Origin of the sequence: Pseudomonas sp. Leaf48, assembly GCF_001421885.1 — a bacterium.
Lineage (GTDB): Bacteria > Pseudomonadota > Gammaproteobacteria > Pseudomonadales > Pseudomonadaceae > Aquipseudomonas.
In genome coordinates this window covers 172,500-287,228 of record NZ_LMLH01000001.1, presented here as the reverse complement: position 1 = coordinate 287,228, position 114,729 = coordinate 172,500, and the positions used below count along the sequence as shown (strand labels likewise).

At 59.5% G+C, this 114,729-nt stretch carries 106 protein-coding genes and 1 pseudogene (1 of these 107 cut by a window edge); 52 read left to right on the top strand and 55 right to left on the bottom strand.

The genetic code is table 11. The features are described 5' to 3' along the window. The 4 genes from ASE98_RS01320 to ASE98_RS01305 form a co-directional block, all read left to right on the top strand. Positions 1 to 609 carry the 3' portion of a methyl-accepting chemotaxis protein gene (locus ASE98_RS01320; RefSeq protein WP_060539628.1) on the top strand. It extends 1,281 nt beyond the left edge of the window, so 609 of the gene's 1,890 nt are visible here — the last part of the coding sequence; its start codon lies off the left edge, out of view; its stop codon occupies positions 607 to 609. Between the two features lie 224 nt (positions 610 to 833). Next, complete coding sequence (locus ASE98_RS01315) at positions 834 to 1,955, top strand: glycosyltransferase family 4 protein (protein WP_060539627.1); 1,122 nt, start codon at positions 834 to 836, stop codon at positions 1,953 to 1,955. Further along, the gene (locus ASE98_RS01310) at positions 1,948 to 2,724 is read left to right on the top strand and encodes a DUF2334 domain-containing protein (RefSeq protein ID WP_060539626.1); all 777 of its coding nucleotides are present in this window, start codon (positions 1,948 to 1,950) and stop codon (positions 2,722 to 2,724) included. The genes ASE98_RS01315 and ASE98_RS01310 overlap by 8 nt, the downstream gene beginning before the upstream one ends. Next, positions 2,721 to 3,716 carry a lysylphosphatidylglycerol synthase transmembrane domain-containing protein gene (locus ASE98_RS01305; RefSeq protein ID WP_060539625.1) on the top strand — a complete coding sequence of 332 codons (996 nt, stop codon included), beginning with the start codon at positions 2,721 to 2,723 and terminating at the stop codon, positions 3,714 to 3,716. Before ASE98_RS01310 ends, ASE98_RS01305 begins: the two co-directional genes overlap by 4 nt. Here the strand turns inward: ASE98_RS01305 and ASE98_RS26870 are convergent. Together ASE98_RS26870 and purU are read right to left on the bottom strand one after the other, a co-directional pair. Continuing rightward, a complete protein-coding gene (locus tag ASE98_RS26870; RefSeq protein ID WP_177336932.1) occupies positions 3,703 to 3,879 on the bottom strand; it encodes a hypothetical protein in 177 nt (58 codons plus the stop codon). The genes ASE98_RS01305 and ASE98_RS26870 overlap by 14 nt on opposite strands. Before the next feature lie 86 nt (positions 3,880 to 3,965). Further along, entirely contained in the window at positions 3,966 to 4,814 is an 849-nt protein-coding gene (gene purU / locus ASE98_RS01300) for a formyltetrahydrofolate deformylase (protein ID WP_060539624.1), read from the bottom strand. Positions 4,815 to 5,151: 337 nt separating this feature from the next. Between purU and mvaT the strand changes: the two genes are divergently transcribed. After that, a complete protein-coding gene (gene mvaT, locus ASE98_RS01295) occupies positions 5,152 to 5,529 on the top strand; it encodes a histone-like nucleoid-structuring protein MvaT (RefSeq protein ID WP_007933316.1) in 378 nt (125 codons plus the stop codon). A 99-nt stretch (positions 5,530 to 5,628) separates the two neighbouring features. Here the strand turns inward: mvaT and sbcB are convergent, their stop codons facing one another. From sbcB to ASE98_RS01280, 3 genes are all read right to left on the bottom strand, one after another. After that, positions 5,629 to 7,059 (bottom strand): exodeoxyribonuclease I, encoded by a 1,431-nt coding sequence (gene sbcB / locus ASE98_RS01290; protein WP_060539623.1) that lies wholly within the window; start codon positions 7,057 to 7,059, stop codon positions 5,629 to 5,631. A gap of 209 nt (positions 7,060 to 7,268) precedes the next feature. Then, positions 7,269 to 7,628, bottom strand: coding sequence for a PilZ domain-containing protein (locus ASE98_RS01285; protein ID WP_060539622.1), 360 nt, complete (start codon positions 7,626 to 7,628; stop codon positions 7,269 to 7,271). A 230-nt stretch (positions 7,629 to 7,858) separates the two neighbouring features. Then, positions 7,859 to 8,233 carry a tetratricopeptide repeat protein gene (locus tag ASE98_RS01280; RefSeq protein ID WP_060539621.1) on the bottom strand — a complete coding sequence of 125 codons (375 nt, stop codon included), beginning with the start codon at positions 8,231 to 8,233 and terminating at the stop codon, positions 7,859 to 7,861. Positions 8,234 to 8,458: 225 nt separating this feature from the next. On the opposite strand from ASE98_RS01280, the gene pyk reads away from it, so the two are divergent. Further along, positions 8,459 to 9,910, top strand: coding sequence for a pyruvate kinase (pyk, locus tag ASE98_RS01275; protein ID WP_060539620.1), 1,452 nt, complete (start codon positions 8,459 to 8,461; stop codon positions 9,908 to 9,910). Between the two features lie 94 nt (positions 9,911 to 10,004). Here the strand turns inward: pyk and ASE98_RS01270 are convergent, their stop codons facing one another. The 3 genes from ASE98_RS01270 to ASE98_RS01260 are packed head-to-tail and all read right to left on the bottom strand — an operon-like array spanning position 10,005 to position 12,818. Then, entirely contained in the window at positions 10,005 to 10,754 is a 750-nt protein-coding gene (locus ASE98_RS01270; RefSeq protein ID WP_060539619.1) for an enoyl-CoA hydratase-related protein, read from the bottom strand. A 29-nt stretch (positions 10,755 to 10,783) separates the two neighbouring features. Next, positions 10,784 to 11,719, bottom strand: a complete 936-nt coding sequence (locus ASE98_RS01265; protein WP_060539618.1) for an iron-sulfur-binding ferredoxin reductase — start codon at positions 11,717 to 11,719, stop codon at positions 10,784 to 10,786. Further along, positions 11,712 to 12,818: a GGDEF domain-containing protein gene (locus tag ASE98_RS01260; protein ID WP_060539617.1), complete on the bottom strand. Its 1,107-nt coding sequence runs from the start codon at positions 12,816 to 12,818 to the stop codon at positions 11,712 to 11,714. The genes ASE98_RS01265 and ASE98_RS01260 overlap by 8 nt, the downstream gene beginning before the upstream one ends. Before the next feature lie 376 nt (positions 12,819 to 13,194). Between ASE98_RS01260 and ASE98_RS01255 the strand changes: the two genes are divergently transcribed. From ASE98_RS01255 to ASE98_RS01235, 5 genes are all read left to right on the top strand, one after another. Then, on the top strand, positions 13,195 to 14,718 hold the full coding sequence (locus ASE98_RS01255; protein ID WP_034149075.1) for a fumarate hydratase: 1,524 nt from the start codon (positions 13,195 to 13,197) through the stop codon (positions 14,716 to 14,718). A 145-nt stretch (positions 14,719 to 14,863) separates the two neighbouring features. Next, complete coding sequence (locus ASE98_RS01250) at positions 14,864 to 16,639, top strand: ATP-binding protein (RefSeq protein ID WP_060539616.1); 1,776 nt, start codon at positions 14,864 to 14,866, stop codon at positions 16,637 to 16,639. Continuing rightward, complete coding sequence (locus ASE98_RS01245; RefSeq protein WP_060539615.1) at positions 16,624 to 17,949, top strand: sigma-54-dependent transcriptional regulator; 1,326 nt, start codon at positions 16,624 to 16,626, stop codon at positions 17,947 to 17,949. Before ASE98_RS01250 ends, ASE98_RS01245 begins: the two co-directional genes overlap by 16 nt. Before the next feature lie 311 nt (positions 17,950 to 18,260). Next, complete coding sequence (locus ASE98_RS01240; RefSeq protein ID WP_060539614.1) at positions 18,261 to 19,580, top strand: MFS transporter; 1,320 nt, start codon at positions 18,261 to 18,263, stop codon at positions 19,578 to 19,580. A gap of 177 nt (positions 19,581 to 19,757) precedes the next feature. After that, entirely contained in the window at positions 19,758 to 20,381 is a 624-nt protein-coding gene (locus ASE98_RS01235; RefSeq protein WP_060539613.1) for a flavin reductase family protein, read from the top strand. A gap of 3 nt (positions 20,382 to 20,384) precedes the next feature. On the opposite strand, the gene ASE98_RS01230 is transcribed toward ASE98_RS01235, so the two are convergent. Then, entirely contained in the window at positions 20,385 to 20,615 is a 231-nt protein-coding gene (locus ASE98_RS01230; protein ID WP_060539612.1) for a hypothetical protein, read from the bottom strand. A gap of 41 nt (positions 20,616 to 20,656) precedes the next feature. Then, on the bottom strand, positions 20,657 to 21,010 hold the full coding sequence (locus ASE98_RS01225; protein WP_060539611.1) for a putative quinol monooxygenase: 354 nt from the start codon (positions 21,008 to 21,010) through the stop codon (positions 20,657 to 20,659). A 337-nt stretch (positions 21,011 to 21,347) separates the two neighbouring features. On the opposite strand from ASE98_RS01225, the gene ASE98_RS01220 reads away from it, so the two are divergent. Next, positions 21,348 to 22,277 carry an AraC family transcriptional regulator gene (locus ASE98_RS01220; RefSeq protein ID WP_060539610.1) on the top strand — a complete coding sequence of 310 codons (930 nt, stop codon included), beginning with the start codon at positions 21,348 to 21,350 and terminating at the stop codon, positions 22,275 to 22,277. Positions 22,278 to 22,723: 446 nt separating this feature from the next. Here ASE98_RS01220 and ASE98_RS01215 read toward each other — a convergent pair whose 3' ends face one another. From ASE98_RS01215 to ASE98_RS01190, 6 genes are all read right to left on the bottom strand, one after another. Next, positions 22,724 to 23,779, bottom strand: coding sequence for an ABC transporter ATP-binding protein (locus tag ASE98_RS01215; protein ID WP_060539609.1), 1,056 nt, complete (start codon positions 23,777 to 23,779; stop codon positions 22,724 to 22,726). An 18-nt stretch (positions 23,780 to 23,797) separates the two neighbouring features. After that, on the bottom strand, positions 23,798 to 24,646 hold the full coding sequence (locus ASE98_RS01210) for an ABC transporter permease (protein ID WP_060539608.1): 849 nt from the start codon (positions 24,644 to 24,646) through the stop codon (positions 23,798 to 23,800). Continuing rightward, a complete protein-coding gene (locus tag ASE98_RS01205; RefSeq protein WP_060539607.1) occupies positions 24,643 to 25,551 on the bottom strand; it encodes an ABC transporter permease in 909 nt (302 codons plus the stop codon). Before ASE98_RS01205 ends, ASE98_RS01210 begins: the two co-directional genes overlap by 4 nt. A gap of 194 nt (positions 25,552 to 25,745) precedes the next feature. Next, positions 25,746 to 26,849 (bottom strand): extracellular solute-binding protein, encoded by a 1,104-nt coding sequence (locus tag ASE98_RS01200; RefSeq protein WP_060539606.1) that lies wholly within the window; start codon positions 26,847 to 26,849, stop codon positions 25,746 to 25,748. Positions 26,850 to 27,145: 296 nt separating this feature from the next. Continuing rightward, a complete protein-coding gene (locus ASE98_RS01195; protein WP_060539605.1) occupies positions 27,146 to 28,594 on the bottom strand; it encodes an aldehyde dehydrogenase family protein in 1,449 nt (482 codons plus the stop codon). Beyond that, positions 28,591 to 30,228, bottom strand: a complete 1,638-nt coding sequence (locus ASE98_RS01190; RefSeq protein ID WP_060539604.1) for a 5-guanidino-2-oxopentanoate decarboxylase — start codon at positions 30,226 to 30,228, stop codon at positions 28,591 to 28,593. Before ASE98_RS01190 ends, ASE98_RS01195 begins: the two co-directional genes overlap by 4 nt. A gap of 224 nt (positions 30,229 to 30,452) precedes the next feature. Here ASE98_RS01190 and ASE98_RS01185 point away from each other — a divergent pair, with 224 nt between their 5' ends. Continuing rightward, positions 30,453 to 31,334, top strand: a complete 882-nt coding sequence (locus ASE98_RS01185) for a LysR substrate-binding domain-containing protein (RefSeq protein WP_060539603.1) — start codon at positions 30,453 to 30,455, stop codon at positions 31,332 to 31,334. 51 nt (positions 31,335 to 31,385) lie between these two features. Here ASE98_RS01185 and ASE98_RS01180 read toward each other — a convergent pair whose 3' ends face one another. Then, positions 31,386 to 32,270 (bottom strand): MBL fold metallo-hydrolase, encoded by an 885-nt coding sequence (locus ASE98_RS01180; protein WP_060539602.1) that lies wholly within the window; start codon positions 32,268 to 32,270, stop codon positions 31,386 to 31,388. 105 nt (positions 32,271 to 32,375) lie between these two features. Here ASE98_RS01180 and ASE98_RS01175 point away from each other — a divergent pair, with 105 nt between their 5' ends. After that, positions 32,376 to 33,281: a LysR family transcriptional regulator gene (locus tag ASE98_RS01175; RefSeq protein WP_201782583.1), complete on the top strand. Its 906-nt coding sequence runs from the start codon at positions 32,376 to 32,378 to the stop codon at positions 33,279 to 33,281. Positions 33,282 to 33,380: 99 nt separating this feature from the next. After that, positions 33,381 to 33,557, top strand: coding sequence for a hypothetical protein (locus ASE98_RS26865; protein WP_177336931.1), 177 nt, complete (start codon positions 33,381 to 33,383; stop codon positions 33,555 to 33,557). 8 nt (positions 33,558 to 33,565) lie between these two features. Here the strand turns inward: ASE98_RS26865 and ASE98_RS01165 are convergent, their stop codons facing one another. Continuing rightward, positions 33,566 to 34,462, bottom strand: a complete 897-nt coding sequence (locus ASE98_RS01165; RefSeq protein WP_060539599.1) for a helix-turn-helix domain-containing protein — start codon at positions 34,460 to 34,462, stop codon at positions 33,566 to 33,568. A 189-nt stretch (positions 34,463 to 34,651) separates the two neighbouring features. Here ASE98_RS01165 and pobA point away from each other — a divergent pair, with 189 nt between their 5' ends. Continuing rightward, complete coding sequence (pobA, locus tag ASE98_RS01160) at positions 34,652 to 35,836, top strand: 4-hydroxybenzoate 3-monooxygenase (RefSeq protein WP_177336937.1); 1,185 nt, start codon at positions 34,652 to 34,654, stop codon at positions 35,834 to 35,836. A 78-nt stretch (positions 35,837 to 35,914) separates the two neighbouring features. Then, positions 35,915 to 37,432, top strand: coding sequence for an MDR family MFS transporter (locus ASE98_RS01155; protein WP_060539597.1), 1,518 nt, complete (start codon positions 35,915 to 35,917; stop codon positions 37,430 to 37,432). 107 nt (positions 37,433 to 37,539) lie between these two features. On the opposite strand, the gene ASE98_RS01150 is transcribed toward ASE98_RS01155, so the two are convergent. The 4 genes from ASE98_RS01150 to ASE98_RS01135 form a co-directional block, all read right to left on the bottom strand. After that, positions 37,540 to 38,388, bottom strand: a complete 849-nt coding sequence (locus tag ASE98_RS01150; RefSeq protein WP_060539596.1) for a cache domain-containing protein — start codon at positions 38,386 to 38,388, stop codon at positions 37,540 to 37,542. A gap of 114 nt (positions 38,389 to 38,502) precedes the next feature. Continuing rightward, positions 38,503 to 39,378, bottom strand: coding sequence for a hypothetical protein (locus tag ASE98_RS01145; RefSeq protein ID WP_060539595.1), 876 nt, complete (start codon positions 39,376 to 39,378; stop codon positions 38,503 to 38,505). A gap of 117 nt (positions 39,379 to 39,495) precedes the next feature. After that, positions 39,496 to 40,488, bottom strand: coding sequence for an NAD-dependent epimerase/dehydratase family protein (locus ASE98_RS01140; RefSeq protein WP_060539594.1), 993 nt, complete (start codon positions 40,486 to 40,488; stop codon positions 39,496 to 39,498). A 95-nt stretch (positions 40,489 to 40,583) separates the two neighbouring features. Further along, the gene (locus ASE98_RS01135; protein WP_060539593.1) at positions 40,584 to 41,483 is read right to left on the bottom strand and encodes a LysR family transcriptional regulator ArgP; all 900 of its coding nucleotides are present in this window, start codon (positions 41,481 to 41,483) and stop codon (positions 40,584 to 40,586) included. Between the two features lie 95 nt (positions 41,484 to 41,578). Here ASE98_RS01135 and ASE98_RS01130 point away from each other — a divergent pair, with 95 nt between their 5' ends. The 10 genes from ASE98_RS01130 to ASE98_RS01085 all read left to right on the top strand — a co-directional run bounded on the left by ASE98_RS01130 (position 41,579) and on the right by ASE98_RS01085 (position 56,114). Further along, positions 41,579 to 41,980, top strand: coding sequence for an ACT domain-containing protein (locus ASE98_RS01130; protein WP_060539592.1), 402 nt, complete (start codon positions 41,579 to 41,581; stop codon positions 41,978 to 41,980). A 5-nt stretch (positions 41,981 to 41,985) separates the two neighbouring features. Beyond that, positions 41,986 to 42,588 (top strand): LysE/ArgO family amino acid transporter, encoded by a 603-nt coding sequence (locus tag ASE98_RS01125; protein WP_060539591.1) that lies wholly within the window; start codon positions 41,986 to 41,988, stop codon positions 42,586 to 42,588. Between the two features lie 177 nt (positions 42,589 to 42,765). Beyond that, positions 42,766 to 43,362: a superoxide dismutase gene (locus ASE98_RS01120; protein WP_060539590.1), complete on the top strand. Its 597-nt coding sequence runs from the start codon at positions 42,766 to 42,768 to the stop codon at positions 43,360 to 43,362. 539 nt (positions 43,363 to 43,901) lie between these two features. Next, the gene (locus ASE98_RS01115; protein WP_060539589.1) at positions 43,902 to 45,953 is read left to right on the top strand and encodes a putative bifunctional diguanylate cyclase/phosphodiesterase; all 2,052 of its coding nucleotides are present in this window, start codon (positions 43,902 to 43,904) and stop codon (positions 45,951 to 45,953) included. Between the two features lie 166 nt (positions 45,954 to 46,119). Further along, positions 46,120 to 47,475 (top strand): imelysin family protein, encoded by a 1,356-nt coding sequence (locus ASE98_RS01110; protein WP_060539588.1) that lies wholly within the window; start codon positions 46,120 to 46,122, stop codon positions 47,473 to 47,475. 278 nt (positions 47,476 to 47,753) lie between these two features. Then, positions 47,754 to 49,181, top strand: a complete 1,428-nt coding sequence (locus tag ASE98_RS01105; RefSeq protein WP_060539587.1) for a di-heme oxidoreductase family protein — start codon at positions 47,754 to 47,756, stop codon at positions 49,179 to 49,181. Positions 49,182 to 49,208: 27 nt separating this feature from the next. Further along, complete coding sequence (locus ASE98_RS01100; RefSeq protein WP_060539586.1) at positions 49,209 to 50,273, top strand: imelysin family protein; 1,065 nt, start codon at positions 49,209 to 49,211, stop codon at positions 50,271 to 50,273. A 14-nt stretch (positions 50,274 to 50,287) separates the two neighbouring features. Beyond that, a complete protein-coding gene (locus ASE98_RS01095) occupies positions 50,288 to 51,385 on the top strand; it encodes a DUF1513 domain-containing protein (protein ID WP_060539585.1) in 1,098 nt (365 codons plus the stop codon). A gap of 540 nt (positions 51,386 to 51,925) precedes the next feature. Beyond that, the gene (locus tag ASE98_RS01090) at positions 51,926 to 53,074 is read left to right on the top strand and encodes an efflux RND transporter periplasmic adaptor subunit (RefSeq protein ID WP_060539584.1); all 1,149 of its coding nucleotides are present in this window, start codon (positions 51,926 to 51,928) and stop codon (positions 53,072 to 53,074) included. 13 nt (positions 53,075 to 53,087) lie between these two features. Further along, positions 53,088 to 56,114 (top strand): multidrug efflux RND transporter permease subunit, encoded by a 3,027-nt coding sequence (locus ASE98_RS01085; RefSeq protein ID WP_060539583.1) that lies wholly within the window; start codon positions 53,088 to 53,090, stop codon positions 56,112 to 56,114. Positions 56,115 to 56,176: 62 nt separating this feature from the next. Here the strand turns inward: ASE98_RS01085 and ASE98_RS01080 are convergent, their stop codons facing one another. From ASE98_RS01080 to colR, 5 genes are all read right to left on the bottom strand, one after another. Next, complete coding sequence (locus ASE98_RS01080) at positions 56,177 to 56,404, bottom strand: hypothetical protein (protein ID WP_060539582.1); 228 nt, start codon at positions 56,402 to 56,404, stop codon at positions 56,177 to 56,179. A gap of 2 nt (positions 56,405 to 56,406) precedes the next feature. After that, positions 56,407 to 57,120: a lipopolysaccharide kinase InaA family protein gene (locus ASE98_RS01075; RefSeq protein WP_060539581.1), complete on the bottom strand. Its 714-nt coding sequence runs from the start codon at positions 57,118 to 57,120 to the stop codon at positions 56,407 to 56,409. A 4-nt stretch (positions 57,121 to 57,124) separates the two neighbouring features. Continuing rightward, positions 57,125 to 57,796 (bottom strand): class I SAM-dependent methyltransferase, encoded by a 672-nt coding sequence (locus tag ASE98_RS01070; RefSeq protein WP_060539580.1) that lies wholly within the window; start codon positions 57,794 to 57,796, stop codon positions 57,125 to 57,127. A gap of 141 nt (positions 57,797 to 57,937) precedes the next feature. After that, positions 57,938 to 59,215, bottom strand: a complete 1,278-nt coding sequence (locus ASE98_RS01065; RefSeq protein ID WP_060539579.1) for a sensor histidine kinase — start codon at positions 59,213 to 59,215, stop codon at positions 57,938 to 57,940. Next, a complete protein-coding gene (gene colR / locus ASE98_RS01060) occupies positions 59,205 to 59,888 on the bottom strand; it encodes a two-component system response regulator ColR (RefSeq protein ID WP_060539578.1) in 684 nt (227 codons plus the stop codon). Before colR ends, ASE98_RS01065 begins: the two co-directional genes overlap by 11 nt. Positions 59,889 to 60,105: 217 nt before the next feature. Here colR and ASE98_RS01055 point away from each other — a divergent pair, with 217 nt between their 5' ends. Next, a complete protein-coding gene (locus ASE98_RS01055) occupies positions 60,106 to 60,849 on the top strand; it encodes a phosphatase PAP2 family protein (RefSeq protein WP_060539577.1) in 744 nt (247 codons plus the stop codon). A gap of 166 nt (positions 60,850 to 61,015) precedes the next feature. Here ASE98_RS01055 and groL read toward each other — a convergent pair whose 3' ends face one another. The 4 genes from groL to ASE98_RS01035 all read right to left on the bottom strand — a co-directional run bounded on the left by groL (position 61,016) and on the right by ASE98_RS01035 (position 64,528). Further along, positions 61,016 to 62,662, bottom strand: coding sequence for a chaperonin GroEL (groL, locus tag ASE98_RS01050; protein WP_060539576.1), 1,647 nt, complete (start codon positions 62,660 to 62,662; stop codon positions 61,016 to 61,018). Positions 62,663 to 62,711: 49 nt separating this feature from the next. After that, a complete protein-coding gene (locus tag ASE98_RS01045) occupies positions 62,712 to 63,005 on the bottom strand; it encodes a co-chaperone GroES (RefSeq protein ID WP_034149036.1) in 294 nt (97 codons plus the stop codon). Between the two features lie 248 nt (positions 63,006 to 63,253). Continuing rightward, the gene (locus ASE98_RS01040; RefSeq protein WP_060539575.1) at positions 63,254 to 63,730 is read right to left on the bottom strand and encodes an FxsA family protein; all 477 of its coding nucleotides are present in this window, start codon (positions 63,728 to 63,730) and stop codon (positions 63,254 to 63,256) included. A gap of 66 nt (positions 63,731 to 63,796) precedes the next feature. Continuing rightward, positions 63,797 to 64,528 carry a HugZ family pyridoxamine 5'-phosphate oxidase gene (locus tag ASE98_RS01035; protein ID WP_060539574.1) on the bottom strand — a complete coding sequence of 244 codons (732 nt, stop codon included), beginning with the start codon at positions 64,526 to 64,528 and terminating at the stop codon, positions 63,797 to 63,799. Positions 64,529 to 64,680: 152 nt separating this feature from the next. Here ASE98_RS01035 and ASE98_RS01030 point away from each other — a divergent pair, with 152 nt between their 5' ends. Continuing rightward, on the top strand, positions 64,681 to 65,439 hold the full coding sequence (locus ASE98_RS01030) for an SDR family oxidoreductase (protein WP_060539573.1): 759 nt from the start codon (positions 64,681 to 64,683) through the stop codon (positions 65,437 to 65,439). A 134-nt stretch (positions 65,440 to 65,573) separates the two neighbouring features. Here the strand turns inward: ASE98_RS01030 and apbC are convergent, their stop codons facing one another. Further along, positions 65,574 to 66,668 (bottom strand): iron-sulfur cluster carrier protein ApbC, encoded by a 1,095-nt coding sequence (apbC, locus tag ASE98_RS01025; protein WP_060539572.1) that lies wholly within the window; start codon positions 66,666 to 66,668, stop codon positions 65,574 to 65,576. A 493-nt stretch (positions 66,669 to 67,161) separates the two neighbouring features. Between apbC and metG the strand changes: the two genes are divergently transcribed. The 8 genes and pseudogenes from metG (at position 67,162) to ASE98_RS00985 (ending at position 74,041) form a co-directional block, all read left to right on the top strand. Continuing rightward, complete coding sequence (gene metG, locus ASE98_RS01020) at positions 67,162 to 69,213, top strand: methionine--tRNA ligase (protein WP_060539571.1); 2,052 nt, start codon at positions 67,162 to 67,164, stop codon at positions 69,211 to 69,213. A 141-nt stretch (positions 69,214 to 69,354) separates the two neighbouring features. Next, positions 69,355 to 69,924, top strand: a complete 570-nt coding sequence (locus tag ASE98_RS01015; protein WP_060539570.1) for an Rnf-Nqr domain containing protein — start codon at positions 69,355 to 69,357, stop codon at positions 69,922 to 69,924. Positions 69,925 to 69,941: 17 nt separating this feature from the next. Then, positions 69,942 to 70,316: pseudogene (rsxB, locus tag ASE98_RS27600) on the top strand (electron transport complex subunit RsxB); the annotation flags it as partial. Positions 70,317 to 70,923: 607 nt separating this feature from the next. Further along, positions 70,924 to 71,910, top strand: a complete 987-nt coding sequence (locus tag ASE98_RS01005; protein ID WP_060539568.1) for an RnfABCDGE type electron transport complex subunit D — start codon at positions 70,924 to 70,926, stop codon at positions 71,908 to 71,910. Beyond that, complete coding sequence (locus tag ASE98_RS01000; protein WP_060539567.1) at positions 71,907 to 72,518, top strand: RnfABCDGE type electron transport complex subunit G; 612 nt, start codon at positions 71,907 to 71,909, stop codon at positions 72,516 to 72,518. The genes ASE98_RS01005 and ASE98_RS01000 overlap by 4 nt, the downstream gene beginning before the upstream one ends. Next, positions 72,511 to 73,092, top strand: a complete 582-nt coding sequence (locus ASE98_RS00995) for an Rnf-Nqr domain containing protein (protein WP_060539566.1) — start codon at positions 72,511 to 72,513, stop codon at positions 73,090 to 73,092. The genes ASE98_RS01000 and ASE98_RS00995 overlap by 8 nt, the downstream gene beginning before the upstream one ends. 25 nt (positions 73,093 to 73,117) lie before the next feature. Further along, positions 73,118 to 73,756, top strand: coding sequence for an endonuclease III (nth, locus tag ASE98_RS00990; RefSeq protein WP_060539565.1), 639 nt, complete (start codon positions 73,118 to 73,120; stop codon positions 73,754 to 73,756). Between the two features lie 105 nt (positions 73,757 to 73,861). Next, positions 73,862 to 74,041, top strand: a complete 180-nt coding sequence (locus tag ASE98_RS00985; protein WP_060539564.1) for a PA3496 family putative envelope integrity protein — start codon at positions 73,862 to 73,864, stop codon at positions 74,039 to 74,041. Between the two features lie 93 nt (positions 74,042 to 74,134). Here the strand turns inward: ASE98_RS00985 and ASE98_RS00980 are convergent, their stop codons facing one another. Further along, positions 74,135 to 74,761 carry a response regulator transcription factor gene (locus ASE98_RS00980; protein WP_060539563.1) on the bottom strand — a complete coding sequence of 209 codons (627 nt, stop codon included), beginning with the start codon at positions 74,759 to 74,761 and terminating at the stop codon, positions 74,135 to 74,137. 548 nt (positions 74,762 to 75,309) lie between these two features. On the opposite strand from ASE98_RS00980, the gene ASE98_RS00975 reads away from it, so the two are divergent. Next, positions 75,310 to 75,990: a hypothetical protein gene (locus tag ASE98_RS00975; protein WP_060539562.1), complete on the top strand. Its 681-nt coding sequence runs from the start codon at positions 75,310 to 75,312 to the stop codon at positions 75,988 to 75,990. Between the two features lie 163 nt (positions 75,991 to 76,153). Here the strand turns inward: ASE98_RS00975 and ASE98_RS00970 are convergent, their stop codons facing one another. Further along, entirely contained in the window at positions 76,154 to 77,371 is a 1,218-nt protein-coding gene (locus ASE98_RS00970; protein ID WP_060539561.1) for an argininosuccinate synthase, read from the bottom strand. A gap of 128 nt (positions 77,372 to 77,499) precedes the next feature. Then, a complete protein-coding gene (locus ASE98_RS00965; protein WP_060539560.1) occupies positions 77,500 to 78,408 on the bottom strand; it encodes a flagellar protein MotY in 909 nt (302 codons plus the stop codon). 150 nt (positions 78,409 to 78,558) lie between these two features. Here ASE98_RS00965 and pyrC point away from each other — a divergent pair, with 150 nt between their 5' ends. Together pyrC and rnt are read left to right on the top strand one after the other, a co-directional pair. Then, positions 78,559 to 79,605: a dihydroorotase gene (gene pyrC / locus ASE98_RS00960; protein ID WP_060539559.1), complete on the top strand. Its 1,047-nt coding sequence runs from the start codon at positions 78,559 to 78,561 to the stop codon at positions 79,603 to 79,605. Further along, positions 79,602 to 80,279 (top strand): ribonuclease T, encoded by a 678-nt coding sequence (gene rnt, locus ASE98_RS00955; RefSeq protein WP_053155142.1) that lies wholly within the window; start codon positions 79,602 to 79,604, stop codon positions 80,277 to 80,279. The genes pyrC and rnt overlap by 4 nt, the downstream gene beginning before the upstream one ends. A 100-nt stretch (positions 80,280 to 80,379) precedes the next feature. Here the strand turns inward: rnt and ASE98_RS00950 are convergent, their stop codons facing one another. Next, on the bottom strand, positions 80,380 to 80,982 hold the full coding sequence (locus ASE98_RS00950; protein WP_008057532.1) for a peroxiredoxin: 603 nt from the start codon (positions 80,980 to 80,982) through the stop codon (positions 80,380 to 80,382). 307 nt (positions 80,983 to 81,289) lie between these two features. Between ASE98_RS00950 and ASE98_RS00945 the strand changes: the two genes are divergently transcribed. After that, the gene (locus ASE98_RS00945) at positions 81,290 to 81,508 is read left to right on the top strand and encodes a bacterioferritin-associated ferredoxin (RefSeq protein WP_060539558.1); all 219 of its coding nucleotides are present in this window, start codon (positions 81,290 to 81,292) and stop codon (positions 81,506 to 81,508) included. A 198-nt stretch (positions 81,509 to 81,706) separates the two neighbouring features. Further along, positions 81,707 to 82,183 (top strand): bacterioferritin, encoded by a 477-nt coding sequence (gene bfr, locus ASE98_RS00940; protein WP_060539557.1) that lies wholly within the window; start codon positions 81,707 to 81,709, stop codon positions 82,181 to 82,183. 179 nt (positions 82,184 to 82,362) lie between these two features. On the opposite strand, the gene grxD is transcribed toward bfr, so the two are convergent. From grxD to ASE98_RS00925, 3 genes are all read right to left on the bottom strand, one after another. Continuing rightward, positions 82,363 to 82,704: a Grx4 family monothiol glutaredoxin gene (gene grxD, locus ASE98_RS00935; protein WP_034149018.1), complete on the bottom strand. Its 342-nt coding sequence runs from the start codon at positions 82,702 to 82,704 to the stop codon at positions 82,363 to 82,365. A gap of 97 nt (positions 82,705 to 82,801) precedes the next feature. Further along, positions 82,802 to 84,910 (bottom strand): molybdopterin oxidoreductase family protein, encoded by a 2,109-nt coding sequence (locus tag ASE98_RS00930; protein ID WP_060539556.1) that lies wholly within the window; start codon positions 84,908 to 84,910, stop codon positions 82,802 to 82,804. 134 nt (positions 84,911 to 85,044) lie between these two features. Then, positions 85,045 to 85,335, bottom strand: coding sequence for a hypothetical protein (locus ASE98_RS00925; RefSeq protein ID WP_060539555.1), 291 nt, complete (start codon positions 85,333 to 85,335; stop codon positions 85,045 to 85,047). 406 nt (positions 85,336 to 85,741) lie between these two features. Here ASE98_RS00925 and argF point away from each other — a divergent pair, with 406 nt between their 5' ends. Then, a complete protein-coding gene (argF, locus tag ASE98_RS00920; protein ID WP_060539554.1) occupies positions 85,742 to 86,662 on the top strand; it encodes an ornithine carbamoyltransferase in 921 nt (306 codons plus the stop codon). Then, complete coding sequence (locus tag ASE98_RS00915; RefSeq protein WP_060539553.1) at positions 86,659 to 87,768, top strand: ABC transporter ATP-binding protein; 1,110 nt, start codon at positions 86,659 to 86,661, stop codon at positions 87,766 to 87,768. The genes argF and ASE98_RS00915 overlap by 4 nt, the downstream gene beginning before the upstream one ends. A 115-nt stretch (positions 87,769 to 87,883) precedes the next feature. Here the strand turns inward: ASE98_RS00915 and ASE98_RS00910 are convergent, their stop codons facing one another. Both ASE98_RS00910 and ybaK read right to left on the bottom strand, forming a co-directional pair. Further along, positions 87,884 to 88,666, bottom strand: coding sequence for a PhzF family phenazine biosynthesis protein (locus ASE98_RS00910; RefSeq protein ID WP_060539552.1), 783 nt, complete (start codon positions 88,664 to 88,666; stop codon positions 87,884 to 87,886). A gap of 92 nt (positions 88,667 to 88,758) precedes the next feature. After that, on the bottom strand, positions 88,759 to 89,229 hold the full coding sequence (gene ybaK, locus ASE98_RS00905) for a Cys-tRNA(Pro) deacylase (RefSeq protein ID WP_060539551.1): 471 nt from the start codon (positions 89,227 to 89,229) through the stop codon (positions 88,759 to 88,761). A 372-nt stretch (positions 89,230 to 89,601) separates the two neighbouring features. Between ybaK and ASE98_RS00900 the strand changes: the two genes are divergently transcribed. The 4 genes from ASE98_RS00900 (at position 89,602) to glpD (ending at position 94,747) form a co-directional block, all read left to right on the top strand. Then, positions 89,602 to 90,453 carry an MIP/aquaporin family protein gene (locus ASE98_RS00900; RefSeq protein ID WP_060539550.1) on the top strand — a complete coding sequence of 284 codons (852 nt, stop codon included), beginning with the start codon at positions 89,602 to 89,604 and terminating at the stop codon, positions 90,451 to 90,453. A gap of 74 nt (positions 90,454 to 90,527) precedes the next feature. Beyond that, positions 90,528 to 92,033, top strand: a complete 1,506-nt coding sequence (glpK, locus tag ASE98_RS00895; RefSeq protein ID WP_060539549.1) for a glycerol kinase GlpK — start codon at positions 90,528 to 90,530, stop codon at positions 92,031 to 92,033. Positions 92,034 to 92,128: 95 nt separating this feature from the next. Next, entirely contained in the window at positions 92,129 to 92,884 is a 756-nt protein-coding gene (locus ASE98_RS00890; RefSeq protein WP_060539548.1) for a DeoR/GlpR family transcriptional regulator, read from the top strand. Positions 92,885 to 93,208: 324 nt separating this feature from the next. Next, positions 93,209 to 94,747 (top strand): glycerol-3-phosphate dehydrogenase, encoded by a 1,539-nt coding sequence (gene glpD, locus ASE98_RS00885; protein ID WP_060539755.1) that lies wholly within the window; start codon positions 93,209 to 93,211, stop codon positions 94,745 to 94,747. Positions 94,748 to 94,813: 66 nt separating this feature from the next. Here the strand turns inward: glpD and ASE98_RS00880 are convergent, their stop codons facing one another. The 3 genes from ASE98_RS00880 to ASE98_RS00870 form a co-directional block, all read right to left on the bottom strand. Then, a complete protein-coding gene (locus ASE98_RS00880; protein ID WP_060539547.1) occupies positions 94,814 to 95,920 on the bottom strand; it encodes an NADH:flavin oxidoreductase/NADH oxidase in 1,107 nt (368 codons plus the stop codon). A 241-nt stretch (positions 95,921 to 96,161) separates the two neighbouring features. Then, complete coding sequence (recJ, locus tag ASE98_RS00875; protein WP_060539546.1) at positions 96,162 to 97,871, bottom strand: single-stranded-DNA-specific exonuclease RecJ; 1,710 nt, start codon at positions 97,869 to 97,871, stop codon at positions 96,162 to 96,164. Between the two features lie 66 nt (positions 97,872 to 97,937). Then, a complete protein-coding gene (locus ASE98_RS00870) occupies positions 97,938 to 98,480 on the bottom strand; it encodes a YaeQ family protein (protein ID WP_007971297.1) in 543 nt (180 codons plus the stop codon). Between the two features lie 147 nt (positions 98,481 to 98,627). Here ASE98_RS00870 and ASE98_RS00865 point away from each other — a divergent pair, with 147 nt between their 5' ends. Next, a complete protein-coding gene (locus ASE98_RS00865; protein WP_060539545.1) occupies positions 98,628 to 99,827 on the top strand; it encodes a CaiB/BaiF CoA transferase family protein in 1,200 nt (399 codons plus the stop codon). A gap of 202 nt (positions 99,828 to 100,029) precedes the next feature. Here ASE98_RS00865 and ASE98_RS00860 read toward each other — a convergent pair whose 3' ends face one another. From ASE98_RS00860 to ffh, 11 genes are all read right to left on the bottom strand, one after another. Further along, positions 100,030 to 100,317, bottom strand: a complete 288-nt coding sequence (locus ASE98_RS00860) for a DUF3509 domain-containing protein (protein ID WP_060539544.1) — start codon at positions 100,315 to 100,317, stop codon at positions 100,030 to 100,032. Between the two features lie 162 nt (positions 100,318 to 100,479). Next, on the bottom strand, positions 100,480 to 101,829 hold the full coding sequence (locus ASE98_RS00855) for a transporter substrate-binding domain-containing protein (protein WP_060539543.1): 1,350 nt from the start codon (positions 101,827 to 101,829) through the stop codon (positions 100,480 to 100,482). Positions 101,830 to 101,947: 118 nt separating this feature from the next. Then, positions 101,948 to 103,357 carry a threonine synthase gene (thrC, locus tag ASE98_RS00850; protein ID WP_060539542.1) on the bottom strand — a complete coding sequence of 470 codons (1,410 nt, stop codon included), beginning with the start codon at positions 103,355 to 103,357 and terminating at the stop codon, positions 101,948 to 101,950. A gap of 110 nt (positions 103,358 to 103,467) precedes the next feature. Beyond that, on the bottom strand, positions 103,468 to 104,772 hold the full coding sequence (locus ASE98_RS00845) for a homoserine dehydrogenase (RefSeq protein WP_060539754.1): 1,305 nt from the start codon (positions 104,770 to 104,772) through the stop codon (positions 103,468 to 103,470). Between the two features lie 133 nt (positions 104,773 to 104,905). Further along, positions 104,906 to 105,637: a DsbC family protein gene (locus ASE98_RS00840; protein WP_060539541.1), complete on the bottom strand. Its 732-nt coding sequence runs from the start codon at positions 105,635 to 105,637 to the stop codon at positions 104,906 to 104,908. A 321-nt stretch (positions 105,638 to 105,958) separates the two neighbouring features. After that, positions 105,959 to 106,855, bottom strand: coding sequence for a site-specific tyrosine recombinase XerD (gene xerD, locus ASE98_RS00835; RefSeq protein ID WP_060539540.1), 897 nt, complete (start codon positions 106,853 to 106,855; stop codon positions 105,959 to 105,961). 100 nt (positions 106,856 to 106,955) lie between these two features. Then, entirely contained in the window at positions 106,956 to 107,306 is a 351-nt protein-coding gene (gene rplS / locus ASE98_RS00830) for a 50S ribosomal protein L19 (RefSeq protein ID WP_003175895.1), read from the bottom strand. A gap of 45 nt (positions 107,307 to 107,351) precedes the next feature. After that, positions 107,352 to 108,104, bottom strand: a complete 753-nt coding sequence (gene trmD, locus ASE98_RS00825) for a tRNA (guanosine(37)-N1)-methyltransferase TrmD (protein ID WP_007941398.1) — start codon at positions 108,102 to 108,104, stop codon at positions 107,352 to 107,354. Between the two features lie 2 nt (positions 108,105 to 108,106). Beyond that, complete coding sequence (rimM, locus tag ASE98_RS00820; protein WP_034149001.1) at positions 108,107 to 108,643, bottom strand: ribosome maturation factor RimM; 537 nt, start codon at positions 108,641 to 108,643, stop codon at positions 108,107 to 108,109. 5 nt (positions 108,644 to 108,648) lie between these two features. After that, positions 108,649 to 108,900, bottom strand: a complete 252-nt coding sequence (gene rpsP / locus ASE98_RS00815) for a 30S ribosomal protein S16 (protein ID WP_003198088.1) — start codon at positions 108,898 to 108,900, stop codon at positions 108,649 to 108,651. Between the two features lie 371 nt (positions 108,901 to 109,271). Further along, the gene (ffh, locus tag ASE98_RS00810; protein ID WP_060539539.1) at positions 109,272 to 110,648 is read right to left on the bottom strand and encodes a signal recognition particle protein; all 1,377 of its coding nucleotides are present in this window, start codon (positions 110,646 to 110,648) and stop codon (positions 109,272 to 109,274) included. Positions 110,649 to 110,859: 211 nt separating this feature from the next. On the opposite strand from ffh, the gene ASE98_RS00805 reads away from it, so the two are divergent. From ASE98_RS00805 to ASE98_RS00795, 3 genes are all read left to right on the top strand, one after another. Beyond that, complete coding sequence (locus ASE98_RS00805) at positions 110,860 to 111,672, top strand: cytochrome C assembly family protein (RefSeq protein WP_060539538.1); 813 nt, start codon at positions 110,860 to 110,862, stop codon at positions 111,670 to 111,672. Positions 111,673 to 111,686: 14 nt separating this feature from the next. After that, complete coding sequence (locus ASE98_RS00800; RefSeq protein ID WP_060539537.1) at positions 111,687 to 112,931, top strand: transporter associated domain-containing protein; 1,245 nt, start codon at positions 111,687 to 111,689, stop codon at positions 112,929 to 112,931. Between the two features lie 306 nt (positions 112,932 to 113,237). Further along, positions 113,238 to 114,554, top strand: a complete 1,317-nt coding sequence (locus ASE98_RS00795; RefSeq protein ID WP_060539536.1) for an MFS transporter — start codon at positions 113,238 to 113,240, stop codon at positions 114,552 to 114,554. Positions 114,555 to 114,729 lie beyond the last annotated feature (175 nt).

The window sequence follows — 114,729 nt, the reverse complement described above, 5'->3', positions numbered from 1 at the left end:
GTGGACCGCAGCATTGTCGCGATGAATCAGCTGTCGAGCATGCTCAGTGCCTCAAGTACCAACATCGAGTCGCTGAACAACAAAACCGTGAACATCGGGCAAATCCTCGAAGTCATCACCAGCATTTCCCAGCAAACCAACCTGCTGGCACTCAACGCCGCGATCGAAGCCGCCCGTGCCGGTGAGGCGGGTCGTGGTTTCGCCGTGGTGGCGGACGAAGTTCGCAACCTCGCGCACCGTACCCAGGAATCGGCGCAACAGGTGCAGACCATGATCGAGGAGCTGCAAGTCGGCGCCCGGGAATCGGTCAGCACCATGAGCGACAGCCAGCGCCACAGTCAGGACAGCGTGGAAATCGCCAACCTGGCGGGCGAGCGCCTCAACAGCGTGACACTGCGCATCGGTGAAATCGACGGCATGAACCAATCGGTGGCCACTGCGACCGAGGAGCAGACGGCGGTGGTCGAGTCGATCAACGTCGATATCACCGAGATCAATACGCTGAACCAGGAAGGTGTGGAAAACCTGCAGTCGACGTTGCGGGCGTGCTCGGATCTGGAGCAGCAGGCGGCGCGGTTGAAGCAGTTGGTGGGCAGTTTCCGGATTTAAGGCGCTCTTGCGGGCCTCTTCGCGGGCAAGCCCGCTCCCACAGGGATCCTCATCGGGCACAGGTTTTGTGTACGACGCAGATAATCTGCGGGAGCGGGCTTGCTCGCGAAGAGGCCATCAAGAACTCTATATACAGCCCGGCTGCCCCCCACCCGCAAAACCCCAACCGAACATCTATTCTTCATAAAGGTCAACCAAGGGAGTACCAGGACCGGACCGGAGGGATGTTCACCGTGCATATCGCTGACATAACCATGTTCTACGCCCCTGCCAGTGGGGGCGTGCGAACTTATCTGGATGCCAAGCACCGTCGCCTGGGCATCAGGCCAGGCATTCGCCACAGCTTGCTGATTCCCGGATCATCCTTGAGTGAACAGGATGGCATCTACAAGGTTCCGGCCCCCGCCCTGCCCTTCGGCAAAGGCTATCGCTTCCCTCTTCGCCTCGCGCCCTGGCGCAATGTCTTGCACGATTTGCAACCTGACCTGATCGAAGTCGGCGACCCCTACCTCACCGCCTGGGCGGCGCTTGATGCGCGTCGGCAACTTGATGTCCCGGTCATCGGTTTTTATCACTCAGACCTGCCGCTGCTGGTGAGCAATCGCATGGGCAACTGGGTGACGACCAACGTCGAAGCCTATGTCAGCAAGCTCTATGGCAACTTTGACCGGGTATTGGCGCCAAGCCGGATCATGGCCGACAAGCTGGTCGGGCTGGGGGTGAAGAACGTTTTCGTGCAACCGCTGGGGGTCGACCTGCAAACCTTCCATCCCAGTGCCAGGGATCCGGAACTGCGGGCCGAACTGGGCATTGATGAAAATACTCATTTGCTGATCTTCGCGGGGCGTGGCTCGAAGGAAAAAAACCTGCCGGTGCTGCTGGACTGCATGAAACGCCTGGGCCGGCGCTATCACCTGCTGCTGGTCGGTTCGTCGATGCCCGCCGCGGTGCCGGGTAATGTCACGGTAATCGATGGGTTTCGTCCAGCCGCCCAGGTCGCGCGGCTGATGGCCAGTGCCGATGCGCTGTTGCATGCCGGAGATCAGGAAACCTTTGGCTTGGTGATCCTCGAAGCCATGGCCAGCGGCATTCCGGTGGTAGCGGTGGCGGCCGGTGCCTTTCAGGAGATTGTCACCGAAGAATGCGGCCTGCTCTGCGCGCCCAACGATCCCGCAGCAATGGCCAATGCAGTGCGTGAATTATTCAATGGCGCCAGCGCGGTACTGGGTCGACAGGCTCGCAGCCATGTCGAACGGCATTACGCCTGGGACGCGGTGGTCGATAGTCTGTTGGGGCACTACCACGCCGTACTGGGCAGTCACTGGCCGCTGACGGCTAATGGTTGAGCCCATGAACAATCGCGGCCTGTTACTTGTGCTGCATGACGTCGCGCCGCCGACCTGGAGTGATTACCAGCCGTTCGTCGAAGCCGTCGATGCCTTGGGCGACATACCGATGACCTGGCTGGTGGTACCGGACTTCCACCGTCACAGCGATCTGGACACCCATCCGCAAATGCGCCGCCTGCTCGGCACACGGATCGCGCGGGGCGACGAGTTGGCCCTGCATGGCTATTTCCATTGTGATGACGGTCCAAGGGCAAGCAATCCCCGCGACTGGTTCATGCGCCGGATCTACACCCACGAAGGCGAGTTTTACAGCTTGTCCCGGGAAGCAGCCCTCAGCCGACTCCACGCCGGTGTCGAACTGTTCCAACGCTACGACTGGCCGCTACAGGGTTTCGTCGCGCCTGCCTGGCTGATGAGCGAAGGCACCCGGGACGCGCTGCGCCAGCTCCCGTTGAGTTACACCAGCGATGCGCAGCATTTATATCGCCTGCCAGAATTCACGGCGATTGATGCCCCGGGGCTGGTGTGGAGTGCCCGCAGTGCCTGGCGGCGGGGAATATCGAAGATTGTCAGCGATCGCCGTGAGCAGCGCTGGCAGGATGCCCCCGTAATTCGCCTTGGTCTGCACCCGGTGGACATGCGACATGAGTTCTCCCGCACATACTGGCTGCAAACTCTCCAGCGCCTGCTCGAGGACGGACGTGTGCCATTGACCAAGGCGCAGTGGTTGGCGCAGCACAGCCACTGTTTTGGCCGCGCCGCATGAGTCGGGTGATTGTGCTGGTTGTCGGCCTGCTCGCTGCGGTGCTGATTCCGTTGTTGCTGGGCGGTAACGAGACGTGGTCGAGACTGCAGGGCTTCCCGCTGAACTGGCTGCTGATCATGTTCGCCATGATCCTGCTGTGCTGGATTATCAATACTCTGCGTTTGCGCCTGTTGCTCGCCGACCAGCGCGACAAGCTGGGTCCATTGAAAAGCCTTGGCGTGGTGATGGCTGCCGAATTCGCCTACTGCGCCACTCCTGGCGGCAGCGGCGGACCGCTGACCATCATGGGCTTGCTCGCCCGTCACGGCGTGCGCCCGGCCAGGAGCAGCGCAGTGTTTGCCATGGACCAGCTCAGTGACCTGTTGTTTTTCCTCTGCGCACTGAGCGGCATCCTGATTTACGCACTGTTCCAGCACCTCAGCGAACGCATGGAGTGGTTGCTGATGGTGAGCGCCATTTCTATGTTCGGCGGGTTGTTCAGTTGCGTGATGCTGGCCCGCTATCATCGGCTGCTGATTCGTCATAGCGGTCGTTTGCTGGCGCGCCTGAAGGTTAAAAGCAGCACCCGAATGCGCTGGGCACGAAAGCTCCTGCATTTTCTGGCGGCTTTTACCGACACCCTCAGGTTACCTTTTCAGACGTTGATCATGGTGTTCGCCCTGACCTGCCTGCACTGGGGGTTGCGCTACAGCGTGCTGTACCTGGCGCTACGGGGCCTGGGAGCGGATTTGCAGTGGGCCTGGAGTTTTCTGATCCAGATGCTTTCGCTGAGCGCGGGGCAATTCAGCCTGTTGCCCGGTGGTGCCGGGGCGGCGGAATTGACCTCGGCGGCGTTGCTGGCGCCCATGGTGGGGAAATCGACAGCGGCTGCGGCGATTCTGATTTGGCGCGCGGTGACGTATTACTTTTACTTGCTGGTGGGTGGCCCGGTATTTTTGCTGATGGTCGGGCGGCCATTGCTGAAGAAGTTCATGAGGTTCAAGGAGGCGTAAGTTTGTCCTCAGACTCTTGTTGCAGTTGCTCCCACAACTGGGCAGCCCCAGGAAAATCGGTTCCGTCTTCAGCACTCAGATCATCAGGGTCGTAGCGACTCAAACAGCCTTCGCCCAATGTGGCTGGTGCTTTGGAAGTGGCTTTGTCCAACGGATCAGCCATGTTCATGTCCTCAGTGCAGAAACGGCGAAGGGCCTGAAGCGATTGAACGCCCAGGCCCTTCGAATTTCAACCCTGTCGTTGGGCTGTCAGAACACCACGGTCTTGTTGCCGTGCACCAGCACCCGGTCTTCCAGGTGATAACGCAGGCCCCGGGCCAGAACCATCTTCTCGACGTCACGACCGAAACGCACCATGTCTTCGATGCTGTCGCCGTGATTGACGCGTACCACGTCCTGCTCGATGATCGGACCGGCGTCCAGCTCTTCGGTCACATAGTGGCAGGTAGCACCGATCAGTTTCACACCACGCATGGAAGCCTGATGGTAGGGCTTGGCGCCAACGAATGATGGCAGGAAGCTGTGGTGGATGTTGATGACCTTGTGCGCATACTCGCTGCACAAGTCCGGCGGCAGGATCTGCATGTAGCGGGCCAGCACCACCACTTCGGCATCGTGCTGTTTGACCAGGCGCGATACTTCAGCGAACGCCGGTTGCTTGTCCTGTGGATTGACCGGAACGTGGTAATACGCAATACCGTGCCACTCCACCATGCTGCGCAGGTCATCATGGTTGGAAATCACGCAGGAAATTTCGCAGTCCAGTTCATCGCTATGCCAGCGGTGCAGCAAATCGGCCAGGCAGTGCGACTCGCGACTGGCCATCAGTACGACACGTTTCTTTTGTTCGGTATCGGTGATGCGCCAGTCCATCGAAAATTCTTCGGCGATCGGGGCAAAAGCTTCGCGCAACGCTTCAATACCGAATGGCAGAGAGTCGGCACGAATTTCGTGACGCATAAAGAACCAGCCACTGAGATTGTCCGAGTGATGGCTCGCTTCGGTGATCCAGCCATTATGTGACGCCAGAAAGTTACTGACTTTGGCAACGATGCCGACGCGGTCCGGGCAAGAAATCACCAGGCGAAAAGTGCGCATGAGGGGGAAACTCCAGAACTTCGCAAAGGCCGCCATTCTAGCGATTACGCAGCAAAACTGCAGTATTGATGATGCCCAGGCTGGGCAGAACGCACGCAAGCTCGGGTGATCGGCTTCGCGCCTGCCCGCGCGGATGCTCTTGATTGTCCATTGCGGTTGTTGTTTGTAAACATTCGTAAAGGATCGGGGCACACTTTTAAAATGCTCAGGCAATGCGCTCGCTTGCACTGCAACTAAAATAAATAAAACCGGGGTTAATTGTTTACTTGATGAAACACCCTGACTATTATTGCCGCACTGTCACCTGCCATCCAGCGTCCTACATAAGGTAGTCACCATGTCCTTGATCAACGAATATCGCGCCACCGAAGAAGCTATCAAAGAGCTGCAAGCCCGTTTGAAGAACCTGTCCCAAGACGACAAACTGCAAACCGAGCTGGAATTCGAAGGCAAACTGCGCACCCTGATGGGTGAATACTCCAAGTCCCTGCGCGACATCATCGCGCTGCTGGATCCAGAGTCCAAAACCAAAGCACCACGCGGCGGCGCAGTAAAAACTACTGGCACCAAGCGTGCTCGCAAAGTTAAACAATACAAAAACCCGCACAATGGCGAAGTCATCGAGACCAAAGGTGGCAACCACAAAACTCTGAAAGAGTGGAAAGCCAAGTGGGGCGGTGATGTGGTTGAAGGCTGGGCTACCCTGCTGGGCTAAGCCGCAAAGCTTGTCGCAGACGGATCCGTGACGATAAAAGAACGCCAGCAAATGCTGGCGTTTTTTTATGCGCGAAATCCAACCTGCGGCTATTCGATCTCAAAGATTCAAACGTTGGCGCAATTGCTGGACATACCCCTGCCACTCGCTCAGTACCTCTCGCTGAGGCGCAGTAGCAGTAAGGTTCAACTGGCTTTGGGCCGCGAGAAAACTTTCCAGGGTATTTGGCGCTCCCCATTCAGGATCCGACAGACGCTTCTGACAGAATATTCTCCAGCGCTCCAGTTCTTCGCTACTCAACAAGTCTGGAAAGTTACGTGCGCGATATCGAAACAATAATTCAGGCAAACGTTCATCATCGAACGGCCACTGATCCTGACCTAATTGTGCCGGATCCACGGTTCTGACTTGTTCACATAAACGCCGATCCCGATCGCCAATAAAACCGTCATATAACTGTTGCTCGGGGTCCTGGTTTTGAGAAAAATCCTCCCGCGCATAAATCGCCGAAACTTTATCCTGCCAAACTTTCTGCGCGTCGTTTAGCCGCAGCACACGCTGTTGATACAAAGCCATATCCAGCCCGAGACGATGCTGATCCTCAGGGCGAAGCACCGCCAATGGCGCCACCACCGGGCATTTGTTGATGTGGATAAGTTTCAGCGGTACCGGCAATTCGTCTTCCGCCAGATCTTCACGGCGGGTGTAAAGGCGCTGGCGCAAGGTTTCGGCATCAAGATCGAACAGGCCCTGGGGGTCCAGGTGCAAGTCACAGACTATCAAGGCATTCTTGTTGCGCGGGTGCCAAGCCAGCGGCAGCACCACGCCGACGTAATGACGTGCCGCAGAGAAGCGCCCGGAAATATGCACCAACGGCTGCAGCAGGCGAATCTGCTCCATCACCTTGTGCTTGCTGCGCAGCTGGAACAACCAGTCGTATAGTTTTGGCTGTTTTTCCCGGATCAGCCGAGCCAGGGCGATTGTGGCGCGAACGTCAGACAGCGCTTCGTGGGCATTGCCATGGTCAATACCGTTGGCAGCAGTCAAACGTTCGAGCTTGAGCGTTACCCGCCCTTCTTCATCCGTCGGCCAATGGATGCCATCAGGGCGCAAGCCATAGGCTGCGCGCACTACATCGATCAGGTCCCAGCGGCTATTGCCGCCCTGCCATTCGCGCGCATAGGGATCAAAAAAGTTTCGGTACAAGCTATAGCGAGTCATCTCGTCGTCGAAACGCAAGGTGTTGTACCCTGCGCCACAGGTGCCCGGTGCAGCCAGTTGGGCATGTACCCGGGTCATGAAATCCGCTTCGCTCAAACCGTGTTCGGCCAGTATTGCCGGGGTAATCCCGGTAATCGCGCAGGCCGCTGGATGCGGCAGGATGTCGTCACTGGGTCGACAGTAAAGATTGACCGGTTCGTCTACCTCATTTAAATCAAAATCCGTGCGCAACCCGGCCATTTGCAAAGGTCGGTCGCAACGGGGATTGATGCCAGTGGTTTCGTAGTCGTACCAGAAGATGGAGGTCACGGGCGCTTCCTGAACTGAAGATCGGCAAAGTCTAGGCGTTCACATCCCGCCCCGGCCAGCAATCTTGTCATTGGAGCACCTTGTACGCACTCTCATGCAATACATAGTTATGTCGTGTTCCCCGGCGAGGCTGCCAGCATCGAACAGGGATATCCCGACCAGGTCCTGTCATGGCGTGCCAATACGCAGGCGCTGCGCTCACAGTGCCTTCAGACAGACGCCGGTAACGGTTGAAAGCTGAAGTATTGCCTCAGCGCCTCGACCAGTTGCCCATACTCCGGCGGCGCCTGTTGAACGCTGAATCCGGCGTCGTAGTGCTGAGGGGTTGCGTCTTCATGACACCACAGGCAGCGCGCCCGCAGATCGATGACTGGCGTGCAGTCCTTGCTGGCAGGAAGCTTGAGGCGCAAATCGAAATCGGCGCCGATCATCATCGGCAATTGGCTGATCAGCATCAGCCCGTCTTTGGAAACGTTGCCCAGGAAACCTATGGGTTTGCCAGTGACGCTGTTGAACACTTTGAGATAATACGGCAGCTGATGCCGCTCAATCCGGCGATGGGTGAACATGTGAGATTCGCCATGCAAGGCTCTTAAGCAGAGCCGCACTACTGCTTCGGAACGGGTCTGGATTTATCGATGCCCGCTCTCCCCGTTCCCGATGCATCAGTCATTACGATGCTGTGGATTACTTGTGCCGGTCACAGGTGATGCCCGGTCTGGAGCCCGGGCTCTCAAACCGGTTTCTTCGACTATAGCTCACCAGCGCCGGGGAGCCAGCCATTGGCTGCTCACCACCATCAGAACTGCGTCGGACGTACCGCGGCGGCACTGCGCAGCGGGTAGTGGCCCAGGCTCTGCAAGGTTTCCAGGCGGGCACGGGCGCGGTAGGCGTATTCGCTTTGTGGATAAGTAGCGATGATGAATTGATAGGTCTGTGCCGCATCGATGAACATCATCGTTCGCTCCAGGCACAGGCCGCGCAACATCGATACCTCCGGCCACACATAAGGCCGCGCCCGGCTGGCCCGCTCGACCTTGGACAGCTCCCGCGTCACCTGCTCGCAATTGCCCCGGTCATAGGCGCTGTAGGCATTATTGAGATGATGGTTCATCGACCAACGGGTGCAGCCCGTCACACTGAGGGCAAGGGCAGCAATGAGCATGAATCGCATGGGGGATCTCCTGTCTTGAACGCTGTATCGACCTGCGCACGGAAATCTTCAGGCTGAGACGAGCAAAGTTGCCGGGGTCAATAAAGAAGGCAATCAGCAGGTTCTACTCAAAAACCAGGTTCTTCCAAAAAACCAGGTGCCTCAAAAAAAGTAGTGCAAACGAACAATGACTACACCTCGAGAGCATAGTAGCCTCACTCAGCGCTTGAACTCAGGAGTCTTTGCATGTCCGTCCGTCGTACCAAAATCGTCGCCACCCTTGGCCCGGCCAGTAACTCGCCGGAAGTTCTCGAACAGCTGATTCTGGCTGGCCTGGACGTCGCCCGCCTGAACTTCTCCCACGGCACCCCCGACGAGCATAAGGCTCGCGCGAAGCTGGTCCGTGACCTCGCTGCCAAGCACGGTCGCTTCGTCGCCCTGCTAGGTGACCTGCAAGGCCCGAAAATCCGTATCGCCAAATTCGCCAACAAGAAGATCGAGCTGAAGATCGGTGATCAATTCACCTTCTCCACCAGCCATCCGCTGACCGAAGGCAACCAGCAAGTGGTCGGCATCGACTACCCGGATCTGGTCAAGGACTGCGGCGTGGGCGACGAACTGCTGCTCGACGACGGTCGCGTGGTGATGCGCGTCGATACCGCTACCGCCACCGAACTGCACTGCACCGTGACCATCGGCGGCCCGCTGTCGGACCACAAAGGCATCAACCGTCGCGGTGGCGGCCTGACCGCACCGGCCCTGACCGAGAAAGACAAGGCCGACATCAAGCTCGCTGCGCAAATGGAAGTCGACTACCTCGCGGTGTCCTTCCCACGTGACGCCGCCGACATGGAATACGCCCGTCAACTGCGCGACGAAGCTGGCGGTACTGCCTGGCTGGTGGCGAAGATCGAACGCGCTGAAGCCGTGGCCGACGACGAAACCCTCGACGGCCTGATCAAAGCCTCCGACGCGGTGATGGTTGCCCGTGGCGACCTGGGTGTGGAAATCGGCGACGCCGAGCTGGTGGGCATCCAGAAGAAAATCATTCTGCACGCCCGCCGCCACAACAAGGCAGTGATCGTCGCGACCCAGATGATGGAGTCGATGATCCAGAACCCGATGCCGACCCGCGCCGAAGTGTCCGACGTGGCCAACGCCGTGCTCGATTACACCGACGCCGTGATGCTGTCGGCCGAAAGTGCTGCCGGTCTGTATCCCCTGGAAGCCGTCCAGGCCATGGCGCGTATCTGCGTAGGCGCTGAAAAGCACCCGACCAGCAAGACCTCCAGCCACCGCATCGGCAAGGTCTTCGAAAGCTGCGACCAGAGCATCGCCCTGGCGGCCATGTACACCGCCAACCACTTCCCGGGCGTGAAGGCGATCATTGCCTTGACCGAAAGTGGCTACACGCCGTTGATCATGTCGCGCATCCGCTCTTCGGTGCCAATCTACGCCTTCACCCCACACCGCGAAGCCCAGGCTCGCGCGGCGATGTTCCGTGGCGTGTACACCATTCCGTTCGATCCGGCTTCGCTGGCGCCTAATGAAGTCAGCCAGAAGGCGATCGACGAGCTGGTCAAGCGCGGCGTCGTGGAAAAAGGCGACTGGGTCATCCTGACCAAGGGCGACAGCTACCACACCACCGGCGGCACCAACGGGATGAAAATCCTGCACGTTGGCGATCCTCAGGTCTGAGTGACCGGTTGCTGAAAAAACAAAGCCCCGCCATGTGAATTGCGGGGCTTTTTGCTGATCGTTCCCACTGCGTGGGAATGATCGCATCAAGTCCTCAATGCCGTTTGATAAAACCGGTCAAGGCCGCCAACGCTTCCGGGGACTTCAGCCGCTGGGTGAACAATGCGCCCTCTTCTTCTATCACCTTGCGCAGCAACTCCCGATCTGGGGCTTTCATCAGTTGCTTGCTGATGCGCACCGCCTCGGGTGGCAGCGCCTCGAAGCGCAATGCCATCTCCCGCGCCTTGGCCAGCGCCTCCTCGCCACTGCCCAACGCTTCTGACGCAATGCCCCACGCGGCCGCCTGCTCACCATTAAAACCCTCACCCAGCAGCAACAACTGCGCCGCCTTGGCCTGGCCGAGCAGGCGAGGGAGAATCAGGCTGGAGCCGAATTCCGGGCAGAGGCCCAGATTCACGAATGGCATGCGCAACCGTGCATCACGGCTGACGTAGACCAGATCGCAATGCAGCAACATCGTCGTGCCAATGCCCACCGCCGCGCCGGCCACGGCAGCGACCACCGGCTTGCGGCATTCAAGCAGGTTGAGCATGAAATGAAACACGGGGCTGTCGAGATTGCCCGGTGGTTGCTGGATGAAGTCGGCGATGTCGTTGCCGGCGGTAAAACACTCGGTGGAACCGGTGATCAGTACGGCCCTGATGTCAGGGTCGTTATCGGCCTGATTGAGGGCCTCGGCCAGGTGGCTGTACATGGCGCGGGTCAGGGCGTTTTTCTTGTCGGGGCGATTCAGGCGCAGGGTCAGCAGGCCGCGTTCGCGTTCAATCTGGATGGCATCGGTCATGGAAGGTCTCGCGTCTGAAAATTCAGCGTTCAACCGCGAGGCAGGAATACGTCGGCCAGCAGTTGATTGCGCGGCAGTCCCGCCAGATACAAGCGCCGGGCAAACGCGTCGACACTGTCGGGGGACCCGCAGAGTAAGGCTTGGGTTTGTCGGGAAACAAGGCGCAGTTGCGCCAAAGCCGCGGGCAACCCGGCCGGGGTCCATAGTTCGATGTTGAGGTTCGGCCGACTGGCGGCCATGGCTTGCAGGGGTTTGGCCAGATAATGCTCGTTGGCATCATGGGCCAGATGAATGACACGGATAGCACCCTGGTGCTCCTGTCGCAGGGCCTCACGCAAGACGCCGAACAACGGCCCCAGGCCTGTCCCGGATGCCAGTAACCACAACGGCCGCAAGTGCCAGTCGGGATCGTAATGCAATGCCCCGCCGCGCAACTCGCCAAGTCGCAGTGGGTCGCCGATTTTCAACTGACGCGCAGCGTCACTGAATTCCCCGGGTTGGCGGCAGTCGAGGTGGAACTCCAGGAAACGGTCCTCTTCCGGCAGGCTAGCCAGGGAATACGGCCGCGCAACGTGACCGGCCCACAACACCAGATGCTGGCCGGCGCTATAGCGCAACGGGCGTTGAGGCGACAGGCGCAGGCGCAATACGCTGGAGCTCAACCAATCGACCGCAGCGACCTCGGCCGGGCGGCCATCCTGTTGCGGGTCAAAAGTGTGTACTTGCAGGTCTTCGATCACCTGGCACTGGCAGGCCAGGCGCCAGCCCTGCTGACGCTGCTCGGTGCTCAAGGCATCGGGGCGATTATCGCCTGGCAAACCCTGCACGCATTGCACCAGACACGCATGGCAGCTACCGGCGCGACAGCTGTATGGCACCGTCACGCCGTTACGATTCAGCGCGTCGAGCAAATTACTGCCCTCCTCCACCGACCATTGCCGCTCACCGACCCGCAGCTCAGGCATCGGCGTTCTCCCACGCCGCCGCGCAGCGGTTACGACCGTCACGCTTGGCGCGATAGAGCGCCTGATCGGCGCGCTGCAAGGCCTCGTCCAGGTCATCGCCGAGTTCCAGCAAAGTCATACCCGCGCTAAGACTGAGGCTTTGTACATTCAACCCCACCATCTCGACATCGGTGAAGGCGATACGCAGCCGCTCGCAACAAGCGGTCAGGCGATCAGTATCACAATCGGGCAGCAACACCACGAACTCTTCGCCACCGTAACGGGCCAGCACATCGCCCTCACGCAGGCAGGCGGAAGCCACTCCAGCGAAGGCTTGCAGTACCTGATCACCCGCGGCGTGGCCATGCACATCGTTGATACGCTTGAAATGGTCGAGGTCGATCAGCGCCAGGCCATGGGCGACACCGGTGTCCATGGCGTTCAGCTCGCGGGAAGCCAGACGCAGGAAGTGCCGGCGATTGAATAACCCGGTCAGTTCATCGGTGGCCACCAGATCTTCGAGCTGACGCATCATGCCGCGCAATGTGTCCTGATGCGCCTGCAGGGCAAAACGCCGCTGACGCATACGTTGCCGCGAAGCCTGGACATGACTGGCATAGAGCACCAGCCACACCAGCACAATGAACAGCACACACACCTGCAATACGGCCAGCGCCGGGTCGGCCAGTTCAAAGTGGTAGCCCTCCCACAGCGTGATCGCACTGAAGCTTGAAAACACCAGCAATGCACAGCGAATGAAGGCCTGGCGGGAGAGGTGGAACAGGCCGAACATCAGAATCAGCAGGTAAAACACCAGGAAGGCGCCGCGCGCCTCATCCAGATGGGCAATCAACCAGGTTTGCCAGCCCAGGCCCAGCAATACTTGCAGTTCGGTCAGGCTAGGGTCGGAAAGCTGCAGATTACGCCCGCTGTAAAACACCGCGAACAGTACAAGCTGGCTGAAGACTACCAATGCGCTGCCGATGGCGACGCTGGCCAATGGCGCATCGTAGTGGCCGGTGAAAAATGCCAGCCACAGCAATAGTAAAGCCAGGGCATAGGTACCGGCGGCGAGGGCAAAGCGTTTGAGTAAAACTCGTTGAATGGCGTTATGGGTCAATCGTTGACTCACCGTGCGAAGGAATGCTGTTTTGAGTGTCCTACTCTACAGGCCGGGTATTACTTTAGTGGCGCTCCGGATAAATGACCATTCATTTAAGGGCCGATAATCTGACGTCAAAACCATGACCCAGAAAACAGCACACATTCACGGCTCCTTTGCTGCCGCTTGTTACCTGCCAACATCTTGCGCCCTTATGCGACCAACGATTGACTGGTGGCGCGTGTGCAGGCCTGCGAGGCGCGCTATACTGCCGCGCCTTTTTAGCGTCGCGCCAGCAGCCCCGGCGTGCCTTGAAAGGTGCTTGCAACCGACCGATACACCCAAGCTGCAAGCACCTTATTGAATGTTCCCGTCTTTTAGAGGAGCGCGACTCATGACCGTGATCAAGCAAGACGACCTGATTCAGAGCGTTGCCGACGCCCTGCAGTTCATTTCCTATTACCACCCCGTTGATTTCATCCAGGCGATGCACGAGGCCTACCTGCGTGAAGAATCGCCGGCAGCCCGCGACTCGATCGCGCAGATCCTGATCAACTCGCGCATGTGTGCCACCGGCCACCGCCCGATCTGCCAGGACACCGGCATCGTGACCGTGTTTGTCCGCGTGGGCATGGACGTGCGCTGGGATGGCGCCACCATGGGCCTGGACGACATGATCAACGAAGGCGTGCGTCGCGCCTACAACCTGCCGGAAAACGTCCTGCGTGCTTCGATCCTCGCCGACCCGGCGGGCGCTCGTAAAAACACCAAGGACAACACCCCTGCCGTTATCCACTACTCCATCGTTCCGGGTAACACCGTGGAAGTGGACGTGGCGGCCAAGGGCGGCGGTTCCGAGAACAAGTCGAAAATGGCCATGCTCAACCCGTCCGACTCGATCGTCGACTGGGTGCTCAAGACCGTTCCGACCATGGGCGCCGGCTGGTGCCCACCGGGCATGCTCGGCATCGGCATCGGCGGCACCGCCGAGAAAGCCGCCGTCATGGCCAAGGAAGTGTTGATGGAATCCATCGACATTCACGAGTTGAAGGCTCGCGGCCCACAGAACCGCCTCGAAGAGATGCGTCTGGAGCTGTTCGAGAAGGTCAACCAGCTGGGCATCGGCGCCCAGGGCCTCGGTGGCCTGACCACCGTGCTCGACGTGAAGATCATGGATTACCCGACCCACGCCGCTTCGTTGCCGGTGTGCATGATCCCGAACTGCGCCGCTACCCGTCACGCGCACTTCGTGCTCGACGGTTCCGGCCCGGCCTCGCTGGAAGCGCCACCGCTGGACGCCTACCCGGAAATCGTCTGGGAAGCAGGCCCGTCGGCCCGTCGCGTCAACCTCGACACCCTGACGCCAGAAGAAGTACAGAGCTGGAAGCCGGGCGAAACCGTCCTGCTCAACGGCAAGATGCTCACCGGTCGCGACGCTGCGCACAAGCGCATGGTCGAGATGCTGAACAAGGGCGAAACCCTGCCGGTGGACCTGAAAGGTCGCTTCATCTACTACGTCGGCCCGGTTGATCCGGTACGCGAAGAAGTGGTTGGCCCGGCTGGCCCGACTACTGCCACGCGGATGGACAAGTTCACCCGTCAGATCCTCGAGCAGACTGGTTTGCTGGGCATGATCGGCAAATCCGAGCGCGGCCCGACCGCAATCGAAGCGATCAAGGACCACAAAGCCGTTTACCTGATGGCAGTCGGCGGTGCGGCTTACCTGGTGGCGCAAGCCATCAAGAAATCCCGCGTTGTAGCTTTCGCCGAACTGGGCATGGAAGCGATCTACGAGTTCGACGTCAAGGACATGCCGGTCACTGTTGCTGTCGACAGCAATGGCGAGTCGGTACACATCACCGGTCCTGCCATCTGGCAGAAAAAGATCAGTGAAAGCCTGGCGGTAGAAGTGCAGTAAGCGCTTCCAGCAACCCGAAAAGGCGACAGGGGGATTACCCTGTCGCCTTTTTTATTGCCTCATTTTGCATAAGCCGCTTTTGTGGGATGACGGCGCGGGCCCATGGTATGGTGCGCCCCCTCCGTACACATATTTGATGCCCAACATGTTTGAGTCATCTCGCCCTTTGCGCATGGCGCTCTATACCGTGTTGATTATCGCGGGCGCTGCCCTCGCAGCCACCCTGGCCGTTCGTCAAACCGTGCGCCAGTCACTGGTCGATGACGCAGCCCGGGCCAATCAGCAACTGGGGCTGTACGCAACGTCCCTGCATACCCTGATCGAACGCTACCGCGCCCTGCCAGCGGTGCTGGCACTCGACCCGCAATTGCGCCAGGCGCTCAAAGGCCCGGTAAGTGCCGAACAACAGGACCTGCTCAATCGCAAACTGGAAAGCATCAACGGTGCGGCCGAATCGTCCACGCTGGAACTGCTCGACCGCACAGGCCTGGCCGTGGCAGCCAGCAACTGGCGCCTGCCCAGCAGTTACGTCGGTCACAATTACGGATTTCGCCCCTACTTCAACCAGACCCGCACCCAGGGCACAGGACGCTTTTACGCCGTGGGCGTTACCAGCGGCATACCGGGCTATTTCCTGTCCAGCGCCGTCAGCAACGACGACGGCCAGTTCCTCGGGGCGATGGTGGTGAAACTGGAATTTCCCGAGCTCGAAAGGGAATGGCGCCAGGGCAGCGACACGCTATTGGTCAGCGACGCCCGCGGCATCGTCTTCATCGCTAATCAGCCGGGCTGGCGCTACCGCCTGTTGAAACCACTGAGCGACAGCGATCACGCTGAACTCAAGGCTACCCGCCAATACGACAAACAACCGCTGTCGCCGCTGGATTATGAATCGCTGCGACGCTTCGACGACAACAGTGAGCTGGTGCGGGTCGATGGGCCGGACGGCAAGGCGGACTATCTGTGGGAGTCCCTGCCGCTGAGCGCCGAAGGCTGGACGCTGCACCTGCTGCGTCGCCCGCAGATAGCCTTCGAAGACAGTCGCAACGCCGCGCTCGCAGCGGCAGGTCTGTGGCTGACTTTGGTGTTTCTGTTGCTGTTTCTCAATCAGCGCTGGCGTCTGGCCAAACTGCGCCAGCGCAGTCGCGAAGAACTCGAACGACTGGTGCAGGAGCGCACTCGCGACCTGCGCACGGCTCAGGAAGGTCTGGTGCAATCAGCCAAACTTGCCGCACTTGGCCAGATGTCCGCCGCCCTGGCCCACGAGATCAACCAGCCCCTGACTACTCAGCGTATGCAACTGGCGACCTTGCGCCTGCTGCTCGACCATGGCCGGGTCGACGAAGCGTACAAGGCACTCAAGCCACTGGACGAGATGCTGACACGCATGGCCGCCCTCACCGGCCACTTGAAAACCTTTGCCCGCAAAAGCCCCAGTGGCTTGCGCGAGCGCCTGGACCTGGCCTCGGTCGTGGACCAATCGTTGCAACTGCTCGACACCCGGCTACGCGACGAACAGGTCAGCACCGTTCTGCACCTGACGCGTCCGGCCTGGGTGCGTGGCGATGCGATTCGCCTCGAACAGGTACTGATCAACCTGCTGCGCAACGCGCTGGATGCGATGCAGGATAAACCCTGCAAGCGTCTGGAAATCCGTCTCGAAGCCGAGGAAAAATTGTGGCGCCTGAGCGTCATCGACAATGGCGATGGCATTGCGCAGGAAAACCTGTCCAAGGTATTCGACCCGTTCTTCACCACCAAACCGGTGGGTGATGGCCTGGGCATCGGGCTGGCCGTTTCCTTCGCTATCGTTCACGAATCAGGTGGCCGCCTCAGCGCAGAAAATCACACCAACGGCGCCGTGTTTTCGCTGACCTTGCCCATCGACCTGGAGGCCCATGGCTCATGCTCAACTCAGTAATGGTGGTCGACGACGAAAGCAGCATCCGCAGCGCCGTCGAACAATGGCTGAGCCTGTCGGGTTTCGAAGTGCAGCTGTTCAGCCGCGCTGATGAATGTCTGGCGCAACTGCCCAGGCATTACGCCGGGGTAATTCTCAGCGATGTGCGCATGCCCGGCATGACCGGCCTGGAACTGCTGGCCGAGGTGCAGCGCCGCGATGCCGACTTGCCGGTGATCCTGCTCACGGGCCATGGCGATGTGCCGATGGCCGTCGATGCGATGCGCGATGGCGCCTACGATTTTCTTGAAAAACCTTTCAGCCCCGAGACCCTGCTCGGCAGCCTGCGCCGCGCTCTGGACAAGCGCCGGCTGGTACTGGAAAACCGAGCCTTGCATGAACAGGCAGACAACCGCGCCAAACTCGACGCCACGTTACTTGGGGTGTCCCGCAGCTTGCAGACCTTGCGCCGGCAAGTGCTGGACCTGGCGGCGCTGCCGGTCAACGTGCTGATCCGAGGCGAAACCGGCAGCGGCAAGGAACTGGTCGCCCGTTGCCTGCACGACTTCGGCCCGCGGGCGGGCAAACCCTTTGTTGCATTGAATTGCGCGGCCATCCCCGAGCAACTGTTTGAAGCCGAGTTGTTCGGCCACGAAAGTGGCGCGTTCACCGGCGCCCAGGGCAAACGCATCGGCAAGCTCGAATACGCGGACGGCGGCACGCTGTTTCTCGATGAAATCGAAAGCATGCCCCTGGCGCAGCAGGTGAAACTGCTGCGTGTGCTTCAGGAGCAAAAGCTTGAGCGACTGGGTTCGAACCAGAGTATCCGCGTGGACTTGCGCATTATCGCCGCGACCAAACCAGATCTGCTCGACGAAGCACGGGCCGGGCGTTTTCGCGAAGACCTGGCCTATCGGTTGAATGTTGCCGAGTTGCGCTTGCCGCCGTTACGCGACCGTCGCGAAGACATTCCGTTGTTGTACGAATCCTTCGCCCGCAGCGCCGCCGAGCGCCTGGGGCGCACATTCGTGCCACTGGGCGGCCCGCAGCTGAGCCATTTACTGAGCCACGACTGGCCGGGCAATGTGCGCGAACTGGCGAACGCCGCCGAGCGACAGGTATTGGGGCTGGGTGAACCGGAGCCGCTCGGTATCGACCCCGGTCAGTCACTGGCAGCGCAGCAGGAAGCGTTTGAAGCGCAATGCCTGCGCGCGGCGTTGACCCGGCACAAGGGTGACGTCAAGGCGGTACTGGAAGAGTTGCAACTGCCTCGCCGTACTTTTAATGAAAAGATGCAGCGGCATGGACTCACTAGAGAGATGTTCTTGTAGCGTCAGGACCGACCTCTTCGCGGGCAAGCCCGCTCCCACAGGTTTTGCGGGCGATCACATCATTTGTGGACACACGGGACACTGTGGGAGCGGGCTTGCCCGCGATGAAGCCGGTGCAAACAATAAAGATCCGGAAGTCGTATGAGCAATATTCCGCTCGCACTCAACTACCAATAAGCGGATTTCCGCTCACCCACACGACAACCCCCCTGTAAACCGGCCTTCTCTCTGTTGGCACAGCTCCTGCTATAGCCCCTGCAGGCTGCGTTTACGCGCGCTCCACAAAAAATAATTAAACGAAGGATCCTTCAATGGATAACTCCAATACCCTGCCCCGTGGGTCGGCTGCCGCGCCGACAAAAGAACGAACCACCTCCAGCCGCATCAAATCGATTTTCAGCGGTTCCGTCGGCAACATGGTCGAGTGGTATGACTGGTACGTCTACGCCGCTTTCTCCCTCTACTTCGCCAAGACCTTCTTCCCCAAAGGCGATACCACCGCACAACTGCTGAACACCGCCGCGATCTTCGCGGTTGGCTTCCTGATGCGTCCGATCGGGGGCTGGCTGATGGGCCTGTATGCCGACAAGGTCGGGCGTAAAAAGGCCCTGATGGCCTCGGTGTACCTGATGTGCTTCGGCTCGCTGCTGATCGCCCTGAGCCCAGGCTACGAAGTCATCGGCATCGGCGCGCCGATCCTGCTGGTGTTCGCCCGCTTGCTGCAAGGCCTGTCGGTCGGTGGCGAGTACGGCACCTCCGCCACTTACCTCAGCGAGATGGCGACCAAGGAACGCCGTGGCTTCTTCTCCAGCTTCCAGTACGTGACCCTGATTTCCGGCCAGCTCATAGCACTGGGCGTACTGATCGTCCTGCAGAACCTGCTGACCACCGAGGAGCTGTACGCCTGGGGTTGGCGCATTCCGTTCGCCATCGGTGCACTTTGTGCCGTGGTAGCGTTGTACCTGCGTCGCGGCATGGAAGAAACCGAGTCGTTCACCAAGAAGGAAAAGGCCAAGGAAAGCGCGATGCGCACCTTGATGCGCCATCCCAAAGAACTGATGACCGTGGTCGGCCTGACCATGGGTGGTACCCTGGCGTTCTACACCTACACCACCTACATGCAGAAATACCTGGTGAACACCGTCGGCATGAGCATTTCCGACTCCACCACCATTTCCGCCGCCACGCTGTTCCTGTTCATGTGCCTGCAACCGGTCATTGGCGGGCTGTCGGATAAAATCGGTCGCCGGCCGATCCTGATTGCCTTCGGTGTTCTGGGGACGCTGTTCACCGTGCCGATCCTCACCACCCTGCACACCATCACGACCTGGTGGGGTGCGTTCTTCCTGATCATGGCAGCGCTGATCATCGTCAGCGGCTACACCTCGATCAACGCGGTGGTCAAAGCCGAACTGTTCCCCACCGAAATCCGCGCCCTGGGCGTCGGCCTGCCGTATGCATTGACCGTATCGATCTTCGGCGGCACCGCTGAATACATCGCGCTGTGGTTCAAGAGCATCGGCATGGAAACCGGTTACTACTGGTATGTCACCGCATGTATTGCCGTGTCGTTGCTGGTGTACATCACCATGAAAGACACCCGCAAGCATTCGCGGATTACCACTGACTGAGTGCGCTGACGGCCAAACAAAGGGGGCAGACCTTGGCGGGTCTGCCCCCTTTTGCATTGTGTCGACACAAGTCCGCTCCACTGGATCTCATCAGCTCAAGTACTCAATCCCGCTGGAAATCTGCGGCGCGTACTTGCACCATGCACGTCTTCCCGATAGCTATGGAAATCCCACCCTATGTCCGACGATATTCACTTTTACGAACCTGCCAACGGCCACGGTCTGCCCCACGACCCGTTCAACGCCATCGTCGGCCCTCGCCCCATCGGCTGGATTTCCTCCCAGGACGCCAATGGTCGCTTGAATCTGGCACCCTACAGTTTCTTCAACGCTTTTAACTACATCCCGCCAATCATTGGTTTTTCCAGCGTCGGGCGCAAAGACAGCCTGAATAACATCGAGCAGACCGGAGAGTTCGCCTGGAATCTGGCAACCCGGCCACTGGCCGAGCAGATGAACCAGAGCTGTGCTCCGGTCGGACCTGAGGTCAATGAGTTCGAGCTGGCCGGCCTGACCACCGTCGCCTCGAAAGTCATTTCGGTGCCACGGATCGCCGAAAGCCCGGTGTCGTTCGAGTGCAAGGTCACGCAGATCATTCAGTTGCAGCGCGCGGACGGGAACGTAGTGCCGAGCTGGCTGATTCTTGGCGAAGTGGTCGCCGTGCATATCGCCAAGTGGCTGCTCAAGGATGGGGTGTACGACACCGCCGCGGCAGAGCCGATTCTGCGCGGCGGTGGGCCGGCCGACTACTTCCAGCTGGGGCCTGAGGCGTTGTTCAAGATGCATCGCCCGACGCGGTAAGAACTACCAGAGCAGGTCGGTGTTTTCCTTGACGTCCTTGAGGCGGGTCAGCTCTTTGGCGGCTGCTTCGTCGGCCTCATGGGCGGTCCTGAAGGTCTGGCTTTGCAGAACCTTGTGAAAACGCGGGGCGCCGGAACCACCCAGCGCTTTGACGGCGATAGCGGCGTGGTAACCACCCTCGCCCGGTACTACAGCGGAAACGGCTTCGAAGTGTTCAAAGGCTTTGCGTGCCATATCGCGGATCCTGCCTGGTTGAGAATGCTGCCATTAAACCTTCAACCAGCCAGTTTGTGTACCGACCCCGTGCACGGGTGCAGGGCCTGCGCCGCCGACACATCCTTGAAGGTATGAAAATCCAGGCTGTTGACCACCAGTTCCTGCACCAGCTCGGCAAAAATCTCCATCGCCGGCGTGCTGAAATAGGCGGTCATGGCCTGCTGATTGATCCAGAAGCCGGATACCAGCCACAGGTCTGCATCGCACTGCGAGTGCTGCAAGGCAAAGTTCAGGCATCCCGGGGCTGCGCGGGATGGTTCGATCAGGGCGCTGAGGCGAACGCCGAGTTCCGCCGAACGCCCGGCGCGCGCCCGAACGAAGGCCATATGACTGACGGGGATCTGCTTTGACATGTTCAACCCTCCCGGGGAGTCGCGTGGCAGCCAGGGGACGAGCTGCGACAGGATCAAAGGTTAAGGGCCGCGGCACAGGTGCCGTTAGTCGATTCCTGCCGGCGCGTTGCACAATCCTGCGAAACTGCTTCGGCCACCTGCGCAACGGGAAGCACCCGGTCACGATTCTGTCATACGAGTTTCAAGCAAGTTTCCCTGTCGGCATGCGCTCATGTCCGGGGCAAAAAACACCCCCATGCAGAATCAGGCAAGCATTTGGCAGGATGTGTCTACCGCTGCCGCTTGCACAAACTTATGCTCTTGTCCCAACACCTGTGCCTTGCCGAGGATGCCGCGCATGTCGTCACTCGAACACCTTAACCCCCCGCTGGACGCCGACAGGGAAAAGCAGCGTGCGGAACTGGCGGCAATCATCCGTCGCAACACCGCCGAAGATGGCAGCTACGCCACCGCTGTCGACTCGCTGTTCATGTCCCGCCACAGCCAATCCCATGAGTTCGCCCCGGTGCTCGCGCAACCGGCGCTGTGCATCATGGCCCAAGGGCGCAAGGAAGTTCAGCTGGCCAACGAATACTTCAATTACGACCCGCTGAATTACCTGGTGGTCTCGGTTTCCATGCCGCTGAGCGGGCGAGTGGTGGACGTCTCGACCGAGGAGCCGATCCTGGCGCTGCGCCTGGACATTGACCCGGCGCAGATCAGCGCGCTGATCGCCGATGCCGGCCCCATCGGCGTTCCCACCCGGCCCACCGGCCGCGGGCTGTATGTCGAACCGCTCGACGCTGCCATGCTCGATGCGGTGCTGCGCCTGGCGCGGTTGCTGGACACACCGAAAGACATCGCCATGCTCTCGCCGTTGATCCGTCGGGAAATTCTCTATCGGCTGTTGCGCAGCCAACAGGGACATCGGCTGTACGAAATCGCCATCGCCAACAGTCAGAGCCACCGCATCAGCCAGGCGATCAAATGGCTCAACGGCAACTACGAACAGCCGTTGCGCATCGATGATCTGGCCAAAGAAGTGAACCTGAGCGTGTCGACCCTGCATCACCGCTTCAAGGCGATGACGGCGATGAGCCCGCTGCAGTATCAGAAGCAACTTCGCTTGCAGGAAGCGCGGCGCTTGATGCTGGCGGAGGGGTTGGAGGCTTCGGCTGCGGGGTATCGGGTCGGGTATGAAAGCCCGTCGCAATTCAGCCGGGAGTACAGCCGATTGTTCGGGGCACCGCCTTTGCGGGATCTGGCGCGGTTGCGGTTGAGTGTCTAACGGCTACCCTCACCCCAGCCCTCTCCCAAGGGGAGAGGGGGCCGACCGAGATGTCTGGCGCTATACGTCGACCTGAAGGATCGAGTCGATTATGGATTCGGCATGACACGGTTGGATCGCATCATTTCCACACCCTCACCCCAGCCCTCCCGAAACCTCGGACCGCCCGAACTGTCTGACGCTATCCATCGACCTTAAAGATCGAGTCGATTTTGGATTCGGCATGACACGGTTGGATCGCATCATTTCCTCACCCTCACCCCAGCCCTCCCGAAACCTCGGACCGCCCGAGCTGTCTGACGCTATCCATCGACCTTAAAGATCGAGTCGATTTGGGATTCGGCACAACAGGTTCAGGTCGCCGTATTTCTGGAGAAACCCACGGTCAGTCCCCTCTCCCCCGGGAGAGGGTTAGGGTGAGGGGTAGCTCTGACTGCCAACTCAATTCAGGCGCCTAGCACCCGACAAGCCTCCACCGGCAAAGTCACCGACACCGGATGCCCAATGCTCAAACCAATCCCCTGACACGGCGTGCTCAACGCCGTAAACGACACCCCGGAACATTCCACCGTGGTCTCGATGGTTGCGCCGATATCGCGCACGAACGTCACCTTGCCCAACAAGCGGTTGCCGGCTGTTGCCTGAGGCGCCGACAGTTGCAAGTCTTCGGGGCGGATCAGCATCTTCACTTTTTCGCCCACCAGGATGCTGCTGCAGATCGGCACTTGCAACGCATCGCCGCCCGGCAGGCTGACCTTGCCATTGCCCAGCGCCGTGGCCGGGAAGATGTTGCCCGAGCCAATGAAGTCGGCGACGAACTCGTTGGCCGGGTGGCGGTAGATTTCTATCGGAGTACCCACCTGCTGAACCCGGTGCTCACCCAGTACGACGACGATATCGGCCATGGTCATGGCCTCGCGCTGGTCGTGGGTGACCATGATGGTGGTGATGTTCAGGCGCTGTTGCAGCTGGCGGATTTCAACCTGCATCGACTCGCGCAGCTTGGCGTCCAGCGCCGACAGCGGTTCGTCGAGTAGGAGGATTTTCGGGTGGTTGGCGATCGCCCGGGCAATTGCCACACGCTGGCGTTGACCGCCGGACAGCTTGGCCACCGGGCGATCGATCATCTGTTGCAACTGGATCAACTCCAGCAACTCCACCACCCGCGTCTGTTGCTCAGCCTTGCTGACCCCACGCAGTTTCAGCGGATAGGCAATGTTCTCCCCCACGGTCATGTGCGGGAACAGCGCCAGGGATTGAAACACCATGCCGAAATTACGCAGGTGCGCCGGCGTGTTGCCGATGTCCTCGCCGTCCAGGCGAATCTCACCACCAGTCAGGGTTTCAAGCCCGGCGATCATGCGCAGCAAGGTGGTCTTGCCGCAGCCCGAAGGGCCGAGGAAACACACCAGCTTGCCCTCGGGCAAATGCAGGTTCACATCGGTTACCGCGCAGGCCGAGCCGTAATGTTTCTCGACGTTTTCCAGAATCAGACCAGACATAAGAATCACCTCAAGAAATCAGAACGAAACGCCACCTTCACCGACCAGCTTCTCGAGTGCCCAAATCAGGACAAAGTCGATCAACACGATCAGCACGGCAAACGAAAAAACGGTTGGGTCGAGCGAAGACACGGTGCGGCTGTACATCCAGATCGGCACGGTCATCACGTCGATGGTGTAGAGGAAATAGGTCACGGTGAATTCATTGAACGAGACGATGAACGCCAGCAGCATGCCCGCCAGAATCCCCGACTTCATCAATGGCACCACCACGTCGACAATTGCCCGCAGCGGTGAAGCACCGAGCATTTGCGCGGCCTCTTCGACTTCGCTGCCGATCGAGAGCATGGCCGCCGTGCAGTTTTTCACCACGAACGGCAACGCCAGGATCACGTGGGCAATCACCAGGCGCGACGTCGTCATCTGGAACGGCAGGCTGTCGAACACCAGCAGCAATGCCAGGCCCAGCACTACCATGGGGAACACCAGCGGCAACGACATCAGCTGCAGGGCCACGGCCTTGCCGCGGAACTCGCAACGGGTCAGCGCGTAAGCCGCCGGCACCGCGATGATCGTCGCGAAGATCATGGTCAGGCACGCCACCATCAAGCTGGTGGTCATGGCTTTGCCCAGGCTCAGCACGTCGCTGGCATCCGGCGAGACGAAGGTGTGCCAGGCCGCCTTGTACCATTGCAGGCTGTAGCTGCTCGGCGGGAAGTCGAGATTCGACGCGCCGCTGAACGACATGACGATCATGGTCAGGATCGGCAGCACCGCCAGCAGCAGGATGAAGCCCGAGAGAATGCCAGCGAACTTGCCGGTATCCCCTGGCAACAGCGACTGGCGTTTCTTGATCAGCGTACTCATTGCGAAGCCTCCAGCATGCGACGGCGACGGCCGGTGATGAACTCGGACAAGGTCATGATCGCAAGCGTCGTGACGATCAACACCACACCGGCGGCGGATGCGGCTGGCCAGTTCATCAGCGGGGCGATCTGGTCATGCACCATCACCGCCAGCATCGGCACTCGCCGGCCTCCGAGCAGCAAGGGCACCACGAAGCTGCTGGCGTTGTAGGCGAACACCAGAGTCGCGCCGGTGATGATCCCCGGCAGACTCATCGGCAGCACCACCTGGCGGAACACTTGGAAGCGACTTGCACCCAAGGTAGCAGCGGCTTCTTCGTAGCTGCGGGCGACGCCGCGCATGGCGCTGGCAATCGGCAGCACGGCCAGCGGGAAAGCGGTTTGCACCAGGCCCATCAGCACGCCGTTCTGATTGTAGAGCAGCATGATCGGGCGCTTGATCAGGCCCAGCCCCATCAGAGCCTGATTGAGCATCCCGCCGGGGCCGAGAATCACCAGCCAGCCGTAGCTTTGCAGCAGCAGGTTGACCAGCAATGGCAACAGCACCGCCGCGAGGAAGATCCGCCGCACAAAGGGCGAGGTCAGCCGCGACATGGTGTAGGCCACCGGGATCGCCAGCACCACCGCGATCACTGCGCTGATCAGCGCCAGGCGCAGAGTCAGCATCAGGGATTTGAGGTAGTAGGGTTCGAGCAACTGGGCGTAACTGGCCAGGCTGAACCCGGACCATTCCGCGCCCTTGGTGCCCACGCTCATGCGCAGCACCAAGAGGCTGGCGGCAATCAGCACCCCCAGAAACAACATCGACGGCGAGAGAAAAAACCAGGCGCGCGCCGTCGGCGAAACACCCCGATTCGGGCGCGACTCAGCGGCGCTGACCGAATGGGTCAAAGGTTGGTGTTCCATAGCAAAGGTCTCGTCAATGGAAAGCAGCTGAAGAACACATCCTTCAAAACCACCGTGAACCCTGTGGGAGCGGGCTTGCTCGCGAAAGCGGTGTGTCAGACACATGGATGTTTGAATGTGCTGACGCATTCGCGAGCAAGCCCGCTCCCACATTGGATTTGTGGTGTTCCAAAGAGCCGGTGTTCGTCACGCGATCAGGAAGAAAAGATTTCCGTGTAACGACGAATCCATTGGTCATGCACACTGGCCAGGAAGGCGTTGTCGTGCATGATCGCCTTCTCGGCAATCTGCTCCGGCGTGAGGATGTACGGGCTCTTGCGCGCTTCGGCGGAGATGATCGCCTTGGCGTTGACCGGACCGTTGTAGATGTCTTCAGCCATCTTGCCCTGTACCAGCGGATCCAGGGAGTGATTGATGAAGGCATAGGCCATGTCGGTGTCGCCCGGACGATTCTTCGGCATCACCGACAGCATCAGGTCGGTATAGAAACCTTCCTTCATGCCGAACGTGGCACCCAGGCCGTAATTCGGGTCGCGGATCTGTTTCGGGAAGAACGCTGGGGCGTACAGACCGCCCATGTCCAGCGAGCCGGTGCGGAACAGCTCGGCGATCTGGTTCGGGTTCTCGCCCAGGGTTACCACGCGGTCCTTGAGCTCGGCGAGTTTCTTGAAGCCGGGTTCGATGTTGTGCTCGTCACCACCGGCCAGTTTGGCGGCGATGATGATCAGGTCCATGGCCTCGGTCCAGTTCGGCGGCGGCAGGAAAATGTTTGGCGCCGCGTCAGCGTCCCACAGCGAGGCGTAACTGGTCGGGGCTTCTTTCTGGGTGCGGGTGCTGTAGACCAGGCTGTTGCACCACAGCAGGTAACCGATGCCGTGGCCGTTGGCGCCGGTACGGTATTTCTCCGGTACGTCGACCAGGTTGGGAATGCGATTGAGGTCAGGTTTTTCCAGCAGATCGGCGGCGGCCAGACCTTCGGCGCCAACGCCCGCCAGGGTGATGATGTCGTACTGCGGACGGTCACCCGCGGCCTTGAGCTTGGCGACCATTTCCGAGGTACTGCCGGTGCGGTCAGCGATAACCTTGCAACCGTATTTGTCTTCGAAGGTCGCGGCGATGTTGCGCAGCGCAGCCAGGCCGGTGTCATCGGACCAGGTCAGCAGGCGCAAGGTCTTGCCTTGAAAGCGGGTGTCGCTGGCGTTGGCCTTGACGAACGGCAGGCTCATGGCGGCCGCGGCAACCGAGGCTACGCCCACGGTCTTGATGAATTGACGTCTGTTCAGATCGTGCTCGCCCATTACGGACTCCCTTTGTTTTTGTAGGTATGAGGTTGGTCGCAATCATTGCGTCTGTGCCGCCATATCAGCTTCCAACCCCCGAATCCACGGGGTTTGAGCTGACTCGACGGCTTCATCCTGAGGTCGTGCAAAACACCTGACTATCGATAAAAACTCATTGAAGCCATGACGCCGGTGCATGGCTTCCTGTAGGAGCGAGCAGGCTCGCGATGGGCGCAAGGGCACCGCGTTCATTCAAGGACCCCACGTTATCGTTGACGTCCATCGCGAGCATGCTCGCTCCTACAAAGGGGGTGTCAAACAGCGCGGATCACGTGCTTGATTTCCTGGAAAGCCTGCAAGCCCCATGGCCCCAATTCACGGCCGATGCTGCTCTGCTTGTAGCCGCCCCAGGCGGTCTGCGGGAAGATCACTTGCGGTGCGTTGATCCATACCAGCCCTGCCTGCAAAGCGTTGGCGACGCGATCCGCCGCTTCGGCATTGCGTGTGACCACGCTGGCGACCAGACCGAACTGGCTGTCGTTGGCCAGGGCAATCGCCTCGGCCTCGCTGGCAAAACTGCGCACGCAAATCACCGGGCCGAAAATCTCTTCACACCACAGCGCACTGTCCAGAGGCACGTCGGTGAATACCGTCGGCTGCAAAAAATATCCGCGCGGCAGATCGGCCGGACGATTACCGCCGCAAACCAGTTTGGCGCCAGCACTCAGGCCACGATCGATGTGACCGAGCACACGCTGGTATTGCGCCTGATTGACCAGCGCCCCCATTTCCACATCCGGATCGAACGGGGCCGCCACGCGAATCGCTTCGGCGCGAGTCTTCAAGCGAGCGATGAAATCATCGAACAACTCATCGGCAACCAGCACGCGACTGGTGGCCGAACACATCTGCCCGGCGTTGAAGAAACCACCCCCGCACGCTGTCTCCACCGCCAAATCAATATCGGCATCGGCCAGCACCAGCAGCGAAGACTTGCCGCCCAGCTCCAGGCTCACACCCTTGACGGTTTCCGCCGCCCGCTGCATGACCTGCACGCCGACTGCGTTACTGCCGGTGAACGACACCTTGGCGATGCGCGGGTCCGCCGACAGTGGTGCACCGACCGCCAGGCCAGTGCCGCAGACCAGGTTGAACACGCCTTTGGGCAACCCGGCCTCGGCGATGATCGCCGCCAACTCCAACTCCGGCAGCGGCGTCACTTCCGAAGGTTTGAGCACCACGCAACAGCCGGCGGCCAGGGCCGGGGCGAGTTTCCACGCGGTGGTGACCATCGGGAAGTTCCACGGCACGATCAGGCCGACCACACCGCACGGCTCGCGGCGCAGGCGCGCGCTGAAATCCTCGCTCGGCAGTTCTACGGCACTGTCCTGTTGTGCATCCAGCCCTTCGGCGAGAGTGGCGTAGTACTCGAACGTGGCGATCACATCGTCGACATCGATCGCCGCCTCGAACAGCGGTTTGCCGTTGTTGCTCGACTGCAAATGCATCAGCTGTTCACGACCGGCCTGCACGCCCGCAGCGACTTTGCGCAGGATCGCGCCACGCTCGGCCCCGCTGGTTTTCGACCAGGCGGCGAAAGCGCTGCTCGCCGCGCTCACGGCCTGATCGACGGCGCGCTCATCGCCGCCGTTGACGGTGGTCAGCAGGGCTTCGGTCGCCGGGTTGATCACGCGCAGATGTTCGTTGCCGGCCGACCATTGGCCGTCGATATACAGACCGTCCAGAGTGGTTGGAAAACTCATTTCGATACCGCCTGCATCCACTGGGCCTGATCGATTTCAATCAGGGTCGGACCCTGGCGATCGGCGGCCACACGCAAGGCAGCGCGCAGTTGCTCGACACCGTCGACGGGCTCGGCAGCGCAGCCCAGGCCCTTGGCCACAGCGATGAAGTCCGGGGTATAGATGTCGACACCCACAGGTTCAATGGCACGGTTGACCATGTACTTCTTGATCTCTTCGTAGCCCTGGTTATTCCACAGCAGCACGATCACCGGGGTACGCGCTTCAACGGCACTGGCCAGTTCCGGCAGGGTGAATTGCAGGCCGCCGTCGCCGATCAGGCATACCACCGGCGGGCGGGCGCCGTTGCGGGCACTGCCGCCGAGCCAGGCGCCGATGGCCGCCGGCAAGGCATACCCGAGGGTGCCGTAGCCGGTGGAGGAGTTGAACCAGCGGCGCGGGCGCTCCGGGTTGAAGGTCAGGTTGCCGGTGTACACAGGTTGCGTCGAATCGCCGACGAATACTGCATCCGGCAGTTCATGCAAGACGGTTTCGAGGAAACGAGTCTGGGCCAGGGTCGCTGCATCCCATGTGCCCGCCAGCTCCTCTCGCAATCGCGCGGCACGCACCTGCCCCCAATCGTTGCGGCGCTCGGCCAGGGATTTGTGCGACAACGCGCTGAGCAAGGCGCGGGCGGCGTTGCGTGAGTCGGACACCAGCGCCACGTGCGGCGGATAGTTGCGCACGGTCTGGTCCGGGTCGATATCTACCCTTAGCAGTTGGCCAGCAATCTCGAAACCCCCGGCGAAGGTCACGTCGTAGTCGGTCTCGGCCAGTTCGGTGCCGATGGCCAAAACAACATCGGCCTCGGCGACCAGCGCGCGGGTAGCGACCAGGCTCTGGGTCGAACCGATCAGCAACGGGTGAGCGGATTCGAGCATGCCTTTGGCATTGATGGTCAGTGCCACCGGTGCGTCCAGCAGTTCGGCCAATTCGGTCAGTTCGGCGGCCGCATTGATCGCACCGCCACCGGCGAGAATCAGCGGACGCTTGGCACCAGCCAGCAATTGAGTCATGCGCGAAACAGCGCTCGGCGAAGCACCGGCACTGTCGATGTTGACGGGGATACTGGTGAGCAGGTCGTCGGCCTCTTCGACCAGCACGTCCAATGGAATTTCGATGTGCACCGGGCGCGGACGACCGGCCTGGAACAGCGCAAAGGCTCGGGCCAGCACACCCGGCAACTCCGAGGCCGACATCAGGGTATGGGAAAATGCGGCGACACCGGCGACCAGCGCGCCCTGGTTCGGCAGCTCATGCAGCTTGCCGCGACCACCGCCCAGCTGGCTGCGCGATTGCACGCTGGAGATCACCAGCATCGGAATCGAATCGGCGTAAGCCTGCCCCATCGCCGTGGTGATGTTGGTCATGCCTGGGCCGGTGATGATGAAGCAGACACCCGGTTTGCCGCTGGTGCGAGCATAGCCATCGGCCATGAAACCGGCACCCTGCTCATGGCGCGGAGTCACGTGGTTGATACTCGAACGAGCCAGCCCGCGATACAGCTCCACGGTGTGAACCCCGGGAATGCCGAACACCTGCTCGACCCCGTAGTTTTCGAGTAACTTGACCAATACTTCGCCGCACGTCGCCATGTGAATTGCCCTTCTTGTTCGTTTGAGACGCCGGGCTGTGGGAGCGGGCTTGCTCGCGAAAGCGTTGTGTCATACAACATTGATGTCGATTGACACTCCCTCTTCGCGAGCAAGCCCGCTCCCACATGACCCGGGGATGGCCTCATTGGAACGGGCGACACGTAGGCGCAACAATGGATAAAAAGTCATACTAGCCATGTCCTCACGTCATACCTTGGATACCCATGAAACGACTGCCTCCCCTGCCGGCGCTGCACACTTTTCTGATTACCGCGCAGTGCTGCAACTTCACCCGGGCCGCTGAACAACTGCACATCACCCAAGGTGCGGTGAGCCGACAGATCGCCGGGCTGGAAGATCATCTGGGCTATGAGCTGTTCATCCGCCAGGCCAGGGGCCTTGAACTGACGACCGAGGGACGGGAATGGCTGCCACGGGTGCAGCAGATTTTCGGTTTGATCGACGAGGCCGTGGAGCAGATCGGCGAGACTCGCGAAACCCTGCAACTCAAGGCGCCGACCTGTGTCATGCGCTGGTTGCTGCCTCGCTTGCTGCAATGGCAGAAAGAGCGCCCGGATGTGCCGGTGGAACTGACCACCACGGTCAAGCACGGGGTGGATTTTCATCGCGAGCAGTTTGATGCGGCGGTGATGTACGGCGCACCGCCAGACGATGCACTGGCGTCTTGTCACCTGTTCGACGAACAACTGACGCCGGTCTGTTCCCGTCCCATGCTCGAAGGTCCCTTGGCGTTGCAGGCACCGACCGATTTGCAACAGCACCTGTTGTTGCACCCGACCCGCGACGAACGGGACTGGAAGGCCTGGTTGAAGGCAGCAGATGTGCATTTGACCAATGTCAGCAAGGGCCAGCATTTCGAAACACTGGACCTGGCGATGTCGATGGCGTCCCAGGGGACGGGTGTCGCGATTGGCGACTGGTCGTTGATCGGCGATGACCTGAATGCCGGGCGGCTGGTCATGCCCTTTGAGCTGAAGGTGAAAACCGGTTTGGCGTACTACATCGTGTTCCCCGACAAACCCGCACCTTCGCCGAAATTGCGTGAACTGATGGGGTGGCTGGTGGCGCAGGCGCAGGCGCGTTGAAGCAGCCCTGATCGTTCTCACGGGCGTGGGAACGATCATCTCAAGCCTCTGTCATTCGCCCCACTTCATCTCACCTTTGGCGACTTTGGCGCTCAGTTCCAGAGAACTTTCTTCAGCGAGGCTCGGGTAGCGTTTTTTCATGGCGCCGATCAGCGCGGCAGAGTCTTTCGCCTTGGCAGTTTCCTCGTCGAACGCCTTGATGTAGTCGGCGGTGAACTGCACTGCCGCCAGTGAGCGCGCGCTCTCACCCAGGTAATGACCCGGCACCACGGTTTTCGGTTTCAGGGTTTCGATCGAATGCAGCGTAGTCAGCCAATCGGCATGGGACTGCGCAGTTTGGGTGTCGGCCATCCAGACGTGGATGTTTTGCGCCACCACGACACCACCCACCACGGCCTTGATCGACGGAATCCACACGAAGCTGCGATCCGGCTGCGGGCCGTCAAGACCGACTACCTGCAGCTTCTGCCCTTCGAGAATCAGGCTGTCGCCCTCGAGCACATCCGGCACGATGGTTTTGGCCGGTACGTCCGCGCCCATCTTCGGGCCCCAGAACGCCAGTTTGCCCTCGACTGAGTGCTTGATGTGCTCGACGGTCGGTTGCGAGGCCAGCACCCTGGCCTTGGGGAATGCGGCGGTCAGGGTATCGAGGCCAAAGTAGTAGTCCGGATCGCCGTGGCTGATGTAGATAGTGGTCAGTAGCTTGCCGCTGGCGCGGATTTTTTCCACCACTTTTTCAGCTTGGGATTTGCCGAATTGCGCATCAATCAGAATCGCCTCTTTGTCGCCGCTGACCAGTACAGAGGTCACCGGGAAAATCGCTTGTTCGCCGGGATTGTAGACGTCCAGGGTCAATGTCGACGCTGCGGCATGGGCACCGAAGCCAAGTGCGGCGCTGGCCAGTAAAACGCGTTTGAGAGTGGTGAAACCGATCATCTGTTGCTCCGTTGTCCGAATGGCGATGCAACAGAGCTTAATTGCGTACTTCAGTACAAAAAATGCGATCCTTTGACATAGTTTGTTTCTAAAATCGGGCAAATCATGGATCGTCTACAAGCAATGCGGGTGTTCGTCACTGTGGTCGATCTTGGTAGCCAGTCCGCTGCCGCCGATCATCTGGAGCTGTCACGGCCGGTGGTGTCGCGGTACCTGGCCGAACTGGAAGACTGGATCGGCGCGCGTCTGATGCATCGCACCACGCGCAAATTAAGCCTGACCGCTGCCGGCAGCGAAATACTGCCGCGCTGTCGGCAGATGCTCGATTTATCCAGCGACATGCAAGCCGCCGTCAGCGAACCGGATGACGCTCCGCGCGGCCTGCTGCGAATCAGCGTCAGCACGTCGTTCGGCCAGGCGCAACTGGCCGATGCCATGGCGGCGTACGTCAAGCGTTACCCCGGCGTCAGCATCGACATGCAGATGCTCGACCGCACGGTAAACCTGGTGGATGAACGTATCGACCTGGCAATTCGCACCAGCAACGACCTGGACCCAAACCTGATCGCTCGCCGGCTGACGGTCTGTCGCTCGGTGGTCTGTGCCACTCCCGCCTACCTGCGCGAACATCCGGCGCCACAACGGGTCGAGGACCTGAGCCTGCATAACTGCCTGACCCATTCCTACTTCGGCAAAAACCTCTGGCATTTCGAGCAGGACGGCGAGCAGGTATCTGTGCCGGTGCAAGGCAACATCAGCGCCAACGAAGCCAGTACCCTGTTACGCGCCACCCTGGCCGGGGCCGGGGTGGCAATGCTGCCCACGTATCAGGCCGGGGTGCATATCCACAGCGGCGAGCTGATTCGCTTGCTGCCTGCCGTCGAGCCCCGGCAGTTGAACGTGTACGCGGTGTACGCCTCACGCAAGCACATGCCTGCGGCGCTGCGCAGCTTGGTGGATTTTCTGGTGGTGAGATTTGCGCAAGAACCGGAGTGGGATGCCGGGTTTTAAAATCAAAAGATCGCAGCCTGCGGCAACTCCTACACAACTCACCGACCCTGACCTATGCTCAAAGTAATACCCGAGGGTATTCGTTCAGAGGTCAACGCCATGAACATCAAAACAAGAAGATACCTTGCGATTCTCATCACCTGCGCGTTCACGCTCGGGTTGTATGGCGCTGCCGCCTGGCGCGTGGAACAACTGCGCGACCTGCCCCGTGAATACTCGAGCTGTTACTTCGAGCGCTGCGTTCCCCACAACGCGACGCTCAACGCCCTGCGGTAGGACGGGAGTCAGCTGTCCTTGTCCTGTTCGGCCTTCAAGCGGTCGCGGAACGCCTTGGGCGAAATGCCCACTCGACGGCGGAACAGCCGCGTGAAATTGGTCGGATCCGAAAATCCCAACACGTCGGACATTTCATAAATGGTCATGCTGGTATAGGTCAGCAAGCGCTTGGCCTCCAGCAGTTGACGCTCGTGCATGATCTGCAATGCCGGTTGCCCCGCCAGCTCGCGGCAGGTGCCATTGAGATGGGACACCGAAATCCCCAGGCGGTGGGCCAGGTCTTCGACCTTGACGTGTTGGCGATAAGTCTCTTCCACCAGTTGAATAAACCCGTTTAGGTATTCCCGCGCACGCTGTGGTCGCGCAAGTGCGGTACGTCGCTGGATCACCTGACGACTGACCCACACCATGATCACGCTGACCAGCGAATGCATGAGCATTTCCCGCGCCGGCTCATGGCTGGTGTATTCAGTGTGCAATGCGCTGAACAGGCTGTTGAGGTATTCGCCATTCTCGCCCGCCGGGTAGCTTTCGGCCTGGGCCAGGGCATTCACCGATTGCCCCAGCTGCCCTTGCAAATGGGTGATCAGTGGCGTCGCCAGGGTTACCACGAACCCTTCCACGTCCTCGGAAAAACGAAAGCCATGCACCGAAAGCGGTGGCAGGATCTGGATGGCCGGTTCTGTCAGTTGCGATCGTTTGCCTTCGATTTCAAGTTCTGCCTGACCTTTGAATACGAAGAGCAACTGGCATAAATCGGCATGGCGATGGGGTTTGATTTGCCAATGATGTTCGCGGCTGCGTTTGGAAATGGTTTCGCAGTGCAGCAAGTCCGGGGTTGGCCAATCCAGGCTTTCACCGTAGAGCTTGAACACGGGAATCGAAGGCAGGTCAGGCTTGTTCATGACGTCAATCCAGGCCTCGAGTAAATGGCGGGCGATAATCGCACTGATTGGCAGAATGTACAGGTATCCGCTCAGTTTTCACCTTCAATTGACAGACCCGCAAGGGAAAAATGCAAGCGTTCGATCCATAAAAATCATTCACCGGCCCTGGTCGCGTGAAGCTTGCGAGTCATAAAAACAATGAAAACGCTGAAAACCCAGGTTGCCATCATTGGTGCCGGCCCATCAGGCTTGCTGCTCGGCCAGTTGCTGCACAACGCGGGTATCGACAACGTCATTATCGAACGCCAGAGCCCCGACTATGTGCTCGGGCGAATCCGCGCCGGAGTCCTCGAACAGGGCATGGTAGAGCTGTTGCGCCAGGCCGGCGTGGGCCAGCGAATGGACCGCGAAGGGTTGGTCCACGGCGGCTTTGAACTGGCCCTCGACGGCCGTCAGGTACACATCGATCTGAACACCCTGACCGGTGGAAAAACGGTGATGGTCTATGGCCAGACCGAGGTCACCCGCGACCTGATGGCCGCTCGTCGGGAGGCTGGCGCGCAGACAATTTACCAGGCCGGCGATGTCGTTCCCCATGGCATGAAAAGCGCAGAAACCTTTGTCACGTTTGAGAAGGACGGCCAGGCCTGGCGCCTCGACTGCGACTACATCGCCGGTTGCGACGGTTTTCACGGCGTGGCGCGCCAGTCCATACCCGCCGACTGCCTGAAAGTGTTCGAGCGGGTCTATCCGTTCGGCTGGCTGGGAATCCTCGCCGATACCCCGCCGGTCCACGAAGAACTGGTCTACGCCCGCCATGAGCGCGGTTTTGCCCTGTGCAGCATGCGTTCGGCGACGCGCACCCGGTACTACCTGCAAGTGCCGACCAGCGATCACGTCGACAACTGGTCCGACCAACGCTTCTGGGACGAACTCAAGTTACGCCTGCCCCAAGACCTGGCAAACAAGCTGATCACCGGGCCGTCCATCGAAAAAAGCATCGCGCCGTTGCGCAGCTTCGTGGTCGAACCGATGCAGTACGGGCGGCTGTTCCTGGTCGGTGATGCGGCGCACATCGTCCCGCCCACCGGCGCCAAGGGCTTGAACCTGGCGGCCAGCGATGTCAGTACGCTGTTTAATATTCTGCTCAAGGTTTATCGCGAAGACCGCCTCGATTTGTTGGAGAAGTACTCCGAAATCTGCCTGCGCAGGGTATGGAAAGCCGAGCGGTTTTCCTGGTGGATGACTTCGATGCTGCATCGTTTCGATGATCAGGACGCCTTTGACCAGCGCATCGTCGAGTCAGAGCTTGAGTACTTCATCGGCTCCGAGGCCGGCCGAAAAACCATTGCAGAAAATTACGTCGGCCTTCCGTACGAGACTATCGAATAGCTTGCTATCGACTTACACTGGCGAGCATTCCCTGCTCGCCTGGCGGCTTGCAGGTCAATTACTGCCGCAGGTTTTCCCGTGACCAATCTCCACCAGCCTGAAACGCCAAAACCGGCGATCCGCAGCATTCTGGTCGCTTTGATGCTGGCGATCTTTCTCGGGGCACTGGACCAGACCATCGTTGCCGTGTCGATGCCGGCCATTTCCGCGCAGTTCAAGGACGTCAACCTGCTCGCCTGGGTCATCTCCGGTTATATGGTGGCAATGACCGTGGCGGTGCCGATCTACGGAAAACTGGGCGACCTGTACGGCCGGCGCAAACTGATGTTGTTCGGCATGGCTCTGTTCACCCTGGCTTCGGTGTTCTGCGGCATGGCCCAGAGCATGGAACAACTGGTGCTGGCGCGTATTTTCCAGGGCATCGGTGCTGGCGGGATGATTTCGGTGAGCCAGGCGATCATCGGCGACATCGTGCCGCCCCGGGAACGCGGTCGTTACCAGGGCTATTTCAGCAGCATGTACGCGGTGGCCAGCGTGGCGGGGCCGGTGCTCGGCGGCTATATGACCGAATACCTGTCCTGGCGCTGGGTGTTCCTGATCAACCTGCCGCTGGGCCTGGGTGCGTGGCTGGTAGCCAACCGAACACTGGTGGGGCTGCCCATTCCCCAGCGCAAACCGATCATCGATTATCTCGGCACCCTGCTGATGGTCATAGGCCTGACGGCGTTGTTGCTCGGGATCACCCAGGTTGGCCAGGGTCATTCATGGCGCAGCAGCCAAGTACTCTCGCTGCTCGCCTGTGCGCTGCTGGTGCTGGCGCTGTTCGTCGCCCATGAACGGCGGGCGCGGGAACCGTTGTTGCCCATGCATCTGTTTGCCAATCGCAATGCGATCCTGTGCTGGTGCACGATTTTTTTCACCAGCTTCCAGACCATTTCCCTGATCGTGCTGATGCCGTTGCGCTTCCAGAGCGTGACCGGCGCCGGGGCCGACAGCGCCGCCCTGCACCTTCTGCCATTGGCCATCGGATTGCCGATAGGCGCTTATTTCGCCGGCCGCCGCACCTCGGTGACCGGTCGTTACAAACCCATGATACTCACCGGTGCAGTGCTGATGCCGATTTCGATCCTGGGCATGGCGTTCACCCCGCCACAGGCGTTGGTATTGAGCAGCCTGTTCATGTTGCTCAGCGGGATCGCCGGCGGCATGCAGTTCCCGACTTCTCTGGTGGGCACGCAGAACTCTGTGGAGCAACGGGATATCGGCGTCGCCACCAGCACCACCAATCTGTTCCGCTCGCTGGGCGGCGCGGTGGGTGTGGCGCTGATGTCGGCACTGCTGCTGGCGTTGCTGCAGGACTCGAGCTTCGCCCACCTGGCTGGCTCCGCGCTGATCGCCGAAGGGCATTCGGGGAACGTCTTGCTGGACGGTTTGAACGCTGCACCGGGAGACGCCCAGAACGCCTTGCGCGCCGAGCTGTTGCTGACATTCCGGCATTTGCTGACGGTCAGTGCAGCGGTGTCGTTGCTGGGGCTGGCGGCGGCGATTGCCATGCCGAACATGTTGTTGCGCGGGCGTGAGGACAAGGCTCGATAGGTAAAGCGAGTCGCCTTTATTCGCGGGCAAGCCCGCTCCCACAGGATTTTCGCAGTCCTTGTGGGAGCGGGCTTGCTCGCGGATGCGTCATGACAAACAGCAAACTATCAAGGGCTGTAATACCCGACTGCGACCAGAAAATGCCCGACCTTCTTCAGGTATGCATGCTTGTTCTCGACCTTGGTGGTCACCGGGTTTTTCCAGCGGTACTCGTATTCGCCATAGTCCTGTTTGGCCATCAGCGCCAGGATCGGCTCGCCCACCGGATTGCCTTCTGGATCCTTGATGCTGCTGAAGTCGGTATTGATCAGCCGCAGGTTAGTGCCATGGGCGACGTAACGCCGGGTATTGAGGTCGACGACAAACACGTACAAATCATCCTGCAGGTAGCCGCCCTTGAGTGAGTTGATCGCCGTCAGGGTGCCCTTCTCGTCCTTGGTCAGATCGATCGCCGCTTTGTTGAGCAGCGCCATGGCTTGCTCCGCGGACGCCCGTGGCAGGTAATAACCGACGGCCAGGATGCGCTGGCCAATGCGCTGGTAGTAGACGCGCTTGCGTTCGACCTTGCCGTCCGACCAGTTCTGCCAGCGATATTCCCCCTGCTGGATACCATTGCCCTCCGGCACTTTCAGGGCGTCCTTGAAGGTTTTCTGCAAGTCCGGGGGCAGGGTTTCCGACACGTCCCGGCCTATCAGTGCTGCAGAAGGTCCGCCGCTGGCGAGCATCACGCCCTTGGTGTCAACCACGAAGACATAACGATCCTTGTCGACAAACTCGCCCTGGCGGCTGAATGCCGCGAAGGCCTTGTCGCCATTCTGGTGATAGTAGGCCAGGGCTTTTTCCAGCAAGGCGATGGCCGCCTGACTGTCTTCCTTCTCTGTCGCGGCGGCCTGCGCCTGGCCCAGCCCCATTAAAAGCATGCCGCACAGCAAGACGAATTTATGCACAAACCCCATTGCCCATCCCTCGTTCTCATTGGTGTTACAAGAGCGTAGACGGCAATGGGGCATGTATGGGTATTGAGTGTTGTCAGCCAATCATTCCCGGCGCATCCGGAAAGACCTGACTACTTACTGCCGGGCGCGCAGTTGCTGCTGAAGATTCTGAATCTGCGCCTGAAGGGTGTTGATGTTGCGGGTTACCTGGCCGCGGAAGGCATCGAATTCGGCGGTATTGGTCGCGCCCTGAGCCGGGGCTGGACGATTGTCCTGTACGCTTTTGAGTACAATGATTTCTTGTTCGAGACGCTCGATGGCAGCGCTCGGATTGCCCTGTTTCTTCAGTGCGACGATATCGGCCCCCAGGCTTTTCATCTGCGCGTCGAGCTTCTCGCTGTCGGCAGAGGCGCTTTTGAGTGCCGCCAGGTCGCCACTCAATGCTTTGACTTGCGCCTGCAACTGACCGTTGGCACTCTGCTGCTCGGTGTTCTGGGCGCTGATCTGTGCCAGGCGCTTATCGAGATCGGTGGTTTGCGCGCTCATCTGTGCCAGACGCTTGTCCAGCTCCGACGCCTGGCCGGCAACGCCCAGTTGCTGCGCATTCTGATCCTGGAGTTTGCTTTCCAGCTGTCTGATTTGCAGCTTCAGGGCTTCGCTGTCGCTGCTGACACTGGTCTGGCTGGCGACCACCTTGCCGGAAATATCCTGCAAGCGCCCTGCCGCTTCCTCACTGATTCGCGCGAAGCTTTCCTGGGTCGCCACCAGTTGCTGCTCCATCAGTGAGATCTGCTGAAAGCTCCACCAGGCAAGAACGGCAAAAGCAATGAACAAGGCGCCAACCAGCGCCCAGAGCGGGCCGGTGCTCGCCGCCTTGACCTTGACCACCGGGGCCGTGCGCGCATGCACGACCTTGCGCACAGTGGGCACAAACTCATCGTCGTCGAGAACGTCTGCACGCAAGCTCGGTACATCGTCAAAGTCGTCGTGGGCATCGTTACGCATGGACATTCAATCAACCTTTGTGAAACACGTGATGGCTTGATGCGCCGCAGTATAAACCCCACAGCCGCACAGATTGACCCTGAACGCCGGCCATCGGTTCAGAAAGCGACCGTGACTTGAGTATCAGCGAATGTCCTGAGCCTTCCACCAGCCACAGAACTCATCGAGCGCCGTCCACAGACTGACCTTGGGATCGTAATCCAGATAATGCCGGGCGCGACTGATGTCCAGGGTGAAGTTTTTGTTCATGACCTGCATGCCCAGGCGCGACAAGGTCGGCTCGGGACGCCCCGGCCATAGCTTGCAGACGCCTTCGTTAAGCGCCGCAACGGAGTAGGCCAAGCCATAGGAACGGTAGCGGGTAACCTGTGGGACTTCCATTGCGCGCATGACGTAATTGACCACGTCCCACAGGGGAACCGGCGTGCCGTTACTGATATTGTAAGCCTTGCCCAAGGCAGAGCCGCTGGCCAGCAAGCTACTGAGCAGGGCTTCGTTGAGGTTTTGCACGCTGGTGAAATCAACCTTGTTCAGGCCATTGCCGACGATCGCAAGGCGCCCTTTGCGCTGCATCTTCAGCAAACGCGGGAAGATACTCATATCGCCAGCACCGGTAACGAAACGCGGGCGCAGGGCCAGGGTTTCGAGACCGAACTCCTGGGCACCGAAGACCTTTTGCTCGGCCAGGTACTTGGTAGCGGCGTAATGATGCTTGAAGCGCTTGGGTACTTGTTCTTCCGTCAGGCCCAGATGATCGCGGCCATCGAAATAGATCGACGGCGATGACAGGTGCACCAACCGTCGAACCCGTTGTTTCAGGCAGGCCTCGACAACGTTCTCGGTGACCTGGACGTTGCCTTGATGGAAGTCCTGATACCGTCCCCACAACCCCACCGCTCCGGCGCAATGCACCACGGACTCGACGTCCGAGCACAGCTCGCGTGCCAGTTCCGGGTCGCTCAGGTCGCCCTGGATGAACTCGGCACCACGACGTACCAGATGCTCCACACTCTCGGCCCGGCGACCGTTGACCCGTACGTCCAGGCCCTGCTCCAGGGCGAAACGCGCAAAGCGTCCGCCAATGAAGCCGCTTGCGCCGGTAACCAGAATCTTCATTTATTGCTCCTAGAAATGCAGTTGCAAGCGTCAAGCTGCAAGCCGCAAGTTAAAACAGTGCACACGCGCTTTACTTGCCGCTCGCAGCTTGACGCTCAAGGCTGCACCCAGGGCACCAGCCATTGCTTCGACGCGAGCACCAATTGATCGGTCAGCAAACCCAGTAACTCACCGCCATTGCGCCAATGATGCCAGTACAAAGGCACATCGATCGGTTTATCTGGCAACAGTTCGCGCAATACCCCGCGCTCCAGTTGCTCGCGCACCTGAAGCTCCGGGACTAGCCCCCAGCCGAGTCCCGCTTCGGTGAGGCGGATAAAGCCTTCAGACGATGGGCAGAGATGGTGTTCGAATCCACCGTTGACCCCCAGGGATGCGAGATAGCGATGCTGCAGGAAATCGTCCGGGCCAAATACCAGCGCCGGGGTTCGAGCCAGCTGATCAGCGCGAACGCCCTCGGGAAAGTGCCGGGCAATGAAGGCCGGGCTGGCCAGCGCACGATAACGCATGGCCCCCAGCAATACACTGCGCGCCCCGGACACCGGGCGCTCGCTGGCACAGAGGCAAGCCGCCACTTCTCCGGCACGCATACGTTTGAGGCCGACGGTCTGGTCTTCAACCACCAGATCCATCAACAAGTGTTGTTGCGCGCAGAACTCCCCCACCGCCTGCGCCCACCAGGTGGCCAGGCTGTCGGCATTCAAGGCAATCCGCAGGCGCTCCGGCAAGCCTTCTTCATCCAGTGCCGGTACCAGGCTTTGCAGATCGCGTTCAAGCAAGCGCACCTGTTGCACATGGTTGAGCAGGCGCCGGCCGATTTCCGTCGGCGTGGGCGGAGTAGCCCGCACCAGCACAGGTTGCCCGACCCGGGCTTCGAGCAACTTGATGCGCTGGGAAATCGCCGATTGCGACAGACCCAGCACCTGCGCGGCCCGTTCAAAACCGGCCTGCTCGACCACTGCGGCCAGGGCGGAAAGCAATTTGTAGTCGAACATCAGTTTTCCTAATGAGCGATCAGCATGATTTGTTTTTCTTATACAGGCTTCCAACGGAGAATGACCAGCATGAACTTCTGAACAAGGATTACCCCATGGCTGGCGAAACTTCACTGGCAACGCTGCTGCGCAGCATGAGCCCGCAACTCAACGCTGGCGAATATGTGTTCTGCACCCTGCGCGACGGCCATTTGCCGGCAGGTCTGGAGATTGTCGGCAGCTTTCGCGAGCAGGAAGGTCTGACCGTGATTCTCGAACGTTCCCGCGCCGAACAAGCCGGATTCAGCTTCGACTACGTGGCTGCGTGGATCACCCTGAACGTGCACTCGGCCCTGGAAGCCGTCGGCCTGACTGCCGCGTTTGCCAGCGCACTGGGCAACGCCGGCATCAGCTGCAACGTGATCGCCGGCTATTACCACGACCATTTGTTCGTCGGCCAGGCCGACGCCGACCGTGCCCTTCAGGTGTTGCGGAACCTGGCGGCCAACGCGGAGTAAACGATATGTGGCAAAGCTACGTGAACGGCCTGTTGGTGGCCTTCGGACTGATCATGGCAATCGGTACCCAGAATGCGTTTGTTCTGGCGCAAAGCCTGCGGCGTGAACATCACCTGCCGGTGGCCGCGCTTTGCGTGGCCTGCGATGCATTGCTGGTGGCCGCCGGGGTATTCGGCCTGGCGACGGTGCTGGCACAAAATCCGACGCTGTTGGCCATAGCTCGCTGGGGCGGCGCGGCGTTTCTATTGTGGTACGGCAGCCAGGCGCTGCGCCGGGCTTTTTCCAGCCAGAGCCTGCAACAAGGAGAAAACCAGACCGTGCGTTCGCTGCGGGCGGTGATGCTCAGCGCCCTGGCGGTAACGCTGCTCAACCCGCATGTCTACCTGGACACCGTTTTACTGATCGGCTCACTCGGCGCCCAACAAACCGAACCCGGCGCCTATGTGGTGGGCGCGGCCAGTGCCTCGCTGCTGTGGTTTTTCACCCTGGCGCTGGGCGCGGCGTGGCTGGCTCCGTGGCTGGCTCGACCGAGTACCTGGCGAATTCTCGACCTGCTGGTGGCGGTGATGATGTTTGCCGTAGCCGTCCAGTTGATTACCGCCGGGTAAATTGTTCCGCACAGCCCTGGAACCTCTATTCCACACAGTTGTTGCGTGGTTATGCCGCCACCCCGGTGCTATGATCCGAATCCCTGCGCCGCAAAGAGTACAAACTCCCCGGCGCTAGTCTGGCCGCCCGTGATCGGCCTTGCGCTCACCGCAACTGACCTGATTAGGAGAATCATCATGGCTTTCGAATTGCCGCCGCTGCCTTACGCACACGACGCCCTGCAGCCGCACATTTCCAAGGAAACCCTGGAATACCACCACGACAAGCACCACAACACCTATGTCGTGAACCTGAACAACCTGGTGCCAGGCACCGAGTTCGAAGGCAAGACCCTGGAAGAAATCGTCAAGACTTCCTCGGGCGGTATCTTCAACAACGCCGCTCAGGTCTGGAACCACACTTTCTACTGGAACTGCCTGGCACCAAATGCTGGTGGTCAACCAACCGGCGCACTGGCTGACGCGATCAACGCTGCTTTCGGTTCGTTCGACAAGTTCAAGGAAGAGTTCAGCAAGACTTCCATCGGCACCTTCGGTTCCGGCTGGGGCTGGCTGGTGAAAAAGGCTGACGGTTCCCTGGCCCTGGCCAGCACCATCGGCGCCGGCAACCCGCTGACCAACGGCGACACTCCGCTGCTGACCTGCGACGTCTGGGAACACGCTTACTACATCGACTACCGCAACGTTCGTCCGAAGTACGTCGAAGCGTTCTGGAACCTGGTCAACTGGAAATTCGTGGCTGAGCAGTTCGAAGGCAAGACCTTCACCGCTTAAGTCCGACGCCAGTCAAAAAACCCGGCTTTTCAGCCGGGTTTTTTATTGCCCGGTTTTTTTGCGGTTTGGTGGGGCCTCTTTGCGAGCAAGCCTCACATTTTTCCGGGTACATCCGGGAGGGATTGGTCGGCTCGCAGACCGTCATCGCCGGCAGGCCAGCTCCCACAAGAATTCGGGATCGCCGCAAGAGGAGATCGGTTACAAGGCCGCCATGCAAGGTAAATCATGCCCCACATCGCGACCGTCATGCCGCTATCGAACCCAAGCCAATTTCCCACAATGAAACAAGCCGCGCGCCTCTTGCCGCACAGCCACAGACGTCTAACATCAACCAAATGGAAATTTTCTCCACCCAGCCCCTCAAGTTGAAGGACTCGACAACCGACACAGTACTAATAGGCAAATGGCTCAGGGCAACGAAAAATCGGCCAGGCTGCAGGCAAACCCGCCTGTGGCCGATTGTCCCTTTGACTGCCCCTACGGGATTGCCAATACTCAATGCAACTTGATGCTGCCCGCACGGAACAAGGAATAGCCCTTTGAAGCTGGAACTCAAGAACAGCTTGTCGGTGAAGTTGCTCCGGGTTGTGCTCCTGTCGGCATTGATCGTCGGCGTAGTCTTGAGCTGCGCGCAGATTGTTTTCGATGCCTATAAAACACGCCAGGCCGTCGCCGGTGATGCCGAGCGCATCCTCGATATGTTTCGCGACCCCTCGACCCAGGCTGTCTATAGCCTGGACCGGGAAATGGGCATGCAGGTCATCGAGGGCTTGTTTCAGGATGACGCCGTACGCCAGGCGTCCATCGGCCACCCCAACGAGCCCATGCTCGCGCAAAAAACCCGCGAGTTGCAGCAATCGAGCAGTCGCTGGCTGACCGACCTGATTCTTGGCAAGGAACGCACTTTCACCACCCAACTGGTGGGTCGCGGGCCGTACAGTGAGTATTACGGCGACCTGAGCATTACCCTCGATACCGCCACCTACGGGCAAGGTTTTATCGTCAGCTCGGTGATCATCTTCATTTCCGGCGTGTTGCGCGCCCTGGCGATGGGGCTTGTGCTGTACCTGGTTTATCACTGGCTGCTGACCAAGCCGTTGTCGCGGATCATCAAGCACCTCACGGAAATCAACCCGGATCGCCCCAGCGAGCACAAAATCCCATTGCTCAAGGGGCACGAGAAAAACGAGCTGGGCATCTGGATCAACACGGCAAATCAGCTGCTTGAATCCATCGAGCGCAATACTCACCTGCGTCATGAAGCGGAAAACAGCCTGCTGCGCATGGCCCAATACGACTTTCTCACCGGTTTACCGAACCGGCAGCAATTGCAGTATCAACTGGACAAGATCCTGATCGACGCCGGCAAGCTGCAACGCCGGGTCGCTGTGCTGTGTGTAGGCCTCGACGACTTCAAGGGCATCAACGAACAGTTCAGCTATCAGACCGGCGACCAATTACTGCTGGCCTTGGCCGACCGCCTGCGCGGACATAGTGGTCGCCTCGGTGCCCTTGCCCGCCTGGGTGGCGACCAGTTCGCCCTGGTGCAGGCCGATCTGGAACAACCCTACGAAGCCGCCGAACTGGCGCAAAGCATTCTTGATGATCTGGAAGCGGCGTTCGCCCTCGATCATCAGGAAATCCGCCTGCGTGCCACCATCGGCATCACTCTGTTTCCCGAGGACGGCGACAGCACCGAGAAGTTGTTGCAGAAGGCCGAGCAGACCATGACCCTGGCCAAGACCCGCTCGCGCAACCGCTATCAGTTCTATATTGCCAGTGTCGATACCGAAATGCGCCGCCGGCGCGAACTGGAAAAAGACCTGCGCGATGCCCTGACCCGCAACCAGTTCTACCTCCTCTACCAGCCGCAGATCAGCTACCGCGATCATCGGGTAGTCGGTGTCGAAGCGTTGATTCGCTGGCAGCACCCCGAGCACGGGCTGGTACCGCCAGACCTGTTCATCCCGCTGGCTGAGCAGAACGGCACCATCATTGCCATTGGCGAATGGGTACTGGACCAGGCCTGCAAGCAGCTGCGCGACTGGCATGACCAGGGCTTCAACGATTTGCGCATGGCGGTGAATCTGTCGACGGTGCAACTGCACCACGCCGAGTTGCCAAGGGTGGTCAACAACCTGTTGCAGATGTACCGCCTGCCTCCACGCAGCCTGGAACTGGAAGTTACCGAGACCGGCCTGATGGAAGACATCAGTACCGCCGCCCAGCACTTGCTCAGTCTGCGCCGCTCCGGGGCACTGATTGCCATCGACGACTTCGGGACCGGCTACTCGTCCCTGAGCTACCTGAAAAGCCTGCCCCTGGACAAGATCAAGATCGACAAGAGCTTCGTTCAGGACCTGCTCGATGACGACGACGATGCGACCATCGTCCGGGCCATCATCCAGTTGGGTAAAAGCCTTGGCATGCAGGTGATTGCCGAAGGTGTGGAAACCGCCGAGCAGGAGGCCTACATCATCTCCGAAGGTTGCCACGAAGGTCAGGGCTATTACTACAGCAAGCCGCTGTCGGCACGGGAATTGAGTGCTTACCTGAAACAGGCGCAGCGTAGCAACGCGGTAATTCTGTAACCCCTGTAGGAGCGAGCATGCTCCTGCAGGGTGAAGCACGCCCCTGTGTGAATAAGAAATATTTACAGGTACAACCCTTTACACATAATGCGAAAGATTTGCATTATGTCGCAGTTTTGCGCGCTCAAGGCGCCATTCAACCCCCTATCGAAGCAGGATGTTCGCCATGATTCGTATGCCTCTGGCTACCGCCAGTCTGTTGGCCATCGCTATTTCCCTCGCCGGCTGCGGTGAAGGTAAAGACAAAGAAACTGCTGCCGCGCCTGCGCCGGCTGCCAGCGCCGCTGCTGCACCGGCTGCTCCAGCCGTCGCACCTGCCGCTGCCAGCAAGGTCGACGAAGCCGCCGCCAAAGCCGTTGTCGCCCATTACGCCGACATCGTTTTTGCCGTTTACAGCGATGCCGAATCCACTGCCAAGACCCTGCAAACCGCCGTTGATGCCTTCCTCGCCAAGCCGAACGCCGACACTTTGAAGGCCGCCAAGGCCGCCTGGGTGGCCGCTCGTGTTCCTTACCTGCAGAGCGAAGTGTTCCGCTTCGGCAACACCATCATCGACGACTGGGAAGGTCAGGTTAACGCCTGGCCACTGGACGAAGGCCTGATCGACTACGTCGACAAATCCTACGAACACGCCCTGGGCAACCCGGGTGCCAGCGCCAACATCATCGCCAACACTGAAATCCAGGTCGGCGAAGACAAGGTTGACGTCAAAGACATCACCCCGGAAAAGCTCGCCAGCCTGAACGAGCTGGGCGGCTCCGAAGCCAACGTCGCCACCGGCTACCACGCCATCGAATTCCTGCTCTGGGGCCAGGATCTGAATGGCACCGGCCCTGGCGCCGGCAACCGTCCAGCCTCCGACTACCTGGAAGGCAAAGGCGCAACCGGCGGTCACAATGATCGTCGCCGTGCTTACCTGAAGTCCGTGACCCAGTTGCTGGTTAGCGACCTGGAAGAAATGGTTGGTAACTGGAAGCCCAACGTGGCCGACAACTACCGTGCCACCCTGGAAGCCGAACCGGTTGAATCCGGTCTGCGCAAAATGCTGTTCGGCATGGGCAGCCTGTCCCTGGGCGAACTGGCGGGCGAGCGCATGAAGGTTTCCCTGGAAGCCAACTCCCCTGAAGACGAACACGACTGCTTCAGCGATAACACCCACAACTCGCAGTTCTACGATGCCAAAGGCATTCGTAACGTCTACCTGGGTGAATACACCCGCGTCGACGGCAGCAAAATGACCGGCGCCAGCCTGTCGTCCCTGGTGGCCAAAGCCGACCCGGCTGCCGACACCGCGCTCAAAGCCGACCTGGCAGCCACCGAAGCGAAGATGCAGGTGATCGTCGACCACGCCAACAAGGGTGAGCACTACGACCAGTTGATCGCCGCCGGCAACACCGCTGGCAACCAGATCGTTCGCGACGCTATCGCCGCCCTGGTCAAGCAGACCGGTTCGATCGAAGCCGCCGCTGGCAAGCTGGGCATCAGCGACCTGAACCCGGACAACGCTGATCACGAGTTCTGATCAACGCTGGCTGAGTGAAAAAAGGCGACCTGCGGGTCGCCTTTTTTATTCTGGCGCAACACCATCAATGTGGGAGCGGGCTTGCTCGCGAAAGCGGTGTGTCAGTCAGCACTATTGTTGAATGTGACACCGCTTTCGCGAGCAAGCCCGCTCCCACAAGGGATCACTGTTGCGCAAATCCCCTGCCCCACATCAACCAAACGATAATTCCTCTTATTCAATCTCCCCTGCCCTGTTAGACTTTGCGCCCTTGTTTTGCTTGTCTTGCAGGATGTCTGATGCCCTCGCTGCCTCTTCGCTTGTCCGCACTGTTTCTGGCCCTGGGCCTGAGTGCCTGCGATGACGCCCCGCGTTTCACCGAAGCCGAACCCGGCGAAGCCCGCTCCGGTGGCAGCGCGACCGTGCGCAAGAGCGATCAGAATGCCTTTTCCCTGCCCTCGGCCAACCTGCCGCCGTCCCGGCGCGTGGACTTTAGCGTCGGCAACAGCTTTTTCCGCAATCCCTGGGTGATCGCTCCGGCGACAACCACCGCGCGTGATGGTCTGGGCCCACTGTTCAATACCAATGCCTGCCAGGGTTGCCACATCAAGGACGGCCGCGGTCACCCGCCGGAGCCCGGGGCGCAGAACGCCGTGTCGATGCTGGTGCGCCTGTCGATTCCCAATAACCCAGCCTACGCCAAGGTAATCGAACAGATCGGCGTGCTGCCTGAACCGGTCTACGGTGGCCAATTCCAGGACATGGCCGTCCCCGGCGTGGCACCGGAAGGCAAAGTGCGGGTTGATTACACACCCGTGCCGATTCACTTCAAGGACGGCACCGAAGTGATATTGCGCAAGCCAAGCCTGAACATCAGCCAACTGGGCTACGGCCCGATGCATCCCGACACGCGTTTTTCTGCACGGGTAGCGCCGCCGATGATTGGCCTGGGCCTGCTCGAAGCGATCCCCGACGAGGCGATCCTGGCCAACGCCGAGGCGCAGGCAAAGGAGAAAAACGGTATCGCCGGACGCCCGAACCGGGTCTGGGATGATGTCCAACAGAAAACCGTACTCGGGCGGTTTGGCTGGAAAGCCGGCCAACCGAACCTAAACCAACAGAATGTCCACGCGTTTTCCGGTGATATGGGCCTCACGACCAGCCTGACACCCTTTGATGACTGCACCGACGCGCAAACCGCCTGCAAACAGGCGCCGAGTGGTAACGGCCCGAATGGCGAGCCGGAAGTCAGCGATAACATCCTGCGCCTGGTGCTGTTCTACAGCCGCAATCTCGCCGTACCGGCCCGCCGTGACGTCAGCGCGCCTGAAGTGCTGGCCGGCAAAAATCTGTTCTATCAGGCTGGCTGCCAGTCATGTCACACACCGAAATACACTACTGCCGCCAACGCCGCCGAACCTGAACTGGCCAATCAAGTGATTCGCCCGTACAGCGACCTGCTACTGCATGACATGGGCGAAGGCCTGGCCGACAACCGCAGCGAATTCCAGGCCAGTGGCCGCGACTGGCGCACCCCGCCGTTGTGGGGCATCGGCCTGACACAGGCGGTCAGTGGCCACACTCAGTTCCTGCATGACGGCCGTGCCCGCAACTTGCTCGAAGCGGTGCTCTGGCATGGCGGCGAAGCGACAGCGGCGCAGCAACAGGTTTTGTCTTTCAATGCCGGGCAGCGTGCTGCGCTGCTGGCGTTTTTGAATTCCCTTTAATACGCATTCCTTCAGCGGGAGCCCGACATGTTCCGTCCCAAGTTGTTGTTCACCAGCCTCGCCGCCCTCGCCCTGGGCGCCTGCTCGCCCCAGGACCCGCAAGCGGTCACTTCGGCGGCGATCGCCAAATCGGTGATCCTGCCGACCTACACCCGCTGGGTTGAGGCCGACCGCCAGCTGGCCGTCAGCGCTCTCGCGTACTGTGAGGGCAAGCAAACCCTGGAAACGGCCCGCGCCGACTTCCTTCACGCACAAAAAGCCTGGGCCGAACTGCAACCTTTGCTGATCGGGCCGTTGGCCGAAGGCAACCGTGCCTGGCAAGTACAGTTCTGGCCGGACAAGAAAAACCTGGTGGGCCGTCAGGTCGAGCAACTGGTCACCGCGCAACCGCAGATCGATGCTGCCACCCTGGCCAAGTCCAGCGTTGTGGTGCAAGGCCTGTCGGCCTATGAATACGTCCTGTTCGACAGCAAGCCCGATGTTGCCAACGCTGAACAGAAAGCCAGGTTCTGCCCCCTGCTGGTCGCGATCGGCGAGCGTCAGAAGCAACTGGCCGAAGAGATCCTGCAAAGCTGGAACAACACCGACGGCATGCTCGCGCAAATGAGCAAATTCCCGAATCAGCGCTACGCCGACTCCCACGAAGCCATTGCTGACCTGCTGCGCGTGCAAGTGACCGCCCTGGACACCTTGAAGAAGAAGCTCGGCACGCCGATGGGCCGCCAGAGCAAGGGCGTGCCGCAGCCGTTCCAGGCCGATGCCTGGCGTAGCCAATCATCCCTGGCCAGTCTCGAAGCCAGCCTCGCCGCCGCCAAAACGGTATGGGAAGGTGTCGACAACAAAGGCCTGCGCGGTCTGTTGCCGAGCGAGCAGAAACCCTTGGCCGACAAGATCGACGCCGCTTATGCCGCTTCGCTGAGACTGTTCGCCGGCAACCAGCGCTCGCTGACCGATATGCTCGGTGACGATGCCGGTCGCCAGCAGCTCAACGAGCTCTACGACAGCCTCAACGTCGTCCACCGCCTGCACGAAGGCGAGCTGGCCAAGGCGCTGGGCATCCAACTGGGCTTCAACGCCAACGATGGTGACTGATGAGGACGAGTGCCATGCTGCGACGTCAGGCTCTGACTTTAGGTAGCTTGCTGCTGGGAGCAGTGACACTGGGCGGCTGGACGCTGTTCAAGCAAAAGGATAAAAGCCCGCTGCTGCTATCGGCGCGGGACGATACCGACGGCAAGCACTACGCCGTCGGCTATCGACTGGATGGCACCCGGGTGTTTGCCACCCAGGTCGGCCAGCGTTGCCACGACATCATCAACCACCCGACTCAGCCGATTGCGCTGTTTGTCGCCCGCCGCCCGGGCACCGAGAGCTACCTGATCGATCTGCGCGACGGTTCGCTGCTGCAAACCGTGACGTCAAAGCCGAACCGGCACTTCTACGGGCACGCGGTAGTTCACCAGAGCGGCGACTGGCTGTATGCCACCGAAAACGACACCACCGAGCCGGGTCGCGGCTTGCTTGGTGTGTACAAGTTCGAAGGCGCACGGCTGGTGCACAGCGGTGAGATTTCCACCCACGGTATCGGCCCGCACCAGGTGTCCTGGATGCCCGACGGCGAAACCCTGGTAGTGGCCAACGGCGGAATCCGCACCGAGGCCGAAAGCCGGGTCGAGATGAACCTCGACGCCATGGAGCCGAGCCTGGTGCTGATGCAGCGTGACGGCACACTGCTGAGCAAGGAAACCCTCGCCCAGCAGATGAACAGCGTGCGTCACCTGGGGATTGCCAGCGACGGCACCATCGTCGCCGGTCAGCAATTCATGGGGGCGGCCCATGAGTCGTCGGAGCTGCTGGCGATCAAGCGCCCCGGCCGGCCTTTTGTCGCGTTCCCGGTGCCGGAACACCAATTGCAGGCCATGGGGCACTACACCGCCAGTGTCGCGGTGCACAGCGACTTGCGCCTGGTGGCGTTGACTGCACCACGGGGTAACCGCTTTTTCATCTGGGACCTGGACAGCGGCGAAGTACGCCTGGACGCACCCTTGCCCGATTGCGCCGGAGTCGGTGCGGTGGCCGATGGCTTCGTCGTGACCTCGGGCCAGGGACGTTGCCGCTACTACGATTGTCGCCAGTCCGAGCTGCTGGCAAAACCCCTGGAGCTTCCGGCAGGTCTCTGGGACAACCATCTTCATCTAGTCTGAGCTTCTGTGGGAGGGCTTGCCTTGTGTGAGGGGGCTTGCCTTCTGTGAGAGGGCTTGCCTTCTGTGGGGGGGCTTGCCTTCTGTGGGGGGGCTTGCCTTCTGTGAGAGGGCTTGCCTTCTGTGGGGGGGCTTGCCTTCTGTGGGGGGGCTTGCCTGTGGCGAGGGGGCTTGCCCCCGATGGGTGGCGAAGCCACCCCCATAACCACCACCGCGGGTTTTTTAGATAAACCACTACATCGTGCTCTCCGTTTTTAGGGCTGCTGCGCAGCCCAACGGGGGCAAGCCCCCTCGCCACAGGCAAGCCCCCTCGCCACAGGCAAGCCCCCTCACCACAGGCAAGCCCCCTCACCACAGCAAGCCCTCTCGCCACAAGCAGGCCCCCTCCCATAGCAAGCCTCCCGGGTTTTGTGTTCAGCCGCTCTATTCCCTGGCTAGCAGTCATCGGCGGGGCCACTCGTAAAAAGTGCCAGTTGGATTCCCCCACCGACTCGCGGTAATGTGCCCTACTGTCTCACCTGATTTCTCCAAGGAACTGGAAATATGCTGCGTCGCCGCATGCTGATCATGTTGGGTGTTGTCTTGCTGATCGTGGTGATCCTGGGCGCTTACAAGGCCTTCTCCGTCTACACGATGATTCAAAGCTTCTCGGCGCCTAAACCGCCGATCAGCGTCGCCGTGGCTACCGCCACCGAGCGGCCATGGCAAGTTCGCCTGCCCACCGTCGGCACGCTGAAGGCGCTGCAAGGAGTAGACCTGAGCCTGGAGACTGACGGCACCGTCACCGATGTGCAGTTCCAGTCCGGGCAGACGGTCAAGGCCGGCCAGCCGATCGTCAAGCTCGACAGCGCCGTGGAGAGCGCCCTGCTGGAAACCGCCCTGGCCGATCTCGGACTTGCCCAGCTCGATTACACCCGCGGCAGTCAACTGGTCGGCAGCCAGGCCATTTCCAAAGGCGAGTTCGACCGTCTCTCGGCGGTACTGAAAAAGAGCAAGGCCACCGTCAATCAACTCAAGGCGGCGCTCGGCAAGAAAAGCATCCTGGCACCGTTCAGCGGGACCATCGGCATTCGCCAGGTGGATGTCGGCGACTACGTGGCCAGCGGCACCATGATCGCAACCCTGCAAGACCTCAGCAGCCTCTACGCCGACTTCTTCGTGCCCGAGCAGGCGGTACCGAAGATCGCTATCGGCCAGAAGATAGAAGTCATTGTCGCAGCCTACCCGCAGCAGACTTTCCCCGGCACCATCAGTGCAATCAACCCGAAGCTGGAGAACAGCACCCGCAACGTGCAGGTCCGTGCAACCCTGGCCAATCCCGAGGGCAAGCTGCTGCCAGGGATGTTCGCCAGCCTGCAGGTGCTGTTGCCCAATCCCCTGCCGCGCATCGTTGTGCCGGAAAGCGCGATCACCTACACACTCTACGGTAACTCGGTGTATGTCGCCGTGCAGAAGAAGGCCGAAGACGGCAGCCTGGCAAAAGACGACAAAGACCAGCCGATCCTCATCGCCGAACGGCGTTACGTCGAAACCGGCGAACGTCGTGATGGGCAGGTGATGATCACCAAGGGCGTGCAGAAGGGCGAAGCAGTGGTCACCGCCGGCCAGATCAAACTGGACAACGGCGCACACATTGCCATCAGCGACGACAAGACCCTAGCCAAGAAGAACGGCCCGCCAGGCGCGGACTGATCAAGGAACCGCCATGGCTTTTACCGACCCGTTCATCCGTCGCCCGGTGCTCGCAACCGTGGTCAGCCTGCTGATTGTATTACTGGGTTTCCAGGCCTGGAGCAAACTGCCACTGCGTCAGTACCCGCAAATGGAAAACGCCCTGATCACGGTAACCACCGCTTACCCCGGGGCCAACGCCGAGACCATCCAGGGCTACATCACCCAGCCGATGCAACAGAGCCTGGCCAGCGCCGAGGGCATCGACTACATGACCTCGGTGAGTCGCCAGAATTTTTCGGTGATCTCCATCTACGCCCGCATCGGCGCCAACAGCGACCGTCTGTTCACCGAACTGCTGGCCAAGGCCAACGAGGTCAAGAACCAGCTGCCCCAAGACGCCGAAGACCCGGTACTGAGCAAGGAGTCGGCTGACGCCTCGGCACTCATGTACATCAGTTTCTTCAGCAAGGAACTGAATAATCCACAAATTACCGACTACCTGTCCCGGGTGATCCAGCCGAAGCTGGCGACCCTGCCGGGCATGGCCGAAGCCGAGATTCTCGGCAACCAGGTGTTTGCCATGCGCCTGTGGCTGGACCCGGTCAAGCTGGCCGGGTTCGGCCTGAGCGCCAGCGACGTGACCGATGCAGTGCGCCGCTACAACTTCCTCTCTGCCGCCGGTGAAGTGAAAGGCGAGTACGTGGTCACCAGCATCAACGCCAATACCGAGCTCAAATCCGCCGAAGCCTTCGGGGCAATCCCCCTCAAGGTCGATGGCGACAGCCGCGTACTGCTCAGCGATGTCGCCAGGGTCGAGATGGGCGCGGAAAACTACGACACCATCAGTTCCTTCGGCGGCACGCCTTCGGTTTACATCGGCATCAAGGCGACCCCGGCCGCCAACCCGCTGGATGTGATCCGCGAAGTGCGCAAGATCATGCCGGAGCTGGAAGCCCAGTTGCCGCCCAACCTCAAGGCTGAAATTGCCTACGACGCCACGCTGTTCATCCAGGCCTCGATCGACGAAGTGGTCAAGACGTTGTTCGAAGCGGTGCTGATCGTGATAGTCGTCGTCTTCCTGTTCCTCGGGGCACTGCGCTCGGTGGTGATCCCGGTGGTCACCATCCCGCTGTCGATGATCGGGGTGATGTTCTTCATGCAGATGATGGGTTACTCCTTGAACCTGCTGACCTTGTTGGCGATGGTGCTGGCCATCGGCCTGGTGGTGGACGACGCCATTGTGGTGGTGGAAAACATCCACCGGCACATCGAAGAAGGCAAGACGCCCCTGGACGCTGCTATCGAAGGCGCCCGGGAGATCGCCATGCCGGTGGTGTCGATGACTATCACCCTGGCGGCCGTGTATGCGCCAATCGGCTTCCTGACCGGGCTCACCGGGGCGCTGTTCAAGGAGTTTGCCCTGACCCTGGCCGGGGCCGTGGTGATTTCCGGCATCATCGCCCTGACCCTGTCGCCGATGATGTGCGCCTTCCTGCTGCGCCACGATGAAAACCCTAGCGGCCTGGCCCACCGCCTGGACGTGATTTTCGAAAGCCTCAAGCGCCGCTACCAGAGTATGCTGCACGGCACGCTCAATACGCGACCTGTCGTACTGGTGTTCGCCGTGATCGTGTTGTGCCTGATTCCGGTGTTTCTCAAGTTCACCAAGACGGAGCTGGCGCCGGACGAGGACCAGGGCATCATCTTCATGCTGGCCAACGCCCCGCAACCGACCAACCTGGACTATCTGAACACCTACACCGACGAGTTCATCGAGATCTTCAAGGCGTTCCCCGAGTATTACTCATCGTTCCAGATCAACGGTTTCAACGGTGTGCAATCGGGTGTCGGAGGCTTCCTGCTCAAGCCGTGGAACGACCGTAGCCGGACCCAGATGGAGATCCTGCCCGAGGTCCAGGGCAAACTTGCGAGCATTTCCGGGCTGCAGGTTTTCGGTTTCAACCTGCCCTCCCTGCCGGGCACCGGCGAGGGGTTGCCGTTCCAGTTCGTCATCAATTCCGCTAACGATTATGACCTGCTGCTGCAAGTGATCGAGCGGGTGAAAAAACGCGTGATGGATTCCGGCAAGTTCGCCTTTGCCGATGTCGACCTGGCCTTCGACAAACCCGAAGTGGTGGTGGATATCGACCGCGCCAAGGCGGCGCAGATGGGGGTTTCCATGCAGGATCTGGGGGGCACCCTGGCAACCTTGCTGGGCGAAGCGGAGATCAACCGGTTCACCATTGAGGGGCGCAGTTACAAAGTCATCGCCCAGGTCGAACGGCCCTTCCGCGACAACCCGGACTGGCTTAACAACTATTACGTCAAGAACAACAAGGGTGAACTGCTGGCCCTGTCGACCCTGATTACCGTCTCTGATCGCGCGCGCCCTCGGCAGTTGAATCAGTTCCAGCAACTCAACTCGGCCATCCTTTCCGGCGTGCCGCTGGTCAGCATGGGTGAAGCCATCGAGTTGGTGCGCCAGATCGCCCAGGAAGAAGCCCCGATCGGTTTTACCTTCGATTATGCCGGCGCATCGAGACAGTACGTGCAGGAAGGCAGCGCGCTGTGGGTCACCTTTGCCCTGGCACTGGCGATCATTTTCCTGGTGCTGGCCGCGCAGTTTGAAAGCTTCCGCGACCCGCTGGTCATCCTGGTGACCGTGCCGCTGTCCATCTGTGGTGCGTTGATTCCGCTGTTCCTGGGCTGGTCGAGCATGAACATCTATACCCAGGTTGGCCTGGTGACGTTGATCGGCTTGATCAGTAAACACGGGATCCTGATCGTCGAATTCGCCAACCAGCTGCGCAAGGACAAGGGCCTGACCGCGCGGGAAGCCGTGGAGGAAGCCGCTGCCATTCGCCTGCGGCCGGTCTTGATGACCACTGCGGCGATGGTATTTGGCATGGTTCCGTTGATCATTGCCACGGGGGCGGGTGCCGTCAGCCGCTTCGACATCGGCATGGTGATCGCCACGGGCATGTCCATCGGGACCTTGTTCACGCTGTTCGTCTTGCCGTGTGTGTATACGCTGCTGGCAAAACCCGATAAACCTTGATTCAGACGAGTAAAAAAAAGGCCTCGCAGCAGTGCGAGGCCTTTATTTTGGCTTCAATCGGATCAACTTTGCGGCCTCAATCCTTGAGCAAGCCCGAACATGAAGAGCAATAAATCATGATCGGGTTGAGTGGCCACGGATGCCTTCGCAACCCGTGGTACCGGACAATGCTCTTCTGCGCTCATCGAGCTGAGGACCTGGGTGCGGGGTTGCTCCCAGGCCGCCATCGCGAGAGACGCAACTGCCAAGGCTCCAACTAAAAACAAACCTCGTGCAATTTCGAGTTTCATTGTTATAAACCCTTGATAGCGCTGCCAAACGCCGCCTGATAAAAGTAGACGAGCTTCTTCCAGTCTGCAGCGTTGAACGACGAATGGCGACGCAACTGCTTCATGTCATGTGCAGCGGCGCGCCGTGCAGTCAGACGCAGCCGGCACTTCTCCAGATCGATCAGGGCAACCTCGACGTTGGCCGAGTCACCTTCACCGGTGACGCGAACAAACACGTGCTTGATGTAAAGGCAACTGTGTTGCCAGCGGGCCTTGTGCATACGCGTCAGGTTTTCGGCCAAATCCTTCAACACCCGATCATGCACGACCTCACCATGACGCTCGCGGCCTCCCCCAGCGTACCAGTGTTCAATTTCCTCAAAGCCGTCAAGGGACTTGGTCACCAGCAAGGCGCGCCATTGGTGCACTGGATCGCGCTGTGCGCCGCTGAACACGATTTGCGGAACGCGAACACCCAGCGCGGTCATGACAGTCAGTGCATCACGCTCGCGCAACACAGTGGGCCGACCGAACGGGTGCAGCAAGCTGCGATAGATATGCCCCGTCTGACGCTTCACATAAAGCAGTTGACCGTCGCTGCCCAAGACACGCTGAACGCCACTTTCACCACCGCGGCGAACGTTGGGTTCTTCTACCCACTCACCGCGCTGGCTCCAAAAATAATCGAAGCGTTCCTGGGGAGCGACTTCCTTTTCTGCTGCACACTGCACTGCCATCCCGTTACCTCTTGCGTAATACGTAAACTCGCCACATGGCATAGAGCGGTAAAAAGTCCAGTCGTTCCTGAATACGGAAACCCGCCTGCCGAAATTCTTTCTCTACGGTAGAAACCGGGAGCACGAAGCGGTTCTGATAACCCTCCTGTCCACGGGTTTTCTCCGCGCGTTTGCGCTTCCAGGCTTTGAAATTGCCATTTACCCACAACGAAAGAATCACGCTGTCGCGGCTGACACGTTCGAACTCGCGCAATATCTTCATTCGATGCTCCGCCTCACCGATGTGGTGGAGCAAACGCATGCAAAAAATGCTGTCGACGGCGTTATCAGGCAAGGCAATGTCAAATGCGCAAGTGTGCAAGGGTTGCACCCGCTTCACCACTTCCGGCGGCTGGGCCTGAGTTGCAGTCTTCACCATTGATTCGGAATTGTCCGCACCGATGATTGCACGGTTGGCTTTTTCTGCCAGCAATGGCCAGAAACGCCCTGCACCGCAAGGCAAATCCAGGACCAGACCCGGTTCGCCTGCCAGTGACAGGGCCTTGCGCGCCAACTGCTCATCACGCCAGTGGGACAATCGACGCCCAAGCCCATCCTGATGTTTGCGCAGGTAACGTTGCGCATGTTGATCGTCGTACTTTTCGGAAAATTCTAATTTAATCGGGCCGTCCGTCATCACAGTCTCCTGCCATCTGATCACGCCACCGTAAGTAGCCACGCGTCAGCTTCAGGTCATGCCCTTGTGAAAAAAGTGTTGATGGAGACCCTGAATCATTACGGAGTTTTACATAGCAAACTCAATTACTCACAGAAAAGTTTAGGTGGATTGAGTCAGGTCAACCTGGAACCGACAGCCGTTGGGCTCCATATTGGCCAGGCTGACATTCCAGCCCTGGTTTTCACAGATCCGCTGCACCAATGACAAGCCCAGCCCCAGCCCCTCCCCGCGTTTTTCATTGCCCCGCACGAAAGGTTCGAACATTGCCTCACGTTTTTCCTCGGGAATGCCCACACCACTGTCTTCGACCACAAAGCCCGTGTCCATCAGGGCCAGGCGAATGAACCCGCTTTCGGTGTAGTGCAGCGCGTTGCGCAGCAAATTACCCATTACCGCATGCAGCAGCGTTGCGTTGTAACGGATACTCTGCGGTGCCCCTGGCTCAAAGATCATTTTCAACCCTTTGGTTTCGATCGGCTGGCGCCAAAGGCTGACCAGACCATCGGCCACCTCGCTCAAGGTCTGTTGCGGCGACATACTGGCATCTTCATGTTGAGCTCGAGCCAGCATCAGGAAGGTCTGCACCAATTCACGCATCTCTGCACAGGCCCGGGCAATACGCTCGACCTGAGCGCGGCCACGCTGGTCAAGGCCAGGATTTTCCAGCAGCAGTTCGCAGGAACTGGCCAATATCATCAAGGGTGTGCGCAATTCGTGACTGACGTCACTGGTGAACAATCGCTCGCGGTTCAATGCCTGGCGCAAGCGCCCGAGGGTGGCGTCGAAGGCAACGGCCAGTTCGCCCACTTCATCGGCGGCGTAATCGGGTGCCAACGGCGGTGCCAGCCCCAGCAATTGATCGCGATGGCGTACCTGACGAGCCAGACGCACTACCGGCGCCATGACTTTACGCGCCAGAACCCAGCCAAGAAATACCGCCAGCACCAGGCTCAGCACGAACCCCACCAGAACCACGGCGAACAGAATCCGCTCACGCTCTTCGAAATCGCTCTGATCCTGCAACAGCACGTAATGCCGGCCGTCGACGATTTCGACCATGGCGTGATAGGAAAGATGCTCTCGAAACACTTCGTGAAAACCGGGATTCAGGTGGCGCAGATCCCTGGGCAGCTCAAAGTCACCCGGCCCGCCACTGAAATAAAATATTTGGTCCGGCTCCGGGCGATGGCTCCAGTCCGACACATTGTCCATCAGCAACAGACGCCGCAGATCGCCGCCCAGTCCAGCCGAAATCAGTTTTTCTTCCACCAGGTGCACGGTGAAGACAATCCCCACGGCGAAAGCACCCGCTACCAGTGCGCTCATCAGCGCAAAGGCGATGATGATCCGTTGAGCAAGGCTCTGCTTAAACTCCATCACGGCCCTCGGCCAGGCGATAACCCACGCCATGCACGGTTTGCAGCAACGGTTTGGTGAACGGCTTGTCGATGACCTGGCGCAATTGGTGGACGTGACTGCGCAAACTGTCGCTGTCCGGACAATCATCGCCCCACAGTGCTTCTTCGAGAATTTCGCGGCGCAGCACATGGGGGCTTTTTTGCATGAGTACGGCCAGCAACTTGAGGCCGACCGGGTTGAGTTTCAGCAAGCGACCTTCGCGGGTGACTTCCAGGGTATCGAGGTCATAGCTCAGGTCGGCGACCTGCAAGGTGCGGCGGCCGCCACCCTGGGTCCGGCGCATGACCGCCTCGATACGCGCCGCCAGTTCAGACAGGGCGAACGGTTTGATCAGGTAATCGTCGGCTCCGGATTTGAAGCCTTGCAGGCGGTCGTCCAGCTGATCGCGAGCCGTGAGCATGATCACTGGCGTGTCGCTGCGGGCGTCTTCGCGCAGGCGCTTGCACAAGGTGTAGCCGTCGATACCGGGCAGCATGATGTCGAGCACGATCAAGTCGTAATGCTCGGTGGCCGCCAGGTGCAGGCCCGACAAACCGTCCTGCGCGCAATCTACGGTATAGCCTTTGAGCCCCAGATAATCGGCCAGATTGGCCAGGATATCGCGGTTGTCTTCAACCAATAGAATTCGCATCGGCATCTCTCCGTACACAGTAACAGCCTTCATGGCTCGCGCAGCTTAAGGCCAAGTGTGGCTCACGGCTAGGACTGCGTCGGGCTATTAATCCCACCAATGAGCCAGTGCCGGCCTTGACGACTTTTTCACTATCGATTCACAGGTTGCCGACAGGGCCGGGGTGACACTCCGTGCGGCTGCGCATTCTCCGAACACTTCGCCTCAAGGAACTGCCATGGTTTCGATCCTTACCCGCCCTGCCTCTCGCCCGCTCAATGTCTGGGTGTGCCTGGGGATTCCCGCCATTACCGCGATCATTCTGGTCTTGCTCGAACTGACTTCGCTGGACATGGACCTGGCCAGGCTGTTCTACGATCCGGTCGCGGGTGAGTTCATCGGTCGGCACAGTTACTTTCTGGAAGATATCCTGCATGACCGGGCCAAGCAGGTGGTCATCGCATTCTCGGTGTTTGCCATTATCGGTTTCATCGGCTCGTTGTTCCTGACCAGGCTCAAGCCCTTCAAACGGGAACTGGGTTGCCTGGTGCTGTCGCTGGGCCTGGCGACCGCCTTTGTCACGCCCATGAAAGCGGTGACGGCAGTGCAATGCCCGTGGAGTCTCGAGCAGTTCGGTGGTCACGAAACCTACAGCGAGTTGTTGAGCCCGCGGCCGCAAACGGACAAGCCGGGCCGCTGCTGGCCTGGCGGGCATGCGGCAACCGGTTTCACGCTGTTTGCCTTGTTCTTTGTGCTGCGTGATCGCCGTCCGCGCATAGCCCGCGCGGCGTTTGTCTTCGCCTTCACTCTGGGTTCGATATTCTCCATCGGCCGGATGATGCAGGGGGCGCACTTCTTTTCGCACAACATTTGGACGGCGGTGTTTTGCTGGCTGATTTGTCTGGGGTCGTATTACTGGATTCTGTATCGCCCGGCGGTGAAACTTGAACTTGCAGGCAAGACCGAGCCAGTCGGTGCCTGACCTGACGCATTCGCGGGCAAGCCCGCTCCCACGGGGTTAGCGCTGACCCTTGTGGGAGCGGGCTTGCCCGCAATGGACGTAACACGATCTGCAGCCGAACCAACACCCAATAAAAAACCCCGCCTGCTTTCGCAGGCGGGGTTTTTAGTACAGGGGTAAGGCTGGCTTACATCATGCCGCCCATGCCGCCCATACCGCCCATGTCTGGCATACCGCCGCCAGCACCGCTGTCTTTCTTCGGTGCGTCAGCAATTGCAGCTTCGGTAGTCAGGATCAGGCTACCGATCGAGGCTGCAGCTTGCAGGGCCGAACGGGTTACCTTGGTTGGGTCCAGGATGCCCATTTCGATCATGTCGCCGTATTCGCCAGTAGCAGCGTTGTAGCCGAAGCTGCCAGCGCCGTTCTTGACCTTGTCGACAACCACGCTTGGCTCGTCACCGGAGTTGGCAACGATCTGGCGCAGCGGCGCTTCAATAGCGCGACGCAGAACAGCGATACCCACGTCCTGATCGGCGTTGTCGCCTTTCAGGTCGGACAGTGCTTGCAGAGCACGGATCAGGGCAACGCCACCGCCAGGTACCACGCCTTCTTCAACGGCTGCACGGGTAGCGTGCAGGGCGTCTTCAACGCGGGCTTTCTTTTCTTTCATTTCTACTTCGGAACCAGCGCCAACCTTGATCACTGCAACGCCGCCGGACAGCTTGGCCAGACGCTCTTGCAGTTTTTCACGGTCGTAGTCCGAGGAAGTTTCGGCAACCTGAGCACGGATCTGAGCGATACGCGCCTGGATGTCGCCTTCAACGCCAGCACCGTCAACGATGATGGTGTTTTCCTTGGACAGGGTAACGCGCTTGGCGTTGCCCAGGTGTTCCAGGGTGGTGCTTTCCAGGCTCAGGCCGATCTCTTCGGAGATTACGGTACCGCCGGTCAAAACAGCGATGTCCTGCAGCATGGCCTTGCGACGGTCGCCGAAGCCTGGAGCCTTGACGGCTGCGACTTTAACGATGCCACGCATGTTGTTCACAACCAGAGTCGCCAGGGCTTCGCCTTCAACGTCTTCGGCCACGATCAGCAGTGGACGGCCGGCTTTGGCAACGGCTTCCAGCACTGGCAGCATTTCGCGGATGTTCGAGATCTTCTTGTCGACCAGCAGGATCAGCGGGCCGTCCAGCTCAGCGACCATGGTCTCTGGCTTGTTGACGAAGTACGGGGACAGGTAGCCACGGTCGAACTGCATGCCTTCAACAACCGACAGTTCGTTTTCCAGGCCCGAGCCTTCTTCAACGGTGATCACGCCTTCTTTACCGACTTTTTCCATGGCTTCGGCAATGATGTCGCCGATGGAGTTGTCGGAGTTGGCGGAGATGGTGCCTACCTGAGCGATGGCCTTGGTGTCAGCACATGGCTTGGACAGGGCTTTCAGCTCTTTGACGATAGCGATGGTCGCTTTGTCGATACCGCGCTTCAGGTCCATCGGGTTCATGCCGGCAGCGACGGCTTTGAGGCCTTCGTTGACGATCGATTGAGCCAGAACGGTAGCGGTGGTGGTGCCGTCGCCTGCGTCATCGTTGGCACGGGAGGCAACGTCTTTGACCAGCTGCGCGCCCATGTTTTCGAAACGGTCTTCCAGTTCGATTTCTTTGGCTACGGAAACGCCGTCCTTGGTGATGGTCGGAGCGCCGAAGCTCTTCTCGATGATCACGTTACGGCCTTTCGGGCCCAGGGTCGCTTTTACTGCGTCAGCCAGGACGTTGACACCGGTGAGCATTTTCTTGCGGGCGGAATCGCCGAATTTAACTTCTTTAGCAGCCATGATCGATATTCCTTAAATACTTTGTAGTAACGGGAAAATGAGCGGGGAATCAGCCTTCGACAACGGCGAGAATTTCGTTCTCGCTCATTACCAGCAGGTCTTCGCCGTCGACTTTCACAGTGTTGCTGCCGGAGTAAGGACCGAACACAACCTTGTCGCCCACTTTCACGGACAGTGCACGCACTTCACCGTTATCCAGTACGCGGCCGGTGCCTACAGCGAGGATTTCGCCGCTGTTGGCTTTTTCAGCAGCCGAACCTGGCAGGACGATACCGCCAGCGGTTTTCTTTTCTTCTTCGCTGCGACGGATGACGACGCGGTCATGCAGAGGACGAAGCTTCATTGTCGATCTCTCCTAATTGTGGTTTTCATCGGCCGGTGTATTCCCGGCGGGTTTAACAAAGTCCGGCGTTGCCGGGTGCGGTTCGTCAAGCGAACCGCGGAAGTCTGTCTGGCGTGATCACCAGAAACCTTGCGGTGACCGTTACATAAGGGCGCATAAGCTTATTACAAGGGCGTGGATCGAAAATTTTTCATGTCGATGCCGCGCAAATGAACACGGCACCCGAAGGTGCCGTGTGCCGTGATGTCTTACTTGGGGTCGCGGTGTTCGAACTCGCCTTCGATCACGTCCGGTTCACGCCCCAGCGGCTCACGGGGCGCAGGACCACCGCGTGGTTGCAGGTCGTCGGCGAAAGCGCGCTGACGCATGGCCTGCTCCTCGGCGCGCTGGCGCATTTTATTGGCCAGCAGACGGCGACTGAACGGCAGCAGCATGATCAGGCCGATCACATCGCTGATGAAACCCGGCAGGATCAACAGGCCACCGGCCAACGCCAGCATCAGGCCTTCGAGCATGGTCTGGGCGGGCAGCTCGCCACGGTTCAGGCTTTCCCGAGCGCGCAGCGCCGTGGCCAGCCCGGCGATACGCAGCACGAATACACCAAACATCGAGCCGAGAATGACTAACAGCAAGGCCGGGAAAAACCCGATAGCCCCTGCCACCTTGACGAATACGAACAGCTCCAACACCGGGAACAGCAGAAAGAGCAACAAAAAAGGGCGCATCAAATGGTTCCTCAACGCAAGAATGCCTTGCCAGTTCAACGTAGATGACGTCGCCATTGCGTGAAATCAAGCGTCAGCCGCTTCATTTTTTGGCCAATGTTGAGCGTGAGCCAGAGAAACCAAGGCTTCCCGGACTTGTGTCGGCGTGTTGCAAGGAGCCTGGAACGGCAACCAGTGTACGCCCTGACCGATGCGCAGGTGCATGCCTTCGGCATCGATACCGACCATCTGCGCCGGGGAGGTTTTCGGCAGCCCTGCCAGATCGACGTAATGGGCGATTGCCTTGGCGTGGTCGGCGTTCATGTGTTCGACCATGCTCACCTCGGCCTTGCCGGCAAACGGATTGGCCAGCGTCAGGTCGTTGACCCAGTGAATCGCCCCGAACCCGCCGATATAACGATGGCGCACCGGCTCGAGCACCCAGAAATCGAAATCATGGGCCTGATGATAGTTCTGTGAATCAGGGAAGTAGCGGTAATAGCGCTCTGCGGCGGCTTCGATCGCAGCTTCGTCCTCGATTTGTTTCGCCTCGGCCAGATAGGTCAGGCGGCCGACAGCCTGTGCGTCTTCGGCGCCACGTTCACCGACAAACAGCGAGCATTTCGGATCTTTTTGCAGATTATGCGTGTGCTGGGCGATACGGCTGATCAGAATCAACGGCCGGCCCTGCGGGTCCAGGCAGTATGGAACGACCGAGCCAAATGGAAATCCGGGCATCGACTTGGAATGCGTGGAGAGCACCCCGCGGTATTCCTTGAGAAGCAAATCTCGTGCATGCTTAGCCGTTTCGACGCTCAATTTATGACTCCTTAACAAGAATCCGTCAGAAAAACGGATCAGCAGCTGGTCAACGTACCAGCACACCATTGGGGGCAGGTTCTCATGTGCCAAGGTAGGCGTGATGGAGAAGATGCCTATTAAAAACACCCAGACTTACCGGGGCATTGCGAATGCAACTCACTGACAAAGTAATCATTATCACTGGCGGTTGCCAGGGTTTAGGCCGCTCCATGGCCGAGTATTTCGCGGGTAAAGGGGCGAAACTCGCGCTGGTCGACCTGAACCAGGAAAAACTCGACGACGCCGTGGCAGCCTGCAAGGCCAAGGGTGTCGAAGCGCGCGCCTACCTGTGCAACGTCGCCAACGAAGAGCAAGTGACCCACATGGTCGCTCAGGTCGCTGAAGATTTCGGTGCGATCCATGGCTTGATCAACAACGCCGGGATCCTGCGCGACGGCCTGCTGCTCAAGGTCAAGGACGGCGAAATGACCAAGATGAGCCTGGCCCAGTGGCAAGCGGTCATCGACGTCAACCTGACCGGCGTGTTCCTGTGCACCCGTGAAGTGGCGGCAAAAATGATCGAGCTGGAAAACCGCGGCGCAATCATCAATATCTCGTCGATTTCCCGCGCGGGCAACGTCGGTCAGACCAACTACTCCGCCGCCAAGGCGGGTGTGGCTGCCGCGACCGTGACCTGGGCCAAGGAGCTGGCGCGCTACGGCATTCGCGTGGCCGGCATTGCACCGGGCTTCATTGAAACCGAAATGACCTTGGGCATGAAGCCCGATGCACTGGAAAAGATGACCGCCGGGATTCCGCTCAAGCGCATGGGCAAGCCTGAAGAGATCGCCCATTCGGCGGCGTATATTTTCGAGAACGACTACTACACCGGTCGGATCCTGGAAATGGATGGCGGGTTGCGTATCTAACGCCCGACACGAAGCAACTGTGGGAGCGGGCTTGCTCGCGAAAGCGGTAGATCAGTCAACTTATCTGTTGAATGACACACTGCTTTCGCGAGCAAGCCCGCTCCCACATTAAGACAGCGTCTATCTGCCAGGTATCAATCGTCGCTGATGCTGATGTTCGGCATCGCCGGCGTCGCAGCTTCCTGCAGCACGATCCGCGCACCGACGTGGCGGGCCAGTTCCTGGTAGACCAGCGCAATCGGGCTGTCCGGCTCGGCGATCACCGTCGGCTTGCCGCCATCGGCCTGCTCGCGGATAGCCATCGCCAGCGGCAACGAGGCCAGCAGCTCGACGCCATATTGATTGGCCAGTTTCACCCCGCCGCCCTCACCGAACAGATGCTCGGCATGTCCACAGTTCGAGCAGATGTGCACGGCCATGTTTTCCACCACGCCCAACACCGGGATGTTGACCTTGCGGAACATCTCCACGCCCTTGCGCGCGTCCAGCAGAGCCAGATCCTGTGGTGTGGTCACGATGACTGCGCCGGCCACCGGGACTTTTTGCGCCAGGGTCAGCTGAATGTCGCCGGTGCCTGGTGGCATGTCGATCACCAGGTAATCCAGGTCACCCCATGCGGTTTGCGTCACCAGTTGCAACAAGGCGCCCGAGACCATCGGTCCGCGCCAGACCATCGGCGTATTGTCGTCGGTCAGGAAGGCCATGGACATGACTTCCACACCATGGGACTGGATCGGAACGAACCATTTCTGGTCCTTGATCTGCGGCCGGGTGCCTTCGGCGATGCCAAACATGATGCCCTGGCTCGGACCGTAGATGTCCGCGTCAAGAATCCCGACCTTGGCGCCTTCCCGGGCCAGGGCCAGGGCCAGGTTGGCGGCGGTGGTGGATTTGCCCACACCACCCTTGCCGGACGCCACGGCCACGACGTTCTTGACGTTGGCCAGGCCCGGGATCTGGGCCTGGGCCTTGTGCGCGGCGATCACACTGGTGATGTCGACGCGGGCAGCGCTGACACCATCCAGACCTTCAATGGCCATTTGCAACATCTGCGCCCAGCCGCTCTTGAACAGACCGGCGGCGTAACCCAGTTCCAGCTGCACGCTGACGCGCTCGCCCTGGATCTCGATATTGCGCACGCAACCGGCGCTGACCGGATCCTGGTTCAGATAGGGGTCGGTGTATTGGCGAAGGACGGCTTCCACCGCTGCGCGATTGACGGCGCTCATGGGCAACTCCGATAACAAGACTGGAAAATCAGACGGGTATCCTAACCGTTCTGCCCTCTTGTCGGCATGTCCGAAGATCAATTGTCGCGAACGCATTCCTGTGGCGGGGGGGGGTTCCCTGTGGGGAGGGGGCTTGCCTGTGGGGAGGGGACTTGCCTGTGGGGAGGGGGCTTGCCTGTGGGGAGCGGGTTTGCCTGTGGGGAGCGGGTTTGCCTGTGGCGAGGGGGCTTGCCCCCGATGGGTGGCGAAGCCGCCCCGGCTTTTCTTGACAGAAACTCTTTGCTTGCGGAAATGCGACTGCTGCGCAGTCGAGCGGGGGCAAGCCCCCTCGCCACAGGCAAGCCCCCTCCCCACAGGCAAGCCCCCTCGCCACAGGTAAATCACTCGCCACTCAAAGCCTGTTTGCAACACAACTCCCTGGGCCGCAGGGGTGAAAAATATGCGCCGGCGCTTTATAGTGGCCGACCTCCGTTTCATCAAGTAGCCGAGCCCCATGTCCGAGCCACGCAAGATCCTCGTCACCAGCGCCCTGCCCTATGCCAATGGTTCGATCCATCTTGGCCACATGCTGGAATACATCCAGACCGATATGTGGGTGCGCTACCAGAAGCACCGCGGCAATCAATGCATTTATGTCTGCGCCGACGACGCCCACGGTTCGGCAATCATGCTGCGCGCGGAAAAGGAAGGCATCACCCCGGAACAACTGATCGCCAACGTCCAGGCTGAACACAGCGCCGACTTTGCCGAGTTCCTGGTGGATTTCGACAACTTCCACTCCACTCACGCCGAAGAAAACCGTGAGCTGTCGAGCCAGATCTACCTGAAGCTGCGCGACGCCGGGCACATTGCCCAGCGTTCGATAACCCAGTACTTCGACCCGGAAAAGAAAATGTTCCTGGCCGACCGCTTCATCAAGGGCACCTGCCCGAAATGCGGCACCGAAGACCAGTACGGCGACAACTGCGAAAAATGCGGCGCGACCTACGCACCCACCGACCTGAAGGATCCGAAGTCGGCGATCTCTGGCGCCACCCCGGTGCTCAAGGATTCCCAGCACTTCTTCTTCAAGCTGCCGGACTTCCAGGAAATGCTGCAAACCTGGACCCGCAGCGGCACCCTGCAGGACGCCGTGGCGAACAAGATCGCCGAATGGCTGGATGCCGGCCTGCAACAGTGGGACATCTCACGCGATGCGCCGTATTTCGGTTTTGAAATTCCCGACGAACCGGGCAAGTACTTCTACGTGTGGCTGGACGCGCCGATCGGCTACATGGCCAGCTTCAAGAACCTCTGCGACCGCACGCCGGAGCTGGACTTCGACGCGTTCTGGGGCAAGGACTCCACCGCCGAGCTGTACCACTTCATCGGCAAGGACATCGTCAACTTCCACGCCCTGTTCTGGCCAGCCATGCTCGAAGGCGCCGGCTACCGCAAGCCGACCGGCATCAACGTGCACGGCTACCTGACTGTCAACGGTCAGAAAATGTCCAAGTCCCGCGGTACTTTCATCAAGGCCCGGACCTACCTGGATCATCTGTCGCCGGAATACCTGCGCTACTACTACGCGGCGAAGCTGAGCCGTGGTGTCGATGACCTGGACCTGAACCTCGAAGACTTCGTGCAGAAGGTCAACTCCGACCTGGTCGGCAAAGTCGTCAACATCGCCAGCCGTTGTGCCGGTTTCATCCACAAGGGCAATGCCGGCCTGATGGTCGACACCAACGCCGCGCCGGAACTGACCGAAGCCTTCCTGGCCGCTGCGCCAGGCATCGCCGACGCCTATGAAGCCCGCGACTTCGCCCGCGCCATGCGCGAAATCATGGGCCTGGCCGACCGTGCCAACGCCTGGATCGCCGACAAGGCACCCTGGTCGCTGAATAAACAGGAAGGCAAGCAGGATGAAGTCCAGGCCATCTGCGCCACGGGCGTCAACCTCTTCCGCCAGTTGGTGATTTTCCTCAAGCCGGTCCTGCCGTTGCTGGCTGCCGACGCCGAAGCGTTCCTGAATGTCGCGCCGCTGACCTGGAACGACCACGCAATCTGGCTCGCCAACCATCAATTGAACGAGTTCAAGCCGCTGATGACCCGAATCGATCCGGTCAAGGTACAAGCCATGAGCGACGCTTCGAAGGAAGACCTGACCGCCAGCCAGACCGACACCGGCGGCGCCGCACCTGCCGGCAATGGCGAACTGGCCAAGGACCCGCTGTCGCCGGAAATCGAGTTCGACGCCTTCGCCGCAGTCGACCTGCGTGTCGCCCTGATCGTCAAGGCTGAGCACGTGGAAGGTGCCGACAAGCTGCTGCGCCTGACCCTGGACATCGGTGACGAGCAACGCAACGTGTTCTCCGGCATCAAGAGCGCCTACCCGGACCCGTCCAAACTCGATGGTCGCCTGACCATGATGATTGCCAACCTCAAGCCGCGCAAAATGAAGTTCGGCATTTCCGAAGGCATGGTGATGGCGGCGGGCCCCGGCGGCGAAGAAATCTACCTGCTCAGCCCTGACAGCGGTGCCAAGCCAGGTCAGCGGATCAAGTAAAACCCGTGGTAAATCGATCCCACAGTCGCGCCTGGCGCGACTGTGGGATTTTCATGTCTGGCCCACCCTTCGCCCATGCCGGATAATGCCTAAGCTTTTTAGATCACTGCGTTGAAAAGCCCCGTTCTTGCCGGCACGACCATGACCGAAATCCTGCTTACGCTTATCAGCACCGCCCTGATCAACAACTTCGTGTTGCACTGGCCGCTGGGCGTAGATCCGCTGCTGGGCAGCGAACGCCGCCAGGTCCATGCGCTGGGCATCTCGACAGCGTGCCTGATGCTGGTCGTGGGCATACTTGGCTATGCGCTGTACCACTGGTTCCTGGTGCCACTGGAATTAACCTCCCTGCGTCTGTTCGTGCTCCTGCCGCTGAGCGTGCTGCTGATCGCTCCGTTGTTGAAGCTGCTGGCACGGGTATTTTCGACGCTGTCGTTCGAGGGCCTCTGGCCATTGCTGCTGGGCAATGCAGGCGTGCTGGGCCTCACATTACTCAACGCCAGGGAAGATAAGGGTCTTTTTCACGCAGCAGCCTTGAGTCTCGGGGCTGGACTGGGTTTCTGGCTGGTGCTGGTACTATTCAACGATTTGCGTCAACGCACACTCGACAACGATGTTCCCCTGCCCTTTCGTGGCCTGCCGATCGAACTGATCAGCGCCGGTCTGATCGCGGTAGCCTTTCTCGGATTCAGCGGACTGATCAAAACATGAGTCTGATTCAACGCATCGATGCGCTCTTGCCGCAAACCCAATGCGGCAAATGCGGGCATCCCGGATGCAAACCCTACGCCGAAGGAATCGCCAGCGGCGAGCCGATCAACAAGTGCCCGCCCGGCGGCAGTGAAACCATCGCGGCCCTGGCCGAGTTGCTCAAAGTACCCGTACTGGAACTGGATCACAGCCGCGGGTCGGCGCCTGCACAGGTCGCTTACATCCGCGAAGCCGAATGCATCGGTTGCACCAAATGCATCCAGGCCTGCCCCGTCGACGCCATCGTCGGCGCAGCCAAGTTGATGCACACCGTGATCATCGATGAATGCACCGGCTGCGACCTGTGCGTGGCGCCATGCCCAGTGGATTGCATCGAGATGCGTCCATTGCCACAGACCACGCTGCCGGTAGTCGGCGGCCTGGCCTTTACCCTTGCCGAGCAGCAGGCACGCGCCAGCAAACGAAATCATGCCCGGCGCCGCTTCGAGCAGCGCAACGCCCGGCTGTTGCGCGAAGAGCAACACAAGCTCGCTGAGCGCCAAGCCCGTATGCAACGCGCCGCACAACCCAACGTGGAGACGCTTGACCCGGTGCAGGCCGCCCTCGAACGTGTTCGTGCGCAAAAAGCCGCCAACGCAGACGCGGCGCTAAAAAAAGCCAGGATCGACCTGGCGATGAGCCGGGCGCAACTGCATAAATCCCTGAAGGCTTTCGGCCATCCGCCAACCTTCGAGCAGCAGTCTCAACTGGTCGTCCTGCAACAGCAGTTCGAAGCCGCCGAGCAGACGTTGGCGCAGCTGGAAAGCACGCTGCCGCGAGTACCGGCGCCTACCCCCGCTGCACCTGCGGCGTCGAAGGATGCAGAACTGAAACGGGCCAAAATCCAGTTGGCCATGCGCCGCGCCGAACTCAAGAAAGCTCAAGGCAGTGAGACGCCGGCACACCAGATCGCGGCCCTGGAGCACGCGATCAGCGAGGCCGAGCGCCAGGTGGATGCCTATGCCAGCCCTTGAAGCGGTTGACGATCGCCTGCAGCAGGCCATGAAGCTGGTACTGCTGGCCACCCTGCCGGGAGTGCTCGCGGCGTTCTGGATGTATGGCTGGGGCGTGTTGATTAACCTGACTCTGGCAGGCGTTGCCGCACTGTCGGTCGAAGCGGCCGTGCTGCAACTGCGCAAGCGCCCGCTCAAACCAACCTTGAGTGACGGCAGCGCGCTGGTCAGCGCAACCTTGTTGGCCCTGGCCTTGCCACCGTACTGCCCGTGGTGGCTGACGATCAGTGCTGGCGTGGTCGCCATGCTCTTTGGCAAGCATCTGTACGGTGGTGTTGGTTCAAATCCGTTCAACCCCGCGATGCTCGGCTTTGCATTGGTCATGCTCGCGTTCCCCCAATCAATGACACATTGGCCGTCATCCCATGGCATGGACTTGCTGGGTGGTATGCAGCAGGTGTTCGGCTACGGCCTGGCGCCGGATGCGTGGGTCCAGGCCACGGCGCTGGACAGCCTGCGGATCAATAAAAGCCTGACTATGGACGAACTGTTCGCCGGCAACCCCGCATTCGGCCACTTTGGTGGCCGTGGTGTCGAATGGGTGAACCTGGCCTTTCTGGCAGGCGGCCTGTTTCTGCTGCAACGCCGGGTGTTCAGCTGGCATGCGCCAGTGGGCATGCTCGCCAGCCTGTTCATCATCAGCCTTGTGTGCTGGAACGGCTCGGGCTCCGACTCCCATGGCTCTCCCCTGTTTCACCTGCTCACCGGTGCGACCATGCTGGGGGCGTTCTTTATCATCACCGAACCGGTTTCCGGTGCCAGAAGCCCCGGTGCACGACTTATGTTCGGCGCAGGGGTGGGCCTGCTGACCTATCTGATTCGCACCTGGGGCGGGTATCCAGACGGCATCGCCTTTGCGGTGCTGTTGATGAACCTGTGTGTACCGGCGCTGGAACGCCTGGTACTGTCCAGACAGCAATCGGTTGCACCATGAGCCGCGCATCGAGTGTTGCGATTGTGCTGCTATTGGCTGGCGCAGGCCTTGGCGCGACCTGGTTTGTGCAATTCAGCAGCGCGCCGCGGATCGCGGCCGGGCAACGCCTGATCGACAGCCGCAACCTGCTGGACCTGCTGGCGCCAGACAGCTATGACAATCAGCCGCTGGAACACCCGCTCAAGCTCGATGACCCGGCATTGGGCAATAGCAGGTTGCTGGGAGGTTATCTGGCGAGCAAGGCCGAGCAACCCCATGCAGTGTTGCTGCGCAGCCAGACTGCGGGCTATGAAAATACCATCGAACTGCTGATCGCCATCGATAGCAACGGCAGGTTGCTTGGGGTCAAAACCCTCAAACAGGCGGAAACGCCCGGGCTCGGGGCAAAGATTGCGGATTGGCCAAATGACTGGCTCAAGGTTTTTTCCGGCAAGTCCCGAACTGAGCCCGGCGACAGTGGCTGGGCGTTGAAAAAGGATCAGGGCCAATTTGATCAGATCGCCGGGGCGACCATCACCTCAAGAGCGGTGATAAATGCCATTCACGACGCCTTGCGCTACTTCGATGAACACCGGCAACAACTGCTCGGGGATTCTTCCCATGAATAGACCAGAGACCCTGCTGAACACCTTGATGCTGGTGCCGCTGATCGGCGCCACCGATTCGTTGGTAGCCGCGTTTGGGCTGTGGCTAATGTTCATCGTTGTGGTCAATCTCTTTGGGCTGGGAATCGGCGTTTTACGGCCCCGGCTGGTCTCGACCGCGCATCTGCCGGCCAGCATCCTGTTGGCGGCCACGCTCTGCAGCTGCGTAGAGATCGCAGCGCAGGCCTGGGCACTGCAATGGCAACAGCACCTGGGGCTCTATGGTGCATTGATCGCCTTGCAGTGCGTCGTGCTGCAAGACACCGGGCACTTTCAAACCACCTGGCCCGAGCGTCTGCGCCTGTACATTCTGTTTGGCACGTTGATGATCGGCCTTGGCCTGCTGCGCGAACTCATCGGCAACGCAACACTCGGTAACCATCTGTCATGGCTGCCAGGCGCACAGCCGGGTTGGCAGGCCTGGGTGCTATCAGCCGACGGCGGCCTGCGCCTGGCCACGCTGGCACCCGGCGGATTCATTCTGCTGGGTCTGCTGATCGCCGGTTGGCAAGCCTTGCGCCCCGCCCCTTCACACTGACCGTTTTCGAGGAAACCCACTGCAAATGAATGCCGCAAAACGTCTGGAAATTTTCCGCAGGCTGCATGAAGACAACCCGGAACCGAAGACCGAACTGGCCTATTCCTCGCCCTTCGAATTGCTGATTGCCGTGATCCTGTCCGCTCAGTCGACTGATGTCGGCGTCAACAAGGCCACCGCAAAACTGTTCCCGGTCGCCAATACCCCGGCAGCCATTTACGCCCTGGGGGTAGAGGGCCTGTCGGAGTACATCAAGACTATCGGCCTGTACAACAGCAAAGCGAAAAACGTGATCGAGACCTGCCGTTTGCTGGTGGAGCGCCATGCCGGTGAAGTACCGCAAACCCGCGAAGAGCTCGAAGCACTACCCGGGGTCGGGCGTAAAACCGCCAACGTGGTGCTCAATACTGCTTTCCGTCAACTGACCATGGCTGTGGACACCCATATCTTTCGTGTCAGCAACCGCACTGGCATCGCCCCCGGAAAAAATGTGGTCGAGGTCGAGAAAAAACTGATGAAATTCGTACCCAGAGATTACCTGCTCGATTCCCATCACTGGCTGATCCTTCATGGGCGCTACGTGTGTCTGGCGCGCAAGCCCCGCTGCGGCAGTTGTCGGATCGAAGACCTGTGCGAATACAAGCACAAAACCTCCGACGATTGAGGCTCTATTGCGATTGGTGATTGCCGATTGAAAAAAACTTTTTTACCCGCCGGGAGATTGTCGATATAAGGAGCGCCAAAGGCCTTCTTAGCCTGGAGTAACTAAATGAGTACTGGCAAAGAGCATTTGGACGTAGAGGACGACTTCGCCGCCACTGAAAGCGATGACACCGACCCGGTGGTTGAAGTAGCGAAAACGAACCTGGACAAACGCCGCACCATCGACAATCTGCTGGAGGAGCGCCGACTGCAAAAGCAATTGGCCGATTACGATTTTGATTTATGACACTTGAAAGCCTCCCCGCAACGGAGGCTTTTTACTTAATGCCCACCCCATAAAATCGACCGCAGCCCCCTTCCCGACCTTACCACGACGTCGTCACACCAGGCCGTTGCGCTGTGCCAGTTCAATCAGATCGACCAGGGAACGCGCGTTCAGCTTCAACAACAGGCGCGTTTTGTAGGTACTGACGGTCTTATTGCTGAGGAACATCCCATCGGCAATTTCTTTATTGGTCTTGCCTCTGGCCAATTGCTGCAAGACCATCATTTCCCGCCCCGACAAACGATCCACCATATCCGCTTCGCTGGCGTTTCCCAGACTGCAGCGCACGGTATGCAAGGCTTGATTCGGAAAGTAACTGTAGCCTGACAGGACTGCTTTTATGGCGCTGAGCAACTCGGTCAGATCCTGTTGCTTGCAAACATAGCCGGCAGCCCCCGACTGCATGCAGCGCATGGAAAAATGCCCCGGTGCCTGGGAAGTCAATATCAACACTTTTATCGGCATTGCGGTAGATGATAGTCGCGCGATGACTTCCAGACCATCGAGTTTGGGAATGCCGATATCTAATATCACAATATCCGGCAAAAGTTCGCGAGCCAGTTGTAAAGCATCCACTCCATTATCCGTTTCTCCAATGACTTCGTAGCCATGACGCTCCATCAGCATACGCACCGCAAGACGAATGACGGGGTGATCATCCACGATCAGCACTTTATTCATGGGCAAGTCCAATTTCGCTGTTCGAATTTTGAGAGCCAGCACAATAGCCTAGTCGTTTCACCCATGGCATGCCGCACCTCCCGGCCAGTCGCAGCGAGAGACGTTCCCTACAAACATTACGGATTTATCTTACAAAAAACCGTCAAGCGACCCCTGCTGAGAACTGGATTTCCTTGAACATCGACCGTTTCATGAAAATTTTTTGTATCTATTTACACCCAAAATTCTCGATAGCCAGACTCATAAACCTTGTATGGATATTAGCTTCCTCCAAAATACTGAAAACCAACGAACACTACCACAATCAATACTCACATCAGAGTAATCACTCTCACTTGCGCGATCACGCTTAAAAGCAAGTAACTTATCAATACTCACGACAATGGCACATCAGACAGAAAAGACAGACAACAAAAGCACTGCATACGCAATACCGGCACCCACTGGCAAATCACATAATTACTAACGCAATTACTTTCGCAAACGCCCCTCCACACCGAGCCTTATTATAAACTCAAGGTGACCCAAACTTCAGAGAGCAAACAAACATGAAAAAATTTCAAAAAAAAATCACCAACCCAATGACCCTTATTGCGATGTTTGCGACACTTTCCGAAACTTCAGCAGCCGTTACCCTGCCTTTTCTCGACGACGACGAAAGAGATCTGTATGTCTGGTTCCTGATCAGTTTTCCGTTTTACCTGCTCTTGCTTTTCTTTGCCACACTAAACTTTAACTACCGCTCACTGTATGCCCCCTCGGACTTTGACGATGAAAAACACTTCGTCAAGGCAACGGACCACGCCGTGGACTCGGAGAACAACGTCGCCAAGCGACAGTTTGGAGAATCGCTCTCGAGCACCTCGATGAATGGAGCGACTTCGGTCACATCGCCCTGCAATGCCCAAGGCCCGCCTGTGGAGATCACCCTGGAGGCAACCCATTGCGCCCCGAACCACATCCAGTTGCCGGAAGAAGCGAAAGAGCTGCACATAGTTGACGTTCGCGGAACCAGCAAAAAAGCTGAGGTCAGCGAATTACTGGAGAGCATCCGGGTGCCACAGGATAAAGCGGCGCAGGTGATCATGTTTATCACATGTACCGAATCGGAGAATTTACTGAAGGCGAGTGTTCTTAAACACCTGAAACAGAAAACCAGAGGCAACACCACCTACCCCGTCGTGTACAACTTGTACTCACAACGACTGGCAGTTATCGACCCAGGCTGAAGGATAGGCACACGACAACCATGGCGGTTGAAGACCAATAAAAGTGCGAAAGCCTGAAAGGGCGAGCAGGCAGGAACAGGATCGCAATGGCAGACACAGAGCCCCCATTTCGGATGTGTGGCCTCGCAACGAGGCCACACACTCCATCACGACTTCAAAGGTCTCAGAACAGCTTGCGGCCTTTGTTTGCAGCAATGCGCATGCGCAGGGCGTTGAGCTTGATGAAGCCCGCAGCGTCCGCCTGGTTGTAGGCACCGCCGTCTTCCTCGAAGGTCGCGATGTTGGCGTCGAACAACGACTCATCAGATTTGCGACCTGTAACGATCACATTGCCCTTGTATAGCTTCAGGCGCACAACGCCGTTCACGTGGGCCTGGGAGGCATCGATCATCTGTTGCAACATCAGACGCTCAGGGCTCCACCAGTAACCGGTGTAGATCAGGCTGGCGTACTTTGGCATCAGCTCATCTTTGAGGTGAGCCACTTCACGGTCCAGGGTGATGGACTCGATCGCACGGTGGGCACGCAGCATGATAGTGCCGCCTGGAGTTTCGTAGCAGCCCCGGGACTTCATGCCAACGTAACGGTTCTCGACGATGTCGAGGCGGCCGATACCATGTTCGCCACCGATACGGTTCAGCGTTGCCAGCACGGTAGCCGGAGTCATCTCGACGCCGTCCAGCGCAACGATGTCGCCGTTGCAGTAGGTCAGTTCCAGGTACTGCGGCTTGTCTGGTGCGTTTTCCGGGGAAACGGTCCAGCGCCACATGTCTTCTTCGTGCTCGGTCCAGGTGTCTTCCAGCACGCCGCCTTCATAGGAGATGTGCAGCAGGTTGGCATCCATCGAGTACGGGGATTTTTTCTTGCCGTGACGCTCGATCGGGATCGCGTGCTTCTCGGCATAGTCCATCAGCTTCTCGCGGGACAGCAGGTCCCACTCACGCCAAGGGGCGATAACCTTTACACCAGGCTTGAGGGCATAGGCGCCAAGTTCGAAGCGAACCTGATCGTTACCTTTGCCCGTGGCGCCATGGGAAATGGCGTCAGCGCCGGTTTCGTTGGCGATTTCGATCAGGCGCTTGGCGATCAACGGACGAGCGATGGAAGTACCCAGCAGGTACTCGCCTTCGTAAACGGTGTTGGCGCGGAACATCGGGAAAACGAAATCGCGCACGAACTCTTCGCGCAAGTCGTCGATGTAGATCTCTTTGACGCCCATGGCCTGAGCCTTGGCGCGTGCAGGTTCGACCTCTTCGCCCTGACCCAGGTCAGCGGTGAAAGTCACCACTTCACAGTTATAAGTATCCTGCAGCCACTTGAGGATCACCGAAGTGTCCAGGCCGCCGGAATACGCCAGAACGACCTTGTTTACGTCCGCCATGCCATCACTCCACGGGGTTCTACGGAAAGCCGGGCAGTCTACCGCTCATGCAGAATAATTTACAGTGGCGCGACAGCTTATGACGACGAAGCGACAGATTATGTCGAGCTGGCGACGAAAAAACAGCATCAAGACGCTGAAGCGGTGGTCGCCGAGGCGGTGATTTCCGGGGCCGGTTTTTCAATCGGGGCTACCCGCGCAAGGTGCACATTGACCCGGCGATTCTGCGCCCTGTGGGCATTGCTGTTGTTCGGAGCCAATGGATAGCGCTCGCCATGAAAACGCAAGGTAATCTGCGACTCCTGGATGCCGTTGGCCTTGAAGAAGTCCATGACCGCCAGGGCCCGACGCCGTGACAGGTCACGATTGGTCAGGCGGTTGCCGCCGTTATCGGAATGGCCGTCGAGCTCGATGTGATTGACCGTCGGATCGGCCTTCATGTACTCCACCATCACCTGCAGTCTGCCTTTCGCTGCGGCATCCAGTTCAATCCCGCCACCGGGAAAGCCCACAGCGGATCGCTTCACCTGTTCGAAATTCTGAGGCAACAGCTTGGCCACACAGCCTTGGTAATCAGCAAAGGCCTTGGTGAACCTGACCGGCAACAGGCGGACTTCCGACACCCGACCATCACCCGAAGTGTGCCGGACCACCGGACTGCGGCCGTCGATCAGGCCGCTGATCAGACGCCCGGCCTGAGTCTGCGAGCTGTTGAACAGCACATCGCCGCTGCCAACTCTCACCGTACCCAGATTGATATCGCCACGCCCCGGCTGCCATGGCGCAGCTGCTGCCAGCAAAGTCGCTGAACCGCCGCCGATCATCGGGTTGTAGGCTTTCAGACGAAATGTCGCCTGCTCGCCGGCGCGACGCACGAACTCGCCCGCCCCGAAATCGGCGACCGGCTGAGCCAGGCGGCATTCGAACTTGTCCCCTTCGACCCGCCACTCAATGCTTTCCAGAGGTGTCTGGAAAGTCAGCGCCATCGCGGGAAGGCTGGCAAACACACTGAGCAAGGCAAAATAACGCTGGCGCACGGCAGGCTCCACTGGCTTCTACTACTGAAAGACCGACATTACGGCATACCTGTTGGATATCGGACGCTTGCCACAAAACTTGATAGCGAGTGCCTGCAAGAGTCTTTTCCGGTAGCATTCCCCTGAGTTTGACCCGCCTGGAATCCCCTCATGTCCGACCGCCTGACCCTGCTGCGTCCCGACGACTGGCATATTCATCTTCGCGATGGTGCCGTGTTGACCAATACCGTCGCGGATGTCGCGCGCACCTTTGGTCGCGCCATCATCATGCCCAACCTGGTACCACCGGTGCGCAATGCGGCCGAAGCCGACGGCTATCGCCAGCGGATTCTCGCTGCCCGTCCGGCCGGCAGCCCGTTCGAACCCTTGATGGTCCTTTATCTGACCGATCGCACCCAGCCAGAAGAAATTCGCGAGGCCAAGGCCAGCGGATTCGTGCATGCCGCCAAACTGTACCCGGCCGGCGCGACCACCAACTCGGACTCTGGCGTTACCAGCATCGACAAGATCTTCCCTGCGCTGGAAGCCATGGCCGAAGTTGGAATGCCGCTTTTGATCCACGGTGAAGTCACCCGTGGCGATGTCGACGTGTTCGACCGCGAAAAAATCTTCATTGATGAGCACATGCGCCGTGTGGTCGAGCGTTTCCCGACGCTCAAAGTGGTGTTCGAACACATCACCACCGCTGACGCCGTGCAGTTCGTCAATTCGGCTTCGACCAACGTCGGCGCGACCATCACCGCTCATCACCTGCTGTACAACCGCAACCACATGCTGGTGGGCGGGATTCGGCCGCACTTCTATTGCCTGCCGATCCTCAAGCGCAATACCCACCAGGAAGCCCTGCTCGACGCCGCCACCAGCGGCAGCGAGAAGTTCTTCCTCGGCACCGACTCGGCGCCCCACGCCCAGCATGCCAAGGAAGCCGCTTGCGGATGTGCCGGCTGCTACACCGCCTATGCGGCGATCGAGATGTATGCCGAAGCCTTTGAACAGCGCAATGCACTGGACAAGCTCGAAGCCTTCGCCAGCCTCAACGGCCCGCGCTTCTATGGCCTGCCGGCCAACACCGATCGCATCACCCTGGTCCGTGAAGAATGGACCGCCCCTACCAGCCTGCCGTTTGGCGAGCTGACCGTTATCCCGCTGCGCGCCGGTGAAAAACTGCGCTGGCGCCTGCTGGAGGAACACGCGTGAGTGAAGACCATTTCGACGACGAACAGGAAGGTCAAGGCGGTGGCGGCGGTTCCCGTCACCCGATGGCCGCACGGTTTCGTGGCTACCTGCCAGTTGTCGTCGACGTAGAAACCGGTGGTTTCAACTCGGCCACCGACGCCCTGCTGGAAATCGCCGCGACCACCATCGCGATGGATGAAAAGGGCTTCGTATACCCTGATCACACCTACTTCTTCCGTGTCGAGCCCTTCGAAGGCGCGAACATCGAAGCGGCAGCCCTGGAGTTCACCGGGATCAAACTCGACCACCCACTGCGCATGGCCGTAAGTGAAGAGTCGGCCCTGAACGATATCTTCCGTGGCGTGCGTAAAGCGCTGAAAGCCAACGGCTGCAAACGGGCGATCCTGGTCGGGCACAACAGCAGCTTCGATCTGGGCTTCCTGAACGCCGCCGTTGCGCGGCTGGACATGAAACGCAACCCGTTTCATCCGTTCTCCAGCTTCGACACCGCGACCCTCGCCGGTCTGGCCTACGGTCAAACCGTGCTGGCCAAGGCCTGCCAGGCAGCGGATATCGACTTCGACGGTCGGGAGGCGCACTCGGCGCGCTACGACACCGAGAAGACGGCCGAGCTGTTCTGCGGCATCGTCAATCGCTGGAAACAAATGGGCGGCTGGGAAGATTTCGACGATTGAGGGTTTTCTCTGTAGGAGCCTGCTCGCTCCTACAGGGGCCTGAAACCCGCCCATAAAAAAACCGGCCACGAAGGCCGGTTTTTTTTACCCGCAACGCGCCTTACAGTGCGGCAGCGTGCTCGGTCAGGTAAGCAGCAACGCCTTCTGGCGAAGCGTTCATGCCCTTGTCGCCTTTTTTCCAGTTGGCAGGGCAGACTTCGCCGTGCTCTTCGTGGAATTGCAGAGCGTCGACCAGACGCAGCAGCTCTTCCATGTTACGGCCCAGTGGCAGGTCGTTGATGATCTGCGAGCGGACAACGCCTTTATCGTCGATCAGGAATGCGCCACGGAACGCTACGCCGTCAGCGGACTGAACGTCGTAAGCCTTCATGATTTCCTGCTTGATGTCGGCAGCCATGGTGTAACGAACCGCGCCGATACCACCATCGTTTACCGGGGTGTTGCGCCAGGCGTTGTGGGTGAAGTGCGAGTCGATCGACACAGCGACCACTTCAACGTTGCGCGCCTTGAATTCAGACATGCGGTTGTCCAGAGCGATCAGCTCGGACGGGCAAACGAAGGTGAAGTCCAGCGGGTAGAAGAACACCAGGCCGTATTTGCCTTTGATAGCCGAGGACAGGGTGAAGCTGTCAACGATTTCGCCATTGCCGAGTACGGCCGGTACGGTGAAGTCAGGGGCTTGTTTGCCTACGAGTACGCTCATTGGATATCTCCTGGTGAAAAAGCGTTGAAGAAAAAGGTTCATATCAGCCTGCCACCCTCAGGCGACAGCCCTGTGACACGAACCCATTTCGAAAAGACCGGTCATCATACACTGCGTTTTTGGCCTGTCCGTAACGGTTTCTCCCGTAGGTGTAAAAAAGGACGAAGGGTATTTCGGTTGACGGCGCGTCACTGGCCAACCGTTCGTCAGGCCTGTCAAAAACCCTTCTCAAAGCACTTTGACAATCATTCTCGTTAACATTAAGATCCATCGCAATCGAGACATAAACCAGCGACGGTCTTCCCTTATGTATGTTTGCCTCTGCACTGGCGTTACCGACGGACAAATCCGCGATGCGATCTATGAAGGATGCTGCAGCTACAAGGAAGTCCGGGCTGCCACCGGCGTCGCCAGTCAATGCGGCAAATGTGCCTGCCTGGCCAAGGAAGTGGTTCGCGAGACCCTGACCAAACTGCAAACGGCCCAGGCTGCGATTCCTTTTCCTGTAGAATTTACCGCTGCATAAATAACCTCTTTCAAAGAACCGGACTTATGTCCGGTTTTTTTATGCCTGAAAATCAATTACTTATGCTTTAGACGCGGAACAAAAACATTCTTATTCCGATTAATTTTCACTTAAGTTTCAATAAGTTACGTTTGACACTAAGAACTACCGGGCTCAAACTCTACTTTATAGTCAGCTAATAAAGGACAGGACCCCACCATGAAAGGCGACGTTACAGTCATCCAGCATCTCAACAAGATCCTTGCCAATGAGCTGGTCGCGATCAATCAGTACTTCCTGCATGCGCGCATGTATGAAGACTGGGGCCTGAACAAGCTCGGCAAGCACGAATACCACGAATCCATCGACGAGATGAAGCACGCGGACAAGCTGATCAAGCGCATTCTGTTCCTTGAAGGCCTGCCGAATGTCCAGGACCTGGGCAAGCTGCACATCGGCGAACACACCAAGGAAATGCTTGAGTGCGACCTGCGTATCGAACGCACCGGTCACGCTGATCTCAAAGTGGCCATCGCCCATTGCGAAACCGTCGGCGACTTCGGTAGCCGCGAACTGCTCGAGGACATCCTTGAGTCCGAAGAAGAACATATCGACTGGCTGGAAACCCAATTGGGCCTGATCGATAAAATCGGTCTTGAGAACTACCTGCAATCGCAGATGGGTGACGACGAGTAAATTCTCTCGATGCAATAAAAAAACCCCGCCCTCTTTCGAGTGGCGGGGTTTTTTATGCCTTGCTGCCTTCTGTAGGAGCTAGCCAGCTCGCGATGGGCGTAAACGATAACGCGGGGAGTCTGGTTCCCCGCGGCGCTCTTTATTCCATCGCGAGCCTGCTCGCTCCTACAAAAAGCGAATCAGGCTTCGGACTTGTTGGCAGCAGCAGCTTCAACAGCAGCCTTGATGGTGGTCTGCAACGAACCGTCTGCAGCCATCTCGGTCATGATGTCGCTACCACCAACCAGCTCGCCACCGACCCACAGTTGTGGAAAGGTTGGCCAGTTGGCGTATTTTGGCAGGTTGGCGCGGATTTCCGGGTTCTGCAGGATGTCCACGTACGCAAACTTTTCGCCACATGCCATCACGGCCTGCGCGGCTTTCGCGGAAAAGCCACACTGCGGGGCATTCGGCGAGCCTTTCATGTAAAGCAGAATGGTGTTGTTGGCAATCTGCTCTTTAATCGTTTCGATGATATCCATGGAGCACCTCGGCTGAACTTTCCGACTCACGGGTCGGCACGGTGGCGCATTGTAACGGAAAGCCGAGCACCCTGCTCGGTCTCTCCGTCAGACTGATTCAGGCCGCCGCCACGGTCACCGGCACGCCATTGAGCGCCGCGTTTCCCGACAACTCATCGAGTTGACACTCGTCGGTCAAGTCATTGGCGCTGGAGCCTGGCTGTCCGCTGGCGATGCTCATTTGCACACCCGGACGCGCATGGCCCCAGCCGTGCGGCAGGCTGACCACTCCCTTCATCATATCCGGGCTGCCCAGCACTTCAACTTCAATCACGCCGACCCGCGAGCTGACCCGCACCCGCTGCCCGTCGCTGAGCCCGCGACTGGCCAGATCATCCGGATGCATCAGCAACTGGTGGCGCGGCTTGCCCTTCACCAGGCGGTGATAGTTGTGCATCCACGAGTTGTTACTGCGTACATGGCGACGGCCGATCATCAGCAACTCATCGGCAGCCGGCGCCTGCAAGGTCGCAAAGCGGGCCAGGTCGGCGAGAATCTCGGCGGGGGCAGCCTGGACGCGCTGGTTGGCAGTTTTCAAGCGTGGAGCGAGGTTAGGCTTGAGCGCTCCAAGATCTACGCCATGAGGGTGATCGAACAAGGTTGCCAATGAAAGCCGGTGCTGCGAAGCATCGCCATAAAGCCCCATGCGCAAACCGCGATCGATCATCTGCGCCGGCGCCATGGTCGGTTTCAGCTCCTTGCCGGTTCGTGCGGCGAACGCCTTGGCCAGGCCGACGAAAATCTCCCAGTCGTGCAACGCGCCCACTGGCTTGGGAAGAATCGCGCGGTTGAAGCGGCTGACGTTACGCACCGCAAACATATTGAACGTGGTGTCGTAATGATCGTTCTCCAGAGCGGAGGTGGACGGCAGGATCAGGTCCGCGTAACGCGTGGTTTCGTTAATGTACAGATCGATGCTGAGCATGAACTCCAGACCATCGAGCGCTTGCTCCAACTGTCGACCATTGGGTGTAGACAGCACCGGATTGCCCGCCACGGTAATCAGCGCCCTGACCTGCCCTTCCCCCTCTGTAAGCATCTCTTCGGCCAGTGCCGACACCGGTAACTCGCCCGCATATTCCGGACGCCCGGACACCCGGCTCTGCCACAGATTGAAATGCCCCCCCGAAGTCGATGCCACCAGATCCACTGCCGGCTCGGTGCACAACGCACCACCCACTCGATCGAGATTGCCGGTGACCAGATTGATCAACTGCACCACCCAGTGGCACAACGTACCAAATGCCTGGGTCGAGACGCCCATGCGGCCGTAGCACACGGCCGTCGGTGCCGCGGCGAAATCCCGCGCCAACTGCCGAATCTGTTCGGCCGGTACTGCGCACAGCGGGCTCATGGCTTCGGCGGTGAACGTCGCGACAGCCTCGTGCACTGCATCCAGGCCGTCCACCGGCAGATGACTTTCGCGGGTCAGGCCCTCGGCGAACAAGGTATTGAGCAGCCCGAACAACAACGCCGCATCGCCGCCGGGGCGCACGAACAGATGCTGATCGGCGATCGCTGCCGTTTCACTGCGGCGTGGATCGACCACCACCACTTTACCGCCACGGGCCTGAATCGCCTTCAGGCGTTTTTCCACATCCGGCACGGTCATGATGCTGCCATTGGAGGCCAGCGGATTGCCGCCGAGGATTAACATGAAGTCGGTGTGATCAATGTCCGGGATCGGCAGCAGCAAGCCATGGCCGTACATCAAATGGCTGGTCAAGTGATGCGGCAACTGGTCGACCGAGGTGGCGGAAAAGCGGTTGCGCGTTTTCAACAGACCGAGAAAGTAATTGCTGTGGGTCATCAGCCCATAGTTGTGCACGCTCGGGTTGCCCTGATAGACCGCCACGGCGTTTTGCCCGTGACGCTCCTGAATTTGTGCCAGGCGTTCGGCGACGAGCTTGAAGGCATCCTCCCACTCGATCGGTTGCCATTCATTCCCCACCCGCTGCATCGGCTGATGCAAGCGATCCGGATCATTCTGTATGTCTTGCAGGGCAACAGCCTTGGGACAGATGTGCCCACGACTGAACGTATCCAGCGGATCGCCCTTGATCGAGGTGATCTGCCGGTTGCCGTCTTCGGCCTCGGTGGTCTCGATGGTCAGGCCGCAAATGGCTTCACACAAATGGCATGCACGGTGATGGAGAGTCTTGGTCATGGCCAGTCTCTGTCTTGTCTTGGGCGGGCAATGGCGGCCGCGGAAACAAAACTATGGCGCCAGACCCGCCCCCACGCCAGCGACGTTTGTCTTGTGAATCGGCGGTTATCAGGCCAGCCGATGGCTACCCGGGATCAGTTCGAAGGCAACCTGGGCGGCATGTGCAACGGGATTGCCTTGAGGGGTTCGATCGGCTCGTGAGGACCATGTACCCCGGTCAATTCGCCAATCAGTCGCCAGTGCTCGTCGAGCCCGGCACTGATGGTCGCCATGCGGTCCACCATATGGCGACCGGCAGCCCGGGTTACCTCGTCTTCACTGCGCAGCAATTCGAACGACATCGTCGTCACCGATGCAGTGAGGTGGGTCAACGAGCGTGCGGTGAGGCCCAGTAGTTCCATCAACAGCTGTTCTTTGGATTCCATCAGGGGGGCTTCCTGCGTCGCTCGATGTTTATTTATAACCCAGCACTTTGCATTAGCAAATATTTCAGGGCGGCGACAGACGGTCGAGCCTGCCGAACCCCGGGGTCAAATAACCACCGCAACCGACTCTTCCCCGCGCCGCTTGATTGCCAAGCCCCGCGAAGCCAGTGTACAAATGCCTGGTTGCTATCAGGAAACAGGCTTCAAAGCGCTACCGCGGTGATCCCGTAGCCCCTCTGAAATTCCCTAAAAACTGTAGCCCTATTGGTAAGACGCGACATTTAATTATAAGATCGCGCCTTCCCCTATTTCGTCGCCCCGTGCGGCTTACGCCGCAGGTCTCGCCCGTTGTTCCGTTAAACAAGGCTTTGAGCATCTGCGGTTTGTAGCAAAAAGGTAGTCAATGATGAGCGCAAGGCACTTTCTCTCCCTGATGGATTGCACGCCCGAAGAGCTGGTCAGCGTGATCCGCCGAGGCGTTGAGCTCAAGGACCTGCGCAACCGCGGCGTGCTGTTCGAGCCCCTGAAGAACCGTGTACTGGGGATGATTTTCGAGAAGGCTTCGACCCGCACCCGCATTTCGTTCGAAGCCGGCATGATCCAGCTTGGCGGCCAGGCAATCTTCCTGTCGCCCCGTGATACCCAGCTGGGCCGTGGCGAGCCGATCGGCGACTGCGCGATTGTCATGTCGAGCATGCTCGATGCGGTGATGATCCGGACCTTTGCCCACAGCAACCTGACCGAGTTCGCCGCCAATTCCCGCGTACCTGTGATCAACGGTCTGTCCGATGACCTGCACCCGTGCCAGTTGCTGGCAGACATGCAGACGTTCCTCGAACACCGCGGTTCGATCCAGGGCAAGACCGTGGCCTGGATCGGCGACGGCAACAACATGTGCAACAGCTATATAGAAGCGGCGATCCAGTTCGACTTCCAGTTGCGCGTGGCCTGCCCGGAAGGCTACGAACCCAATCCGCTGTTCCTGGCCAAGGCGGGCGACCGTGTCACTGTCGTGCGCGATCCAAAGGATGCCGTACGTGGCGCCCATCTGGTGAGCACCGACGTCTGGACCTCCATGGGCCAGGAAGAGGAAACCGCCAAGCGTCTCAAGTTGTTCGCACCGTACCAGGTCAACCGTGCCCTGCTCGATCTGGCCGCAGAAGATGTCCTGTTCATGCATTGCCTGCCTGCGCACCGTGGCGAAGAGATCAGCGTCGACCTGCTCGACGACAAGCGCTCGGTGGCCTGGGATCAAGCCGAAAACCGCCTGCATGCACAAAAGGCCCTGCTCGAATTTCTCGTCGAGCCTGCGTATCACCACGCATGAGCCAGACTTTACTGCTCAACCTGCGCAACCTCGCGTGCGGCTACCAGGACCAGCGCGTCGTACAGAACCTCAATCTGCATTTGAACGCAGGCGACATTGGTTGCCTGCTGGGTTCCTCGGGGTGTGGCAAGACCACCACCCTGCGGGCGATTGCCGGTTTCGAGCCCGTGCACGAAGGTGAAATCCAGCTGGCGGGCGAGACCATCTCCCGCGCCGGTTTCACCATGGCCCCGGAAAAACGTCGCATCGGCATGGTGTTTCAGGACTACGCTCTGTTTCCGCACTTGAGCGTGGCCGAGAACATCGCCTTCGGTATTCGCAAGCACCCGCAAAAAGAGCGCATCACCGAAGAGTTACTGGAACTGGTCAACCTGAAAGGCCTGGGCAAACGCTTTGCCCATGAGCTTTCGGGCGGCCAGCAGCAACGTGTTGCACTGGCTCGGGCGCTGGCACCGGAGCCGCAATTGCTGCTGCTTGATGAGCCCTTCTCCAACCTCGACGGCGAACTGCGACGCAAGCTCAGCCATGAGGTACGCGACATTCTCAAGGCCCGTGGCACCAGCGCCATTCTGGTAACCCACGACCAGGAAGAAGCCTTCGCTGTCAGCGATCACGTTGGCGTGTTCAAGGAAGGCCGCCTGGAGCAGTGGGATACGCCCTACAACCTCTATCACGAACCGCTGACGCCGTACGTGGCCAGTTTCATTGGCCAGGGCTACTTCATTCGCGGCCAGTTGAGCAGCCCGGAGTCGGTGCAGACTGAACTGGGTGAGTTGCGCGGCAATCGTGCCTATACCTGGCCGGTGGGCGGTGCCGTGGACGTGTTGCTGCGCCCGGACGACATCGTCTATGCGCCGGACAGCGGCCTGAAGGCGCGAATTGCCGGCAAGACATTCCTGGGGGCATCGACCCTGTATCGATTGCAACTGCCTACCGGCGCGCAACTGGAGTCGATTTTCCCCAGCCATGTCGATCATCAGGTCGGGGTGGATGTCGGCATTCGTGTTGCAGCCGAACATCTGGTGCTGTTCCAGGCGTCCGGCAGTACCGCTGCGCAGATTCCCGCGGTTGAATCAGGTGTACGCCGTTACAGCGCAGCCAACTGAAACAATGCCAATCCCGGCAGGAGTACGCCTGTTCGCGATAGCGTAGATCAGCCAACATCTCAGTTGCATCTGATACCGTCATCGCGAGCAGGCTCGCTCCTACAGTCGTTTTGCGTCAGCCCAACATCAGCGTTCCACGCGCCACCAACGTCGCGTTCCCGCCAATCTTCACCCGTTCCCCTTCCAGCCTGCAGAACAACTCGCCACCGCGCGCAGAACGCTGATAAGCCGTCAGCTGCGACTTGCCCAGCCGGTTCGCCCAGTACGGAATCAGCAGGCAATGGGTCGACCCCGTCACGGGGTCTTCATTGATACCAATCGCCGGAGCGAAGTAGCGAGAAACGAAATCGTGCTGCTTGCCCCGGGCTGTGACAATCGCGCCCAGCCACGGCAGTTTCGCCAGGGCAGCCATGTCTGGCTGGCAATCGAGCACGGCCTGCTCGGACTCCAGCACTACAAACAACTCATTCGAATTGAGCACTTCAACGGCTTTCACCCCGAGCGCACGCTCGACGTCCAGGGTCTCGGCTAATTCCGTCTGCAAGATGGCCGGGAAGTCCAACCATAACCGCCCGCCCTCGCGGGTCACGCTCAGGGGGCCGGACTTGCTGGTGAAGTCCAGGCGCTCGACCGGCTCTTTATAGACTTCAAACAGCACATACGCACTGGCCAGCGTCGCATGCCCGCACAACGGCACTTCAGTCGTCGGGGTAAACCAGCGGATGTGCCAGCCCTGCCCTTCGCGTACCACGAAGGCGGTTTCAGCGAGATTGTGTTCACCGGCAATTTTCTGCATCAGTTCATCGGCGAGCCAGGCATCGAGCCGATACACCATGGCCGGGTTGCCACTGAACGGCCGATCACTGAATGCATCGACCTGATGAAATTCAAGCTGCATAACCTTCTCCCCTTGTCTGATCACCCAGCATGCTATGCCCGGCAAACCGGCACCAGTGACAGAGCAGCCTGATTTTCACCCTACAGCACGCCTTAAGCGCGGCCGATATCGGCAAATTTCGCCTGGGTATGTTCGGCCAGCACGGCCGGTGCCAACTCAACTTCCAGCCCGCGCCGACCTGCACTGACAAAAATGCTGGCAAAAGGCTGAGCCGAATTGTCGATGAAGGTGCGCAGGCGTTTCTTCTGGCCCAACGGACTGATCCCCCCCAACAGATAACCCGTGGACCGCTGGGCAGCGGCCGGGTCGGCCATTTCGGCTTTTTTCACCCCGGCTGCATGGGCCAGCCCTTTCAAATCCAGGGTTCCAGCCACCGGCACGACCGCCACCAACAACTCGCCTTTCTCGCTGGCCGCCAGTAGCGTCTTGAACACCTGCGCCGGGGCGAGGCCGAGTTTTTCCGCGGCCTCCAGCCCATAGGAGGCGGCCTTGGGGTCATGTTCGTAACTGTGCACGCGGTGTTCGGCCCGAACCTTTTTCAACAAATCCAATGCGGGGGTCATGACAGCTCCAGACTGGGCGGCAGAAGAAAAATCCTGCGCCGGATTCTAGGACATTGATCAGTAAAAGGCTCTATAGCGCGCCTGAATCCGCAGCCTGCCAAGGGCTTCAATCCTCAACATTCGAGAAAAACGTGGACCCCGGAGATTCGTTCATCCATGCGACGAATAGTTTCTTTGTGCCAAATAGTTCACTTTCGACCTTTGACAGCAGTGTTTCTTGTCTATATTTTTTCGTTTCTGAAAACCATACAAATTACGCACTGCAGCACCCAGCATCAAACCGGGACCAGGATGGGGATCCTGCCCCGGTAAAAAACGCGCTTTGACCATGATGGAAAGCAGCGCCAGACAACAAAAAGAATTGAGGTTTCAATGACAACGGCTTTACAACAACCGTCACTCTCGAGCCAATGCATGGCCGAGTTCCTGGGTACTGCGCTGCTGATATTTTTCGGTACAGGCTGCGTTGCCGCGCTCAAGGTCGCGGGTGCCAGTTTCGGCTTGTGGGAAATCAGTATTATCTGGGGCATCGGTGTGAGCATGGCGATCTACTTGACCGCCGGAGTTTCCGGGGCTCATCTGAACCCTGCCGTGAGTATTGCCCTGAGCATTTTCGCTGACTTCGAAAAGCGCAAACTGCCTTTCTACATCATTGCCCAAGTGGCCGGTGCTTTCTGCGGCGCAATGTTGGTTTACACGCTCTACAGCAATCTATTCTTCGATTTCGAACAAACCCACCATATGGTTCGTGGCACTCAGGCCAGCCTCGAATTGGCCTCGGTGTTCTCCACTTTTCCCAACCCTGCGCTGTCCACCGCCCAGGCTTTCCTGGTCGAGGTGATCATTACCGCCATCCTGATGGGCGTGATCATGTCCCTGACCGACGATAACAACGGCTTGCCCAAAGGCCCATTGGCACCCCTGTTGATCGGCCTGCTGATTGCGGTGATCGGCAGTTCGATGGGGCCACTGACCGGTTTCGCGATGAACCCCGCGCGCGACTTCGGCCCCAAGCTGATGACTTTCCTTGCCGGTTGGGGTGAAATTTCCTTCACTGGCGGACGCGACATTCCGTATTTCCTGATTCCGGTTTTTGCACCGATTGTCGGTGCCTGCCTCGGCGCTGCCGCTTATCGCGGGCTGATTGCCCGTCATCTGCCCAGCGCCATACCTGCTACAAAGGATGCATCTACGGCCATTGACGGCAAACCACGAACTTCTTGATACCGTTGGCGCATGATCCTGCCCATTCGAGCACGCGCCAGACTTCACTCCCTTATTCGTCTAAGGCAATCGACATGACCGACACCCAGAATAAGAACTACATCATTGCCCTCGATCAGGGTACGACCAGCTCCCGCGCGATCATTTTCGACCGCGATGCGAACGTGGTCAGCACCGCCCAACGGGAATTCGCACAGCATTACCCGCAAGCCGGCTGGGTCGAACACGACCCGATGGAAATCTTCGCCACCCAGAGTGCCGTCATGGTCGAAGCCCTGGCACAAGCCGGCCTGCATCATGACCAGGTGGCTGCAATCGGCATCACCAACCAGCGCGAAACCACCGTGGTCTGGGACAAGAACACCGGTCGCCCGATCTACAATGCGATCGTCTGGCAATGCCGGCGCAGCACGGAAATCTGCCAACAGCTCAAACGCGACGGCCACGAGCAGTACATCAGCGATACCACGGGCCTTGTCACCGACCCGTACTTCTCCGGCACCAAGCTCAAGTGGATCCTCGACAATGTCGAAGGCAGCCGCGAACGCGCGCGCAACGGTGAACTGCTGTTCGGCACCGTCGACAGCTGGCTGATCTGGAAATTCAGCGGCGGCAAGGTGCATGTCACCGATTACACCAACGCCTCGCGCACCATGCTCTTCAACATCCACACCCTGGAGTGGGACGCGAAGATGCTGGAGCTACTGGATATACCGCGGGAGATGCTGCCGCAGGTGAAGCCCTCGTCGCAAATCTATGGCCACACCAAAAGCGGCATCGCCATCGGCGGTATCGCCGGTGACCAGCAAGCCGCCCTGTTCGGCCAGATGTGCGTTGAGCCTGGCCAGGCGAAAAACACCTACGGCACCGGCTGCTTCCTGCTGATGAATACCGGCGACAAAGCCGTGAAGTCCAGTCACGGCATGCTCACCACCATCGCTTGCGGCCCGCGTGGCGAGGTGGCTTATGCCCTGGAAGGCGCCGTATTCAATGGCGGCTCCACGGTGCAGTGGCTGCGCGATGAACTGAAGATCATCAACGACGCCCACGACACCGAATACTTTGCCAACAAGGTCAAGGACAGCAACGGCGTGTACCTGGTGCCGGCGTTTACCGGGCTGGGCGCGCCGTATTGGGATCCGTATGCCCGTGGCGCATTGTTCGGCCTGACCCGTGGCGTGCGCGTGGACCACATCATTCGTGCCGCGCTGGAGTCGATTGCCTACCAGACCCGCGACGTGCTCGACGCCATGCAGCAAGACTCCGGCGAACGCCTCAAGGCCCTGCGCGTGGACGGCGGCGCGGTAGCGAATAATTTCCTCATGCAGTTCCAGGCCGACATTCTCGGCACCCAGGTCGAGCGTCCGCAAATGCGTGAAACCACAGCACTCGGCGCCGCCTACCTGGCAGGCTTGGCCTGTGGCTTCTGGGGCAGCCTGGAAGAACTGCGTGGCAAGGCAGTCATCGAGCGCAAGTTCGAGCCGACCCTTGAGGAGGCCGCGAAGGAAAAACTCTACGCAGGCTGGAAAAAAGCGGTCAGCCGGACCCGCGACTGGGAGCCCCACGAAAGTGCTGAATAAGTCCGTCTGAGAACTTGTAAAGGCTTGTAACTGGTAGGGAGCGGATTCCTGCGGCATCATGGGCAAATTTTGCCCGGCAGCCCAAAGGAAGCCCCATGAATCTGCCTCCCCGTCAGCAGCAAATCCTCGAACTGGTCCGCGAGCGCGGCTATGTCAGCATCGAGGAAATGGCCACGCTGTTCGTTGTTACACCGCAAACCATCCGCCGCGATATCAATCAGCTCGCGGAAGCCAATTTGTTGCGTCGCTACCACGGCGGCGCCGCCTACGACTCCAGTGTCGAGAACACCGCATACGCCATGCGCGCCGATCAGATGCGCGATGAAAAGCAGCGTATTGGCGAAGCCATTGCCGCGCAGATTCCCGACCATGCCTCGCTGTTCATCAACATCGGCACCACCACCGAGTCGATTGCCCGGGCCCTGCTCAACCACAGCCACCTGAAGATCATCACCAACAACCTGCACGTGGCCTCGATGCTCAGCGCCAAGGACGACTTCGATGTGCTGCTGACCGGGGGCAACGTGCGCCGCGATGGTGGCGTGGTCGGCCAGGCCAGTGTCGATTTCATCAACCAGTTCAAGGTCGACTTCGCCCTGGTCGGCATCAGCGGCATCGACGAAGACGGCAGCCTGCTGGACTTCGACTATCAGGAAGTGCGGGTGTCCCAGGCGATCATTGCCAACGCCCGACAGGTGATCCTGGCGGCGGACTCCAGCAAGTTCGGGCGCAACGCCATGATTCGCCTGGGCCCGATCAGCCTGGTTGATTGCCTGGTCACCGATCAGCAGCCTTCGCCGGCATTGGCGCAATTGTTGACGCAACACAAGATTCGCCTGGAAGTCGTTTAAGCCCCCCAGATCTTCGGCGCCTGTTGCGCCGCCATCGCGGGCAAGCCCGCTCCCACCTTAGGTGTTGTGTCGATCACAAAACCTGTGAACACAATTGAACACTGTGGGAGCGGGCTTGCTTGCGAAGGCGATCGTGCATACAGAATCACTCTTGCACCTTAACGCGCATCAAAATGTTCGTAAATTTTCCTTTAACCCTCCTTCGATGAGTATTCTCAATCGAAACGGACTGGTTGCGCGCGTCTTTATCGGCTAATATTTTCGAATATGAACATTCATGTTCGAATTCAAATACAGAAAATCAAAAAGCCCGAGGCCTTGCCGATGCCCATTTCTACCCTGCCTACGCCCCCACTCGCCGAGGTCTACGATATTGCCGTCATCGGTGGCGGGATCAATGGCGTGGGCATCGCAGCGGATGCCGCGGGCCGCGGGCTTTCGGTGTTCCTTTGCGAAAAGGATGATCTGGCCAGTCACACTTCGTCGGCCAGCAGCAAACTGATCCACGGCGGCCTGCGCTACCTGGAACATTACGAATTCCGCCTGGTACGCGAAGCCCTGGCCGAACGTGAAGTGCTGCTGACCAAGGCGCCGCACATCGTCAAGCAGATGCGCTTCGTGCTGCCCCACCGGCCACACCTGCGTCCGGCCTGGATGATCCGCGCCGGCCTGTTCCTTTACGACAACCTGGGCAAACGGGAACAACTGGAAGGCTCGAAAAGCCTGAAGTTCGGCCCGGACAGCGCGTTGAAAAGCGAAATCACCAAAGGTTTCGAATACTCCGATTGCTGGGTGGACGACGCGCGCCTGGTGGTCCTGAACGCCATGGCGGCCCGGGAAAAAGGCGCCCACATTCACACCCAGACCCGCTGCGTCAGCGCTCGGCGCGCCAAGGGCCTGTGGCACCTGCACCTGGAGCGCGCCGACGGCAGCCTGTTTTCCATCCGCGCCAAGGCGCTGGTCAACGCCGCCGGCCCCTGGGTCGCAAAATTCATCCGCGACGACCTGAAAATGGAGTCGCCATACGGCATCCGCCTGATCCAGGGCAGCCACCTGATCGTGCCGAAACTTTATGAAGGCGAACACGCGCACATCCTGCAAAACGAAGATCAGCGCATTGCGTTCACCATTCCGTACCTGAATCATTTCACCCTGATCGGTACCACCGACCGCGAGTACACCGGCGATCCGGCGAAGGTGGCCATCACTGACAGCGAAACCGAATACCTGTTGAACGTGGTCAATGCCCACTTCAAAAAACAGATCGGTCGCGAAGACATCCTGCACAGCTATTCCGGCGTGCGGCCGCTGTGCAATGACGAGTCCGACAACCCGTCAGCGGTCACCCGCGATTACACCCTGGCGCTGTCGGGTTCTGACGAAGAAGCGCCGTTGCTGTCGGTATTCGGTGGCAAGCTGACCACCTACCGCAAGCTGGCCGAGTCGGCGCTGGCGCAACTGGCTCCGTACTTCAAGCACATGCAGCCTAGCTGGACCGCTACTGCCACACTGCCGGGCGGTGAAGACATGACCACCCCGCAGGCCTTGAGCTCGCGTATCCGTGACCGGTTCGACTGGGTCCCGACGGAAATCGCCCGCCGCTGGGCCACCACCTACGGCAGCCGCACCTGGCGCATGCTCGAAGGCGTACAAGACCTCGGCGACCTGGGCGAGCACATCGGCGGCGGTCTCTACACCCGCGAAATCGATTACCTGTGCAGTGAAGAGTGGGCAAGCAGCGCCCACGACATCCTGTGGCGCCGTAGCAAGCTCGGGTTATTCACCACGGCAGCGGAGCAGGACAAGCTCAAGGACTACCTGAACAAGGTCGAACAGAACCGCAGCAAGATCGAAGCGGCCTGATTGATCATTGGAATAAACGAAAGCCCCTGAACCTCACGATTCAGGGGCTTTTTCGATTTACCAACTTCAGTCGCGCAGGTCTGACTCGTGAATAGGCTGCTCACGATGGGTCGCCCGCTGATATTGCGCCGGCCAGACGGCCTTGCGCCCACCCAGATCATCGTCCGCGTGCAATGCCCAATATGGGTCGCGTAACAACTCTCGAGCCAGGAAGATGATATCCGCCTGGCAGGTGCGCAAAATATGCTCGGCCTGGGCCGGCTCGGTGATCATGCCGACCGTGCCGGTGGCGATGCCTGACTCCTTGCGCACACGCTCGGCGAAGCGGGTCTGGTAACCGGGCCCTATGGGGATTTCGGCATTTGCCGCCGTCCCGCCCGACGAGACGTCGATCAGGTCCACGCCGAGATCTTTCAGACGACGGGCCAGCTCCACGGTTTCATCCGGGTTCCAGCCATCCTCTACCCAGTCGGTGGCCGAGACACGAACGAACACCGGCAACTCCTCAGGCCACACCGCACGCACCGCTGCGGTCACCTCCAGCACCAACCGAATGCGATTTTCGAACGAGCCACCGTATTGGTCACGCCGCTGATTACTCAACGGTGAAAGAAACTGATGCAGCAGGTACCCATGGGCAGCGTGGACTTCGACCACTTTGAAACCTGCTGTAAGGGCGCGCTTGGCGGAATCGACAAAGGCTTGAACCACCTCAGCGATCTCGCCTTCATCCAGTTTGCGCGGCTGGGTGTGCTGCGGGTCGAACGCTATCGGGGAAGGTCCGACTGGAGTCCAGCCGCCCTCATCCGGCTTCACGCTGCCATGCTTGCCCAGCCACGGCCGATAGGTGCTGGCCTTGCGCCCGGCATGCGCCAGTTGAATGCCGGCTACAGCGCCCTGAGCGGCGATGAAGCGGGTGATGCGTTGCAAGGGTTCGATCTGTTCGTCATTCCACAGGCCGAGGTCCTGGGCGGTAATGCGCCCGTCGGCGGTGACCGCCGTGGCTTCGGTAAATACCAGCCCGGCCCCGCCGACCGCACGGCTGCCGAGATGGACCAGGTGCCAGTCATTGGCCAGGCCGTCGACACTGGAATACTGGCACATCGGTGATACCGCGATGCGGTTAAGCAGGGTCAATTGGCGAAGGGTATAGGGTTCAAGCAGCAGACTCATGGGGCACCTCTCGTATCAGTGGGCAGGCTCCAGGTTCTGTTTGAATAGTCGACGAGTGACAGGAAAGAGGTACAACACCCGCCCCCGCGGGCAAAAAATTCGACAAGACGTCACAAGGCCAATCAAGCAGTGATTAGAGCCTAGTCGACAACCGGGGTTGTGGGAGGGTTCAAGAATTGAAACAACTCTTCAAGCTCAGATCTTGTGGCAAGCCCCCTCGCCACAAAAGGTGTGCAGCGGCCTATCGAGGTTCGATGTGGGCAATCATCAACTGCACCGTCTCATTGCCACGAAACTCATTCAGGTCGAGCTTGTAGGCCAGTTCCACCCACTTGATCGTCGGATTCGGCCATATATCGCGGTCGATACCGAAAGCGATGCCATCGAGCTTCACCGAACCGCATTCGCTGCGCAGCACGACTTTGAGATGGCGCTCGCCGACGACACGCTGCTCGACCAACTGAAACACCCCGTGAAACAGCGGCTCGGGGAAGTGCTGCCCCCACGGGCCGGCGTGGCGCAGGGCGCGGGCCAGTTCCAGGTGAAACTCCTCCACCGCCAGGGTGCCGTCAGACAGCAGGCGCCCGGTCAGGTCTTCTTCGCGCAGTTGCCGGCGCACCTCGGCGTCAAAGGCCTCGGCGAACAACGGAAAATTCTCTTGCGCCAGCGTCAGCCCGGCGGCCATCGCATGGCCACCGTACTTGGTGATCAGATCTGGATGTTGTGCCGCAACCACGCTCAGGGCGTCGCGAATATGAAACCCCTGGACCGAGCGCCCCGACCCCTTGAGCAGGCCATCACCAGCATCGGCAAAGGCGATGGTCGGACGGAAATACCGTTCTTTCATACGCGAGGCGAGGATGCCGATGACACCCTGGTGCCACTCGGGATCGAACAGGCACAAACCGAACGGCATCGATTCCACCGGCAAATCCTTGAGCTGCGCCAGCGCTTCACGCTGCATGCCCTGCTCGATGGATTTGCGGTCCTGGTTCATGCCGTCCAGCTGTGCCGCCATTTCACCGGCGGTCGCCGCATCGTCGGTCAGCAGACACTCGATGCCCAGGCTCATGTCATCCAGACGCCCCGCCGCGTTCAGGCGCGGGCCGACAATGAAACCCAGGTCGGTGGAGGTGATTCGCGTGTGATCACGCTTGGCCACTTCAAGAATCGCCTTGATACCCGGCCGGGCGCGCCCTGCGCGAATCCGCTCCAGGCCCTGATGCACCAGGATCCGGTTGTTGGCATCCAGCGGCACCACGTCGGCGACGCTGCCCAACGCCACCAGATCCAGCAGTTCACCGATATTCGGCTGTGGTTTGCTCACGTACCAACCCAACTCGCGCAACCGCGCACGCAGGGCCATCAGTACATAGAAAATCACCCCGACGCCGGCCAGAGCCTTGCTCGGGAAAGCGCAACCGGGCTGGTTCGGGTTGACGATGGCATCGGCCAGCGGCAGTTCATCACCGGGCAAGTGGTGATCGGTGACGAGCACCTTGAGCCCGGCTTTTTTCGCCGCCGCCACGCCTTCGACGCTGGAGATGCCGTTGTCCACGGTGATCAGCAATTGCGGATCGCGGGTCAGCGCAACCTCGACGATTTCCGGGGTCAGGCCATAGCCGTAATCGAAGCGATTGGGCACCAGGTAATCGACATGCGCCGCACCCAGCAGACGCAGGCCCAACGTACCCACGGTACTGGCCGTTGCGCCATCGGCGTCAAAGTCGCCGACAATCAGAATCCGTTGGCGCTGCTCGAGTGCCGTCACCAACAAGTCCACGGCGGCATCGATGCCCTTGAGCTGCTGGAACGGAATCAGCCGCGCCAGGCTCTTGTCCAGCTCAGCCTCCGATTGCACGCCCCGCGCTGCGTACAGGCGGGTCAACAACGGCGGAATATCACCGAGAAATGGCAGGGTGTCGGGCAGCTGGCGAGGTTCAATGCGCATGGGGTGACAGGTGCTTCTCTTCAATACGTAGGATAAAACCGGATGACGCTGTGCAACGGCGAAAAATCAGCCGCGCTCACCGGCCAGCCACTGCAACTGGACTTCGTGCTGACCACGGTCGTCGGTGACGAAAATCGTCCCCTCGCTGATCATCACGTCCCACTTGATCACGCGCGGCATGTCTTTGGCCAGCGTCTCCAGGACCTCCTGAGGCACAGCGGCAATGTTGACGTTTTTCAGATTCTTTACTGCCGGAACCACTTTGCCTTCCCAGACGCGCAGGCTGCCATAGGCCAGCAGGCTGGTGCGTTCAGTGCGACGCGAACACCAGGTCAGGCGCTCGGCGTCAGGCTGGCCGACTTCGATCCAGTGCAGCACGCGGTCATCCAGGCTTTTTTCCCACAGGGCCGGCTCGTCCACTTCTGACAGACCGCGGCCGAACGACAACTGCTCGTTGTACCAGAGGGCGTAGGCCAGCAGGCGCACGGTCATGCGCTCTTCGGTTTCCGAAGGGTGGCGGGCGATGGTCTGTTTGACGCTCTCATAGACGCTGCGGTCAAGGTCGGTGAGGTTCAGTTCAAACTTGTAGGTCGTGGACGGCTGGGCCATGAACGGGCTTCTTGATACGAGGAAAGGCGGCAAGTCTAACCGATGCGACGGGCATTCCACGAATCGAAGGCGATCAAGCGGGAGCGTCTGACAGTCGGCTATGTTAAAACGCAGTATTCGCTAAGCCTTTGTCCTACAGGATTTCGTATGCCGCTCACCTCCAAACCGCTTTGCGGTCTGAAAGTCATCGAATTGGGCACCTTGATTGCCGGCCCCTTTGCCTCACGAATCTGCGCCGAGTTCGGTGCCGAAGTGATCAAGATCGAGTCCCCGGACGGCGGCGACCCGCTGCGTAAATGGCGCAAACTCTATGAAGGCACCTCTTTGTGGTGGTTCGTTCAGGCACGCAACAAGAAGTCCCTGACGCTCAACCTCAAGCATCCTGACGGCCTGGCCATTCTGAAAAAACTGCTTGGCGAAGCGGACATCCTGATCGAGAACTTTCGCCCTGGCATCCTGGAAAAACTTGGCCTGGGCTGGGACGTGCTGCATGCACTCAATCCGAAGCTGGTGATGGTGCGACTATCGGGCTTCGGCCAGACTGGCCCGATGAAAGATCAGCCCGGTTTCGGTGCGGTGGGTGAATCCATGGGTGGCCTGCGCTACATCACCGGGTTCGAAGACCGGCCGCCGGTACGCACCGGAATTTCCATTGGCGATTCGATTGCCGCGCTCTGGGGCGTGATTGGTGCCTTGATGGCCCTGCGTCATCGCGAGGTCAACGGTGGACAGGGGCAAGTGGTGGACGTGGCGCTGTACGAAGCGATTTTCGCCATGATGGAAAGCATGGTCCCGGAGTTCGATGTGTTCGGTTTCATCCGCGAACGCACCGGTAACATCATGCCGGGCATCACCCCCTCCTCTATCCACACCAGCGCAGATGGCAAGCACGTGCAGATCGGCGCCAATGGCGATGCGATCTTCAAACGCTTCATGCTGATCATCGGTCGGGAGGACCTGGCTGACGATCCTCAACTTGCCAGCAACGATGGCCGCGACAGCCGTCGCGACGAGATCTATGGGGTCATCGATCGCTGGGTCAATTCATTGCCGCTGGACCAGGTGCTGGCGCTGCTCAACCAGGCTGACGTGCCCGCCAGCCGGATATTCAGCGCCGAAGACATGTTCAGTGATCCGCAGTACCTGGCGCGGGAGATGTTCCTGCAGGCCAAGCTGCCGGATGGCAAAGACTTCAAGATGCCGGGAATCGTACCGAAACTCTCAGAGACTCCCGGTGAATGCGAATGGGTCGGGCCACAACTGGGTGAGCACAATGCACTGGTGCTTCAGGAACTTGGCTATGACGCGTCGCAGATCGCCCAGTTGCGTAAAGACGGCGCCATCTGATCTGGCGGAGTTTTTCGACAACAAGCACCAGCCATGACAAATCGCAGGCAAAAGAAACCCCGAGAAGTGGGGAGACGACCCGGGTCAAACTTGGCCTTAAAGACCAGTAGCAGCAGGCGCCAAGCATCGGAGCACAATGCTTGATCCTGCTGTTACAAGGTCTGACTGACCTGCGCGCAGGAAGGTTCCCGCAAACATCGATTCAGTTGCGGCTGGCCAGCAGCTTGTCTTGGGCTGCATTACGCAACGCCGCGATAACACAGGGCTCCAGGCGTCCTTCAGCGATCAGCACGTCGCGGTGCAATCCATCGACCACATCGGTCAAAAGACGCTTGTCACTCAACTGCGCCTGATTGAATTCCCGCTCCACCACGATGGCGCCGAGTGGATTCTTCAGGCTGACCCTGCATTCGCCATGGATACCTGACGGGGTCAATATGACTTGATAAGGGCTCAGCGCCTCGCCGAGCAACAGGCTGATACTTTCCATCCCGATCACCACTCAATAGTTCGAAAACAACATGCCTGGGGTGTGTCTAAAGTAAATGACCACCGGCGCGAGAAGAAAGTTCTGGATACTGGGCGCAGGCGAACCTGTACGTCACATCCACAGAGCATGCACGGCAAACATGACAGAGAAAAAACGCCGGCATCAGCTCTGTCGGCTCCTTTGACCAATGTCGGCCCAGCCTCCCAACAATCCCCGCAACTGCCCGTCCGCGCTGTAAAACGGCACCGACCATTGATAGATGTTCCTCATGCCATCCTTGAACATCAATTGACGCTCGCAGAAGCGCGCCCTGCGTGCAGCCAACTGAGCCATGAGTTCGCTATGCAGCAGTTCAGCGGTGTGCCTGGGCATGACGTCGACTTCGGTCAACTGACGCCCCTGAATCAGATCGAAGCGGGTCGATAAAACATCCTCATAACTTTTGTTGCACATGACCAGGCGCCCCTGCAGATCCCGGACGAACATCGGGTCGGGCATGGCATCTATCAATGCATTCTGAAAGGCGAGTTTATCGCGCAGTTTTTTCTCGGCGCTCGGACGCTGGCGCGCCAGTACCGCACGCCTCCGACTCCACAGCAGCAACAGCACAGCGAGCACACTGACCAGCAACAGCCCCCAACCACTTTCCCGGTTCAGCCGCTGCCAGGTCGAGGGTCGTGGCGCAGGAGCCAGGGTCTCGAACCATTTATGCCGTATCGCGCGTAACTCGGCGGGCGGGAACGCTTCCAGCGCCTTGTTGAGAATGCTCAACAACTGCGGCTGCCCCTTGCGTACCGCCAGATAATCACCGGCCCAGGTGCCTTCCACTGCATGGCCGACCTGGAGCTGGCCCGGCGGGTAGAGCCGGGCGGTGATTTCGTTTTCGATAGTGGCGTAGGCCTCGCCGCTTTCGACCCATGCCCTCGCCTCGGCGTAGGTTTTCACCGTACGCACCTCGATGGACGGAAAGTCACGGCGAATGATGGGCTCCAGGGCATGTTGGCTGGGTAGCACCAGCACCCTTTTTTTCAGTTGTTCCAGCGACTCCACCACAGGCGCCTGCGCACGGCCGACGAATACCCAGGCTGCGCCGCCAAAGGCGTGACTGAAGTCCAGGAGTGCCTTACGCTCATCATTCATTGACAGGATCGTGCTCATGTCAGCCGCACCGTTTTCCAGCCTGGCCAGCAACTGGCCGGTGGAAAACGACTCGTCATAGACAAATTGCAGACCCGTCATGGCGCTGATGCGCTGAAGAACATCGTAGTTGAAGCCACTCCACCGACCCTCCGCGTCCCTGAACAGGTAACGTGGATACTGCTTAGACGCGACAACCACTCGTGGATGCTCGGCAAGCCATTGCCGCTCTCGTGCATCCAGTTTGATCAAGGTACCGGTATCTGACGCACGGGGCTTGCCCGACTGTGCCGCCACCGCCCATTGCCCTGCCCCGAGAACAGCCATTAACAACAGCCAGCGCGCGGCAGATTTGAACCCTCTTGAAACCAGCATTACCCCGTCCTTCGTGATTCACTCGCCTCTCCTTCATGGGCGAAACATGACAAGTATGCATGCTGGAACAAAAAAGCCCGTCAGTAGACGGGCTTCAAAATGTGACAGTATCAGCCTGTTACAAAGGCTTGCCGCGGTTGCCATGCTGACTGACAAAGGCCTGTACGGCCTTCAGGTCGTTTGGCAACACGGTGCAACGCTCATCACGCTCAAACAAATCAGAAAGATGTGCAGGCAGTTGTAGCGCTTTTCCTACACCGGCTTTTTCCACCGCGTCGGGGAACTTGACCGGATGCGCCGTACCCAGGACCACCATAGGAATATCCAGGCTACGACGGCATTCCCGTGCCGCCCTGACGCCGATGGCCGTGTGCGGGTCCAACACCTCGCCGGTTTGCTCGTAGACCTCGGCGATGGTTTCGCAGGTCTGAGCATCATCCACGGCCAGAGAGTCAAACAGCTTGCGGGCTTCGGTCCAGCGTTCCTGGTCGACGCTGAAGCCGCCACCCTGCTTGAACGAATCCATCAGGCCGGCAATGGCCGCGCCATTGCGACCGTGCAGGTCGAACAGCAGGCGTTCGAAGTTCGACGACACCATGATGTCCATGGATGGCGACAGCGTCGCGTGCAGGGTTTCCTTGACGTACTGGTTGCCGCTCATGAAGCGGTGCAGGATGTCGTTGCGGTTGGTGGCGACGATCAACTGGTTGATCGGCAGGCCCATGTTGCGTGCCAGGTAACCGGCGAAGATGTCGCCGAAGTTGCCGGTCGGTACCGAGAACGACACCGAACGCGCCGGGCCACCCAACTGCAGGGCGGCGTGGAAGTAGTAAACGATCTGGGCCATGATCCGCGCCCAGTTGATCGAGTTCACCGCCACCAGGCGAGTACCCTTGAGGAAGCCCTGGTCGGCGAAGCTCGCCTTGACCATTTCCTGGCAGTCATCGAAGTTACCTTCGATGGCGATGTTGTGGATGTTCTCACCGAAGAGGGTGGTCATCTGCCGACGCTGCACTTCGGACACACGGTTGTGCGGATGCAGGATGAAGATGTCGACGTTTTCGCAGTGCTTGCAACCTTCGATGGCAGCCGAGCCGGTATCACCGGAAGTGGCACCGACAATCACCACGCGCTCGCCGCGCTTTTCCAGCACGTAATCGAGCAGGCGACCCAGCAGTTGCAGGGCGAAGTCCTTGAACGCCAGAGTCGGGCCGTGGAACAGCTCCAGTACCCATTCGTTGCCGTTCAACTGACGCAGTGGGGCCACGGAGCTGTGGGCGAACACGCCGTATGTTTCTTCGAGAATCTTCTTGAAATCGGCATCGGGAATGCTGCCGGTAACAAACGGGCGCATCACTCGGAAGGCCAGCTCGTGATAAGGCAGGCCGGCCCAGGAAGCGATTTCTTCCTGGGTGAAACGTGGCAGGTTTTCCGGGACGTACAGACCGCCGTCGGTGGCAAGACCTGCCAGCAGGACGTCTTCGAAATTCAGGGCCGGTGCCTGGCCGCGGGTACTGATGTAGCGCATAGGGGCAAACCTTCGATTTTAGCTTTGAGCTTCAAGCTATTGGCGACAAGTTAAAGCTGAACTGCCTTCAACTTGCCGCTTGGGGGCTTACAGCTCGCCGCTGTTATTATTTAGTTCAAGTGCTCGACGCGGATACGCACGACCGGACCGACTACCCCCGCCAGGGCTTCCAGGGCGGCGATCGCATCGTTGATGCGCTGTTCCACCACACGGTGGGTCAGCAGGATCATCGGCACCAGACCGTCGTGTTCCTCGGCCTCTTTCTGCATGATCGATTCGATGTTGATACCGCGCTCCGACAGGATGCTCGCGACCTGGGCCAGCACGCCAGGATGGTCCTTGGCCTGGATGCGCAAGTAGTAAGCACTTTCGCAGGCTTCGATCGGCAGGATCGGGTGAGCCGACAGCGAATCCGGCTGGAAAGCCAGGTGCGGTACACGGTTTTCCGGATCGGAAGTCATGGCGCGAACCACGTCCACCAGATCGGCGATGACCGACGAAGCGGTCGGTTCCATGCCGGCGCCAGCGCCGTAGAACAGGGTCGAGCCGGCAGCGTCACCGTTGACCATTACCGCGTTCATCACGCCGTTGACGTTGGCGATCAGGCGATCGGCCGGGATCAGCGTCGGGTGCACGCGCAGCTCGATACCGGCTGCAGTGCTGCGGGCCACGCCGAGGTGCTTGATGCGATAGCCCAGGGCTTCGGCGTAGTTCACGTCAGCCGTGGTCAGCTTGGTGATGCCTTCGGTGTAGGCCTTGTCGAACTGCAGCGGAATGCCGAAAGCGATGGAAGCGAGGATCGTCAGCTTGTGGGCTGCGTCGATGCCTTCGACGTCGAAAGTCGGATCGGCTTCGGCGTAACCCAAAGCCTGGGCTTCGCCCAGCACGTCTTCAAAGGTACGGCCCTTCTCACGCATTTCTGTGAGAATGAAGTTGCCGGTGCCGTTGATGATGCCCGCTACCCAGTTGATACGGTTAGCCGAGAGGCCTTCGCGAATCGCCTTGATCACCGGGATGCCACCGGCCACTGCCGCTTCGAACGCGACAATCACGCCTTTCTCGCGGGCCTTGGCGAAAATTTCATTACCGTGAACGGCAATCAATGCCTTGTTCGCGGTGACCACATGCTTGCCATTCTCGATGGCCTTGAGTACCAGCTCGCGGGCAACGGTGTAGCCGCCCATCAGCTCTATAACGATGTCGATCTCAGGGTTCGTGGCCACTTCGAAGACATCGGTGGTAATCGCAATACCGGTCGTTTGGAACTGAGGCTTTGGCGTGCGAATGGCAATTTGCGCCACTTCGATCCCACGCCCGGCACGACGAGCAATTTCCTCGGCGTTGCGCTGAAGTACGTTGAAGGTACCGCCACCGACGGTCCCTAACCCACAGATGCCTACTTTGACCGGTTTCACTGTGAACTCCCCATAAAACGGCCGACTCGAGGCCGGCCGTGAAAACAGCCGCATGTTCGCGACTCTCTATTGATGGCCCGGCAAAACTGACACCGGACCATGATCGCCAACGGTTACCCGTGACGATGCGAAATTATTTCGCGCCCAGCGCCAGTTTGGCGACTTGTGGCGCCGGCTGGTAGCCCGGAATGACCTGACCGTCGGCCAAAACGATGGCCGGTGTGCCGTTCACGCCGATCGACTGACCAATGGCGAACTGCTTGGAAACCGGGTTATCGCACTTGGCGGCCTTGATTTCCTTGCCATCGACCATTTTGTCCATGGCGGCTTTCTTGTCTTTCGAGCACCAGACCGCTTGCAACTGTTCGTCACCCGGCGAGCCCAGGCCCTGGCGCGGGAACGCCACATAGCGCACTTCGATGCCGCGCTTGTTCAGCTCGGGCACTTCGGCGTGCAGCTTGTGGCAGTACGGGCAAGTGGTGTCGGTAAATACGGTGATGTGCGATTTGGTTTCGCCAATCGCCGGGTACACCACGGTTTCAGCAACCGGGATGTCGTTGATCAGCTTGGAGATGCCCAGGCGCTCGGTCTTCTCGGTCAGGTTGACCGGCTTGCCGTCCTTGAGCTGGAACATGTAGCCCTGAACCACGTATTGGCCATCGGCGCTGGCGTAAAGCACGCGGCTGCCCTTGAGCTTGACTTCGTACAGGCCCGGCAGCGGGCTGGCGGTGATGGTTTCGACCGGTACTTCGAGCTGGAGGTTTTCCAGGCTTTTACGGATGGCTTTGTCGGCCGCGTCGTCGGCGACGGCAAAGGTGCTGACCAACGCAATGGCTGCGGCGGCGAAAATCTGGGTCAGACGCATGAGAACTCCTGAAGGCGAACATATGGGACGACCAGAACGCCCGTGCCGAAACACCGGGTCATAACCGCCCATCGTGCAAACCGCTCAAGCCTACCACATAAGGCCGGTGTGGCCGAATGCGGGTAACAAAGACACCACTTTGCTAACTGACACCCATTATTGTGGCGAGGGGGTTTACCCCCGTTGGGTTGCGAAGCAACCCCAAAAATCTACCACCGGATTAAATGGGTTGCTCCGTGAGTACCGGTTTACGAGTGCTGCGCAGCCGAACGGGGGTAAACCCCCTAGCCACAGGTCAGCATTTCAATTTCGGTAACCGTGCTAGCCGCGCGGGTGGTGTTTGGCATGCAGGTCCTGCAATCGTGCCCGGGCCACATGGGTATAGATCTGGGTGGTCGACAAATCGCTGTGGCCGAGCAGCATCTGCACCACCCGCAGGTCCGCCCCGTGATTGAGCAGGTGCGTGGCGAAGGCATGGCGCAAGGTATGCGGCGACAGCGACTTGCCAATCCCGGCGACTTTGGCCTGATGCTTGATTCGGTGCCAGAAAGTCTGGCGGGTCATCTGCTCGCCGCGCTGGCTGGGGAACAACACATCGCTGGGGCGTCCACCGAGCAATTCAACGCGGGCATCGCGCAGGTAGCGCTCGACCCAAACGATCGCTTCCTCGCCCATCGGCACCAGTCGCTCCTTGCTGCCCTTGCCCATCACGCGCAGCACACCCTGGCGCAGGTTGACCTGCTCCAGCGTCAGGCTGATCAACTCCGTCACCCGCAGGCCGCAGGCGTAAAGGACTTCCAGCATGGCGCGATCGCGCTGACCTATGGCTTCGCTCAGGTCCGGCGCCTTCAACAACGCCTCCACATCGGCTTCTGACAGGGATTTGGGCAGCGGCCTGCCCAGCTGCGGCATGTCGATGCGAAGGGTAGGATCGACGGCGATGAGTTTTTCCCGCAGCAGATAGCGATAGAACCCACGCACACCGGAAAGAAATCGTGCGGTCGAGCGAGGCTTGTAGTTTTGCTCCAGGCGCCAGGCGAGGTGATCAAGGATCAATTCGCGCCCGGCGTTGATCAACTCCAGCCCTTTTTCCTGCAACCAGCCATTGAACAAGGCCAGATCGCTGCGGTAGGCGTCGCGGGTGTTGTCGGACAGACCCTTTTCCAGCCACAGGGCGTCGAGGAACTGGTCTATCAATGGATGTTCGATGGCTGGCATAAAGGCTCAGGAGGGACCGCTAATACGGCCAACGAAGATAAATTGCGGGCAACAAAAAAGCAGCCCGCAGGCTGCTTTTTTTCTGCATCGGAAGCTGGACTTAAGCCAGTTTTTCCTTGATGCGAGCTGCTTTACCGGACAGGTCACGCAGGTAGTACAGCTTGGCTTTACGTACGTCACCGCGACGTTTAACGGCCATGCTGTCGATTTGCGGGCTGTAGGTCTGGAAAGTACGCTCTACGCCAACACCGTTGGAGATTTTACGAACGGTGAATGCACTGTTTACGCCGCGGTTACGCTTGGCGATAACTACGCCTTCGAACGCTTGCAGACGCGAACGGTCGCCTTCCTTCACTTTCACCTGAACGACAATGGTGTCGCCCGGGGCAAAGGTAGGGATCTCTTTGGTCATCTGCTCTGCTTCGAGTGCAAGGATGATTTTGTTAGTCATGCTGTGCTCCTAAGGTAAATCGTCGGATCTACCATCGATACGTTGTTAACTATCGTCCCGCTCGCGGATGTATTCCTCGAGCAGCTTCTTCTCTTCTCCAGAAAGCGAGCGGCTTTCCAGAAGATCGGCGCGTCGTTCATAGGTCCGACCAAGGGACTGCTGTAAACGCCAACGCCGGATGTGCGCGTGATTGCCACTTAGCAATACGTCGGGAACACGCTGATCCGCATACACCTCCGGTCGGGTGTAATGCGGGCAATCCAGCAAACCATCCGTAAAGGAATCTTCCTCGGCGGAGTCCGCATGCCCTAAAGCTCCAGGCAGCAGTCGTGTAACCGCATCGATCAGGACCATCGCCGGCAGCTCGCCGCCAGACAGTACATAGTCGCCAATCGACCACTCTTCATCGACATGAGCATCAATAAAACGCTCGTCAATGCCTTCATAGCGGCCGGCAATCAGGATCAATGCATCCAGATTCGCCAACTCGCGTACCGCCGACTGAGTCAGTTGACGGCCTTGGGGGGACAGGTAAATTACCTTCGCCGCCTCCCCGGCTGCTGCCTTGGCCTGAACCAGAGCATCTTCCAGGGGCTTGATCTTCATCACCATGCCCGGACCACCGCCAAACGGGCGATCGTCCACAGTGTGATGTCGATCCGTCGTGTAGTCTCGCGGATTCCAACAGGTCAGCTGCAAGAGCCCCTGTTTCACCGCACGACTGGTGATGCCGTACTCGCTGATGGCGGAGAACATCTCGGGAAACAAACTGATCACTTCTACGCGCAAGTTAGCCACGCTTAGAAGTCCGCGTCCCAATCCACCTTCATCTCGCCTGCGGCCAGGTCGATGGCCAACACGCATTGCTCCGTATAGGGCAACAGGCGTTCGCGATCATCCAGGCTGCCAGCGCAAGGCTTGACCACCATTACATCATTCGAGCCGGTCTCCAGCAGGTGATCGATCTTCCCGAACAGTTGCCCGAGGGTGTCGATGACCTTGAGACCTTCCAGCTGGTACCAGTAGTACTCGCCGTCGGTCAGTTCAGGGAACAGGTTGCGCGGCACGCAGATCTCATAACCGGCCAGAAGACGAGCTTCTTCACGATCATCGAGACCCTTGAGCTTTGCGACCAGGAACTTGTCATTCCCGCGTCCGCTGACCAGCTCTACCTGCTTTACATTGCCGTCACGCTTGAGCGTCCAGGTTTTGTAGTCCAGCAGGTTCTTGATCGGATCAGTAAAGGAATACACCTTCACTTCGCCGCGAACGCCGTGTACCGAGTAAATTTTGCCGATAACGATCAAATCATCAGCAACAGCTGGCGTCGCGTTCATATTGCTCAGGCCGCAGCCTTAGCAGATTCCTTCAACAACTGAGCAACGCGCTCAGAAGGTTGTGCACCAACGCTCAGCCAGTAGGCTACGCGCTCTTGGTTCACGGACAGACGAACTTCCTGACCACGAGCAACAGGGTTGAAGAAACCAACCTGTTCTTTGTGGGAACCGTCACGCGGGTTGCGGGAGTCGGTTACGGTCAGGTGGTAAAACGGGCGCTTTTTGGAGCCGCCAAGGGCAAGACGGATTGTTAGCATGTGAACATCGTTCCTGTAGTCGGTGCTGCAAATCTAAATGCACAGCGGGCATGGGTGCCCGAAAGGCCGCATATTCTAAGGAATATCCGGACTTTTGCAAATGACTTTTTCCGGCGCCTATGGCATGCCGTGCAGATTTGCATATAGAGCCGTCAATGAAAACGGCCGGTCAGCTCCCGCCAAGTGCGGGTTTGCTGTTGATCCCGCGTCCTTGCGGGGTCTGCGCCGGTGCGACGACCGGCGCGGATTCTGGTGCTCTGTTAGGCCAGTACGCTCAATTTTGGCGAGTGGCTGGTGCCCTCAAGGAGCGGCAACGCCGCATGAGGACGCCAGACACCGCCCAAATTGAGCAGTACTGGCTTAACAGAGCACTATATCTTTGGCATGCCGCCGCCGGGCAACATACCGCCCATGCCGCGCATCATCTTGGCCATTCCGCCTTTCGCGGAGAATTTCTTCATCATCTTCTGCATCTGCTTGTGCTGCTTGATCAAGCGACCGATGTCCTGCACCTGGGTGCCGGAGCCCATGGCGATCCGGCGCTTGCGCGAACCGCTGATCATCTCAGGGTCGCGGCGCTCGGCCGGGGTCATGGAATTGATGATGGCTTCCATCTGTTTGAACTGCTTCTCTGCCGCACCCTGGGCATTGCCCATTTGCGCCAGGTTCACGCCACCGATGTTCGGCAGCTTGTCCATGAGCCCGCCGAGGCCGCCCATGTTCTTCATTTGCTGCAGCTGATCACGGAAGTCTTCGAGGTCGAAGCCCTTGCCCTTTTTCAGCTTCTTGGCCAGCTTGTCGGCCTTGTCCTTGTCGAGCGTCGCTTCCGCCTGCTCGATCAGGCTGAGCACGTCGCCCATGCCGAGGATGCGCGAAGCGATACGCTCAGGGTGGAACGGATCGAGCGCTTCGCTCTTCTCGCCCATACCGATGAACTTGATAGGCTTGCCGGTAATGGCACGCACCGACAGGGCAGCACCGCCGCGGGCATCGCCGTCGACCTTGGTCAGGATCACGCCGGTCAGCGGCAGCGCATCACCGAAGGCCTTGGCCGTGTTGGCGGCGTCCTGGCCAGTCATGGCATCAACCACGAACAGGGTTTCGACCGGGTTGATCGCGGCGTGCAGCGCCTTGATCTCGCCCATCATCTCTTCATCGATGTGCAGGCGACCGGCGGTATCGACGATGACTACATCGATGAATTTGAGTTTTGCTTCTTTAATAGCCGCGTTGGCGATGTCGACCGGCTTCTGGCTCAGATCCGACGGGAAGAAGGTCACGCCGATGTCGTTGGCCAGGGTTTCCAGCTGCTTGATCGCCGCCGGACGGTAAACGTCCGCGGACACGACCATGACCGACTTCTTCTTGCGTTCTTTAAGGAAGCGCGCGAGCTTGCCGGCGGTGGTGGTTTTACCCGCGCCCTGCAAACCGGCCATCAGAATGACCGCTGGCGGAACGGCGCTCAGGTTGAGGTCTTCGTTGGCCGCGCCCATCAGGCTTTCCAGCTCGGCCTGAACGATCTTCACAAAGGCCTGACCCGGCGTCAGGCTGCGCGACACCTCGGTGCCGACTGCGCGCTCCTTGACCGAATTGACGAAGTCCTTGACCACCGGCAGGGCGACGTCGGCTTCGAGCAACGCCATGCGCACTTCGCGCAGGGTGTCTTTGATGTTGTCTTCGGTCAGCTTGGCCTTGCCGGTGACATGGCGCAGCGTCTGCGAGAGACGGTCGGTTAAGTTTTCAAACATTGCGCGATCCTTTCAGGCCCTGTGTAGACCGGGATAATGGCGGCCCGCACCGGACTAAAACTGTGCTCGGCGAGCCTGCGGCGTGGGCAGGTCGCGGATTATAGCGAAGACTGCGCCCGGCGGACACCTCGCCGTCAGGCTTGTGCGGTCTTTCGTGCCATGTGGGTTCTATGCCAAACTCAGTGCCTTTCGGGCTTGCCTAACAGGATTTATGCTCCCCTTGTCACCCAGTTTGCTTACGACACTCGCCGCCGCCTGCTTGTATGCCGCTGCGACTCTCTATCAAGGCACTCGCCTGGCCACCAGGGCCAAGGCCGACAAGCGCCTGCTGGTTCTGCTCGGCGTGCTTGCCGTGCTGGCCCATGGCGCCAGCCTGGTCACCCACCTTATAACCCCGATGGGGCTGGGCCTGGATTTCTTCAGCGCCGCCAGCCTGATTGCGGCGGCGGTCATTGCCCTGACCCTGCTGGCCTGCTCGCGGATCCCGGTGGAAAACCTGCTGGTGCTGCTATTCCCGCTCGGGGCCCTGACCGCGCTGCTGGCGCAGTTCACCCCGGCCGGCACCGTACAGGTCATCGACGAAGAACCGGGTATCCTCGCCCACATCCTGCTGTCGATCCTCGCCTACGGCATGTTCACCATCGCGGTATTCCAGGCCTTGCTACTGCTGCTTCAAGACCACCAGCTCAAGCACAAGCACCCGTCCGGCCTGATCAAGAACTTCCCGCCGCTGCAAACCATGGAAAGCCTGCTGTTCGGTTTCCTTTGGGCCGGCTGGACGCTGCTGTCGCTGTCGCTGATCTCCGGCTGGCTGTTTGTCGAGAACCTGTTCGCCCAGCATCTGGTGCACAAAACCTTGCTGGCCTGCGTGGCCTGGATTGTCTTCAGCGTGCTGCTCTGGGGCCGTAACCGCCTCGGCTGGCGCGGGCACAAGGCGATCCGCTGGACCCTGGCCGGCTTTTGCCTGTTGATGCTGGCGTACTTCGGCAGCAAGCTGGTTCGCGAATACATCCTGCATATCTGACGGGCGGCGCATAAATGGACGACTTGCCCATAGGGCCGATGCTTGCAGTAATTGCCCTGCTGATCTTATGGTCGGGGCTTTTCACTGCCATCGAAGCGGCGCACCAGCATTTGCTGGCCCAGCGCATCGCCACACGCTCCAGCGACAAACCACCGGCGAAACTGAGTTTCCCCCTGGTCAGCCTGATCTTCTGCAACACCCTATGCCGTGCGCTGGTGGTGATCATCAGCACCTTGCTGGCATTGTTCACCTGGGCCGAAAATGGTCCATGGATTGCTTGCCTGGGTGCTGGCGCCATGGTGCTGGTGTTCGCCGATTACCTGCCGCGCGCCCTCGCCGCCCGCTACCCCGAGACCATCCTGGCCCAGGGTAACAATCTGCTGCGCGTGCCGCTGAGAATCATCTACCCGGCCGCCTGGCTGCTGCACGGTATCAGCCAGTTGCTGATGCGACCGTTCGCCCGCAAAGCCAAAGTCGTGCAACAGAGTGAGGACGAGGTTGCGACCGAGCGCAACGACGTCCCGGAAAACCCGGTAAACCGCCCTCATGCACTCTCGGGCATCCATGCGCTGGACAACATCACGGTCAATGACATCCTGGTGCCGCGCAGCGATGTGGACGGGATCAACCTCGACGACTCCATCGAAGAGATCATCGAGCAACTGCGCAACAACAGACGCACGCGCCTGCCGGTATTCCACAGCGATATCAATCAGGTCGAAGCCGTGCTCAACACCCGGCACATCCTGCATCTGCTGCCCGACGCCAGCCTGACCAAAGAAGCGCTGCTGGCCGCCAGCCACGAACCCTACTTCGTACCGGAAAGCACGCCGCTGCAACTGCAACTGCTCAATTTCCATAAACAGCAGCGGCGCTTGGGCATGGTGGTCGACGAGTACGGTGAAGTGCTGGGCATCGTGACCCTGGAAGACATCCTCGAAGAAATCGTCGGCGAATTCGAAAGCCAGCACAGCCTGGACAATCCGCACATCCACCCGCAAACCGATGGACGCCTGCTTATCGATGGCGCCGCGTCAATCCGCGAGCTGAACAAGAGCCTCGGCTGGCACCTGCCCAGCGACGGCCCGAAAACCCTGAACGGTCTGGTGACCGAGGCGCTGGAGACTATTCCCGACAGCGCCGTTTGCCTGAGGATCGGCCGCTATCGGCTGGAGATCCTGGAGACCGAGGACAATCGCGTTACCCAGGTGCTGATCTGGCAGACCAGTTCCGCCCCTGCTATCGCCACCGTTCGATAGATAAAGATCAAAAGATCGCAGCCTGCATTGCGTTCCCCTGCAGGAGCTTTCGAGCGAAGCGAGGCTGCGATCTTTTTGCTCTTGTTGATTCGTTAGCCACCTTCCTATAATCAAACCGCTTACCCAAGCCCCGCCGGCCCCGTGCTTACCCCGCACCTCGCAATTTCCGGCCTGACACCTGCAAGATCCGCAAGCAACCGCCGACTGTTCCTACCTGGAACAGCGACCGCGCCCTCACCCACATCCCTGGGTACTCGACCATAATAATTCGCTCCATCGGGGCACATGACAGTCAGGGATAACCGCATGACGACCAGCACGACTTACAGCGATTCCGCACCCGCTCAACCGACAAACTCCGCCACCCGCGTGGCCACTGCGAGCTTTATCGGCACGGCCATCGAGTTTTACGACTTCTACGTTTATGCCACCGCCGCCGCTTTGGTCATTGGCCCGGTGTTTTTTCCGCAGACGTCGGGCACCGCCCAGATGCTCTCGGCGTTTCTCACATTCGGCATCGCTTTCCTGGCTCGCCCCTTGGGCTCGGCGCTGTTCGGTCACTTCGGTGACCGTATCGGGCGCAAATCGACCCTGGTCGCCTCCCTGCTGCTGATGGGCGTGTGTACCACGCTGATCGGCGTATTGCCGGGCTACGACAGCATCGGAGCATGGGCGCCGATCCTGCTCTGCGTGCTGCGCTTCGGCCAGGGCCTGGGGCTGGGTGGCGAATGGGGTGGCGCGGCATTGCTTGCGACGGAAAACGCGCCAAAGGGCAAACGCGCGTGGTTCGGCATGTTTCCGCAGCTCGGCCCGTCCATCGGCTTTCTGGCGGCGAACGGTCTGTTCCTGACCCTGGCCATGACGCTGGACGACGAGCAGTTCCGCTCGTGGGGCTGGCGCATTCCGTTCCTGCTCAGCGCCGCGCTGGTGATGGTCGGCTTGTACGTGCGCCTCAAGCTGCATGAGACGCCAGTGTTCGCCAACGCCATGGCGCGCCAGGAACGGGTGAAACTCCCCCTGGTCGAGTTGTTCAGCCAGTACTGGGTGCCCGTATTGCTGGGTGCCGGTGCAATGGTGGTGTGCTATGCGCTGTTCTACATTTCCACCGTATTCTCACTGAGCTACGGCGTATCGACCCTCGGCTACAGCCGCGAAACCTTCCTCGGCCTGCTGTGCTTCGCCGTCCTGTTCATGGCTGCCGCCACGCCGCTGTCGGCCTGGGCCAGCGACCGCTACGGGCGCAAACCGGTGTTGATGATCGGTGGGGTACTGGCGGTACTGTCCGGTTTCCTCATGGAACCACTGCTGACCCAGGGCTCGACCTGGGGCGTGGCGTTGTTCCTGTGCATCGAACTGTTCCTGATGGGTGTGACATTTGCACCCATGGGCGCGCTGTTGCCGGAGCTGTTTCCCACCCATGTGCGCTATACCGGCGCTTCGGCGGCTTATAACCTGGGGGGTATTGTCGGGGCTTCGGCGGCGCCGTTCTTTGCGCAGAAACTGGTGGCAATGGGCGGTTTGAGTTACGTCGGCGGGTATGTGTCCGGGGCGGCGGTACTGAGCCTGATTGCGGTGCTGTGCCTGAAGGAGACGCGGCATAATGATCTGAATCGGGTTGCCTGATAGTTCGCCATCGTCGGAACTCGGCGTTCCGACGATGGCGTCCGCAAGGGCAAAACATCCCCCCAAACCATCACAATTATTCCCCCCCACCGTCACCTCGCTCTACGCGCATGCGCTCATCCCCGCTATACTTGCCGGCTTTTCCTGAATAAATGCCAATAGGGTCCCGCCGCGC

Excerpts from the sequence above, each read along its gene's own strand:
- argF (WP_060539554.1), top strand. The coding sequence starts at position 85,742 with ATGAGCGCAAGGCACTTTCTCTCCCTGATGGATTGCACGCCCGAAGAG.
- ASE98_RS00890 (WP_060539548.1), top strand. The coding sequence starts at position 92,129 with ATGAATCTGCCTCCCCGTCAGCAGCAAATCCTCGAACTGGTCCGCGAG.
- rpsP (WP_003198088.1), bottom strand. The coding sequence starts at position 108,900 with ATGCTAACAATCCGTCTTGCCCTTGGCGGCTCCAAAAAGCGCCCGTTT.
- ASE98_RS01120 (WP_060539590.1), top strand. The coding sequence starts at position 42,766 with ATGGCTTTCGAATTGCCGCCGCTGCCTTACGCACACGACGCCCTGCAG.
- ASE98_RS01110 (WP_060539588.1), top strand. The coding sequence starts at position 46,120 with ATGATTCGTATGCCTCTGGCTACCGCCAGTCTGTTGGCCATCGCTATT.
- rplS (WP_003175895.1), bottom strand. The coding sequence starts at position 107,306 with ATGACTAACAAAATCATCCTTGCACTCGAAGCAGAGCAGATGACCAAA.
- ASE98_RS00930 (WP_060539556.1), bottom strand. The coding sequence starts at position 84,910 with ATGACCAAGACTCTCCATCACCGTGCATGCCATTTGTGTGAAGCCATT.
- ASE98_RS01145 (WP_060539595.1), bottom strand. The coding sequence starts at position 39,378 with ATGTCCATGCGTAACGATGCCCACGACGACTTTGACGATGTACCGAGC.
- ASE98_RS01200 (WP_060539606.1), bottom strand. The coding sequence starts at position 26,849 with ATGGGCGAGCACGATCTGAACAGACGTCAATTCATCAAGACCGTGGGC.
- ASE98_RS01235 (WP_060539613.1), top strand. The coding sequence starts at position 19,758 with ATGTCCGACGATATTCACTTTTACGAACCTGCCAACGGCCACGGTCTG.
- ASE98_RS00900 (WP_060539550.1), top strand. The coding sequence starts at position 89,602 with ATGACAACGGCTTTACAACAACCGTCACTCTCGAGCCAATGCATGGCC.
- ASE98_RS01270 (WP_060539619.1), bottom strand. The coding sequence starts at position 10,754 with ATGACCGATGCCATCCAGATTGAACGCGAACGCGGCCTGCTGACCCTG.
- ASE98_RS01085 (WP_060539583.1), top strand. The coding sequence starts at position 53,088 with ATGGCTTTTACCGACCCGTTCATCCGTCGCCCGGTGCTCGCAACCGTG.
- ASE98_RS01005 (WP_060539568.1), top strand. The coding sequence starts at position 70,924 with ATGCCAGCCCTTGAAGCGGTTGACGATCGCCTGCAGCAGGCCATGAAG.
- purU (WP_060539624.1), bottom strand. The coding sequence starts at position 4,814 with ATGCGCACTTTTCGCCTGGTGATTTCTTGCCCGGACCGCGTCGGCATC.
- ASE98_RS01250 (WP_060539616.1), top strand. The coding sequence starts at position 14,864 with ATGTTTGAGTCATCTCGCCCTTTGCGCATGGCGCTCTATACCGTGTTG.
- ASE98_RS01205 (WP_060539607.1), bottom strand. The coding sequence starts at position 25,551 with ATGGAACACCAACCTTTGACCCATTCGGTCAGCGCCGCTGAGTCGCGC.
- ASE98_RS00980 (WP_060539563.1), bottom strand. The coding sequence starts at position 74,761 with ATGAATAAAGTGCTGATCGTGGATGATCACCCCGTCATTCGTCTTGCG.
- ASE98_RS01185 (WP_060539603.1), top strand. The coding sequence starts at position 30,453 with ATGAAACGACTGCCTCCCCTGCCGGCGCTGCACACTTTTCTGATTACC.
- ASE98_RS00860 (WP_060539544.1), bottom strand. The coding sequence starts at position 100,317 with ATGGAAAGTATCAGCCTGTTGCTCGGCGAGGCGCTGAGCCCTTATCAA.
- ASE98_RS26870 (WP_177336932.1), bottom strand. The coding sequence starts at position 3,879 with ATGGCTGATCCGTTGGACAAAGCCACTTCCAAAGCACCAGCCACATTG.
- colR (WP_060539578.1), bottom strand. The coding sequence starts at position 59,888 with ATGCGAATTCTATTGGTTGAAGACAACCGCGATATCCTGGCCAATCTG.
- ASE98_RS00970 (WP_060539561.1), bottom strand. The coding sequence starts at position 77,371 with ATGGCGGACGTAAACAAGGTCGTTCTGGCGTATTCCGGCGGCCTGGAC.
- apbC (WP_060539572.1), bottom strand. The coding sequence starts at position 66,668 with ATGAGCGCCGTCAATCGCGCAGCGGTGGAAGCCGTCCTTCGCCAATAC.
- ASE98_RS01000 (WP_060539567.1), top strand. The coding sequence starts at position 71,907 with ATGAGCCGCGCATCGAGTGTTGCGATTGTGCTGCTATTGGCTGGCGCA.
- ASE98_RS01065 (WP_060539579.1), bottom strand. The coding sequence starts at position 59,215 with ATGGAGTTTAAGCAGAGCCTTGCTCAACGGATCATCATCGCCTTTGCG.
- ASE98_RS01165 (WP_060539599.1), bottom strand. The coding sequence starts at position 34,462 with ATGAACAAGCCTGACCTGCCTTCGATTCCCGTGTTCAAGCTCTACGGT.
- ASE98_RS26865 (WP_177336931.1), top strand. The coding sequence starts at position 33,381 with ATGAACATCAAAACAAGAAGATACCTTGCGATTCTCATCACCTGCGCG.
- ffh (WP_060539539.1), bottom strand. The coding sequence starts at position 110,648 with ATGTTTGAAAACTTAACCGACCGTCTCTCGCAGACGCTGCGCCATGTC.
- ASE98_RS01140 (WP_060539594.1), bottom strand. The coding sequence starts at position 40,488 with ATGAAGATTCTGGTTACCGGCGCAAGCGGCTTCATTGGCGGACGCTTT.
- ASE98_RS00805 (WP_060539538.1), top strand. The coding sequence starts at position 110,860 with ATGCTCCCCTTGTCACCCAGTTTGCTTACGACACTCGCCGCCGCCTGC.
- xerD (WP_060539540.1), bottom strand. The coding sequence starts at position 106,855 with ATGCCAGCCATCGAACATCCATTGATAGACCAGTTCCTCGACGCCCTG.
- ybaK (WP_060539551.1), bottom strand. The coding sequence starts at position 89,229 with ATGACCCCCGCATTGGATTTGTTGAAAAAGGTTCGGGCCGAACACCGC.
- ASE98_RS00985 (WP_060539564.1), top strand. The coding sequence starts at position 73,862 with ATGAGTACTGGCAAAGAGCATTTGGACGTAGAGGACGACTTCGCCGCC.
- ASE98_RS00795 (WP_060539536.1), top strand. The coding sequence starts at position 113,238 with ATGACGACCAGCACGACTTACAGCGATTCCGCACCCGCTCAACCGACA.
- ASE98_RS00925 (WP_060539555.1), bottom strand. The coding sequence starts at position 85,335 with ATGGAATCCAAAGAACAGCTGTTGATGGAACTACTGGGCCTCACCGCA.
- ASE98_RS00915 (WP_060539553.1), top strand. The coding sequence starts at position 86,659 with ATGAGCCAGACTTTACTGCTCAACCTGCGCAACCTCGCGTGCGGCTAC.
- nth (WP_060539565.1), top strand. The coding sequence starts at position 73,118 with ATGAATGCCGCAAAACGTCTGGAAATTTTCCGCAGGCTGCATGAAGAC.
- ASE98_RS01105 (WP_060539587.1), top strand. The coding sequence starts at position 47,754 with ATGCCCTCGCTGCCTCTTCGCTTGTCCGCACTGTTTCTGGCCCTGGGC.
- ASE98_RS01280 (WP_060539621.1), bottom strand. The coding sequence starts at position 8,233 with ATGCGATTCATGCTCATTGCTGCCCTTGCCCTCAGTGTGACGGGCTGC.
- ASE98_RS01100 (WP_060539586.1), top strand. The coding sequence starts at position 49,209 with ATGTTCCGTCCCAAGTTGTTGTTCACCAGCCTCGCCGCCCTCGCCCTG.
- ASE98_RS01030 (WP_060539573.1), top strand. The coding sequence starts at position 64,681 with ATGCAACTCACTGACAAAGTAATCATTATCACTGGCGGTTGCCAGGGT.
- recJ (WP_060539546.1), bottom strand. The coding sequence starts at position 97,871 with ATGCGCATTGAACCTCGCCAGCTGCCCGACACCCTGCCATTTCTCGGT.
- glpD (WP_060539755.1), top strand. The coding sequence starts at position 93,209 with ATGCCCATTTCTACCCTGCCTACGCCCCCACTCGCCGAGGTCTACGAT.
- ASE98_RS01040 (WP_060539575.1), bottom strand. The coding sequence starts at position 63,730 with ATGCGCCCTTTTTTGTTGCTCTTTCTGCTGTTCCCGGTGTTGGAGCTG.
- ASE98_RS01315 (WP_060539627.1), top strand. The coding sequence starts at position 834 with ATGTTCACCGTGCATATCGCTGACATAACCATGTTCTACGCCCCTGCC.
- pyrC (WP_060539559.1), top strand. The coding sequence starts at position 78,559 with ATGTCCGACCGCCTGACCCTGCTGCGTCCCGACGACTGGCATATTCAT.
- ASE98_RS00865 (WP_060539545.1), top strand. The coding sequence starts at position 98,628 with ATGCCGCTCACCTCCAAACCGCTTTGCGGTCTGAAAGTCATCGAATTG.
- pyk (WP_060539620.1), top strand. The coding sequence starts at position 8,459 with ATGTCCGTCCGTCGTACCAAAATCGTCGCCACCCTTGGCCCGGCCAGT.
- ASE98_RS01125 (WP_060539591.1), top strand. The coding sequence starts at position 41,986 with ATGTGGCAAAGCTACGTGAACGGCCTGTTGGTGGCCTTCGGACTGATC.
- rimM (WP_034149001.1), bottom strand. The coding sequence starts at position 108,643 with ATGAACGCGACGCCAGCTGTTGCTGATGATTTGATCGTTATCGGCAAA.
- ASE98_RS00975 (WP_060539562.1), top strand. The coding sequence starts at position 75,310 with ATGAAAAAATTTCAAAAAAAAATCACCAACCCAATGACCCTTATTGCG.
- ASE98_RS01230 (WP_060539612.1), bottom strand. The coding sequence starts at position 20,615 with ATGGCACGCAAAGCCTTTGAACACTTCGAAGCCGTTTCCGCTGTAGTA.
- ASE98_RS00880 (WP_060539547.1), bottom strand. The coding sequence starts at position 95,920 with ATGAGTCTGCTGCTTGAACCCTATACCCTTCGCCAATTGACCCTGCTT.
- ASE98_RS00840 (WP_060539541.1), bottom strand. The coding sequence starts at position 105,637 with ATGCGTCTGACCCAGATTTTCGCCGCCGCAGCCATTGCGTTGGTCAGC.
- ASE98_RS01070 (WP_060539580.1), bottom strand. The coding sequence starts at position 57,796 with ATGACGGACGGCCCGATTAAATTAGAATTTTCCGAAAAGTACGACGAT.
- ASE98_RS00800 (WP_060539537.1), top strand. The coding sequence starts at position 111,687 with ATGGACGACTTGCCCATAGGGCCGATGCTTGCAGTAATTGCCCTGCTG.
- ASE98_RS00995 (WP_060539566.1), top strand. The coding sequence starts at position 72,511 with ATGAATAGACCAGAGACCCTGCTGAACACCTTGATGCTGGTGCCGCTG.
- ASE98_RS01195 (WP_060539605.1), bottom strand. The coding sequence starts at position 28,594 with ATGAGTTTTCCAACCACTCTGGACGGTCTGTATATCGACGGCCAATGG.
- ASE98_RS01175 (WP_201782583.1), top strand. The coding sequence starts at position 32,376 with ATGGATCGTCTACAAGCAATGCGGGTGTTCGTCACTGTGGTCGATCTT.
- ASE98_RS01240 (WP_060539614.1), top strand. The coding sequence starts at position 18,261 with ATGGATAACTCCAATACCCTGCCCCGTGGGTCGGCTGCCGCGCCGACA.
- ASE98_RS00945 (WP_060539558.1), top strand. The coding sequence starts at position 81,290 with ATGTATGTTTGCCTCTGCACTGGCGTTACCGACGGACAAATCCGCGAT.
- ASE98_RS01095 (WP_060539585.1), top strand. The coding sequence starts at position 50,288 with ATGCTGCGACGTCAGGCTCTGACTTTAGGTAGCTTGCTGCTGGGAGCA.
- ASE98_RS01310 (WP_060539626.1), top strand. The coding sequence starts at position 1,948 with ATGGTTGAGCCCATGAACAATCGCGGCCTGTTACTTGTGCTGCATGAC.
- ASE98_RS01210 (WP_060539608.1), bottom strand. The coding sequence starts at position 24,646 with ATGAGTACGCTGATCAAGAAACGCCAGTCGCTGTTGCCAGGGGATACC.
- ASE98_RS01045 (WP_034149036.1), bottom strand. The coding sequence starts at position 63,005 with ATGAAGCTTCGTCCTCTGCATGACCGCGTCGTCATCCGTCGCAGCGAA.
- ASE98_RS00870 (WP_007971297.1), bottom strand. The coding sequence starts at position 98,480 with ATGGCCCAGCCGTCCACGACCTACAAGTTTGAACTGAACCTCACCGAC.
- ASE98_RS01080 (WP_060539582.1), bottom strand. The coding sequence starts at position 56,404 with ATGAAACTCGAAATTGCACGAGGTTTGTTTTTAGTTGGAGCCTTGGCA.
- ASE98_RS01215 (WP_060539609.1), bottom strand. The coding sequence starts at position 23,779 with ATGTCTGGTCTGATTCTGGAAAACGTCGAGAAACATTACGGCTCGGCC.
- thrC (WP_060539542.1), bottom strand. The coding sequence starts at position 103,357 with ATGCGCTACATCAGTACCCGCGGCCAGGCACCGGCCCTGAATTTCGAA.
- ASE98_RS01190 (WP_060539604.1), bottom strand. The coding sequence starts at position 30,228 with ATGGCGACGTGCGGCGAAGTATTGGTCAAGTTACTCGAAAACTACGGG.
- ASE98_RS01265 (WP_060539618.1), bottom strand. The coding sequence starts at position 11,719 with ATGCCTGAGCTGCGGGTCGGTGAGCGGCAATGGTCGGTGGAGGAGGGC.
- ASE98_RS01305 (WP_060539625.1), top strand. The coding sequence starts at position 2,721 with ATGAGTCGGGTGATTGTGCTGGTTGTCGGCCTGCTCGCTGCGGTGCTG.
- ASE98_RS01180 (WP_060539602.1), bottom strand. The coding sequence starts at position 32,270 with ATGATCGGTTTCACCACTCTCAAACGCGTTTTACTGGCCAGCGCCGCA.
- ASE98_RS01255 (WP_034149075.1), top strand. The coding sequence starts at position 13,195 with ATGACCGTGATCAAGCAAGACGACCTGATTCAGAGCGTTGCCGACGCC.
- groL (WP_060539576.1), bottom strand. The coding sequence starts at position 62,662 with ATGGCTGCTAAAGAAGTTAAATTCGGCGATTCCGCCCGCAAGAAAATG.
- metG (WP_060539571.1), top strand. The coding sequence starts at position 67,162 with ATGTCCGAGCCACGCAAGATCCTCGTCACCAGCGCCCTGCCCTATGCC.
- grxD (WP_034149018.1), bottom strand. The coding sequence starts at position 82,704 with ATGGATATCATCGAAACGATTAAAGAGCAGATTGCCAACAACACCATT.
- ASE98_RS00950 (WP_008057532.1), bottom strand. The coding sequence starts at position 80,982 with ATGAGCGTACTCGTAGGCAAACAAGCCCCTGACTTCACCGTACCGGCC.
- ASE98_RS01015 (WP_060539570.1), top strand. The coding sequence starts at position 69,355 with ATGACCGAAATCCTGCTTACGCTTATCAGCACCGCCCTGATCAACAAC.
- ASE98_RS00910 (WP_060539552.1), bottom strand. The coding sequence starts at position 88,666 with ATGCAGCTTGAATTTCATCAGGTCGATGCATTCAGTGATCGGCCGTTC.
- ASE98_RS01135 (WP_060539593.1), bottom strand. The coding sequence starts at position 41,483 with ATGTTCGACTACAAATTGCTTTCCGCCCTGGCCGCAGTGGTCGAGCAG.
- ASE98_RS01225 (WP_060539611.1), bottom strand. The coding sequence starts at position 21,010 with ATGTCAAAGCAGATCCCCGTCAGTCATATGGCCTTCGTTCGGGCGCGC.
- ASE98_RS01130 (WP_060539592.1), top strand. The coding sequence starts at position 41,579 with ATGGCTGGCGAAACTTCACTGGCAACGCTGCTGCGCAGCATGAGCCCG.
- ASE98_RS00855 (WP_060539543.1), bottom strand. The coding sequence starts at position 101,829 with ATGCTGGTTTCAAGAGGGTTCAAATCTGCCGCGCGCTGGCTGTTGTTA.
- bfr (WP_060539557.1), top strand. The coding sequence starts at position 81,707 with ATGAAAGGCGACGTTACAGTCATCCAGCATCTCAACAAGATCCTTGCC.
- ASE98_RS01220 (WP_060539610.1), top strand. The coding sequence starts at position 21,348 with ATGTCGTCACTCGAACACCTTAACCCCCCGCTGGACGCCGACAGGGAA.
- ASE98_RS01245 (WP_060539615.1), top strand. The coding sequence starts at position 16,624 with ATGCTCAACTCAGTAATGGTGGTCGACGACGAAAGCAGCATCCGCAGC.
- ASE98_RS01090 (WP_060539584.1), top strand. The coding sequence starts at position 51,926 with ATGCTGCGTCGCCGCATGCTGATCATGTTGGGTGTTGTCTTGCTGATC.
- ASE98_RS01150 (WP_060539596.1), bottom strand. The coding sequence starts at position 38,388 with ATGGGGTTTGTGCATAAATTCGTCTTGCTGTGCGGCATGCTTTTAATG.
- mvaT (WP_007933316.1), top strand. The coding sequence starts at position 5,152 with ATGTCCTTGATCAACGAATATCGCGCCACCGAAGAAGCTATCAAAGAG.
- ASE98_RS01055 (WP_060539577.1), top strand. The coding sequence starts at position 60,106 with ATGGTTTCGATCCTTACCCGCCCTGCCTCTCGCCCGCTCAATGTCTGG.
- ASE98_RS01075 (WP_060539581.1), bottom strand. The coding sequence starts at position 57,120 with ATGGCAGTGCAGTGTGCAGCAGAAAAGGAAGTCGCTCCCCAGGAACGC.
- ASE98_RS01285 (WP_060539622.1), bottom strand. The coding sequence starts at position 7,628 with ATGTTCACCCATCGCCGGATTGAGCGGCATCAGCTGCCGTATTATCTC.
- glpK (WP_060539549.1), top strand. The coding sequence starts at position 90,528 with ATGACCGACACCCAGAATAAGAACTACATCATTGCCCTCGATCAGGGT.